The organism is Rheinheimera mangrovi, from assembly GCF_003990335.1.
Taxonomy (GTDB): domain Bacteria; phylum Pseudomonadota; class Gammaproteobacteria; order Enterobacterales; family Alteromonadaceae; genus Pararheinheimera; species Pararheinheimera mangrovi.
The window spans coordinates 2,049,328-2,164,670 of record NZ_CP034683.1 but is presented as its reverse complement, the minus strand read 5'-3'; the positions used below and the strand labels follow the sequence as shown (position 1 = coordinate 2,164,670).

At 47.6% G+C, this 115,343-nt stretch carries 88 protein-coding genes, 1 tRNA gene and 1 pseudogene (2 of these 90 only partly in view); 26 read left to right on the top strand and 64 right to left on the bottom strand.

Annotated features, from left to right (window positions below):
* On the top strand, positions 1-1,064 hold the 3' portion of the coding sequence (locus tag EK374_RS09710) for an amidohydrolase family protein (protein ID WP_127022577.1). The gene continues 1,027 nt to the left of window position 1, outside the view; only the last 1,064 of its 2,091 coding nucleotides appear in the window; the start codon falls outside the window, past its left edge; it ends in the stop codon at positions 1,062-1,064.
* Positions 1,065-1,122: 58 nt separating this feature from the next.
* On the opposite strand, the gene EK374_RS09705 is transcribed toward EK374_RS09710, so the two are convergent.
* The 9 genes from EK374_RS09705 to EK374_RS09665 form a co-directional block, all read right to left on the bottom strand.
* Positions 1,123-2,454 (bottom strand): sugar MFS transporter, encoded by a 1,332-nt coding sequence (locus tag EK374_RS09705; RefSeq protein ID WP_127022574.1) that lies wholly within the window; start codon positions 2,452-2,454, stop codon positions 1,123-1,125.
* Positions 2,451-3,593, bottom strand: a complete 1,143-nt coding sequence (nagA, locus tag EK374_RS09700) for an N-acetylglucosamine-6-phosphate deacetylase (RefSeq protein WP_127022571.1) — start codon at positions 3,591-3,593, stop codon at positions 2,451-2,453. The genes EK374_RS09705 and nagA overlap by 4 nt, the downstream gene beginning before the upstream one ends.
* On the bottom strand, positions 3,590-4,588 hold the full coding sequence (nagB-II, locus tag EK374_RS09695) for a glucosamine-6-phosphate deaminase NagB-II (protein WP_206099328.1): 999 nt from the start codon (positions 4,586-4,588) through the stop codon (positions 3,590-3,592). Before nagB-II ends, nagA begins: the two co-directional genes overlap by 4 nt.
* Entirely contained in the window at positions 4,585-5,487 is a 903-nt protein-coding gene (locus EK374_RS09690) for a BadF/BadG/BcrA/BcrD ATPase family protein (RefSeq protein ID WP_127022568.1), read from the bottom strand. Before EK374_RS09690 ends, nagB-II begins: the two co-directional genes overlap by 4 nt.
* A gap of 96 nt (positions 5,488-5,583) precedes the next feature.
* Positions 5,584-6,660 carry an acyltransferase family protein gene (locus EK374_RS09685; protein WP_127022565.1) on the bottom strand — a complete coding sequence of 359 codons (1,077 nt, stop codon included), beginning with the start codon at positions 6,658-6,660 and terminating at the stop codon, positions 5,584-5,586.
* A gap of 56 nt (positions 6,661-6,716) precedes the next feature.
* Positions 6,717-8,999: an alpha-N-acetylglucosaminidase gene (locus EK374_RS09680; protein ID WP_127022562.1), complete on the bottom strand. Its 2,283-nt coding sequence runs from the start codon at positions 8,997-8,999 to the stop codon at positions 6,717-6,719.
* 86 nt (positions 9,000-9,085) lie between these two features.
* Positions 9,086-11,791: a TonB-dependent receptor gene (locus tag EK374_RS09675; protein ID WP_164731855.1), complete on the bottom strand. Its 2,706-nt coding sequence runs from the start codon at positions 11,789-11,791 to the stop codon at positions 9,086-9,088.
* 131 nt (positions 11,792-11,922) lie between these two features.
* Entirely contained in the window at positions 11,923-12,942 is a 1,020-nt protein-coding gene (locus EK374_RS09670; RefSeq protein ID WP_127022556.1) for a LacI family DNA-binding transcriptional regulator, read from the bottom strand.
* Positions 12,943-13,226: 284 nt separating this feature from the next.
* Positions 13,227-14,120: a LysR family transcriptional regulator gene (locus tag EK374_RS09665; protein WP_127022553.1), complete on the bottom strand. Its 894-nt coding sequence runs from the start codon at positions 14,118-14,120 to the stop codon at positions 13,227-13,229.
* 168 nt (positions 14,121-14,288) lie between these two features.
* On the opposite strand from EK374_RS09665, the gene EK374_RS09660 reads away from it, so the two are divergent.
* Together EK374_RS09660 and EK374_RS09655 are read left to right on the top strand one after the other, a co-directional pair.
* Positions 14,289-15,173, top strand: coding sequence for an MBL fold metallo-hydrolase (locus tag EK374_RS09660; RefSeq protein WP_127022550.1), 885 nt, complete (start codon positions 14,289-14,291; stop codon positions 15,171-15,173).
* A gap of 543 nt (positions 15,174-15,716) precedes the next feature.
* The gene (locus EK374_RS09655) at positions 15,717-16,637 is read left to right on the top strand and encodes a family 43 glycosylhydrolase (RefSeq protein WP_127022547.1); all 921 of its coding nucleotides are present in this window, start codon (positions 15,717-15,719) and stop codon (positions 16,635-16,637) included.
* 41 nt (positions 16,638-16,678) lie between these two features.
* Here EK374_RS09655 and EK374_RS09650 read toward each other — a convergent pair whose 3' ends face one another.
* The 6 genes from EK374_RS09650 to manD form a co-directional block, all read right to left on the bottom strand.
* Entirely contained in the window at positions 16,679-19,375 is a 2,697-nt protein-coding gene (locus EK374_RS09650; protein WP_127022544.1) for a TonB-dependent receptor, read from the bottom strand.
* Positions 19,376-19,733: 358 nt separating this feature from the next.
* Complete coding sequence (locus EK374_RS09645; protein ID WP_206099327.1) at positions 19,734-20,957, bottom strand: sugar MFS transporter; 1,224 nt, start codon at positions 20,955-20,957, stop codon at positions 19,734-19,736.
* Positions 20,958-20,969: 12 nt separating this feature from the next.
* A complete protein-coding gene (locus EK374_RS09640; RefSeq protein WP_127022541.1) occupies positions 20,970-22,169 on the bottom strand; it encodes an AGE family epimerase/isomerase in 1,200 nt (399 codons plus the stop codon).
* A gap of 10 nt (positions 22,170-22,179) precedes the next feature.
* The gene (locus tag EK374_RS09635; RefSeq protein ID WP_127022538.1) at positions 22,180-23,157 is read right to left on the bottom strand and encodes a carbohydrate kinase family protein; all 978 of its coding nucleotides are present in this window, start codon (positions 23,155-23,157) and stop codon (positions 22,180-22,182) included.
* A complete protein-coding gene (locus EK374_RS09630; protein WP_127022535.1) occupies positions 23,154-24,134 on the bottom strand; it encodes a sugar kinase in 981 nt (326 codons plus the stop codon). The genes EK374_RS09635 and EK374_RS09630 overlap by 4 nt, the downstream gene beginning before the upstream one ends.
* Positions 24,135-24,180: 46 nt before the next feature.
* On the bottom strand, positions 24,181-25,389 hold the full coding sequence (gene manD, locus EK374_RS09625; protein WP_127022532.1) for a D-mannonate dehydratase ManD: 1,209 nt from the start codon (positions 25,387-25,389) through the stop codon (positions 24,181-24,183).
* 200 nt (positions 25,390-25,589) lie between these two features.
* Between manD and EK374_RS09620 the strand changes: the two genes are divergently transcribed.
* The 3 genes from EK374_RS09620 to EK374_RS09610 all read left to right on the top strand — a co-directional run bounded on the left by EK374_RS09620 (position 25,590) and on the right by EK374_RS09610 (position 29,524).
* Positions 25,590-26,327: a FadR/GntR family transcriptional regulator gene (locus tag EK374_RS09620; RefSeq protein ID WP_127022529.1), complete on the top strand. Its 738-nt coding sequence runs from the start codon at positions 25,590-25,592 to the stop codon at positions 26,325-26,327.
* A gap of 93 nt (positions 26,328-26,420) precedes the next feature.
* Positions 26,421-28,847 carry a GH92 family glycosyl hydrolase gene (locus EK374_RS09615; RefSeq protein ID WP_127022527.1) on the top strand — a complete coding sequence of 809 codons (2,427 nt, stop codon included), beginning with the start codon at positions 26,421-26,423 and terminating at the stop codon, positions 28,845-28,847.
* Between the two features lie 5 nt (positions 28,848-28,852).
* A complete protein-coding gene (locus EK374_RS09610) occupies positions 28,853-29,524 on the top strand; it encodes an HAD-IA family hydrolase (RefSeq protein ID WP_164731854.1) in 672 nt (223 codons plus the stop codon).
* Between the two features lie 73 nt (positions 29,525-29,597).
* On the opposite strand, the gene EK374_RS09605 is transcribed toward EK374_RS09610, so the two are convergent.
* Genes EK374_RS09605 through EK374_RS09590 form a run of 4 tightly spaced genes read right to left on the bottom strand, consistent with a single transcriptional unit; the run spans position 29,598 to position 33,941 of the window.
* Complete coding sequence (locus EK374_RS09605) at positions 29,598-30,707, bottom strand: ABC transporter ATP-binding protein (RefSeq protein ID WP_127022521.1); 1,110 nt, start codon at positions 30,705-30,707, stop codon at positions 29,598-29,600.
* Positions 30,708-30,719: 12 nt separating this feature from the next.
* On the bottom strand, positions 30,720-31,649 hold the full coding sequence (locus tag EK374_RS09600) for a carbohydrate ABC transporter permease (protein ID WP_206099325.1): 930 nt from the start codon (positions 31,647-31,649) through the stop codon (positions 30,720-30,722).
* A 1-nt stretch (position 31,650) separates the two neighbouring features.
* Positions 31,651-32,538, bottom strand: a complete 888-nt coding sequence (locus EK374_RS09595) for a carbohydrate ABC transporter permease (protein WP_127022518.1) — start codon at positions 32,536-32,538, stop codon at positions 31,651-31,653.
* Positions 32,538-33,941 carry an ABC transporter substrate-binding protein gene (locus EK374_RS09590; RefSeq protein ID WP_127022515.1) on the bottom strand — a complete coding sequence of 468 codons (1,404 nt, stop codon included), beginning with the start codon at positions 33,939-33,941 and terminating at the stop codon, positions 32,538-32,540. The genes EK374_RS09595 and EK374_RS09590 overlap by 1 nt, the downstream gene beginning before the upstream one ends.
* Positions 33,942-34,235: 294 nt before the next feature.
* On the opposite strand from EK374_RS09590, the gene EK374_RS09585 reads away from it, so the two are divergent.
* From EK374_RS09585 to EK374_RS09555, 7 genes and pseudogenes are all read left to right on the top strand, one after another.
* Entirely contained in the window at positions 34,236-35,225 is a 990-nt protein-coding gene (locus EK374_RS09585; RefSeq protein ID WP_164731853.1) for a Gfo/Idh/MocA family protein, read from the top strand.
* A 473-nt stretch (positions 35,226-35,698) separates the two neighbouring features.
* A pseudogene (locus tag EK374_RS09580) lies at positions 35,699-36,845 on the top strand (IS3 family transposase).
* Between the two features lie 24 nt (positions 36,846-36,869).
* Entirely contained in the window at positions 36,870-37,130 is a 261-nt protein-coding gene (locus tag EK374_RS21130) for a DMP19 family protein (RefSeq protein ID WP_127022509.1), read from the top strand.
* 257 nt (positions 37,131-37,387) lie between these two features.
* Positions 37,388-37,750: a hypothetical protein gene (locus tag EK374_RS09570; RefSeq protein WP_127022506.1), complete on the top strand. Its 363-nt coding sequence runs from the start codon at positions 37,388-37,390 to the stop codon at positions 37,748-37,750.
* Between the two features lie 269 nt (positions 37,751-38,019).
* Positions 38,020-39,576 (top strand): M20/M25/M40 family metallo-hydrolase, encoded by a 1,557-nt coding sequence (locus EK374_RS09565; protein ID WP_127022503.1) that lies wholly within the window; start codon positions 38,020-38,022, stop codon positions 39,574-39,576.
* Positions 39,577-39,603: 27 nt separating this feature from the next.
* Positions 39,604-40,134 (top strand): hypothetical protein, encoded by a 531-nt coding sequence (locus EK374_RS09560; protein WP_127022500.1) that lies wholly within the window; start codon positions 39,604-39,606, stop codon positions 40,132-40,134.
* 43 nt (positions 40,135-40,177) lie between these two features.
* On the top strand, positions 40,178-40,519 hold the full coding sequence (locus tag EK374_RS09555; RefSeq protein ID WP_127022497.1) for a gamma-glutamylcyclotransferase family protein: 342 nt from the start codon (positions 40,178-40,180) through the stop codon (positions 40,517-40,519).
* Positions 40,520-40,619: 100 nt separating this feature from the next.
* On the opposite strand, the gene EK374_RS09550 is transcribed toward EK374_RS09555, so the two are convergent.
* The 5 genes from EK374_RS09550 to uxaC all read right to left on the bottom strand — a co-directional run bounded on the left by EK374_RS09550 (position 40,620) and on the right by uxaC (position 45,166).
* Positions 40,620-40,997 carry a type II toxin-antitoxin system PemK/MazF family toxin gene (locus tag EK374_RS09550; RefSeq protein ID WP_127022494.1) on the bottom strand — a complete coding sequence of 126 codons (378 nt, stop codon included), beginning with the start codon at positions 40,995-40,997 and terminating at the stop codon, positions 40,620-40,622.
* Entirely contained in the window at positions 40,997-41,263 is a 267-nt protein-coding gene (locus EK374_RS09545) for an AbrB/MazE/SpoVT family DNA-binding domain-containing protein (protein WP_127022491.1), read from the bottom strand. The genes EK374_RS09550 and EK374_RS09545 overlap by 1 nt, the downstream gene beginning before the upstream one ends.
* A gap of 128 nt (positions 41,264-41,391) precedes the next feature.
* Complete coding sequence (locus EK374_RS09540; RefSeq protein WP_127022488.1) at positions 41,392-42,192, bottom strand: ThuA domain-containing protein; 801 nt, start codon at positions 42,190-42,192, stop codon at positions 41,392-41,394.
* Positions 42,189-43,739, bottom strand: a complete 1,551-nt coding sequence (locus EK374_RS09535) for a mannitol dehydrogenase family protein (protein WP_127022485.1) — start codon at positions 43,737-43,739, stop codon at positions 42,189-42,191. The genes EK374_RS09540 and EK374_RS09535 overlap by 4 nt, the downstream gene beginning before the upstream one ends.
* 11 nt (positions 43,740-43,750) lie before the next feature.
* A complete protein-coding gene (gene uxaC, locus EK374_RS09530; protein WP_127022481.1) occupies positions 43,751-45,166 on the bottom strand; it encodes a glucuronate isomerase in 1,416 nt (471 codons plus the stop codon).
* 308 nt (positions 45,167-45,474) lie between these two features.
* Between uxaC and EK374_RS09525 the strand changes: the two genes are divergently transcribed.
* Complete coding sequence (locus EK374_RS09525; protein WP_127022476.1) at positions 45,475-46,515, top strand: LacI family DNA-binding transcriptional regulator; 1,041 nt, start codon at positions 45,475-45,477, stop codon at positions 46,513-46,515.
* A gap of 86 nt (positions 46,516-46,601) precedes the next feature.
* Here the strand turns inward: EK374_RS09525 and iolB are convergent, their stop codons facing one another.
* Positions 46,602-47,405 (bottom strand): 5-deoxy-glucuronate isomerase, encoded by an 804-nt coding sequence (iolB, locus tag EK374_RS09520; RefSeq protein ID WP_127022474.1) that lies wholly within the window; start codon positions 47,403-47,405, stop codon positions 46,602-46,604.
* Between the two features lie 10 nt (positions 47,406-47,415).
* Entirely contained in the window at positions 47,416-48,249 is an 834-nt protein-coding gene (locus tag EK374_RS09515) for a MurR/RpiR family transcriptional regulator (protein ID WP_127022471.1), read from the bottom strand.
* A gap of 202 nt (positions 48,250-48,451) precedes the next feature.
* Between EK374_RS09515 and EK374_RS09510 the strand changes: the two genes are divergently transcribed.
* The 3 genes from EK374_RS09510 to EK374_RS09500 are packed head-to-tail and all read left to right on the top strand — an operon-like array spanning position 48,452 to position 53,776.
* Positions 48,452-50,398, top strand: a complete 1,947-nt coding sequence (locus EK374_RS09510; RefSeq protein WP_127022468.1) for a bifunctional 5-dehydro-2-deoxygluconokinase/5-dehydro-2-deoxyphosphogluconate aldolase — start codon at positions 48,452-48,454, stop codon at positions 50,396-50,398.
* Positions 50,395-52,230, top strand: coding sequence for a 3D-(3,5/4)-trihydroxycyclohexane-1,2-dione acylhydrolase (decyclizing) (iolD, locus tag EK374_RS09505; protein ID WP_127022465.1), 1,836 nt, complete (start codon positions 50,395-50,397; stop codon positions 52,228-52,230). Before EK374_RS09510 ends, iolD begins: the two co-directional genes overlap by 4 nt.
* A 28-nt stretch (positions 52,231-52,258) precedes the next feature.
* Entirely contained in the window at positions 52,259-53,776 is a 1,518-nt protein-coding gene (locus EK374_RS09500) for a CoA-acylating methylmalonate-semialdehyde dehydrogenase (RefSeq protein ID WP_127022462.1), read from the top strand.
* A 97-nt stretch (positions 53,777-53,873) separates the two neighbouring features.
* Here the strand turns inward: EK374_RS09500 and EK374_RS09495 are convergent, their stop codons facing one another.
* The 6 genes from EK374_RS09495 to EK374_RS09470 all read right to left on the bottom strand — a co-directional run bounded on the left by EK374_RS09495 (position 53,874) and on the right by EK374_RS09470 (position 62,084).
* Positions 53,874-55,181 carry a jacalin-like lectin gene (locus EK374_RS09495; protein ID WP_127022459.1) on the bottom strand — a complete coding sequence of 436 codons (1,308 nt, stop codon included), beginning with the start codon at positions 55,179-55,181 and terminating at the stop codon, positions 53,874-53,876.
* A 236-nt stretch (positions 55,182-55,417) separates the two neighbouring features.
* Positions 55,418-57,421 (bottom strand): glycosyl hydrolase 115 family protein, encoded by a 2,004-nt coding sequence (locus EK374_RS09490; RefSeq protein ID WP_164731852.1) that lies wholly within the window; start codon positions 57,419-57,421, stop codon positions 55,418-55,420.
* Positions 57,418-58,899 (bottom strand): CehA/McbA family metallohydrolase domain-containing protein, encoded by a 1,482-nt coding sequence (locus tag EK374_RS09485; RefSeq protein WP_206099324.1) that lies wholly within the window; start codon positions 58,897-58,899, stop codon positions 57,418-57,420. The genes EK374_RS09490 and EK374_RS09485 overlap by 4 nt, the downstream gene beginning before the upstream one ends.
* A gap of 214 nt (positions 58,900-59,113) precedes the next feature.
* Positions 59,114-60,505, bottom strand: a complete 1,392-nt coding sequence (locus EK374_RS09480) for a sensor histidine kinase (protein ID WP_206099323.1) — start codon at positions 60,503-60,505, stop codon at positions 59,114-59,116.
* A 77-nt stretch (positions 60,506-60,582) separates the two neighbouring features.
* Positions 60,583-61,269 carry a response regulator transcription factor gene (locus EK374_RS09475; protein WP_127022454.1) on the bottom strand — a complete coding sequence of 229 codons (687 nt, stop codon included), beginning with the start codon at positions 61,267-61,269 and terminating at the stop codon, positions 60,583-60,585.
* Between the two features lie 14 nt (positions 61,270-61,283).
* A complete protein-coding gene (locus EK374_RS09470) occupies positions 61,284-62,084 on the bottom strand; it encodes a MipA/OmpV family protein (protein WP_127022451.1) in 801 nt (266 codons plus the stop codon).
* 177 nt (positions 62,085-62,261) lie between these two features.
* Between EK374_RS09470 and EK374_RS09465 the strand changes: the two genes are divergently transcribed.
* The 3 genes from EK374_RS09465 to EK374_RS09455 all read left to right on the top strand — a co-directional run bounded on the left by EK374_RS09465 (position 62,262) and on the right by EK374_RS09455 (position 67,628).
* Positions 62,262-63,461 carry an efflux RND transporter periplasmic adaptor subunit gene (locus EK374_RS09465; RefSeq protein ID WP_127022448.1) on the top strand — a complete coding sequence of 400 codons (1,200 nt, stop codon included), beginning with the start codon at positions 62,262-62,264 and terminating at the stop codon, positions 63,459-63,461.
* A 12-nt stretch (positions 63,462-63,473) separates the two neighbouring features.
* A complete protein-coding gene (locus EK374_RS09460; protein ID WP_127022445.1) occupies positions 63,474-66,575 on the top strand; it encodes an efflux RND transporter permease subunit in 3,102 nt (1,033 codons plus the stop codon).
* Positions 66,576-66,638: 63 nt separating this feature from the next.
* Positions 66,639-67,628: an aspartyl/asparaginyl beta-hydroxylase domain-containing protein gene (locus EK374_RS09455; protein ID WP_127022442.1), complete on the top strand. Its 990-nt coding sequence runs from the start codon at positions 66,639-66,641 to the stop codon at positions 67,626-67,628.
* A gap of 97 nt (positions 67,629-67,725) precedes the next feature.
* Here the strand turns inward: EK374_RS09455 and EK374_RS09450 are convergent, their stop codons facing one another.
* A complete protein-coding gene (locus tag EK374_RS09450; RefSeq protein WP_127022439.1) occupies positions 67,726-67,911 on the bottom strand; it encodes a hypothetical protein in 186 nt (61 codons plus the stop codon).
* Between the two features lie 576 nt (positions 67,912-68,487).
* Here EK374_RS09450 and EK374_RS09445 point away from each other — a divergent pair.
* A complete protein-coding gene (locus tag EK374_RS09445; protein WP_127022436.1) occupies positions 68,488-68,964 on the top strand; it encodes a hypothetical protein in 477 nt (158 codons plus the stop codon).
* A gap of 80 nt (positions 68,965-69,044) precedes the next feature.
* Here the strand turns inward: EK374_RS09445 and EK374_RS09440 are convergent, their stop codons facing one another.
* The 11 genes from EK374_RS09440 to EK374_RS09390 all read right to left on the bottom strand — a co-directional run bounded on the left by EK374_RS09440 (position 69,045) and on the right by EK374_RS09390 (position 89,403).
* On the bottom strand, positions 69,045-69,995 hold the full coding sequence (locus EK374_RS09440) for an ATP-binding protein (protein WP_127022433.1): 951 nt from the start codon (positions 69,993-69,995) through the stop codon (positions 69,045-69,047).
* 9 nt (positions 69,996-70,004) lie between these two features.
* Positions 70,005-71,000 carry a tetratricopeptide repeat protein gene (locus tag EK374_RS09435; RefSeq protein WP_127022430.1) on the bottom strand — a complete coding sequence of 332 codons (996 nt, stop codon included), beginning with the start codon at positions 70,998-71,000 and terminating at the stop codon, positions 70,005-70,007.
* Between the two features lie 9 nt (positions 71,001-71,009).
* Positions 71,010-71,423, bottom strand: a complete 414-nt coding sequence (locus EK374_RS09430; protein ID WP_206099322.1) for a hypothetical protein — start codon at positions 71,421-71,423, stop codon at positions 71,010-71,012.
* Between the two features lie 16 nt (positions 71,424-71,439).
* Positions 71,440-71,976, bottom strand: coding sequence for a hypothetical protein (locus EK374_RS09425; protein WP_127022424.1), 537 nt, complete (start codon positions 71,974-71,976; stop codon positions 71,440-71,442).
* A gap of 29 nt (positions 71,977-72,005) precedes the next feature.
* Positions 72,006-75,746: an InlB B-repeat-containing protein gene (locus EK374_RS09420; RefSeq protein ID WP_127022421.1), complete on the bottom strand. Its 3,741-nt coding sequence runs from the start codon at positions 75,744-75,746 to the stop codon at positions 72,006-72,008.
* A 25-nt stretch (positions 75,747-75,771) separates the two neighbouring features.
* Positions 75,772-76,968 (bottom strand): Lcl C-terminal domain-containing protein, encoded by a 1,197-nt coding sequence (locus EK374_RS09415; protein ID WP_164731851.1) that lies wholly within the window; start codon positions 76,966-76,968, stop codon positions 75,772-75,774.
* A 157-nt stretch (positions 76,969-77,125) separates the two neighbouring features.
* Entirely contained in the window at positions 77,126-83,461 is a 6,336-nt protein-coding gene (locus tag EK374_RS09410) for a DUF1566 domain-containing protein (protein WP_127022415.1), read from the bottom strand.
* A 288-nt stretch (positions 83,462-83,749) separates the two neighbouring features.
* Positions 83,750-85,687 (bottom strand): ATP-binding protein, encoded by a 1,938-nt coding sequence (locus EK374_RS09405; RefSeq protein WP_127022412.1) that lies wholly within the window; start codon positions 85,685-85,687, stop codon positions 83,750-83,752.
* A 28-nt stretch (positions 85,688-85,715) separates the two neighbouring features.
* A complete protein-coding gene (locus tag EK374_RS09400; protein ID WP_164731850.1) occupies positions 85,716-86,327 on the bottom strand; it encodes a response regulator transcription factor in 612 nt (203 codons plus the stop codon).
* Between the two features lie 58 nt (positions 86,328-86,385).
* Positions 86,386-88,833 carry a serine/threonine-protein kinase gene (locus EK374_RS09395; RefSeq protein WP_127022407.1) on the bottom strand — a complete coding sequence of 816 codons (2,448 nt, stop codon included), beginning with the start codon at positions 88,831-88,833 and terminating at the stop codon, positions 86,386-86,388.
* Between the two features lie 39 nt (positions 88,834-88,872).
* Positions 88,873-89,403, bottom strand: a complete 531-nt coding sequence (locus tag EK374_RS09390) for an ECF-type sigma factor (RefSeq protein ID WP_127022404.1) — start codon at positions 89,401-89,403, stop codon at positions 88,873-88,875.
* Between the two features lie 158 nt (positions 89,404-89,561).
* Between EK374_RS09390 and EK374_RS09385 the strand changes: the two genes are divergently transcribed.
* Positions 89,562-90,092, top strand: coding sequence for a YqiA/YcfP family alpha/beta fold hydrolase (locus EK374_RS09385; protein WP_127022402.1), 531 nt, complete (start codon positions 89,562-89,564; stop codon positions 90,090-90,092).
* A gap of 624 nt (positions 90,093-90,716) precedes the next feature.
* Here EK374_RS09385 and EK374_RS09380 read toward each other — a convergent pair.
* Positions 90,717-90,793: transfer RNA gene (locus EK374_RS09380), tRNA-Val, on the bottom strand.
* Between the two features lie 212 nt (positions 90,794-91,005).
* Between EK374_RS09380 and EK374_RS09375 the strand changes: the two genes are divergently transcribed.
* Complete coding sequence (locus EK374_RS09375) at positions 91,006-91,410, top strand: GNAT family N-acetyltransferase (protein WP_127022399.1); 405 nt, start codon at positions 91,006-91,008, stop codon at positions 91,408-91,410.
* Here EK374_RS09375 and EK374_RS09370 read toward each other — a convergent pair.
* A complete protein-coding gene (locus EK374_RS09370) occupies positions 91,407-92,657 on the bottom strand; it encodes an alkaline phosphatase family protein (RefSeq protein WP_127022396.1) in 1,251 nt (416 codons plus the stop codon). The genes EK374_RS09375 and EK374_RS09370 overlap by 4 nt on opposite strands.
* Before the next feature lie 130 nt (positions 92,658-92,787).
* Positions 92,788-93,849 (bottom strand): Fic family protein, encoded by a 1,062-nt coding sequence (locus EK374_RS09365; RefSeq protein WP_127022394.1) that lies wholly within the window; start codon positions 93,847-93,849, stop codon positions 92,788-92,790.
* Between the two features lie 248 nt (positions 93,850-94,097).
* Here EK374_RS09365 and EK374_RS09360 point away from each other — a divergent pair, with 248 nt between their 5' ends.
* On the top strand, positions 94,098-97,178 hold the full coding sequence (locus EK374_RS09360; RefSeq protein WP_127022391.1) for a sensor domain-containing protein: 3,081 nt from the start codon (positions 94,098-94,100) through the stop codon (positions 97,176-97,178).
* On the opposite strand, the gene EK374_RS09355 is transcribed toward EK374_RS09360, so the two are convergent.
* From EK374_RS09355 to EK374_RS09340, 4 genes are all read right to left on the bottom strand, one after another.
* Positions 97,128-98,444, bottom strand: a complete 1,317-nt coding sequence (locus EK374_RS09355) for a 3-oxoacyl-ACP reductase (RefSeq protein ID WP_127022388.1) — start codon at positions 98,442-98,444, stop codon at positions 97,128-97,130. The genes EK374_RS09360 and EK374_RS09355 overlap by 51 nt on opposite strands.
* Before the next feature lie 105 nt (positions 98,445-98,549).
* Positions 98,550-99,185 (bottom strand): cytochrome b, encoded by a 636-nt coding sequence (locus EK374_RS09350; RefSeq protein ID WP_206099321.1) that lies wholly within the window; start codon positions 99,183-99,185, stop codon positions 98,550-98,552.
* 168 nt (positions 99,186-99,353) lie between these two features.
* Positions 99,354-99,644: a high-potential iron-sulfur protein gene (locus EK374_RS09345; protein WP_127022385.1), complete on the bottom strand. Its 291-nt coding sequence runs from the start codon at positions 99,642-99,644 to the stop codon at positions 99,354-99,356.
* A gap of 164 nt (positions 99,645-99,808) precedes the next feature.
* A complete protein-coding gene (locus EK374_RS09340) occupies positions 99,809-100,573 on the bottom strand; it encodes a substrate-binding periplasmic protein (protein WP_127022382.1) in 765 nt (254 codons plus the stop codon).
* A 187-nt stretch (positions 100,574-100,760) separates the two neighbouring features.
* Between EK374_RS09340 and mltA the strand changes: the two genes are divergently transcribed.
* Positions 100,761-101,876: a murein transglycosylase A gene (gene mltA / locus EK374_RS09335; protein WP_127022379.1), complete on the top strand. Its 1,116-nt coding sequence runs from the start codon at positions 100,761-100,763 to the stop codon at positions 101,874-101,876.
* A 19-nt stretch (positions 101,877-101,895) separates the two neighbouring features.
* On the opposite strand, the gene EK374_RS09330 is transcribed toward mltA, so the two are convergent.
* The 4 genes from EK374_RS09330 to EK374_RS09315 all read right to left on the bottom strand — a co-directional run bounded on the left by EK374_RS09330 (position 101,896) and on the right by EK374_RS09315 (position 104,984).
* A complete protein-coding gene (locus EK374_RS09330) occupies positions 101,896-102,423 on the bottom strand; it encodes an acyloxyacyl hydrolase (protein WP_127022376.1) in 528 nt (175 codons plus the stop codon).
* 149 nt (positions 102,424-102,572) lie between these two features.
* Complete coding sequence (locus EK374_RS09325; RefSeq protein ID WP_127022373.1) at positions 102,573-103,586, bottom strand: alpha/beta hydrolase; 1,014 nt, start codon at positions 103,584-103,586, stop codon at positions 102,573-102,575.
* 124 nt (positions 103,587-103,710) lie between these two features.
* Positions 103,711-104,130, bottom strand: coding sequence for an organic hydroperoxide resistance protein (locus EK374_RS09320; RefSeq protein WP_127022371.1), 420 nt, complete (start codon positions 104,128-104,130; stop codon positions 103,711-103,713).
* A gap of 374 nt (positions 104,131-104,504) precedes the next feature.
* Positions 104,505-104,984 carry a MarR family winged helix-turn-helix transcriptional regulator gene (locus tag EK374_RS09315; RefSeq protein ID WP_127022368.1) on the bottom strand — a complete coding sequence of 160 codons (480 nt, stop codon included), beginning with the start codon at positions 104,982-104,984 and terminating at the stop codon, positions 104,505-104,507.
* 346 nt (positions 104,985-105,330) lie between these two features.
* Between EK374_RS09315 and EK374_RS09310 the strand changes: the two genes are divergently transcribed.
* Entirely contained in the window at positions 105,331-105,849 is a 519-nt protein-coding gene (locus EK374_RS09310; protein ID WP_127022365.1) for an acyloxyacyl hydrolase, read from the top strand.
* A gap of 22 nt (positions 105,850-105,871) precedes the next feature.
* Here EK374_RS09310 and EK374_RS09305 read toward each other — a convergent pair whose 3' ends face one another.
* The 9 genes from EK374_RS09305 to EK374_RS09265 form a co-directional block, all read right to left on the bottom strand.
* Entirely contained in the window at positions 105,872-107,008 is a 1,137-nt protein-coding gene (locus EK374_RS09305) for a DUF418 domain-containing protein (protein WP_127022362.1), read from the bottom strand.
* A gap of 15 nt (positions 107,009-107,023) precedes the next feature.
* The gene (locus EK374_RS09300; RefSeq protein ID WP_127022359.1) at positions 107,024-108,649 is read right to left on the bottom strand and encodes a methyl-accepting chemotaxis protein; all 1,626 of its coding nucleotides are present in this window, start codon (positions 108,647-108,649) and stop codon (positions 107,024-107,026) included.
* Between the two features lie 108 nt (positions 108,650-108,757).
* Positions 108,758-109,615: a D-amino acid aminotransferase gene (locus EK374_RS09295; RefSeq protein WP_127022356.1), complete on the bottom strand. Its 858-nt coding sequence runs from the start codon at positions 109,613-109,615 to the stop codon at positions 108,758-108,760.
* Positions 109,616-109,633: 18 nt separating this feature from the next.
* Complete coding sequence (locus EK374_RS09290; protein WP_127022353.1) at positions 109,634-110,479, bottom strand: glutamate cyclase domain-containing protein; 846 nt, start codon at positions 110,477-110,479, stop codon at positions 109,634-109,636.
* Positions 110,479-111,423 (bottom strand): 5-oxoprolinase subunit C family protein, encoded by a 945-nt coding sequence (locus tag EK374_RS09285; protein ID WP_127022350.1) that lies wholly within the window; start codon positions 111,421-111,423, stop codon positions 110,479-110,481. Before EK374_RS09285 ends, EK374_RS09290 begins: the two co-directional genes overlap by 1 nt.
* Positions 111,423-112,124: a 5-oxoprolinase subunit B family protein gene (locus EK374_RS09280; RefSeq protein ID WP_127022347.1), complete on the bottom strand. Its 702-nt coding sequence runs from the start codon at positions 112,122-112,124 to the stop codon at positions 111,423-111,425. Before EK374_RS09280 ends, EK374_RS09285 begins: the two co-directional genes overlap by 1 nt.
* Positions 112,121-112,876: a 5-oxoprolinase subunit PxpA gene (locus tag EK374_RS09275; RefSeq protein ID WP_233280377.1), complete on the bottom strand. Its 756-nt coding sequence runs from the start codon at positions 112,874-112,876 to the stop codon at positions 112,121-112,123. Before EK374_RS09275 ends, EK374_RS09280 begins: the two co-directional genes overlap by 4 nt.
* Complete coding sequence (locus tag EK374_RS09270) at positions 112,876-113,658, bottom strand: putative hydro-lyase (RefSeq protein ID WP_127022344.1); 783 nt, start codon at positions 113,656-113,658, stop codon at positions 112,876-112,878. The genes EK374_RS09275 and EK374_RS09270 overlap by 1 nt, the downstream gene beginning before the upstream one ends.
* A 169-nt stretch (positions 113,659-113,827) precedes the next feature.
* On the bottom strand, positions 113,828-115,343 hold the 3' portion of the coding sequence (locus EK374_RS09265; RefSeq protein WP_127022341.1) for an efflux RND transporter permease subunit. It continues 1,607 nt past the right edge of the window; the window shows 1,516 of its 3,123 coding nt (coding positions 1,608-3,123); its start codon lies beyond the right edge, outside the window; its stop codon occupies positions 113,828-113,830.

Genomic DNA, 115,343 nt, shown 5'->3' with positions numbered 1-115,343 from the left:
TCGACACTGACAAACTACTGGCCCCGACCATAGTGCCTACTGGTTTTCTGGAAGGTGAAAGCGCCTTTTCCGCCCGCAATGGTTTTGTCATCAAAGATCTCGCTGAAGCAAAAAACGCCATCGACTGGTATGCAGCTCATGGTTATCCGCAGCTGAAAATCTACAACTCTTTCCCGAAAGAAATACTCAAAGACACTGTGGCTTATGCTCATAGCCGTGGATTAAGAGTCAGTGGCCATGTGCCGGCATTTTTAAAAGCTGAAGATGCAATAGCTGCAGGTTTTGATGAAATTCAGCATATTAATCAGTTAATGCTGAATTTCCTGGTCAAGCCTGACACTGATACCCGCACCTTAGACAGGTTTTATCTGCCAGCTAAACAAGTGGCAGATCTGGATTTAAACGGCAAAGCAGTACAGGACTTTATCCGTCTGCTAAAAACCAACAATCTAACTGTCGACCCAACGTTGGCGACTTTTGATTTCCTGAAAAAAACCGATGGCACAGTAGGTGAACCATGGCGCGCCATAGTCAAACACCTGCCACCTGATGTTCAGCGTTCTTATGCCCGTGCCGAGTTGGATATACCGGATGAGGCTACTGCACAACGTTATGCCACTTCCTACGCCAAAATGGTGGAGTTTGTCGGCATGATGTACAAAGCTGGTATACCTGTGGTTGCAGGTACAGACGAGCTGGCAGGTTTTACTTTGCAAGGCGAACTGGAGTTATTGGTGAAAGCAGGTCTGACGGCTGCTGAAGCTTTGCAGGTTGCCACCTTAAACGGCGCCCGTTATAGCAAGGTAGAACAGCATAAAGGCCAGATCAAAGTAGGTTTTGATGCCGACTTATTGCTGGTAGACGGCGATCCAACTAAAAACATAGCGGATATCCGCAAACTGGCGTTGGTGATCACTCAGGGCAAAGCTATGGTGCCAGCCGATTTATACCAAAAACTGGGTGTAGAACCTTTCGTGAAAGACCAGGTAAAAATCCGCGACTTTGATACAGACAAAGGCCAAGGTGGTGGCAAAACCAAACAAGGTCACCGTCATTTGCATTAACAAAACCTTATAGCAGCCCCATAAAAAAGCCTCTGAAAAACTCAGAGGCTTTTGTTTCTTACCTGGCGGATTTCACCTGACAACCATGCAGGGCGTAATACAAAATCATTGCATAACAAGGCAACAGCACCACATAGCCTGCTATGGCACCCAAGTGTTGGGATAAAGCACCGTACAACAGGGGTAGTAAAGCACCACCTGCTATGCCCATAATCAGCAGGGCTGAAGCTTTGGGTGTCAGTGAACCTAAACCCGCCAGTGCCAAAGGCCAGACAGCAGGCCATACCAACGCATTGGCCAGGCCTAACAAAGCCACCAGACTGATCGGATCCGGTAATAGCGGAATACCAGCCCAACCCCATAACAGTGCAGAAATGCCTGTGTTGCCGGGTTCAGAGACCAGAATACTCACTGATAACACCAAACCTAAAGCAGCAGATAGTGCCAATGCCTGACGCTGCGACAACACCTTAGGGACCAGCAACAAACCCAGACTATAGCCCAACACCATAAAAGCCATAGTATAAGAAGCTAAAGTAGTAGCGCCCTGAACATTGAGTGCAGAACCTAATAAACCTATGGTATCCCCTGCTATCACTTCTACCCCGACATAACAAAACAAAGTCACAACACCTAACACCAGATGACGATGTTGCCAGATGGATGTTTCGCTGCCATCGCTGCTGACTGGCGCTTCTTCTGCCGGTAAATCCGGTAAAGCCGAAAAACGCAGTCCCACAGCCAAGAGTAAAATAGCCACAGCAATACCTGCATAAGGAGCCATCAGCTGTGAGGCTAACAGCGTTAATTGCTGCTCACGGTCTGCTTCACTTAACAGCGCCAGACTATCCGCCGTGATATGGCCTAAGTCCTGTAATACCAGCCAGGTAAATACCAAAGGTGCTAATACACCTGCGCTTTTATTCAAAATACCCATTAACGAAATACGGGCTGCAGCAGAATGTTCTGGCCCTACCCGCACTAAATAAGGATTTGAAGCGGTTTGCAGCAAAGTTAAACCCGAACCCACCACAAACTGCGCCAGTAAAAACACGCCAAACTGCTGGCTGTAAGCCGCCGGAATAAATAAAGCGCAGCCCAAAGCAATCAACCCCAGACCAATAGACATGGCGTTTTTATAGCCCGACCAGGCCAGCACGCGAGCCATAGGTAAAGCCATCACTACGTAGGCAATATAAAAACTAAAGGCGATTAAAAGTGCCTGAAACTCGCCCAACTGGCACACCAGTTGTAAAAACGGGATCAACGCGCCATTGAGCCAGGTAATAAAACCAAACATAAAAAACAACACGCCGATAATGATGATCGGCTGCAGACTTGATGAGTTGTCTGACGAATGGTCTGATAGGTTTTGAGTTACTTTACTCATAGAGCTTCCTTTTTATTATTCTGTTGTTCCACGCCGTGCAGCCAGCAGCGCTGCATGTTCAGATTATTGTCTAACAGCAACATATTGGCTACAGCGCCAGCTTGTAACTGCCCCATATCATCCAGCCCAACTAAGCGCGCCGGGTTGGCACTTAAAGCCTTTAAACCAGCGCTTAGCGGCAAGGCTAAGTCCTGACAAAAATGCCGCAAGGCTGTATTCATATCAAGGGCTGAGCCTGCCAAAGTACCTTCAGGTAAAGTTAGTTTCAGGCCATCCCGCCGGATTTCTGTCTGCAAATAAGGCAATACCTGCAGCTCACTGCCGGTATGGGCCATCGCATCTGTCACCAGGATCAGTTTGTCTTCGCCTTTGCACAAAGCCGCAATACGAGCCGACAGTGGATGCACATGTAAATGATCCAAAATCAAACCACAATACACCTGCGGGCTGGCCAACGCAGCCCCTACCATACCGGGTTCACGGCTGGTCAGTGGTGACATCGCATTAAACAAATGGGTAAAACAGCGGGCTCCTGCCTCTATAGCGGCCTGAGCTTGTTCTGCAGTGGCAGCCGAATGCCCCAGACTCACCATAACGCCTTGAGCCACAAGCTCGCGAATTTGCTCCACAGGCACAGTTTCGGGCGCAACTGTCACCATCACTTTGCCTATGTCTTTACGACACATCAGCTGCATTTCTTTATCCGACAAAGGCCGTATTTGCTCTGCAGGATGAATACCCCGGCGAGCAACTGATAAATGCGGGCCTTCAAAATGAATGCCCAGCACCGTATGCAGTGGCTCTGGCAAGAGTTCAGCCACAGCATCAGCAGCATTTTGCATCACCTGCAAACTGTCGGTGATCACTGTCGGCAACATGCCAGTAGTGCCAAAGCCAAGATGAGCTTTGCTGATGGTTTTTAGCGCTGTGATATCAGGCAACTGGTTAAATAACACCCCGCCGCCGCCGTTGACCTGAATATCAATAAAACCAGCACAAAGTAAGCCTTGCAACTGGGGCTGAAGCTGTGGTTTTACGCCGGATTGCAGCGAAATAATACGGCCCTGTTGCCAGTCCAGCCGCACATCCTGCTGCAGCTCTTTGCCATCAAAACAATGCGAAACATAAATGCTGTTCATAAGGTACTGGTCACTTTGTTCAGGCCCACAGGCGCATCCGGGTTCTGACCAAGTGCCACAGCCACAGCCTCAATATCCAGATAAAAGCGTTGCATCAGCAATAAAGGCTGTAATCGTGGGTGAATAGACTGCTGTGCAGCATTTAAAGCCAAGGTCAGAACCACACCACCACGTTTTTTCACTTCTGCTATCTGGGCCTGATGTGCTTCGCTACTTTCATCATTTAGCTGCACATTTATCAGCGTCAAAGGCTGATTCAGTAACGAAATAGGGCCATGTAAAAACTCAGCACTGCTGAAGGCTTCCGCCTGGATACCACAGACTTCTTTAATCTTGAGTGCAATTTCTCTGGATATGGCGTAACCAAAAGCCCGCCCTAACACCACACAATGACGCAGCGTTTTGATGTTATCTGCATGCAGCTGGGCTGGCTGTTCTGTCACTAATTTTAAAGCCATAGGCAATGTATCTAAAGCATCCAGCAGCTCTTGGTCTTGCTTCCAGTGCGCGACCAGTTGTAGCAGAGCAGACAAGGTACAAAGGTAACTTTTGGTCGCTGCTACTGCTTTTTCAGGCCCTGCCAATAACGGAATGGCATAGTCTGCTAAAGCGGCCAGTGGCGAGCTGATGTCATTCACCAGCGCCACAACTAAAGCGCCACTTTGTTTGGCCGCCCGGCCCTGTGCCAATAAATCTTCACTACGGCCCGACTGGGAAATCAGCAGCACCAATGCCTTATTCAGCTTTAACTGCCTTGAGAATAAACTGGCCACTGAAGGCGCAGCAGCAGCCACAACCACACCTAATTCCACTTCAATCAGGTAACGGGCAAACACACCGGCGTGGTCTGAAGTGCCACGGCCGACCATATAAACAAAAGCAGGTTCGAAGTCTCGGATCTTCTCAGCCAGTTGCTGATATAAGGCATTGTTACTCTGATTCTGTTGTTGAATTTTTTGCCAGCTTGAACTGGCTTCTTCCCGCATCAATGTCATGCTGCTTTCTCCGCAAAAAGCTGTCGGGCCAGCGCCACTGCGCCGACCTCAGGTGGGCCCAGCACAGGGCTGAGCTGTTGTTGTAAGTCTGTAGGTAATAAGTCGGCTAAAAATGGAGCCAGACCGCCAATCATGGCGACTCGGGGAGCTGCGGTATTAAGCAATCGTTTTAATAACGCCTGAATATAATCCAGACCTCGCCTGGTAATATCCAGCGCATGCGGATCAGCCAGTTGCTGATACCTTAAGACCAGCGGCGCTAACTGGGCATAGTCCGTTGCTTTGTAGCCTATGCAGCAGCTGATTAGATCAGTATTGCTACGCACACCTAAAGTCCGGCAAATGGTTTTAGTCAGCTCTGTTTCATCTGTTAAGCCATCCAGGCTATCCAGAGTGGCGCACACCGCCTGCCAGCCAAACCAGGCCCCACTGCTTCTGTCACCAAGTGGAAAACCCTGGGCACTAAATAAAAACTGCTGATTGCTTACCGTCGAAAAAGCCGCTGTGCCTGTGCCTGTGATTAAAATAGCGCCATCCCGCCCGGCGTGAGCCCCCAGGCAGGCAATATGTAAATCTGTGGTCACAGTCAAACTGGCAAAAGGGTGAGACCAATGTTGCATCTGGCTTTGCACACGAGGCACATTCACTCCAGCTAACCCCATCACCACATGACAATAAGCCAAAGCTGCGTTGGTATAACCGGCCTGTTGTACCACCTGCTGACAAGCCAGCAGTATAGAATCCACCGCCACAGCAAAATCCGTCGCCGGATTAGCAGGCCCTGTCACGGCTTCGGCCAATAAGGCACCGCTTCTGCTTTCCAGTCTGGCTTTACATTTAGTGCCGCCGCCATCCACACCAATAAAAAGTGGTTCGTGTTGCGTCACTGTTTTTTGCATCTGTTGTATCACCCGTATCCCCTTTCAGGTCAGTTTTTGGGCAAACCAAGGGCATACCAGCTGGTAAAGCGAGCTGGTGTGCAGAACCTGGATCTGTTAAATTTTTACGAAAATTTTGCGCTGATACAGCCACCAGACCGGTAGATAACAAAGCACCAGAAAAGCCGCGATCCAGACACCAACACTGAAAAACTGGTTCCAGCCTAAAGCCGCAACCCAGTGTTGATAAGCCCCATGCACTGACTGACCAGCCACCGGCACTTCCAGCAGTTTTTCCATCGCCACATGCAGCACATAAGCCACTATGGCATTGGCGCCAAAGATCAGCGGAATGCGGGTCAACTGTTGGTAACCTTTGACATCAGAGAACCAAATCAACAAGGCCAACACCATACTCGCCATCCCACTGGAGACCAGCACAAAAGAGCTGCTCCAGATTTGCTTAATAAATGGGAAAAACAAACTCCACAGACAGCCGAGTAAAAAGCTGCAAAAGCCCAACACAAACAACGACATCACCAGTTGCGGCAATTGTTGTTTATACGCCAGCACCAGCCGCCCCATCAGCACACCAAATAAACCACTGGCAATAGCAGGATAGGTACTCAGAATACCTTCAGGATCCCAGGTGCCACGCCATAACATGCCAGGTAAAAAGGCGCTGTCGAACCAGTTAATCAGGTTGGCCCCCCGCTCCAGTTTACCTGCGGCTAAACCAGGGGCTGGTACCAGTAAGATCAACAACCAGTAGCTGACCAGAATAAAGCCCATGATCTGCACCAGTCTTTTAGTACTGCAACGCATGGCCAACAAGGAGCACACCAGATAAACCACAGCGATACGTTGCAGCACCCCCAGAATGCGGATATCGGCAAACTTCAGATACATCAGATTGACCACTATACCTAAGCCAAACATGATCAATGTGCGGCGCAGTACTTTAAGGCGAAGTGCTGATAATTCTTCAGCGCTGCGCTCAACTGGTCGCATGCCTATGGCGATAGCCACACCAACAATGATCAGGAAAAATGGGAAAATAAAATCGGCGAAAGTCACGCCATCCCAATAAGCATGGGAAAATTCGCCATAGGTGTTGGGGCTGTTGACCATAATCATCAGAATTATGGTCAGGCCCCGGAATAAATCTAACGCCAATAAACGTTGTGCTTGCATAAAAAATTCCTGCTGTGCGGCTCCCTTAGCAAGAGCGCACAGCGCAAGTTAAAAAGTTATAGATTTGAAGGTGGAGCTTTACTGGCTGTCACCAACGCCTGCAAAGCGGCTACTGCTGCAAAAGCGTCGGCAGGTTGCTCAGTAGGTGCTTTTATCGGCTTATCCAGCCAGGCAGCTTCCCAATCGACCAGTTGTTGCTCTACAGCGGCTTTGTCCAAAGCTTTGCCCTCTTGGGCTGCTTTGCGCTGCGCATCAAACATTAGTTCCCAACGTGGCAGATAAAAATCGGCATACATGCCCTGCCAGGCTTTGGACGCGTAGTCTTTCAGCTTCAAGCCACCCCAACTGGTCACCTGACGTTTGGCGTTGCGCTCGTATAGTGCAGCAAGCTCTGGAGTATCCGCATAGTCACGGGCCTCTTTCACCCAGCTATGTAAGCTTTCCTGTTGACCACCGATCAGCGCGTCAACCCCCAGGATCAAGGCTTTGGCCTGCTGGCGCCAGTCATCACCCTGCTTGATGTCGCCCTGCTGATAAGCCAGCATGCTGTGTTGCAACAGCATATCTATATGCTGAGTCACGGCATGGCGACTTAGGTCAATAAGGTCGTACTTGAGTAATTCACTGCGCTCGCTTTCAGGTAAAGCCACTAATTCACGTAATGCCTGATCCAGCAACACCAGATTACCGGGAGCTCCTGTGTAGCGCAGATAATCCAGCGAAGGCCGTTTAAAGAGCAGATAAGCTCCGGCAGAACCTTCCCACCAGCGAGGTTCCCAGTACTTAGTGCTAAATACTGCTTTGTAGAGCTTATTCCAGGCCGACAATAAAGCAGGACTGACAGCGCCATAACGGGCTTTGAGGTAATGCTCTAACCAATCACTGGTCGCTGTCGCCTGACCTTGCCAGGCCACATCAAACATATATTCATACGCCACAGAAGTGCTGTGAATACCTTCTGGGAACACACCGTAACCGGTCAGATTGCCTTTGTCGGCATGATGCAACGCGGTATCCACTTTTTCTTTGTAGTAATCAAAGTCGGCATACACAGGGTTACTGCCGCCATAATTATGGATAAAGCCAAAGACCCAGTCTTTGTTGTAAAAACCTTTAGCTTTTTGCCAGACATCAAATCTGTCGTTGCCTATATCGTGGATCATCAGCTTGTTGTCAGGCACCTTGCTTAAAAAGGCTTCGATAGACTTCAGATCCCAAAAATGCTGATCCGAACCAAACATCCAGCCCTGCATCACCCAGGTGGCATTGGGCACAGATTGCGCCAGCGACTGGTACAAGGCTTCGCCGTACCCTGCTAAATCCTGATAACGTTTATCTTTGGACACAGGTGGCAACATTTCATTAAAAGCATCCAGCAGGTAATACTGCTGCTCACCATATTCGGCGTTATAAAGCTCAATAAAACGTTTGGCTACTTTGGCAAAAAGTGGATCGGCTGGGTCCAGCCAATAAGTTTCATTAGCAAAACCTGACCATGTGGGCATAGCGGAAATTTTCGCGTGCGGGAATAAGGTTTTAAATTGCTTCGGCACGTAACCTGAGAATGCCGGCACTACTGGTTTCATGCCGTAGTCGGCCATACGCGCCATAATCTGTTTTTGCAGTTGACGTTTTTTCTCTATATAAGCGTCAGGTAAAGGGCCTTCGTGGCCTTCAATATTGCCCATACGCTGCCAGGGTGTAAAAGCCGGGCCTGAGAAATAACTCGCCAACTCTGAATCTTTCACCCCAAACTCTCGCCAGAGTTGTTGCCAGACAAATTCCTGACCTTCCATTGCCACTGGGTTATTCACACCATGCAGCGCCATCCAATCCAGTTCCTGCTCCCATCGGGTCCAGCCCCACCAGGGTGTGGAATAACCATAAGCACAGACGTTCAGATAAGCACGTTGTTTAAATAAAGAACTGACCCGTTCAGGCTGATGATCGGCAAAAGTTTCTGGTAACGCGATACGATTACCCTCCCAGCTGACCGACATCACACCAATTTGACGCAAATATTCGTAAGTACCGTAACTTAAAGCGGTCAGCGCATTGGCACTGACATAGAGCTGGCCATCGCGGGCTTCAATTTGATACCAATCCGTCTGGTCATCCTTCAGCAACATAAAATGCACATTAGGTACCGCCTTGCCCGCGACACGCTCAAATAAATCCCGTACCGGTTTAACCGCTGTGCTGTCTGCCTGAGTGACGACTGTAATCGCAGTTGGAGTTTGTTGCGGCGATGTTTGCTGCGGCGATTGTGCCGGAGAACAGCCACTCAAAAGCCCTGTTACCACGCAACAGGCAGCCACACTAAGACGAAACGAATTCATCGGATTTTTCCTTCTTGTTATCCTGTGATCCCAACAGAGTTGAGCAGTCAAGAGCCGACAGTGTTTGCCGGCTCCTGCTGCAGTTCTTACAGGCTGAAATTCACACCCAGATAGTAACTACGGCCAATCACGCTGGTGGTTTGCCAGGCACGGGTCTGCTCATCACGATAAGCTTCTTCGTCTTTGCCATTGAGATTCAGCGCCCCAAAACGCACTGACCACTGCTCGCTGATATTCCAGCCTAACAGTACATCGATCTGATTACGACCTTCAACAGTGCGGCCTTCACGGGCGAAAAACGCATCAGTGCTGTCCTGTACATAAGGACTGCGGTGGTTCAGTGAAACCCGGGCACTGTAGTCATCGTTTTCCCAGTAGCCGGTAATGTTCCAGGTTTGCTCTGACGAGTTGGTCAGTGTAAAGCCTTCGCTTTCATCCACCAGTATACGGGTGTAGTTTGAACTTAAACCAAAACCTGGTACAGGTAACCAGTTATCCAGCCCCTGGTTCCAGCCTATTTCATACCCTTTGACTGTCAGCTCTGAGCTGTCGTTGTAAATAGCGGTGATGTCATAGATATTACCAACGCTGTCGACACAATCAGAACCTGACATACTCAGCGTGGTGCCATCGTATTGATCAGGACAAATCAGTTCGCTGACAGTGCCGTTTTTGATGTCTTTCTGGAACAGGTTCACGGTAAAGGAATCGCCTTCGCTGTAATACCACTCCCAGCCTAAGTCCAGCTGATTGGCGGTCAATGCGGCCAGTTCAGGTTGGCCCAGATTCACTGTATAAGTGCGGGTACCAAAAGAGTTAGCCGCTGAAGTTTCAGAGGCAGCCAACTGAGTGTTGGACGTTAACATAGGACGTACCAGTACTTTTGCTGCCGCCAAACGTACTTGCATATCGTCGTTTAATTCCAGCACCAGGTTGGCACTTGGCAGGAAGTTGTCGTAATTAAAGCCCTGGGTGGTTTCACCTATCGCCAGCTTAATTTCTTCGTTGTCCGGGTGGGTGTCACCGGTAATGTAGGTATTGATATCACGCTCGGTACGCTCATACCGGCCCCCTATATTGCCTCGCAGTGGCATGCCGCCTACTTCGGTTTCAAAGTCAGTCATCAGATAGGCCGAAGAAATGCTTTGATCAACAGAGTAGCTGGACTGAGCCGCAAATAAGGTAGGAACTGTTACACCTTCAGCAGTTAAGGCGTCACGGTAGGCCATGATATTAGGCGCTATCCAGCTGTGCTGAATATCCATTTTGTTATCAAGGAAGTCTGAAACTATATAGCCATAGTCAGCCATTGAAGGTAAATCGGCTGGATCCGCATCACCTATAGCAGCTCTGTCGGTACGGTAGACTGCTCTGTCCATGCTTTCTTTACGATATTTAACACCGGCAGATACGCTGGTGAGCCAGCCCAGTTCAAGCCCCCGCTCTGCATCAAATTGCACAGCGGTTTCATCCGACTCCATCAAACGACTGGCACCATTCGGATATTCATTACGTGGCATCACGGCCGGATACAAAGCCGGATCAGCCAGATTGTCGGCAATGTTAAAACTGACATTGGATGGGTCTGTAATATCCAGAGTGGCACGTGAAATCACTGTGGCCAGAATAGCGGCTTCTTCGTTGTGCTTTGCTTCACCCGCTGTGTGGTGGATCACGCTGCTAAAGTTCCAGTCTTGCCAGTCGTAATCCAGCTCTAGGGTGTAAGCTTCTGAAGTGGCGTCTTTATCTTCCAACTGACGGTTATTTTCAGTAGTGAAGTTATCAATCTGAATGCTGTTGTACACCCCATTCACCGCATCACCTAAACGGGTGATCTGGTTGGCGTTAAACAAAAACACCTGCTGATTTAAATCCTGCTTGGTATCGTCCCCTGCATACACAGTGGTCAGCTTGGCTTCAAAAGCACTGCTTGGTTTCCACTGCACAGTACCATTAAAGAGCTCACGTTCTGTTTCCCTGTCGATTCGGCGGTAACGAGGACGACGTGGTGTCACTTCATCCGTCGCTGAGTCAACAAACCAGCGATCCATCCAGAAGTTATCTACTCTGTCATCCAGTTCCTGGTAACCAAAGTTCAGCAATACACCTACAGTGCCATTGGCAAACTGATCGATGTAAGTGGCGTTAGCTTTAGGGGTAATGTCGTCTGTCGGCGAAAACTCTGAGTACTGACCTTTGCCTGACAGTAAAATTTTGCGCTCGCTAAAAGATAAAGGCGACGCGGTATCAATGTTGATGGTGCCGGATAAACCACCTGCATCCATATTGGCTGTTGGTGATTTGATCACTTCAATGGTAGATGCCAGTTCGGTTTGAATAATGTCAAAACGAAAGCCGCTGGTGAAATCAGCACTGGCCATGGTCTGGCCATTTAAAGTGGTGCGGGCATATTGAGAACCTAAACCACGGACGCTGATTGTTGAGCCACGGCCGTTAACGTTTGAAATTTGTACACCCGGAATACGCTGAATAGCTTCAGCAATGTTTTCGCTTGGAAATTTACCTATATCTTCGGTGGTAATAGCGTCAGTAATTTTAGTGTCCTGACGTTTGATATCTGCTGCTGCGGCCAGACTGCCGCGGAAACTGACCTGGATCACTTCCACATTTTCTTCTTCAGCCGCTTTGTCCTGCGCATGCGTGACGGCTGGTACAAATAAAGTCGCCAAAATAGAAGCGAGTACTGTCTTTTTTCCAAAGGTGTGCTGATTCAACCTGTTCATGCCTGTGCTCTCTTGTTGCCAATCATTGTGTTTGATCGTCTGTTCCATTATCCGGAGCTTTCTGATCGGTGATTTATTCATCACTCTGAATTTAAATTAGCACCCACCTGTCAACGTTGTCAATAGAAAATCTGACAACGTTGACAATGATTTTAACAGTTTGATTTTTAAAGATTTTATTAAATGGGGGCGACAGAGTCTCTTAACACGAGTTGCAATTTAAAACCGCAATCCAGCGGTGCTTGCTCAGGTTCCAGCATCAGTGCTATCAGCATAGATGCGGCTTTAGCGGCTATTTCTGCATTAGGTTGATGCACAGTCGTCAAACCTGGCCAGGTCTGACGGGAAAATGGACTATTTTCAAAACCTACGATGGATAAATCCTGCGGTACCCTCAGATCACGTTTGCGGGCAACAAACAAAGCCCCGGCTGCAATTTCATCGTTGCAACCAAAAAGCGCTGTGGCTTTGCTGTCCAGTTGTAATAACTGTTCTGTCATTTGTACGCCGGAATCAAAGGTAAAATTACCTGATATGACCAGCTCGTCCTGAACCTCAAGACCCGCATTTTTAAGCGCGGCGCAATAACCGTGATAGCGCCCCAATGAAGATTTGTGATCTTTGTGATAGCCCAAAAAGGCAATGCGTTTATGGCCCTGAGCCAGCAGATGTTCAGTGATCGCCTGCCCCGCCTGCTCATCGTCCACGAAAATGGTTGGGCAAAGCTCATCCGGTGGTTGTGCACCTGACACAATGCGAACTACTTTAGCTTGCTGCTCCAGTAACTGCCTGACCAGTTCAGTGCTTTCAGACAATGGTGGCGTCAGGATCACCCCCCCAATCTGATTGGTACCAATCATACTGGTGAGTTCATGCCTGACCTGCTCAGAACCTGAATCTGTTGGATGGATCACCAGCTCAAAGCCCTTTTTCCGACATTGTGACAAAATACCGTTTTGCATTTCAATCACATAGTTGCTATTTGGGTTGTCATAGACAAAAGCCAGCGAAAAAGGCGCCGTGCGCATCAGCCGGGCCGTGCGATTCGGTTGGTAATTTAACTGTTCAATCACAGCCTGCACTTTGGCTTTGACTTCATCACTGACCCAGGCTTCGTTATTCACCACCCTGGACACACTTTTAAATGAAACTCCCGCAAGGCGAGCCACATCTTTGATCGTAGGTTTTTTAACCGCCATAGATTTCCAATCTGCAGTACAGACTTCACTGAATCATCATAAGTTACGGAACTGGCAGATAAAATAAGCAGCCCCAAGCAGAGGAACTTTATACCTTCACCCGAAAGCTGTCCAAATATCTTTTTATTACGGCCATTTTTAATTCAAAGTGGGAGCCTTGCCTTTGCCTTTATCAGCACGATGGCGGCAGCGTAGAGTGCGAGCAGATTTTGAGCAGGTGATGTGTAACCAAAGCGCCAAAACATATAAACACTTTGAGAGCGATTGAAACAGGCAGGTCGCACTCAGGTTTCTGCCTGTTCAAAGTAAGGAACCAGCCGATCGATAAAGGTTCGAAGCGCCAAAGATTGGTGTTTTCTGGAACGATAAACCGCATATATGCCCAGCGAAACGGCTTCATAGCTCGGTAATACCTGCACCAGTTTTTTCTCGTTAATCAATGCCTGCACCGCATGCCGGGGCTGCAAAGAAATACCACGGTTTTTTAATACAGAATTCAGTAGCAACGACGATTCATTTGCGCTGTAATTGCCTGATACGGTGGCCACCACAGGCTGTTCGTCTTTGATGAAATGCCACAAGCTTTTACCAAAATTAGAATACATTAAACAGTTATGGGAGGCCAAATCATCGGGATACACCGGATAACCGCGACGCTTTAAATAACTTTCAGTTGCGCACAATACAGAGCGGCAAACACCAAGCGGACGCGCTATCAGATTTGGGTCCAGTTCGTTGGTAATACGGATAGCTAAATCTATTCTGTCTTCCACCAGATGAGTCACCTGATTACTGACATGCACATCAATACGTACCTTGGGGTAATCATCTAAAAAGGCATCCACCACCTGGGGCAATAATTTTTCAGCGACAAATTGCGAACAGGAAATACGGATAGTACCTTCAGGCACAGCCACCAGATTTTGCGCCAAAGGCGTTGCGACCTCTTTGGCTAAATCCAATAAAGAACGGCAATGGCTGAAGGCTTTTTCCCCCGCAGCTGTTAGGGTTAGTTTCCGGGTGGAGCGGTGCACCAGTTGAGCACTGGCCCAGTCTTCCATTTCCGCCAGATAACGGGTCACCATAGAACGTGACATATCCAAAGCCTGAGCAGCTCCGACTAAACTGCCCTGCTCCACAATAGTTACAAAAACTTCAGCCGCTTTAATCCTGTCCATGCCTTTCAACTATATGTTCGATTTATGCAACTTACTATTGCCATTTTTAGGGTTTGTTGCAAGGTAATTGCAACATACACTTTGAGTCAGGTTTTGAATTGGGCAAAGCTACAACAATTCGCTGTCAGTCGCTAACCAGCCATTCCATCCGTAACCATAGAGGTGATTATGAAATTTTTAACCAAATTAGTTCAGGCAAGTGCTTTATCAGGCATGGTGGCACTATCAGCCAATGCCCTGGGTGCAAGCTTAGAAACGACGGTATTTAATCCACAGGACAAAAGTACCTTTCCAGTCAGTTCAGTGTTAATTACCGGCAAAACTGAAGCCATTTTGGTGGACGCCCAGTTTCAGCGCAATGATGCCTTGTCTGTGGTCGAGATGATTAAACAATCAGGCAAAAAACTGACAACTATTTACATCAGCCATGGCGATCCGGATTTTTACTTTGGTCTGGATGTGATCACCGAAGCTTATCCGGATGCCAAAGTACTGGCCTCAGCGCAAACGCAAAGCTACATCAAAAAATCTATGGATGGCAAAAAAGCTTACTGGGGACCGATACTGAAAGACAATGCGCCACAAAAACTGGTCGTGCCTGATGTACTGCCAAATGACACCTTATTGGTTGATGGGGAACAAGTGAAAATTATTGGTCTTGATGGCCATGATCCTAAGCATAGCTTTGTCTGGGTTCCGTCCAGTAAAACTGTACTGGGCGGCGTTGTGGTGTTTGGCAATATGCATGTGTTTTTAGCTGATACTCAAACCCCGGAATCACGTCAGAGCTGGTACAAAACTCTGGAAGTGATTAAAAAATTGAAGCCAGAGACTGTGATCCCAGCTCATTTGTTGGGTAACAAGCCTATGACTTTGCAGGCAGTGAACTTTACTCATCACTACATACAGGATTTTGAAGCAGCAGCCGCCACTTCAGCCAATTCTGCCGAATTAGTGGCCACCATGAAAAAGAAGTACCCGGCCATTGGTGGTGATAGCATTTTAGACTTAAGCGCTAAAGTTATGATGGGCGAAATGAAGTGGGGTCAATAACCCTCATTTATTAGGTTACAGCAGGGATAAAACCCGGCTGTAACCTACCGCAGAACAAAATAGCAAAAATAGCTCAACACCATCTCTGTTCCCAAGGATCCCTGGTCAAAGCATTTTTCTCGACATTAGGCGAGTTTTTTTCATTTGCTCTCATGCCAAAGGGGCAATCAATTAACGGGTCATCCCGTTTTAGTAAAGGATAATCCTGCGTAATCTGCTCATTCCTGCCCCTATACAGATAAAATGACATGCTCGGACAGTTATTCATTGAATAAGTCAGGAACATTTACACTCACATCCTTCATAGATAAAACCTGGATCACATCATAAAAACCTGATAGAGAAAAAAACAAACACCCCACACTAAGCCAGCCAACAAAAAATAATTAAAAAACTAATCACCAAAACACAAGATGAACAAGATTGAATAAAAAAAACTTTAAATCAACTGAATCAAAAACCAACAACAGCATTCACTTTAGAGTTGAAATTAGATATAACTGCTCCATCGAATTTTATTTCAATTAACCGAGGTGAATGTTAATGAAAAAACGATCCTGTTGTCTGGCACTTTCTATCATGCTGGCTTTTATGCCTGCCAGTGCCGAAACATTAATATCAGAACGTTTCAGTGCCGACCCTTCTATTCATTTTTTTGCTGGAAAATATTATTTATACGCCACCAACGATCAAGACAACAGTGGCACTTATTGGGACTCTACCGACTGGCGGTTATTTTCTTCAGCCGACTTAGAAAGCTGGCAGGATGAGGGCTCGTTTTTAGATATCTCCGTCTTTGCATGGGCAGAAAAAACAGCCAAAGCCTGGGCGCCGGGAGCTATTGAGCGCAATGGCAAGTTTTACTTTTTTGCACCTGTCGGCGGCAAACAAATAGGGGTTGCCGTCAGCGATAAGCCTTTTACAGGTTTTAAAGACCCGCTCGGTAAAGCTTTAATTGAAACGCCGCGTGACGCCAATGCAGGCGCAGAACCTATAGATCCTATGGTTTTTATTGATAAAGATGGCCAGACCTATTTATATTTTGGCACCCGAATTCCTAAAGTTGTGAAATTAAAAGAAAACATGCAACAACTGGATGGCGATATTCAGGACATTATCATTCAGGGTTTTCCTGAAGATGATAAGAAAAAGAAATATGGTGAAGCACCCTATTTACATGAACACAATGGTACGTATTATTTTACTTTCTCTACAGGCTGGCCAGGACAAATTGTTTACGCCACTGGCAACAACCCTATGGGTCCCTTTACGTATCGTGGTGTTGTATTTGATTACTTGCCTATATCAACCAATCATCAGGCTATTATAGAAAAAGATGGCAAAAGCTATTTCTTTTATCATGATGGTTCTGCGTCAGGCGGAGGCGATCATAAAAGAACAATACGTTTTACTGAACTGCAGTATGCAAAAGATGGTTCTATTCTGCCGATAATAATCAAATAAAAAATAAAGGGGTCAGAGCAAAAAGCTCTGACCCCGGCACATCAAAACTTATACGCCATACCAATCATGTAAGTACGACCACTGGTGGTGGTGTTGTACAAACGGTCATTCGAATCGCTGTATTGCTCTTCGCGCTGGTTGGTCAGGTTGATAGCTTCAATACTCAGCTTTAAGGCTTCACTTACTTTGTAGAACGCAGAGAAGTCTATGTAGGTTGTTGCATGGAAACCACTTTCATCATGGTCACGCAGGCCACCTTCCACTGAGTTGATGTAATCGCTGCGATGAGCACCGGCTACACGACCACCCCAGGTATCAGTTTCGTAGTAGAACGTCAGGTTATAGCTTTGTTTGGATAAGCCAGGGAAGCTTTTCACCTGATCCAGACCAGTACCCTGCACGTTACGATACAAAGTGGTGCCATCAACCCAGGTATAGTTAGCAATCATCCCCATTTGATTAAATGGTGCTGGTAAAAAGTCGAAATCACGCTGGAACGCCAGTTCTGCACCTTTGATGGTGGATGAATCTGAGTTTTGTGGAGACGTGATATCAAACAACGAATCCACAGTCGCGCCGTTAGGTAACAGACTTTCCGGCAAGCCCATTTCGCTGAACTTTTTAGTTTCTACTTCTGTCACTATAAAGTTTTCAATATCTTTCCAGAATACAGCGGCAGATAAAGAACCTACGCCTTCAAAGTACTGTTCCAACGCCAAATCAAAGTTGGTGGACTCAAAAGGTTTCAGATCCGGATTACCAATAGTAATTTTACCCACCTCACCCGGCGAGCCCGTCATCTGCGCCACGTTTGCTGATACTGAAATTGCATTCAGCGAAGGACGGGTCAGGTTTTTACTGGCACCAAAACGTAATAACAACTCATCATCCAGCTCATAGACCAGGTTTAACGTTGGTAATACATCAGAATAATCGCGCTCTATGGTGACATTCTGACCTTGTGACACACCTTTAGAAGTTAAAGATGTTTTGTAATAACGTGCTCCGACGCTACCACGCAGAGTTTTACCAGCAATCATAGAGTCCCAACTGTACTGGCTGTAAAAACTACTGGTTTCTTCTTCCACAGTGTAAGAGTTGGTCTGAATGATCTTATCTTCGCCCAGTGCTAAATTGTGAATACCATAAAACTTCTGCAGCTCATCCACATCAGCCTGCACCCAGGAAATGTAAGGGTGGCCGGAGTACACATTAGACACTGCATCAGAAATGGTTTTTACGCCATTATTCAGCGGAGTTGCTTTGGTTTCGACATAACCTGCGTCTTCTCGGTTATTGCCACTGTTACTGAACTTTTTATAGTTTGCACCAAAGCTGATGATTCCAGCGTCATCTAATGAGTAGTCAAAATCCAGTTTGCCGTTATCGAAATCAGTGGCGATGTAATCTTCGCGGAAGTAAATGTCTTTTACAGTCCAACCTGCCATATCAGCTGGATCAAAGTCATAACTGTGCTGACCATAAAAACGGTCTACTGTGTAGTCTGTAGTAATACCACCCCGGCGAGTCAGGTTCACCTTATCGACTTTTGGCTGATCATAATCTGATGAGCTGGTGCCTAACTGGAACTTCATGCCCAATTTGTCGTTGATTTGCCAGTCCGTATTAAAAGTAATTTGATTAAAGACTGATTCGTTGTAATCAGCGCGGTTTTCAGTGCGGATAGTTGAATTACTGAAAGTTGCTTTGACCACTTCCAAATCGCCGTTATTGTCAATGTAGTCCAGAGCTTCAATGCGGCCTAAAGCCGTGCTGCTTGAGCCACCGGTGGAAATATGGTGTTCGTCCAGCGTATTTTCCAGCCGGCCATGCATCAGTTCCAAGGCAAATTTCAAGTCATTGCTTGGACGATATTGCAGCGCTGTGGTGACACCCAAACGTTCCTGATCATTGTTCCAGACTGAATAGCGGTTACCACGGGCAAACCATAGCTCACCCGCTGCGGCTTTGGCTGCTGTATCAGCGTCTACTGAGTCGCTAATGCCATTGGTGGCACGAACCTGGCGCCAACGGTAGGTGTTAGAACCGTATTCACTGGAGTTTTTCTGACTATAAGCTACTGAAGCCAAAGCACCAAAATCACCCCAGGTATTAGAAATCATACCGGCGATACGTGGGTTGGTTTCCTCGGCATTGGTGTTAGTACCTAAACTACCTGCTACCGCGCCCTGAAAACCGTCATAGTCAAAAGGCTTGGCAGTACGTAAATTCACGGTACCGCCAATACCACCTTCTTCCTGGTCGGAAGAATAGGATTTTTTCACGTCGATTTGGTTAAATAATTCAGACGCAAAAATATTAAAGTCAAAAGCACGAGACCGGCCTACAGCACCGCGGCTGTCCATAGGTGATGACGACGTCCCCAACGCCTCCATACCATTGACCTGTACTCGGGTAAAATCCGGGCCTAAGCCGCGTAATGAGATTTGGCGGCCTTCACCACCTTCACGGGTGATCGCTACACCAGGCACACGTTGCAACGAATCTGCCAGGTTTAAATCCGGAAAATCAGCAATGTCCTCAGCAACAATAGAGTCCTGAGCAATCATAGCTTCACGTTTTAAATCTTTGGCTTTAATTACTGAGTTACGAAAACCACGAACTTCGATCACTTCTGTATCAGCTTCCTTTTCCTGCGCTATTGCAGTGCTTTGGAAACCCGCTGTCAGTGTGCTGAGTACAGCCAGCGACAGTGCTGTTTTTTTATAATTTTTCATGTCTACCCCTGTTGTTTTTTTTTCTAGCAACTTAACTTAGTCAATTACTGACACCGGTGTCAATATGTTGAGCAATTTTTCTCCTAACTTTCTAAAAACAGCAAAACTAAAACTATATAACTCAGGAACAACTCTGTTGTGACCATTGCTTCACAACTGCGTAATAAATGTGGTTAGTTTATATAAATCAATGTATTAATGGTTTTTCACTTCATAAAAACAGCGTTTGACTCAGAACCTGCAACCAACTTTTTAAAATTGAAATATCTGCTTACAACAAAACAATGACACCGGTATCAACAGCTTGATATATAGCTTTTCGTCAAGAAATCCAAACTGTATCGCCAAATGTACAGAGTTAACCTGGTTTCGACCCCACCAACGCATACCAGGCTATGTAGACATAACAACAAGCAGGCACCAGAAAGCTCCACTGCACTGAGGTTAAATCGGCCGCAACGCCCTGCAACAATGGCAATACAGCGCCACCCACTATGCCCTGACACAAATACCCCGAAGCCCGGCCTGTATGCTGAGCAAGACCGCGGATAGCCAAAGTAAAAATGGTTGGAAACATAATGGAGTTAAAAAAGCCGACGGCCAGAATGGTCCACATGGCAAAGTCTCCGCTGCTATTCACTGCCAGCAGGATCATGGCCACTGCCAGAGCGGAATTCAGTGCTAATAAACTGGTCGGTTTAATAAAACGCATCAGGCCAGCCCCGACAAAACGCCCAACCATAGCTGCGCCCCAGTAATAAGACACCATAGCGCCCGCCGTCACTTCGGTCATACCGCTGATCCCAAGCTGCATAAACAGATTGACCAGGTAGCTACCTACTGCCACTTCAGCGCCTACATATAAAAAGATCGCCAGCACACCAAATTTCAGCTGTGGAAAACGCCTTATGCGAAAGGCCTCTGTCTGTTGTTCTTCAGCAGATTGTTGGATATCAGGCAAACGCAGCCGGTAAAACACCAGGGCCGTGACGACTAAAACGCTGGCCAGTAACAGATAAGGCAGTTGCACAGATTTGGAAGAACCAGCCTCCCCCGTTGCCGCCAGAATAAGTACAGCACCAAATAAAGGCCCGGCTGTATGGCCCACTGAATTGACCGCCTGCGCCAGACTCAAGCGACTGGCCGCATGCTGCTCATCACCCAGTACCGCCACATAAGGATTCGCCGACACCTGCAATACTGTAATGCCGGACGCCAGTACAAATAACGCCAGCAAAAAGAAGCTGTATAAACCCAGTTCTGCCGCTGGGTAAAATAGACAACAACCGACGGCAATAGTGAGTAAACCGGTCAGAATACCGTTTCTGTAGCCCACTTTTTCCAGCAGCCTGCCAGCCAGCGGCGACACAATAAAATAAGCACCAAAAAAGCAGAACTGCACCAAAGCTGCCTGCAGGTAACTTAATGAAAAAGCCCCTTTCAGATAAGGCAATAAAATATCATTCAGTGCCGTAATAAAGCCCCAGATAAAAAACAGCGATGTCATAGCCCAAAAGGCAAAACGCGCATTAAATTGGCCCGACGCTTCGCCTGTGACTGCAGCTGATGTATGAATTTGCATAAATAACCTCTGTTATGGCATTGCCGCCAGTACATCAAAACAAGCGCACAGCGTGTGGTAATCACACTTGGCACCAGCGCTGCTTTTTTCATTGGAGTACTTGCGGTTATCCCGCGTCAGTACGCGAAACCAGGCGCCGTATTGATGGTCAACAAAATGCTGCCAGCTGTAGCTCCATAACTGCTCATAGGCTTGCAGATACTTAGGTTCTTCTTTTTGCTGATAGAGCAAAGCTGCAGCGGCAAAACTCTCGGCTTGCACCCAAAAATACTTGTCGTCATCACACCAATTGCCTTGGGGGTCGTAGCCATAAATCAGACCGCCATGCTCTGAGTCCCATGCCGTGGCAAAAGCACGATCAAACAGGCTACTGGCTTTTTCGACCAAAGCTGCGTCAGGCGAAAAACGGTGAATAAGCAGCAGTAATTTGCTCCACTCGGTCTGATGACCAGGTTGAAAACCCCAGGGGCGATACAAGTTTTTAGGATCGGCTTTGTTGTAATCCCAGTCTGGCTGGAACTGAACGTCGTAATGCTCCCACACCAGACCGTCGGTCAAACCGGCCTGCCGTACTGTAATGTTGTAGGCAATCTGCTTGGCTTTCTCCAAATAACGCTGCTCGCCTGTGGCGTCATAAGCAGCAATCATGGCTTCGCATAAATGCATATTGGCGTTCTGGCCCCGATACGAACTCATGACACCCTCAGCACTGATTTCATCGGCATAAAGGCCAAACTCGTCCTGCCAGAAACGCTGCTGCAGCAGCTCATAGGTTTCACTCATTTTTGCAGCTCTGTCCGCCACGCCAGCTTTATGTACAGCAGCATAAGCCAACAACACAAAGGCATAACCATAAGCTTGCTGCGTCATATCCAGCGGCTGATGATCCTGTAAAGTCCAGGCGTAAGAACGGGTTTGAGCCTGCCAGTGCACGTTTTCGAGATACTTCAGGCCATGTAATGCATAGTCCATATAGCCTGGCTCTTTCAGTACCTGGCTGGCGCGGGCGTAGTTGACAATCAGCCGGGTGCTGCTGACCAATTGGCGAAAACCCGGATTAAACAGCGTGCCGTTATCCAGATAGTTATGGAAAAACCCGCCTGTCGGGTCTATTACTCGTGCATCGTAAAACGCCAGAATGTCGCGACAATGCGATAGCAGAAAATCTCTGCTGTAGGGCTTTGTTAAAGCCTGAATAACCTGTTGTTGCATCGTTAAATCCTTATTCTTCTGTAACCCTTGCTGACGCCACATCAGCCAGCACAGGCAGAGCCGGAAAAGCGCCAGGCCTTGTGACTGCATGAGCACCACACCGGGCGGCAAAATTTAATGTGTGTTGGAGTGCAGGATCGGACTGACAAAAACTGTCCAAATCATTGAGCTGACAAAGCTGATATAACAAACCACCACTAAAAGCGTCACCGCCACAAGTGGTATCCACCACCTGTACTTGCGGCACAGGCAATACTCCCTGCGCATAACGGCTGAAGTACTGCAGTGGTTTATCGTCATGGGTAATCACCACCAGCTGCGCTTTATCGCTCAGCAGTTGCTGCACATAAGCCGGAATGTCCATGCTGGTGTCGTTTAATAAATAAAGGATCTCGTCCAAAGAGAACTTCAGAATATCGACTTGTGCGACAAAACGGCGCACCAATCCGGTATTGGCCTGGCCTTCAAACCATAAGTTATGGCGTAAATTGACATCAAAGCTTAACCAAAGCCCCCGACTTTTAGCCTGACGCATCAATTCAGCTGTTACTTCAGCTATGGCAGGTTCTACCAGCGTATTGCTGCAAAAATGCAGCACTTTGCCACCCTCAAATAGTTGCGGGGTTATTTGCGCCTTGCTGAACAACAAATCGGCCGAGGCATCACGATAAAAGGAAAAACTACGCTCGCCCTTGTCATCATGTGCGACAAAAGCCAAAGCGGTTTTGGCTGTGGCATGTTGCGCCAAAGCACTGGTGTCGACGCCATAATGCTGTAACGCAGTTTTAAGGAAATCGCCAAACAGGTCCCGGCCAACCTGACCAACAAAACTGGCGTTGCCACCTAATTTGGCGACAGCTACTGCCGCATTGGCCGGAGCTCCACCTGGATACTGGCCGAACTGGGGCAACTGTAAACCATCAGAAAACAGGCTCTGGCCACTGATAAAGTCGATCAGCGCTTCACCAAAACAAATCACTTTGCTCATACAGAACTCCCACTCTGTGTTTGCTGTGGCCGTAAACCCAGTTGCAGCAGCCGCAGTTTTAGTTGTGGCCAGACAGAGTCCGGCAAAATAGCACCCTGATGCTGCACCACTAAACTCGCTGCGCTATGAGCTATTTGTACTGCTGACTCTGCAGTTAAGCCCTGCTGCAGCGCTGCAATCAAGGCTCCGCTGAAGGCATCACCAGCTCCCGTGGCATCCAGCATCTGTTCGCTGAACTTCAGGCTGAACTGTTTAATAGTGCCGGCTTCAAGCCAAAACACCTGCTGTTGCGCTGTCAGGCAAACCACAGGTGCAGGTCCGGACACAGGGAGTTCGCTTTGTAATAGCTCGAGCGCCTGAGTCAGGCTGTCGCACTCCCAAATACTCTGACAATCCTCCAGACTTGGCAGGAAATAATCACAGTGCAGCAAAGCTGCCTGATAGCTTGCTAGCTTGCTGGTTCGGTCCTGCCATAAAGCAGCCCGAAAATTAGTATCAAAATAAACCCGGCCACCACGGTTTCGCAGTTGCTGTAGAAACAGCAGCCAGCGCGACAACACCCCATCGCTCATTAACGACAACGTAATACCGCTCCAGTAGATATCTGTGCAATGGCTGATGGCCTGCAGTAACTGCTCAAATAACAGTCCGGATTGAAAAGCTTGTCGCGCCGCGGATTGCTGACGCCAATAACTGAAACTACGCTCGCCATCGGCACTATTGCTAATGCAATAAAGCCCCGGTTGCTGCGCCTTTAAGGTCAGTACAGCACTGATTGTTAAGCCGTGCTGCTGCATAGCACTGCGGATGTCAGTGCTGAAGTTGTCATCCCCCAAAGCCGTGGCATAACAGACTTGCGCACCCAATTGGCTGAGCATCACTGCTGTGTTGTAGGTATCTCCGGCCACACCGGTTTTCAATAAACCGGCTCCGGCTGGAGCCAGTTCAATCATTACTTCGCCCAGTACAGCAATCATAAACAGCACCGCTGTGGCGGGAATAAGGTTGAACAGCCCACGCTGATTACCAGTTAAACATGGTGCCGTCTTCTAACCGGTTTACCGGCAGATAAGCACGTTGATAAGGGTATTTGGCGGCCAAAGCTTCATCAATATCCACACCATGACCTGGTGTTTCACCAATTTTCAGATAGCCATTATCAAAGTGATAGTCATGCGGGAACACAGCATCGGTTTCCGGTGTATGACGCATATATTCCTGAATACCAAAGTTGGGCACCCAGGTGTCAAAGTGCAGCGCAGCGCCCATAGTCACAGGGCTTAAATCGGTCGCGCCATGGAAACCAGTGCGAACATGATACAGCTCAGCCAGATGAGCAATACGACGTAAATGCGTGATACCGCCTCCGTGGACTATGGTGGTGCGGATATAGTCAATCAGCTGTTCGCTGATCAGTTGCTGGCAGTCATGAATAGAAGAAAACACTTCGCCAACAGCAATAGGAGTGGTGGTATGGTGACGGAATAAACGGAAACCTTCCTGCAGTTCAGCAGGTACGGCATCTTCCAGCCAGAATAATTTGTAGGGCTCTAACGACTTACCCAGTTGCGCAGCTTCAATAGGTGTTAAGCGATGATGGGTGTCGTGTAATAAGTGATGCTCAAAACCATAAGTGTCGCGCAGAGTTTCAAACAGTTTAGGCACAGAGTTTAAATACTTGCTGGTCGACCAAAGGTTTTCAGTCGGCAGGTTGCCATCCGCTGGTTCGTAATACATTTTATCGCCGGATACACCATAAGTACTGGCAAGGCCAGGCACACCGGTTTGAGCCCGGATCGCTTTGTAGCCCATATCGATATAACGACCTACTTCAGCCACTGTTTCTTCGATATCACGGCCATTGGCATGACCATAGACCATCACACCATCGCGGCTCCGACCACCCAACAGCTGATACAACGGCATATTGGCGGCTTTGGCTTTAATGTCCCACAGCGCCACGTCTATGGCGGCAATAGCTGTCATACCTACAGGGCCACGACGCCAGTAAGCACCACGATAAAAAAACTGCCAGATATCTTCTATACGACTGGCATCACGGCCAATCAGGCAAGGGATCAGGTGATCCTGCAAATAACTGGCAACTGCCAGTTCACGGCCATTAAGAGTCGCATCCCCTATGCCATACAGGCCCTGATCTGTGGTGATTTTAATAGTGACAAAGTTCCTGCCCGGGCAGGTCACAATAACTTTTGCATCAATAATTTTCATAACTTTTATAATTTTCCTCTGAGTGACTGCCAGCTACAGCTATCCAAAACAACAAACTCAACAACAGGTTTGTCTACTACGCTTGAATTGTGCCGGTCGACAGATTAAATTGGTCAGGCCTATTGATTAACACTAACATTTGGCCTGTCCAATTTGCAATATTAAATATTTGGTCAGTCCAAAATAAATTTGAAGCCAAGATGACACAAACAACAGACTCTCCACTGCAGCTCAGTACAGAACGCAGTCAGGCCAATAGCCCACGGCTATATTTATTGATCGCCGACAAGCTGGCGCAAAACATAGCCAAAGGCGACCTCAATCCTGGTGATCGGCTGCCGGCAGAACGCGATTTAGCGCAGCACTACGACGTCAGCCGCCAAACAGTGCGTGAAGCATTAATAGCGCTGGAAGTGTCAGGACTGGTTGAAATTAAGCCGGGATCAGGGGTTTATGTACTGAAATCAGCCGCATTAAAAAGCTCCATTTTGGCTGATGACGCCCCAGGCCCGCTGGAGATAATGGAAGCCCGATTATTGATAGAAGGTGATGCAGCGGCTTTAGCTGCAGAGCGCATCAGTAATGAAGAGTTGTTAAAACTCAAAGCTTATTTAAACCAGATGACGGCTTTAGTTGCAGCACAAAAAACCTCTGAAGCCGAAGCTTTTGATGGCAAATTTCATCAGTTAATTGCCAGCGCCACCCGCAATAGCGCTTTGCAATCTATGGTGGAATGGTTATGGACTTTGCGTGAGTCATCGGAAATCAGCCGGTTATTTGCCGAAAAAATCCGCCGTCAGGTTGCAGGCCCTAATATTCAGGCGCATGAAAAAATTTATCAATGCTTAAGCCGCCGCGACGCAACGGGCGCCAGAGCCGCAATGCAGGAGCATATAGCTCAAGTCACTGAAGCTTATATTTTGTTGATTGCGGACTAGATAGCACGATCTGTGGACAAGCCAGTGTTGCAATTGGCCTGTCCAATTTGTTATACATAGGGCATCTTGCAGCGACTTTTAGTAAGGCATCTGATGACAGCCCTCTTTTCTCACCAGCCTCCGGCCCTTCTACCTAAGTTTTTTTTCACAACGAAGGCACACAGCAAACCCACAAAGTTTCGCTCTGCGCTGCTGGCGCTGGTTTTGTGTTGTGGTGTTGCGCCAATGACTGAAGCTGCAAGCAGAGAGCCTGTTGATTTGGTGTATCCCTACCTTGATAGTGCCAACAGCCGCTGGTTTTTCTTCAGTTCAGCCGCCCGCCCTTTTGGTATGGTTAGCCTGTTTCCGGATACCGATCTTGAAGGCGAATGGGGCAGCGGCTACCGTTATCACTCCAAACAAATCAAAGGCTTTAACCATATTCATGAGTGGCAGCTGGCGGGTTTATCTGTCATGCCACTGTCTTCCAACCAAAAGCTGGAGCAGTTAAAAACCGATTACTATTCAGACTTTTCCCATAATGGCGAAGTAGTTCAACCCGGCTTTCATCAGTTAAAGCTGGACCGTTACCAAATAGAAGTAGCCTTAACCTCCACCTCCAGAGTTGGTTTTCATCAATACACCTATGCAGCCAATCAGCCCCAACAGGTGCTGTTTCAGTTAGGTGGTTTGATGGGGCCATCCCGCCTTGGCCATGCTCAAGCGCAGTTGCAAGGCCAAAATGCAGTGGCAGGCTATATCACCAATCAAGGCACAGAGCGGCGCACCAAGCCGGTGAAAGTGTATTTTTATGCCCGTTTTAACCAGAAGGTGCAACAGCTGGATGCCTGGCGTGGCAAGATGCTGTTTCATAATGTCAGCGGTATTGATGGCGATGATGCTGGTTTAGTGGTCACTCTGGCAGGCAGCAGCAACCCTACATTGCTGAAAGTGGGTATTTCTTATGTATCGGTCGACAACGCTAAACTCAATGCCGACACCGAACTGCCACACTGGGATTTTGCCAAAGTTCGACAAGAAGCAAAGCAAGAATGGAATAACGCTTTAAGTCGCATCAACATCAGCGGCGGCACAGAGCAGCAACAGCGCCGTTTCTATACAGATTTGTGGCATTCACTGCAAGGCCGGAGAGCCATCTCTGACGTCAATGGAGAATACTCCGACTTATCTGGCACTGAAGCTGTAGTCCGGCAGTTACCGCTGGATGCCAGCGGCAAACCCAAATTTAACCATCACAATTCAGATTCATTCTGGGGCGCACAGTGGACTATCGCCACTTTATGGCCTCTGGCTTATCCACAAATTGCAGCCGACATGGGCAACAGCCTGTTGCAGTATGCCAAAGATGGTGGCTTTATTCCGCGTGGCCCGTCCGGTGGACAGGATACGCTGGTGATGACAGGCGCACCTACGACGCCATTTTTAGTCTCGAACTATCAAAAAGGCTTGTACAACAATCAGCAGGATTTTGATGTGAAGGCCGCTTACAAGGCAATGCAGCACAACCATAGCCAGGATGGCGTCATGGCCCGCGCTGGTTACGAGCATTACAGCAGCACAGGCGGAGGTATGCAGTATTATCTGCAGCGGGGTTACATTCCCTACCCTTTGCCAGAAACTGAAAGTAATTATGGCAGCCACAGACGTGGCTCAGGCCAGACGCTGGAATATTCCTTTCAGGATCACGCGCTGGCACAACTGGCGACGGCTTTAGGCTTTACTGAAGATGCGAAACTTTACAGCAAAAGAGCGCAGAATTATCGCAACCAGTTCGATAGCCAGACGGGATATATGCGGCCCCGCAACCTTGATGGCAGCTGGCAGACACCTTTTGACCCTCACGAGTACGAAAATGGTTTTGTTGAAGCCAATCCGGCTCAGGCCACCTGGTTTGTGCCTCATGACATCATAGGCCTGACGGAGCTGATGGGAGGTAAAGACAGGTTGATCACAAGATTAGATAACGACTTTAAAACAGCGCAAAAACAGGGTTTTACCTCAGGCACAGCTCATGCTCAGGAAACTCACGAAGAATACCGCCGCAGCCCTATTAACTATGGCAATCAGCCCAGTATGCAAACCGCCTTTATTTTCAGTGCGGCCGGAGCGCCCTGGCTGACACAGTATTGGTCCAGACAAATAGTCGATACTGTCTACAGTGACTTATCGCCGGACCGTGGCTACAACGGCGATGAAGATCAGGGCCTGATGGGGAGTTTGTCGGTGTTGATGAAAATAGGCCTGTTTCAGCTGTCCGGTGGTGTCGAAGCCGACCCTGTTTATCAGCTCGGTAGCCCACTGTTTGATGAAGTTCGCATCCAACTGGACCCGGCTTTTTATCCCGGCAAAGAGTTTAAGATTAAAACTCTGAATAACGGCAAAAACCGGCCTTATATCAGCGAGATCCGCTTAAATGGCAAGGTGCTTCAACGCAGCTATTTGTACCATAGCGAAATTATTAAAGGTGGTGAGCTGGTGCTGCAGATGTCTGACCAACCCAATAAAAGCCTGACGCAATGAGCTCAATGAACCCGGTAAAGCTTTGCCTTTTGTTTGACAGTGACGGCACGCTAGTCGACAGCGAAGGCTTATGTAATCAAGCCTTAGCTCAGATTTTTGCCGAATATGGCGTCACGCTTTCGGTACCAGATCTGATCCGGGATTACCGGGGTGGCCAGCTGTCGGATATATTCGACACACTGGCAAAGCTACATGGGGTTCGTTTAAGCCATGATACCGAGCCGCGTTACCGTGCTCTGGTGCGGCAATTGTTTCAGGCCGAACTCAAAGCTGTGGCAGGTATAAACTCAGCCCTGCAATTTTGTCAGCAGCAAGGTTGGCCCATGGCAGTGGTCAGCAATGGCCCCCGCTTTAAAGTGCAGCAGGCGCTGGAACTTTGTGACCTTACTGAATTTTTTAACGATCGCATCTTCAGCGCGTACGATATTCAACGTTTTAAGCCAGACCCTGCATTATATCTGCACGCCGCAGCCAGCCTTGGCGCAACACCAGAGCATTGTGTAGTGATAGAAGACAGCCTGCCCGGCGTGTTGGCAGGCCTGGTCGCAGGTATGCACACTTTGTTTTATAACATCCATGGCGAAACCAGCCCATCCGCTTCGGTGATAGAATTTAATGATATGAAATCTCTTCCCAAGCTTTTATCAAAGCTTTGTTTTCGGCTAAACCCGAACTAAAACAAACCAGAGATAAAAAAAGGGCCAGAGTGCCCAACAAGCAATCTGGCCAAGGTCCATCCAGAGAACGAGATCAGCCCGCCAAATGCATAGCGGCAGAATTTGGTAACAGCCGCACACCAGCGTCGTTAAACAGATAACAGTGACTGCAATCAAAGCGCACCGCCACTTTGCTATTCACTTGTAAATCACAGTCACCTTCAAGGCGTAGCACCAACACGTCACGAGCGGCATTACACAAGTGAATAAAACTTTCTACGCCAAGGCGCTCTACCACATCCACAGTCCAGCTGTGTTCGCTATTGTTTTCACTGCCACTGCGCGGCTGCAGCAGTTCCAGCTTAAGATGCTCAGGCCGAACCCCAAGCTGTAAATTAACACCGTCACAGTAACCACAATCGAGTTGTAGCTTCTGACCCGACTGCAGCGTAAAGACATCGGCCTGTAAATTGCCGCGCAGCAAATTCATTTTTGGCACACCAATAAACTGCGCGACAAAAGTATTTTCCGGGTCACGGTACAGGTCCATCGGTTTGCCCATCTGAGCGACATGGCCGTTGTTCAGTACTATGATTTTTTGCGCCATCGTCATGGCTTCCACCTGATCGTGCGTGACATAAACTATGGTGGAACCAAATTCGCGGTGTAATCGCATTAGCTCGGTACGCATCTGCACCCGTAATTTAGCGTCCAGATTCGACAACGGCTCATCAAATAAAATCACTTTAGGCCGTTTTACTATGGCACGGCCTATAGCCACACGTTGGCGCTGACCACCGGATAAAGCAGCAGGTTTGCGCTCCAGTAAATGTTCCAGCTCCAGCATTTTGGCAGCTTCCTGCACCCGACGATTGATTTCCGCCTTGTCCGTTTTTTTCAGCGCCAGCGCAAAACCAATGTTTTCCGCTACCGTCATATGCGGATACAAAGCATAAGACTGAAACACCATGGCTATTTCACGCTGATCCGGTGAGACGTTATTCATCAGCTTGCCGCCAATTTTTAGCTCACCACTGCTGATATCTTCTAAACCTGCAATCATGCGCAACAAGGTGGATTTACCGCAGCCTGAAGGGCCAACGATCACAGCAAATTCGCCTTCGTTAATGGTGACATCTATGCCCTTCACCACTTCTGTGCCCATGTAATTCTTTTTAATATTAATCAGTTCAATCTGTGACATAACAAAATCCTCTTATCCTTTCACGCCGCCGGAGAAAGTTTGTGTCAGAAACTTTCGGGCGAAGGCAAATGCAATGACGGCGGGCAAGGTGTAAATCACAGCCAGTGCCGTTAAGAAACCATAATCAATGGCGTCGACACGCAAGAAAGCGCGGAACATGCCCAGTGGCAAGGTTTGTAACTCAGGTGATGAGGTGAACATCAGTGGCATTAAAAAATCACCCCAGGCGTTAATAAATGCAAATAAACCAGCGGCAGCAAAACCTGGCAAGGCCAGCGGTATTAACACATGACGCACGGTTTGCCACTGACTGGCACCATCCAGCGCTGCGGCTTCTTCATAGTCTTTTGGAATAGCGTCAAAAAAGGTTTTCATAATCCAAATCGCCAGCGGTAACTGCATAGCGGTTTGGATCAAAATAAGGCCAAGGTAACCATCGACAAAAGAAAAGATCCGACTTAACACCAGCTGTTGAGCCACATCAGAGGTCAGGCTGTTGATCACACCATTAATCCAGTCGTTTAAAAACAGCATCACTTTGTATACAGGGACGATCAAAGCTGGCGGCGGTACTATCCGCACCAGAATAATGGCGTACAACAAAGGCCGTTTCCACCAGGCCTGAGTGCGCGATAAAGCGTAACCGCCAAAACCGGCCAAAATTAAGGTCAGAAAAGTGGCAGTGCCAACAATACCTACTGAGTTTAATACCCAACGTACCCCACTTTCATTGGCCAACAGGTTCCAGAAATGATTAACGGTAATGCCATCAGGAATTTGCAAAAACTGGCTGGCTTTGGGGTCAAAAGCCGCCAGCACCACCCAAAAAAATGGCATCAGGCAAAACAAAGAAATAAGCACAAGCGTTAAATAGGCGCGGCGCTGTGAAGAATGATGCGTCATGATGGTTTCCTCATTGGCCGGTCTGACTAAAGTTACCATCTCAGACCTCCACCTTCAGTGCTTTGACATAGATAATTCCCAGCACCATAGAAACCACCAGACTAATCACAGCCACTGCTGCACCATAGCCCAGCTGAAATGCTGTAAACGACTGATTGTAAATATAAATACCCAATATCTCAGTGCTGTTTGCCGGGCCACCACGACTTAAGGTGTAAACCAGACCAAAAATAGCAAAGGTGGTCACAGTTGAAATAAACATATAAAGAAAGATGGTAGGCATCATCATAGGCACAGTAATACGCCAGAAAATTTGCGTATCTGTAGCGCCATCCACCCGGGCTGCTTCGTAAATATCTTTCGGAATAGAAGCCAGGCCTGAGGTCAGTAAGATCATCGCAAAAGCTATACCCCGCCAGGTGTTGACGATAATGATCGACATTAACGGAAAGGTGTATAACCACTGCTGTGGCTCGACACCAAACCAGGCCACCAGACGGTTTAGCGTGCCATATTCACCACTGGCAAACATAGAAATCCATAAAAAGCCCACCACCATTTCCGGCACCGCATTTGGCAGACAAATAATGGCGTTAAAAATCGATTTGTATTTCACCGGCCGCTGCAGCATTAAAGCCGATGCAAAACCCAATACAAACTGGCCAATCACTGCAGAACCTATGACAAAAATCAGCGTCACTTTCAGTGAGTTCCAAAACAGTGGATCGCTAAACAAGCGGCTGAAATTACGTAAACCAACAAAAGAAGATTCCTGCGCCGCAAAGCCCAATAAGGCGTCGTCAGTTAAGCTTAAGGAAAAAGCATAAAAAGCAGGGAATACAATAAAAGCCGCCATCAGCAACAAAGCCGGTGTCATCATAATGCGATAACCGAACTGCCTTCTGGCTTCGTACGTCATATTAAACATCAATTCTTCTCCACGTCAGCGGGTAAAGCGGCAGGCAAAGGCAGGGTTTTGGCAAGTTGTTGCTCCACCATCTCAGCGCCCAGCACATTCACTACATAATCATGCAGTTGCTGCTGTGCCTGCACCGCATTAGCACGGCCTGTCAGTACAGCTTCAGACGCCTGAGCCACACCAGCCATCATGGCGTTCGAACCTACCGTAGTGCGCAGTGCACGGCTTTCAGTCAAAAGCGCATGGTCCTGCATTAAGCTGCCTAAGGCGATAAAGTCAGGATGCTCTTTCGCATCCAGCCGCGCTGGCACATTACCCAGCTTCACCGCATAGGCTAGCGCTACATCCACTTCACCTAAAGCCAGCACTAGTTGACGGGCAAGCTGTTGCTGCCGTGATTTAGCATTAACAGCCCAGGCATAAACCACTGAAGCCAACGCAAAAGGCTCACCGCCATCGGCACTGGGGAATTTCCAGGTTTGGACTGAAGTATCGACATTCGCAATAGGATTGCGGCTGCCAGGGCCCCAGTCGAATACTTTGCACCAGCTGCCACAGGTGGTGATCAATAACTCACCTTTGGGAAACATTTCGTATTTTGGGATCACCCAGGGTTCTGGGTTAAGCAGCGGATTCACCGGTGTCAGTTGTTCCTGCACCAGCGTCTGGTAAAAGCCAAAAGCCTGATGCACCGCATCATCATTCAACTGATACTGATTGCCAGCACTTAACAGCTGATAATCCTGAAAACTAGCGAGTAAATAACGAAAACCTTCGGTATAAGAGCCCATACCCCAGGTTAAACCTGCAGGGATCATCAGCGGGAACTGGCCCATCTGCTGCTTAATCAGGCGGCTGCGGTTGAGCAAATCCTGCCAGTCTTTTGGCTGTTCAGTACTGATGCCAGCTGCAGTTAACAAATCATGGCGGTAATAGAGTTGCTCCACAGCCACAATAGAAGGCACCACATACACCTGTTCGTCAAAACTGGCGCGGGTTAAGGTTTTAACTAAAGCTGGCAGTTGCTGATACCCCGACCAGGCTTCGACATCAGCCGTCAGATTAGCCAGATAACCAGCAGCGGCCAAATCGTCCACCTGCAAATCCCGTGGCACAGTAAAAACGTCCGGTGCATTACCAGCTCGTAGTTCTGTCACCAGCTTGGTGAAGTAATCCTGTGGTGGTGCCGGATATTCGACAATTTTTAAGCGTACCCCAAGCTCAGCTTCCAGCTTGGGCTGCATTTGATACAAAGCTTGCAGGCGCGCTGTCCTGTGCTCTGCGATGACTAATGTGGGTCGTGTTTGCTGTGGGTCTAAATCTGATGGCAGCTCCCCGCTCCACCAAATTGCAGCAACGACCGCCGCCGCTGCGATAGGCAGCGACACCAGCGTTAATTTTGTCCAGCTCATTTGTCCAGCTCTTCTTATTTGATCGCACTTTTAGTGCTTGTGCCTTGCTATCTGACATCCCCATGAAGGTTCTGCCGATGCGGCTATTTTTTACCCTGTCGCAATTGATAATACGCATATTGACACCGGTGTCAATATGCAATTTAATGGTGCGGTGCGATTCACAATGGTGCAAAAAATCATACCGGGCTGCACAAGCAAGAACGAACAACACGAGAGAACAACAAAGTGTTGCAAGGCGCTTGACGCAGCCTGCAACAGCTTTCCTATCAGCAGTAGTGGGTGGAGAATAACGTGGAACTGAAATTAGCAATTATCGGCTGTGGCACCAAAGCCACTCAATACATTCAAACCTGGATAGTGCGCTCTGACATTCAGTTGCTTGCCGTGATGGACCCGAATGGCAAAGCCATGGACAACGTCTGCAACATTGCTGCACAGGCAGGTAAAACCGCCCCACTCTGTTTTGATAGCTGGCAAACTTTATTAAAAGAGCAGCACCAACAGCTGGATGCTGTTTATATCTGTACTCCGCATGCCAATCACGCCGAACAGGCCTTGCTGGCGTTGGAATTAGGGCTGGACGTGCTGCTGGAAAAGCCTATGGTCACCAGTGTGGCCGAAGCCGAAGCTTTAGCCGCCGCACAGCAAAAGTCTGGTAAAACTTTGGTGGTAGCTTATCAGGGTGGTTTATCACCGCTGGTGCAAGAGTTAAAAGACGCCATTGCCAGCGAAAAATACGGCGCTTTAGTCAGTATTAATGCCGCTATTTGGGAAGACTGGGCCGATAAATACAAAGGCCACTGGAAGCAAGTACCAGAAATTTCCGGCGGCGGTTTTATGTTTGATACCGGCGCTCATATGATGAATACCGTATCAAAAATTACCAGCAAACCCTTCTCCCGCATCAGCGCCATTATGCATAACCACGGCTTTCCGGTAGATGTGGTGACCAGCGTTTCAGGCGAACTCAACGACGGCACGCTGTTTAACCTGCACGCCTGTGGCCGCAGCATTCGCTGTGTATCGCGCATTGAATGCTACTTTCCACAAGCCATAGTGCGCATTTGCGCCTGGGGCCGCTGGATGGAAATTGAAGACGCACAAGGCAATGTGGTGCGCAAAGATCAGGAAGCCGCCAACAACCTGATGAATGTATTTATGCAAACCCGCAACGGCGAAATAGAAAACCCATCCGACGTACAACAAGGCCTGCGCATGGCACAGTTATGGGACGCCATCAAGTTATCCGCCAGCCAGCATGGTAAGCCTGTGACTTTGTAAGACTTGGTTATCTTAGCCAAAGCTCTGGGTCAGAGCTTTGGCTTCGACCTTTTGGTTGTTTCCTGCTGATTTTACTGCTTTGGATCTATAGAAGATTGGTGGCTTATAGCTCTCAAATACCGACTCATAGATTAACTCAAAGCTATGTTTAGCCCTCTTCTGCCACCCAACAACTCCTGTAACCACTAGATAAATTACCAGACATTCCGCTTTAGTTTTTTCAAGAACAACTAGCGTACAGCCTGTATAGATTTTGTCGGCCATACATTTACTGATTACAGAATAAGTTGTTGATATAGAGTTACATCAGCGCTAATTTGATATGAGTAAAAATCAGGAAAGAAGGCAGAAAAGTGTTCGACTTGCGGGCGGAATCCCTTCTATTAAATTGTTAGGCATTTAAAGGAATCTGAATCGCCACTAATTTCCTAGACACCTTTCAGTTAGATAAACTAACTCAAAGAGAGGTGCCTATGAGCAGTAAACGTTACCCCGAAGAATTCAGAATCGAAGCAGTTAAGCAGGTCGTTGATCGCGGCCATTCAGTTGCGGATGTTGCCAAACGGCTCGATATCACCACGCACAGCCTGTACGCCTGGATTAAAAAGTACGGTCCTGACAAACAACAGCATAATGATTTGGCTGACGCTCAGGCCGAGATTAAGCGACTGCAAAAAGAGCTGAAGCGAGCCACCGAAGAGCGCGACATTCTAAAAAAAGCCGCGGCGTACTTCGCAAAGCTGTCCGACTAAGATACGCCTTCATTAAAGAACACTGCGACAGCTGGCCGGTGCGCTGGCTTTGTAACATGTTGGATGTGCATCCCAGTGGATACTATGCGTGGAGTAAGGCATCGCTGTCGAAACGCGATAAAGCAAACCGGCGGCTGACAGGATTAATAAAACAGTTTTGGCTGGAGTCTGGTTGTGTGTATGGCTACCGTAAAATTCATTCTGATTTACGTGATTTCGGCGAGTCTTGCGGCATTAACCGGGTATACCGGTTGATGCAATCCGAAGGGCTTAAAGCACAGGTTGGATATCGCAAACCCAGATCACGTAAGGGGACAGCCATATCATTACGCCGAACCGCTTGCAGCGGCAGTTTAATCCGTTAGTGCCTGACGAGGTATGGGTAACTGATATCACGTACATCCGCACGCATGAGGGGTGGCTGTATTTGGCTGTGGTTGTGGATTTGTTCTCGCGCAAGGTTGTTGGCTGGTCGATGCATTCCCAAATCAGCAAAGATATTGTGCTGAACGCATTGCTGATGGCCGTGTGGCGACGTCAGCCTAAAAAACAGGTGATGGTTCACTCCGACCAAGGGAGCCAATACACCAGCCATGACTGGCAGGCATTCCTGAAAACTCATGGCTTACAAGGCAGCATGAGCAGACGCGGAAACTGTCATGACAATGCAGTGGCAGAAAGCTTCTTCCAGTTGTTAAAGCGAGAGCGGATCAAGCGGAAAGTCTACACGACGCGTGATGAGGCCAGAAGTGATGTGTTTGATTACATTGAAATGTTTTACAACAGTAAACGGAAACATGGTTCCAATAATCTGCTGTCACCGGTAGAGTATGAAAACCGTTACCAAGAACGGCTGGGAAGTGTCTAGTTTATTGGTGGCGATTCAATCGTCATGTTTTGGATATTCAAAAAACCAAGAAAATATCCTGCAATTTTTTCACCGTATTATGAACAATTCGATTTCTACAATGGGCGAGAAAAGTGGCTCGAATCGATAAACGATATTCCTGAAAAAGCGGTATATTTATTTTCAGTCCATTGGCTTCATTTAGAAGTCTACAACGGTGGATTTTGGCAATACTTTTACAACTCAACATCGACTACCTTACCGCACAATTGGGGTCAAGTCTTGCACCTATACTTTAAGGCCTAGACACTCCATTAGTTGAAGATGGATTGGTGATAGATGTTTTAGTAAGCCAATTTTTTGTACTGTTTTGTTTGACTCTGTTTTCTCGGGGCACAGGGCAAGACTTGACCCCAAAGGCCCCAGTGATAGATGTTTTAGTAAGCCAATTTTTTGTACTGTTTTGTTTGACTCTGTTTTCTCGGGGCACAGGGCAAGACTTGACCCCAAAGGCCTCATGTCTAAGGATCTCAAGAATTCAAAGCATTTTAATAAGGAAATACATGATTTATTTATTTTTAGGGAACGCTCTTGTTGGCATTTTGATTCTGTTGAGCATCCCATTGGAAAAAGAATTTACAATTGGTCAGTATGCATTCTTGATTAGCTTTTCTATTTTTTTAGATCTTCTTCCGACGATAGGGTATTTTTTGGGTAGGTTTTTATCCAAATCGCAGAAACTCCACTGGTCAACGCTGCTGTTTTTAGGTGTTATTGTTGGTCTGTTTACTCAGGTTCTGCTTCCCAAATTGGGGCTTGTTGGTAATGAAGGAGAACTGATGGGATTTATCTCTGGGATCTTGTTTTTTATTATTGCATTTGCTCCACCACAAATTCAGTTTTGGCGGGTTAAACCAACAACGTAAAAATTGGTGACAGGTCTTGCCCTGTGCCCCTAAATACTTGTTTTTATCCGTCAAGCTTCTATTAAAAATTGGTGACAGGTCTTGCCCTGTGCCCCTAAATTGCTGGTTTTATCAGTAATAGCTCAACTCACAACAGCAAACCCCACAGCCATCTCTTATCTCACCATAAACGGTGACGAGAAAATGATTATAAGTCATTATGTTAGCTCTTATTATCTGAGTAACAGCACTCTGCTTCACTAAGCAAGGTGCTCAGTAGGAAAACAGTTATGCTCACAGCCCAGTTTCACAGAATTCTAATTGTAAGCACCTTAGTAGGCTTCTGCGGTTTTGCCTCTGCACAGCCAGTTACCAATACGCAGGCGCTGTCCGGCACAGCAGCAACAGACACTTTGATACTCAAGGCTGCGCAAGCGAGTTTTTCCGAATACTTCGAATTACTGGCGCTGCCAAATGATGCGGCTGTTGCCACTGATATCCAGAAGAATACCGACTGGCTGGATAAGGCATTTACCCGACGTGGCTTTAAAACTCAACAGTTGCCAAATAAGGGTAAACCGCTGCTATTTGCCGAATATAAAAGCCCAAAGCCTGATGCGAAAACCATTTTATTTTATATGCATCTGGACGGTCAGCCTGTGCTGCCGGAACAGTGGGCGCAGGCTAGCCCCTGGCAGGCTGTGGTGAAAAAACGTGATGCTAAAGGCAAGTGGCTTGAAGTGGATCAAAAAGCACTGCAACAACAGCCGCTGGACCCGGAACTTAGAGTATTCGCCCGAGCTGCGGCTGATGATAAAGGCCCAATCATGATGTTACTGGCTACATTCGACGCGATGAAAACGGCCGGACTCTCGCCTGAATTTAATGTCAAGGTACTGCTCGACAGTGAAGAAGAAAAAGGCTCCCCCAGCATCAATGCCATTGCCAAAGCCAATGCCGCTTTATTAAGCTCGGATGGCCTGTTAATACTGGATGGCCCACAGCATCAGACGAACCAGCCGACGCTGGTGTTTGGCAATAGGGGTGCAACCAGTTTGACGCTGACTGTGTATGGCCCAAAACTTCCGCTACACAGCGGCCATTATGGCAACTATGTGCCGAACCCGGCGCAGCGCCTCGCTGCCCTTCTCGCCAGTATGAAAGACGATAGTGGCCGCGTTACTGTCGCTGGTTATTACGACAAGGTGAAACTGACAGCTGCAGAGCTGAAGGTGTTGGCCGAAGTGCCAGATGACGAAGCCGCACTGCGTAAGCGCACCGGTATTGCAAAACCTGACGCTGTTGGCAGCAATTATCAGGAAGCATTGCAATACCCATCGCTGAATATCCGCGGCATGCAGGCGGCTGCTGTGGGCGATAAAGCCGCCAATATTATTCCGCATCAGGCGGTGGCAGAATTGGACCTGCGCACCACGCCTGAGGCAGATTCTGCCTATTTAACAGCGTTGCTGGAACAGCATTTGCGCGCTCAGGGCTGGTACTTAACTCAAGGTGAACCCACAGATAGCGAACGCGCAACACAAAATAAAATTGCCTCGCTAACACCGGGCGCTGGCGGTGACGCAGCCCGCACAGCGATGGACTCGCCGCTTGGCAACTGGGTGTATGGGGTGCTTAAACAACATAATGCGAAGGTGGTGCGGGTGCGGATGATGGGCGGCAGCTTGCCAACACAGCAACTGGTGAGCGCATTGCAGGTGCCTTTTGTCATACTGCCGCTGGTGAACGCCGACAACAACCAGCACAGTTTCGACGAAAACCTGCGCATTGGCCATTACCTTGACGGCATCAGCACTTTGCTGACATTGTTACAAACCCCCTACTGAAACAGGCTGAATGAGTGAGAAATTGAGATGAGAATATGGATAGTTGCTGTTGGCTTTATTCTGGTTGTATTAGCGGGCCTGCTCACCTTTCAGCAGCAGTTAGTATCGGCTTTGGTACTGCCGCCTTACATTGAATGGGCCAAAGCAACAGAGCAGGCCGGTGTACAAACTGGCGAGCCATTAGATGCGAAACAACTGCTGATCGCTCAGGAAATAGGCATAAAACATCCGGAAAAGGTCAGGCTGGTTTATGTAGACAGCGTGCCTTTCCCTTATGACAATTTAATGCTGACAACGGTTGGCGAAGCGCTGGGCTTTATTGGCGAAGGTATAGTGAATAACGCCCAGGTGTTTGGCTACGCCATTTACGTGCGGCGTGGCTACCCCCTGACCACACCACAGTTGGCACATGAACTGGTGCATGTTTTGCAAATTGAACGCTCGGACTTGCAGCAGGTGATCACGCAGCATTTTGCCGATTTAGTTACCTATGGCTATGAAAACTCTCCGTTAGAAGTGGAAGCTTTTGCGGCCAACGAAAAATACCGCGGGCGCTGAGCTGGCCGCACCTGAGCAAAAACACCAGACCGGGAGAGCAACTATGCCACTGTTATTTTCGTATGGAACCCTGCAGCAAAAGCAAGTGCAGCTCGCTAATTTTGGCCGTGAGCTGACGGGAAGCAAAGATAGTTTACAAGGCTATGTGGTGGGTGAAATTGAAATCACCGACGAGCGTGTTTTGCGTGAAAGCGGTAAAGCTATACATCCGATTTTACGTTTTAGCTGTGATCCGCAGCATGAAGTGCCAGGTACTGTGTTTGAAATTACAGAGCAGGAACTGGCCCAGGCTGACGATTATGAAGTGGATGACTATGTGCGGGTCGCTGCAATATTAAAATCAGGTAAAACAGCCTGGATCTATGCTGCACATCGCACTAGCTGATCTGCAACTTTCAGAGTCATGCACAGTGCCTGACCCAAAGTTTACTTTCTCAGGCCCACTAAAAAAGAATCAACAAGGGCTACAGCATGTGCACTCAACGTTATGATTTATCTTCATTTATTAACTTTTCAATCAGCACATCCGCGCCAATAAGCGGAAGCATACGCAGCAATACTTCTTCCAAAACGCCCTCTTCTGCCTTGGCGATAAATTTTGCCTTTCTGTCTTTCCAGGACAAGGTTTGGATCAAACTTGAAGCAACTACTGAAGGCTCAGGCAAATTATTTAATAGCACTTCCGTTTTAACACCAGAAATGCTGGTGCTGATTGGGCTGCAGATCAGTAATCCGGTTTGCTGGTTGTAAGCCAGGCTGCTTAATACCAACGCAGGTCTGTATTTGCCGATTTCTTTGCCTTTAACAGGTTCAAAATCAAGCCAGATAATGTCACTCCGATCCGGGATAAAGGGTTTCGACATTAATAATCAAGCTCCACTGCCGCTGGTGTTGCCAGCAATTCTGCATGTGCAGTATCTGAAGTTAGTCCTTCCAGCAGCTCACGTTCTGAAAATGGCAAAGTACGACGGGTCTGTTTTGCTTTTCTGACGGTAAAACCATCTTCAAACACTTCGACTTCTATGGCTGTATCTGCAGCGAAATGAGGAATATCACGCATTAAACCAGCCACACGCAACCCGAGGCCGTTTCCCCAACGTTGAATTTTTGTATGGACTATCTGAGACATACTGCACCTCGTACTATACATTGTATACACAGGCTTAAAGTATACACTCTGTATAAACATTGCTCAATGTGGTTATTCACAGTAGATAGCTGAGAAAAGTCAAAGGGAGCTGTGCATGCTCCCACAGTTTATTTATCCTTCTTTGCAGCCTTTTCCGCCAACATCAGTTTGCGTGGCTTTTTAAAGTAGGTTTGTTTTGGTGCACCCTCTTCCAGCGGCACTGGTCGTCCCCAGTTGCCCATCATCCAACCACTGGTGTGGGGCTGATGCGCCCATTGAATGGCATTGGCCAGAATTTGCGTTATGTGTTCGTTGCGATAGATAGGAAAGGTTTCGTGGCCTGGTGCAAAAAAGAAAATCCGGCCACGGCCACGGGTGAAGGTACAGCCGCTGCGCAGTACTTCACCGCCCTGATACCAGGAGTTAAAAATCAGCTCGTCCGGGTCGGGGATATCAAAAGGCTCGCCGTACATTTCTGACTGCGGCAGCTCGATTTGCGGCGGAATATTGTAGGCAATAGGATGAGCTGGTTTTAAACACCAGACGCGCTCCCGCTCGCCACCTTCGGCTTCACGCCAGCTTAAATTACAGCTGGTGCCCATCAGGCGTTTAAAGAGTTTGGCGTGATGACCGCTGTGAAGAACAATCAGACCCATACCTGCCAGTACTCTCGCCTGCAATTTGTCGATTAACGCATCGTCCAGCTCGTCGTGGTATCTGTGGCCCCACCAGATAGCCACTTCGGTTTCGGCAATACGTTCAGCTGGCCAGCCTTGTTCTGGGTCGTCCAATGTAGCCAGCGTCAGATCAAAACCAAAAGGTTTCAACTGGTTGACGATACAACCGCCTATGGTTTCCGGATACACTTCCTGCACGTCCGCATCTTCTTTTTCGTGGCGGCATTCATTCCAGACTGTCACTTTAATCATTTTGTTCTCCCAGCAGCAGTTGAGGCCAGCTCTGTAGCCAAACGCGGCGCCGCTGAATAATCCTGAACTTCCAATAATAAGCTTTGCAAAGCGGTAGGCACGCCGTTGGCGAGAATATAACTCAACCAATAGGTCAGCCTGTTGCGAAACACCGCTGATGAACTTAATGCAGCCGGAAACACCTGACTCACCGCCAGATACTGCCCAACCAGCTCGTCTATATGATCCCAGTGCTCCAGCCGGATTTGCATCAACAGCTCAGCCAGCGGATCGGACACCTCCAGAGTATCGCCTTTGGCATCAAAGCCCATGCTAAAACGCAACCAACCTGCCACAGCAAAGCAAATCGCATCAACGCTTTGGCCTTTGTCTAACCTGATTTGCGCTGCTGCTAATAAACGCGGTGGTATTTTTTGTGAGCCATCCATCGCAATTTGCATGGTGCGGTGCATTAAAGCCGGGTTGGCAAACCGCTTTAGCAAGGCGTCGATGTAAGCGGCTAAATCCAGCCCTTCTGGCGCCTGTAATGTTGGCATCAGCTCGTTGTGCATTAAATGGCGCAGATAACGTAAAAATACCGGATCGGCCACCACCTGATGCACATAACTGTAACCTGCTACAGCGCCCAGATAAGCCAAAGCCGAATGAGCGCCGTTCAGTAAGCGCAGTTTTGCCTGCTCAAAAGGTGCAACCTCTTTCACCAGCATTACTCCGGCTTTTTCCCATGCCGGTCGCTCTGACGAAAAATGATCTTCAAGCACCCACTGGCTGTAGCTTTCGGTTTTCACCATGGCCTGATCCAGATAGCCAGTGTCAGCAGCCAGAGCAAGAATATCCTGCTCTGTAGTGGCTGGCACTATACGGTCGACCATCGAATCCGGAAAAGCGATCTGGCTTTTAATCCACTGTGCCAGTTCAGCGTCTATCTTCGCCGCAAACTGCTGAACCAACCGCGCCAGAGTTTTGCCGTTTTGAGAAATATTGTCGCAGCTGATCACAGTCACAGGTTTTAGCTTACGGATAAAACGCTGCTGCAATGCCGCCACCAGATAGCCAATAGCCGTTTTCGGAGTCACTAACTGGGCTAAATCGTGCTGAATATCAGCCAAAGTTAAATCGAGATCGCCGGTCGCAGGATTCAGGCAATAGCCTTTTTCCGTCACAGTTAAGGAATATATCGCCACTTCAGGCGAGGCCATCAGTTCAATCACAGCCTGCGGGTTTTGTGGCGCAACCAGCACTTTGGCAACAGACTGAATCAGCTGTTGCTCAGAGCCTGCTGCAGAAGTAGTGACCAGCGTATAAAGCCCTTGCTGGGGGTTAAGCTGATTTGCCACTGCGTTTGATCGCAACGACACACCGGCAATCATCCAATTGCGCTCTGCTGTCAATTGCATCACTTGCTCTGTATAAAAAGCCTGATGGGCGCGATGAAAAGCGCCAATGCCCAAATGCACTATACCTATGGTGCTGTCACGCTCAGACGTGACCTGCTGCGGGCAAGTGGTGGCTGATAAAAGTGGATAAGTTACTGCAGGTTCAGTCACGCTGTTACCCCTTACAATTGATAAGCTTTTTTTGCCAGGCCGTATGCCAGATCTTTGGCAATCACGGCTGCATCTTCTTCATCCAGCATATGCCGGGCCACTAACTCTGCCAGATAAACAGCATCCATCCGCCGCGCTACGTCATGCCGCGCCGGAATAGATAAAAAGGCACGGGTGTCGTCATTAAAACCAACCGTATTATAAAAACCTGCGGTTTCCGTGGTCTGACGGCGGAATCGAATCATGCCTTCAGGGCTGTCATGGAACCACCAGGCCGGGCCCAGTTTAAGGCAAGGATAATGGCCGGCCAAAGGCGCCAGTTCGCGGCTGTAGGTGGTTTCATCCAGCGTAAATAAAATCAGGCTTAAGTCTTTGTTATTACCAAACTTGTCCAATAATGGCTTGAGTGCTTTGACATATTCGATACTTTGCGGAATATCTGCGCCTTTATCCCGGCCAAATAAACGGAATAGCTGATCATTGTGATTACGGAATGATCCCGGGTGCAGCTGCATCACTAGGCCATCGTCCAGTGACATTTCTGCCATTTTCACCAGCATATGAGCACGGAATAATTCGGCATCCGCTGCGCTGACGTCGGTTTTAATGATACGGTCGAATAAGCTGCGGGCCTGGGCGTCTGTTAAATCCGCTGTCTGCGCTGTTGGGTGGCCATGATCAGTCGAGGTTGCGCCCATCTGTTTAAAGAAGGCGCGGCGCTGACGTAAAGCAGCTATATACTGATCGTAATTACGGCAATCCAAGTCGGTGATTTGACTCAGTTTCGTCAGCCTGCTTTGAAACTGTTCGTGTTCAGGATCGATTACACCATCTGGCCTGAAGGCAGTGATCACTTTGCCCTGCCAGCCGGAGTTGCGGATCTGCTGGTGATAAGCCAAATCGTCTGTGGCGCATTCAGTAGTGGCTATCACTTCAATGTTGTAACGCTCAAATAAGCGGCGTGGTAAAAAGTCCGCTGTATGCAGTGCATCGTTAATCACTTGATAATAATGGCTGGCCGTTTGTTTATTCAGCTTCACGTCAAGGCCGAAGGTATTCGCAAAGGTGTGATTCAGCCACATGCTGGATGGTGTGCCATGAAATAACGGGAAATGCTCCGCAAAAATCTGCCAGATTTTTTCCGGGTCCTGCTCTACAGCTACGCCATCACGACGGCGTAAACCCAATTGCTCCAGACTGATGCCCTGACTGTACAACATGCGAAACACATAGTGGTCCGGTTTAATGAGCAGTTCGGTTGGGTTCTCAAAGGGCTGATTTAATGCAAACCAGGCCGGATCTGTGTGACCGTGCGGGCTGACAATAGGTAAATCCGCCACCTGCTGATACAAACGCCTGGCTATATCACGTTCAACACCATGGCTTGAAAACAAACGATCCGGATGCAAATGAAGTTTGGCAGGCATAAATCCGCAGGCCCCTGAGCTTGGATAAATAAAAGGAAATCAACAGTAGCCCATTCATGGCTCTGAAAATGAAGTACTGCGACTGTTGGCAGAATTTATAATGCAAATTGACACCGGTGTCAATTTGCATTATAGGTATAACCAAACAAAGTAACCCGAGCTGCAACTTTAGATTCTTAAGTAATAAATTAACTAACAAAAACAATAAGCCAGAAAACAAATGCAACACTGTTCAGATATACTGCCGTCCGCTAGTATGATTTTTTGTGAACCTTGTTGATTTTCCTGTTAAGGGGTATCCCAGAATAATGTCTTCAGTCACCATCAACGATGTAGCCCGCTTTGCTGGCGTCTCGAAAAAAACTGTGTCCAGGGTGATCAATAACGAGATCAATGTGTCGGTCGAAACCCGCGACAAAGTGATGGCTGTTATTAATCAGTTAGGTTTTAAACGTAACCCGCTGGGCATGGCGCTGGCGAAAAATCGCTCTTTATTTATCGCCCTGCTGGCTGACAATCCAAGCCCAGGCTATTTGCAGAAACTGCAAAAAGGCATATTGCAGTGCTGCAGTGAAGAGCATATGGGCTTGTTTTTATACGATTGCCGCTATCGCTCTCCTGGCCTGGTCAATGAAATTGAAGAGTTTATTGATAACACCCTGGCTGACGGCCTGATTTTAGTACCGCCTTTAAGTGATAAGCAAGACTTGCTGGATATGCTGGACCGTAAAAAGGTTTGTTATATCCGCATAGGCCCAAAAAATCAGGGTTGTGGCGACAGTGTAGGTTTTAACGGCGTAAAAGCCGCCTGTGAAATGACCCATTATCTGCTGCGTCTGCGCCATAAAGACATAGCTTTTGTATTGGGTCATCCGGATCAGGAATCCAGCCGCCGTGTTGAAACTGGTTTTCGTAAAGCTTTTTCCGATCAGGGTTTGCCAGTCAATGAAGCGCTGATAGTGCAAGGTTATTACACTTATCAATCCGGTATAGATGCAGCAGCGACCTTACTCAGTAAAAGCCCCCGTCCTACCGCTATTCTGGCGGCCAACGATGAAATGGCAGCTGGTGTATTGTATGAAGCGCACAGTAGAGGCATTAAGGTACCGGACGAGTTGTCTATTTGTGGCATTGATGATATTTCACTGACCACTAAAGTCTGGCCAAATCTGACCACTATGCGCCAACCTATAGCCACCATTGGCTACCGCGCAGCCTTGATGCTGATTAATAAGCTCAAAGGTAAACCTATGCCAGAAGCTGTGACACCTGAAGATCAAAGCAATATTTACGATTGCGAGTTAATAGTGCGGGATTCCACCTGTGCACCATCTAACCTGCGTACATAAAATTCTAGGGGCCGCGGCTTGTCCCGGCCCGTCCATCTGTACAGCGGTGTATTATCGTCCGCGTCGCGGTATCAGCAGCTGCGCCATCATTTTTTAAGAATCCATTCGTGCTGTGGGTCGTTATGAAACACCCACTGGCGCTTAGGTCCTGCCATTACATTTAAGTAATACAGCTGATAACCATGAGGCGCACCTACCGGATGATAGCCTTCGGGCACCAGCACTACACTGTTATGCTCCACACAAATTGTTTCATCTATCCGTCTGTCGTCTGTGTACACCCGCTGAAAAGCAAAACCCTGTTGTGGGTTTAGCTTATGGTAATAAGTTTCTTCCAGCGCACTTTCGCTGGGTAAAGCGTCTGTGTCGTGTTTATGCGGTGGATAACTGGACCAATGGCCGGCTGGCGTAATCACTTCAGTAATAAGCAAACGTTCTGCCGGTAAATTGCCAAACAGAATATTGCAAATTTGCCGCTCATTGGTGCCCTGCCCTCTGGTTTCACTAACACAGTCGGATGGCTTAATTAACCGGGCTTGCAACTCACCTAGAGCCGGAGCTTTACATAAAGCCACTTCCAGATTGGTCAAAGCGGTAATTTCCAGCCAGTCACCAGGTGGCAGGTACAAAGCATAAGGCGCTTTTTGTTCGAACACTGAAGTCCGGTCACCGATATTTTTCAAACTTAAGCTTGAGGAGACTAAATCTGCCTGGCCGGATAAAATCACGGCACAAAGCTCCTGTTGCTCTGTCTGATAACAATGTGACTCACCTGCAGCGAGTACCACCACTTCAAAACCTACATACTGCCAGTTGGCATTTTCCGGCGTTATATGCTGGATACGGCCTAAGCTGTCGGCAAGCTGAGGTTTACGGTGTAAATAGGACATCTGTCTCTCCCTATATTGCTGTAACAGCTTCAGTATCGTGAATAAGCGCCAGCACCAGCGCCTGAATTAAATTCATACTGGTATTTAATGAACGAAATGAATGCACTTCAGCTTCACGTACCAGTAAAGTGACATCAGCCTCTGCAGCTAAAGGACTTAATCTGCTGTCGGTGATCACTATCACTTTGGCTCCTGCGGCATTAGCTCTGTTAATAGCTAACTGGGTTTCCGGGGCGTAAGGTGCAAAACTAATAGCCAGAATCACATCTTCTGATGTGATCAGATTCAATGCCGCCTGTTGCATATAACCCACACCATCCAATAGCTGCACAGCAAGGCCGGTATTGCTCAGCAGATAACTGGCATAACTTGCCACTGGATAAGCACGGCGTGCGCCCTGCAAGTGGATAATGCGCGCCTGAGCCAACAGTTCACAGGCTTGGGTTATTAACTGCGGATCCAGCTCTTCAGTCAGTTGCTGCATGGCTCTTTCATTGGCCGCATTGATTTGTTGCAAATACATCAACCCAGCCTGAGCACCGGGCACTGATTCATCCTGTTTTACTGCAGCTATACGGCTTTGGTAATCAGGGCCAGTTTGCACCAGCCGGTCTTTAAACAACTGCTGCATCTGAGAAAAACCACTAAAGCCAAAGGCATTGGCAAAACGCACCAAAGCAGAAGCATGCACACCTGCCCCGGCAGCTATAGTGGCTGTAGTACCAAAAGCTACTGTATCCGGATGATCCAGCAAATAGCGGGCAACCTGCTGCAGCCTGTTGCTCAGTGTGACAAAACGCTGCTCAATCAGTTGTTCCAGTTGCTGTTGTGTGCTGCATATCATGCGCTTTCAATTCCTTTAAGCTTTAGCTTTCAATGAGTGTATCCGAATAAAACAAATATTCCAACTATTGTACAAATGGAAAATACATTCTATTCTGCACTGGTTATTTACTGATCGAACCGTATTTCCAGTGCACAGGATCCGGCCTGCAACAGTTCGGGATCCTACGCCGTACAAGTACAACAAAGGAGCGAAAGCAGCAATGCAAACCCTCACTAAAACTTTAGATCTGATTTGTTTAGGCCGGGCTTCAGTCGATTTATACGGCCAACAGATAGGCGACCGGCTGCAGGATGTTGGCTCTTTCGCCAAATCTTTGGGTGGCTCGTCCTGTAATATCGCCTTTGGTGCAGCCCGATTGGGCCTGAAAGCCTCCATGCTGACCCGGGTCGGTGATGAGCAGTTTGGTCAGTTTATTCGTGAGGAGCTGCAAAAAGCTGGTTGTGATACCAGCCATGTAGTGACAGATCCCAAGCGCCTGACGGCTTTGGCCATTTTATCTATTAAAACCAAAGATCAGTTCCCGCTGCTGTTTTACCGCACTGACTGCGCCGATATGGCGATTGATTGCAGCGACTTTGACGAAGCTTATATCGCCTCCAGCAAAGCTTTACTGATCACTGGCACTCACTTCTCTACCGCTCATGTCGATAAAGTGGCCCGTCACGCCATCAGCTTTGCCCGCAAAAATCAAACCAAAGTGATTTTGGATATCGACTACAGACCTGTGCTCTGGGGCTTAACGGCTTTAGGCGAAGGCGACAATCGTTTTGTTTCTAACCAAAGCGTCACCGCCCATTTGCAATCCATTGTGCCTTTATGTGATTTGATTGTCGGCACTGAAGAAGAAATTCATATAGCAGGCGGCAGCACAGACACTATTGAATGCCTGCGCACGCTGAGAAAATTAACAGATGCTGTGATAGTACTGAAACGCGGCGCAGATGGCTGCAGCATCTTTGAAGCCCAAATTCCGGATGACTTAAATTCGGCCTTTTTCAGTCAGGGTGTAAGAGTCGAAGTGCTGAACGTCTTAGGCGCCGGTGATGCCTTTATGTCCGGCTTTTTACGCGGCTGGCTCAAGGATGAAAGCTACGAGCGCTGCTGCGCTTATGCCAATGCCAGCGGTGCTTTAGTGGTATCACGCCATGGTTGTGCTCCTGCTGTGCCGACACCAGAAGAGCTGGATTATTATCTTGCCAATCAACAGCGTATTCCAAGACCAGATCTGGACCCGGAGCTGAATTACCTACACAGAGTCACCACCCGAAGCCCCCAAAGCTGGAACGAGCTTTGTATTCTGGCGTTTGACCACCGTAAACAATGTGTCGATATGGCAAATGCCGTGGGTGCGCCTTTAAGTCGGATCTCCAAACTTAAACAACTGATCCTGGCCGCCTGTCAGCAGGAAGTGGCTGAAGCCAACTGGCCTGTACAGGCTGGTGTGTTGATTGATGATACTTATGGTCAGGATGCGTTGAACGATGTCACAGGCACTGGCTGGTGGATAGGCCGCCCTGTCGAAGTACCAGCCTCACGGCCGCTGGAACTGGAAGGCGGTCGTTCTATTGGCTCCCGTCTTATCAGTTGGCCAAAACAACATATCGTCAAATGTCTGGTGTTTATGCACCCGGATGATGAGACAGAGCTGTGGCAACAACAGGCCAGACAGCTGGAAGAGCTCTACCGCGCCTGTTGTGTCTCAGGCCACGAGTTGCTGATTGAAGTAATACCGCCAGCTGGTTCGGCGCAAGACGACCAGACCATGGTGCGGGCACTGCAACTGATTTATCAGCGCGGGATCAGACCCGACTGGTGGAAACTGCCGCCACAAAGCAAAACTTCCTGGGCTGCAATTTCAGAGCTGGTGAACCGCGAAGCGCCGCATTGCCGTGGTGTGATCCTGCTGGGCTTAGATGCTCCGGCAGCAGAGCTGATGCAGGCTTTTTCCGACAGCGCCGCTTTCCCGCTGTGTAAAGGTTTTGCTATAGGCCGCACTATTTTTGCCAAACCCAGTCAGGCCTGGCTGGCAGGTGAAATTACTGATGCCCTGTTGCAGCAGCAAGTTCGCGACAACTACCGTGCTTTGGTCAACGCATGGCTGAACCGTAAAACATTAAATAAACAGCAGCAAGAGGTGCAGGCATGAACAGCACAGTACGTTTAACCGCAGCACAAGCGCTGGTGAAGTATTTAAGCTGCCAGTACATCGAAGAAGATGGGCAAGCGTCTCCCCTTTTTGCTGGTGTATTCGCCATTTTTGGTCATGGCAATGTGGCGGCTTTAGGTGAAGCTTTGTATCAGGTGAAAGACAGCTTGCCGACTTACCGCGCCCACAATGAACAAGCTATGGCGCATGCCGCTATCGCCTTTGCCAAAGCCAATAACCGCCGCCGTATTATGGCCTGCACTACATCCATTGGGCCAGGTTCGACCAATATGGTGACAGCTGCGGCGCTGGCGCATGTGAATCGCTTACCCTTATTGCTGCTGCCAGGCGATCAGTTTGCCAACCGCAAACCCGACCCCGTCTTGCAGCAGGTGGAAAATTTCCAGAATCCGATGACAGCAGCCACGGACTGCTTTATACCAGTCAGCCGTTATTTTGATCGTATTACCAGACCAGAGCAGTTGATCCACTCGCTACCTGTGGCTATGGAAACCTTGCTGGATCCGATCCACTGCGGCCCTGTGACTTTAGCTTTGCCGCAGGATGTGCAGGCCGAAGCTTTTGATTATCCAGCTTATATGTTTGAACAACGTATTCACCGTATTCGTCGTCAGGGCCCGGATGAACAGGAACTGGCCGATGCGCTGGAATTAATACTGGCGGCCCGTAAGCCACTGATCATCGCAGGTGGTGGTGTGCATTACAGCGGCGCTTGTCAGCAATTAGCTGATTTTGCTGTGGCGCATCGTATTCCTGTGGCAGAAACTCAGGCGGGCAAAGGAGCCGTGCCGTGGCAACACTCCTGCGCCGTAGGTGGTATTGGCGTGACGGGTACGGCAGCGGCCAACCAACTGGCGGCTGAAGCCGATTTGATTATCGCCGTTGGCAGCAGATTGCAGGATTTTACCACTCAGTCCCGTACCGCTTTTGCCGGTAAAACTCTGCTGCAAATCAACGTCGCCCCTTTTGATGCGTTAAAACACCGCGCTAAACCGCTGATTGGTGATGCGGCACTGCTGCTAAAACTGTTGCATGACGCTCTGCCTTGCTGGAAAAGTGAAGATGGCTGGCTGAAAAAGGCGCAGCAACTGAATCAGCAATGGCAGCAGTTTTACGACACTGTGACAGCCAATCCTGGCTCAGATATTTTGCCCAGTGACGCTCAGGTATTAGGTGCAGTGAAACGCCAGTCAGAAAAAACCGATGTGGTGGTCTGTGCCGCAGGAGGTTTACCGGGCGAGCTGCATAAATTATGGCGCGCTGAAGGCCCTGGTACTTATCACGTGGAATATGGGTTCTCCTGTATGGGCTACGAAATAGCAGGTGCTTTGGGTGTCAAAATCGCCAGTCCGGCCCGCGAGGTGTTTGTGGTAGTCGGCGATGGTTCCTACCTGATGATGAACTCTGAACTCGCTACGTCAGTGATGCTCGGCCGCAAAATTATAGTGGTGCTGCTGGATAACAGTGGTTATGGCTGCATCAACAGGTTGCAAAAAGGTACAGGCAATGCCGCCTTTAACAATTTACTGCAAGACTGCGAAGGTCAGGCGCCTGCTATTGATTTTGCCGGTCATGCCCGCGCTTTGGGCGCTTTGAGCGAAACTGTAGGCAACATTAGCGAACTGGAGCAAGCCATAGGCAGAGCCCGTGCCGCCAGTAAAAGTTATCTGATTGAAATTAAAACTGATCCACAAATCAGTACAGACAACGGCACCTGGTGGGATGTGGCTATACCGCAAGTCTCAGAGCAGAGTGGTGTCCGCCAAGCGCTGTCGGACTATCAGCAGCAACAACAGAATCAACCTTATTAATAGCAAAGTACTGAGCAGGAATTTTTGTATGCAAACTTTAGGTAACCATATTTTAGGTAACTATATTAACGGCCAGCATATCGCCAGCCAAAGCGGCCGCAGCCAGAGCGTATTTAATCCGGCTACAGGTGAAGCCCAGGCACAGGTCAGTCTGGCTAGCGCAGACGAAACCCGCGACGCTATTGCCGCAGCAGCGACTGCCTTTCAAAGCTGGAGTCAGGTGACTCCGCTGAACCGCTCCCGTGTAATGTTTAAATTTAAAGCCTTACTGGAACAGCACAGAGATGAACTGGCGCTTTTAATCACCAAAGAGCATGGCAAAGTATTTTCCGATGCTCAGGGTGAACTGACCCGTGGTATTGAAGTAGTCGAATTTGCCTGTGGTATTCCACATTTACTCAAAGGCGAACATTCGATGAACGTTGGCCGTGGTGTCGACAGTTACAGCCTGATGCAGCCTTTGGGTGTCTGTGCCGGTATTTCGCCTTTTAACTTCCCTGCTATGGTGCCTTTGTGGATGTTTCCTATCGCGCTCGCCTGTGGTAACACCTTTGTGATGAAACCTTCGGAAAAAGACCCAACAGTGCCTTTAAAACTGGCGGAGTTATTAACCGAAGCGGGTTTACCAGCAGGTGTGTTTAATGTGGTCAACGGCGATAAAGAAGCAGTGGACGTGCTGCTAACGGACTCCCGCGTGCAGGCTGTTAGTTTTGTCGGCTCTACACCAATAGCAGAATATGTTTATGCCGCAGGCAGCGCGCATGGCAAAAGAGTACAGGCTTTGGGCGGTGCAAAAAACCATATGCTGGTGATGCCGGATGCCGATCTGGAACAAGTCACCAGCGCTTTAATGGGCGCAGCTTATGGTTCAGCCGGTGAACGTTGTATGGCAATTTCTGTCGCGCTTTGTGTTGGTGACGAAGTGGCCGATGCGTTAGTAGCGCAACTGCAACAGGAAATCAGCACATTAAAAGTAGGACCAGGCACAGGCGTCAGCCCAGAACCTCATATGGGCCCTTTGATCAGCCGTCAGCATGCCGACAAAGTGTTAAGTTACATCAATGCAGGTGTAGCTGAAGGCGCAACTCTGGTGGCCGATGGCCGCAATTTTGTCGTCAGTAAGCATCAGCAGGGGTATTTTGTTGGCCCTACGCTGTTTGATAAGGTAACCCCTGACATGAGCATTTACCGTGAAGAAATTTTCGGCCCTGTGCTGGCTGTAGTTCGTGTGCCTTCTTTTGCTGAAGGACTGGCGCTGATTAACCAGCACGAATTTGGTAACGGCACAGCTATTTTCACTGGCAGTGGTGAAGCGGCCCGAGAATTTACCGCACAGGTGCAGGTCGGTATGGTCGGAGTCAACGTGCCTATTCCTGTGCCTATGGCCTTTCACAGCTTTGGAGGCTGGAAACGTAGTGTGTTTGGGCCATTAAATATGCATGGTCCGGACGGTGTACGATTTTACACCCGCATGAAAACCATCACAGCCCGCTGGCCTAATGGTCAGGCCCAGGGTAATCAGTTCTCTATGCCGACTATGAAGTAAAACTCAGGTTTTACCGACCACAAAAAGCCCGCTTTGCGCTTATCGACAGCATAAAGCGGGCTTTCTCTTTAATCACGATTTTAATAACGACCTGGAATTATAAAGCGACAGGGCTATAAATAACGCCGAGCTTGTCGAGTTCAGTTTCAGCACGACCATGAAAACCACTGATTTGCCAACCGGCAGGAGCCTGATGGCTAGTGCAATTCGAGGTTTGACTGCCACCTGTTACACTGCGACCCGCACTGGTTTGCAGGCTGGTGTAAAAAATCCGCATAGCGCCATTACGATTGCCCTGACACAAAGTTACCGACTTCAGGTATTCACCGCTATTCAGGGTTAAGCTGTTTAATGTGCCGCCGTTACCACCATGGCTAAAGCTTTGGCCATTCGTCAGCTGTAGCCCGACCTGATCCACTCTGCTGCCACTACGCACGCTGATTTGGCTGACTTTTGGCGTAGCAGGTAACTGGCTGACCGTATTAAAGGACACTCCACCATCGCCACCAAACTGGTCACTCATTTTCCGGTTGGCTGGCGTGCTGTAACTCCAGTTTGCCGACACAGGCGGATGATCTGACAATTTCAATCCTTCCGGAGTTTCATCGTCCTGACGCACCTGATAGTCCAGCAATTGCAGGTTCAGATAGCCATTGTCGCGATACAGCACTTTATCGACAATTTCACAGTTCGCTGCGCTGATTTTTGGATCGCAAACCAAAGCATCAGCCCCCAAAGCTGGAATATCGCCAGAGCGATACAATTCCACCCAGGTATCGGTAAAGCCTAAGCCCAGTAACTCACGGATATTGTCACCTTCACGGGTATAACGGGTATTGGTATCCCCCATCACTATCACTGCATTGCCGACAGACTGAGTGCTGATGTATTGTTTTAACTGCAGAATATTATTCCGACGAGCGGTTAAGTCGGCCGTCTCAACCTGAGCCTGAGTATGTAGATTGTAAATATCGACATAAACCCCTTCAGCCAGCCGCACCTGCATCAATGTAAAACCTTTAGGCGTCAGACAATCAACGCCGTTGCAGTGGTTCCATTTCACTCGTTTGAGACTGCTGAATGGTAAATGGCTCATGCTGTTTAAACCGCTGCCAATGCCCATGCCACCTGTAGTTGCAGAGCGATACGGATGGGTATTGCAGGTATCGTATAAAGCGGCGTGATAATTAAAATCTTCCTGCACGTTGACAATATCAAAGTCGTTTACATAACAGCTGATCTGCTCTGTGGCGGCTTGCCTGTCGCTTTCGGCGCTGGAAAATAACTCCAGTAAACCGGCCACATTGTAACTTAAGGTATCAAAGCTGCCGGACTGCTGAGCCGCAGCAGGTGCTGCCACACAACAACTGATGCCAAGACCAATCAGTACTGATTTCAAATGCATATCCTTCTCCGTAATGTTATGGGTTATGGTGATGTCGTGCACAGAAAACTGGTCCTCGGCAGCGGCTGTTTTATGCAGCACGACGCAGGACATCGACTCAGCGTTCTCATTTTAAAGAGCAGCTGCCCGTCATTTCCTGACAGCTGTTTTTAAAATATTTTTAAAGATCCGCTGATCTTGGTTCCCCTGCTGTCACTTGCTTCCCACTACAGGATGAAAGAATACGGATCAAAGCCTTATCTTGCCTTTGCTATAGCCTCCAGATCCGCCAAAACAGGAAAGCCATTGTTAGGCCTTCTATTCTCGGGGTGATACCAGTTGGCCCAGCGTGAGTCCTGATCCCCTGTTAAACGGCGCTGGTGCAACAACTGCAACTGGGTTTTTGCCTGTTGCAACAAGGCTGCACCCTGCTCGCCTGTCCAGTCCGAACCTGCATTAAGTTTCAGCTGCGCCATCTGCAACAGCAGTTGGTTGTAGTTCAGTAAATCCAGATAAAGTTGCAGAGGTAAAATCACGAAATCATGATAAAAAACCGGATTTTTTGCAGCATTCAGTCCGGCTTTCGCCTGCTGCAAGCCTTTTTCTAAAGTGGTGATACGGGGGGCTGTGGCATTGAACCAAGGCTGGATCCGATCTGCGGTCACGCTAAACTCATCTTTACCAGGTTGTCGCACCGGAGTGTCGGCCAAAAAGCCTTGCAGAACCTTCACCTGCCATAATATTTCGACATAACCCACCTCATCCGCATGCGCCTGATGCAACTGCTGCATAGCCCCAATAGCGGCTGGTGTGGCTGCTGCGCCAAAATAGCGGGTAAACCAGCCTGTGCTAAAAGTTTCGCTGTTAAAGGCCCCGCCAAGCCGCGCCGACTCTGCATAAGCGGCCAGATTCAATAAAAAAGGCCGGAAGGTCTGGCCATTCACCATCATGTACTGATCGGCTTTATGCTGCTGATACATAAAGCTCATCACCTGCTCAATCCGCTTCGGGTAAGGGTCGGCCACATCATGGTTCAGCCAAAAACCAGCGTGCACATAAGTGCCCATGGCATGGCCTTTGTCGGACTTAGGTAAATAATCGAACTCACCCCAGCCGTTATCAGACCAGGCCACAATAAAGTCTTTTGGCGGGTTAAAACCGGCATTAAACAGCTCCATGCCATCGTGGTAACAGGTGCATACCTTAATAGCACCGGGCTTTTGCTGATCCAGCAACTGGCCTAATGCGGCATAGACCTGATTAAACACCATCGTTTTGTCTTCGTTGCATGCGCTTTGATAAGGCCAGTCCCAGACCTGATGCCGCGGCCTTAAGCTAAATATATCGGCGCGGCCTATAGGAGTTTCTTTTAAGTAATAAAGCCACATGTCTTTCCAGCTCTGCTGATGCTCTGACCAACAGTTGGACTCTGTTTCAGGCAACGAGCCCAATTGCCGCCCCATCATCATATCGACTTGCAGCAACATGCCTTTGTCGTGGATATAGTCAATCATCCGATCCAGATAAGCTTTGTCGAGCTGGTAATTCGGATAACGGCTTTGGTACTCAGGTCGCTGATAAAACTCAACGCGCCCGAGCATATCAAACAGCTCAATAGCGTTGTAACGCATCCGCACCAGACTATCGATCAAGGCAGTAAAGCTTTCCCAGTCGTATTGCAGCTTAGTGCCACGAAAGTTCGCCAGCTCATCCACATCATTTTCAAAGTACACCAGCAATGGCACCACCGGAGCGTCAATGCGTTGCGTCTGTAATTGCAACAGTTGTTGCATCGACACAGCTTCAGCCTGGCTGCCAGTCCAGTAACGCAGAGGATCGGTATTCAGATACTGCTGACTAAAATCGTAGACACTGTATTGAGTGCCCTGCACATCAGCTCCGGCCAACAGGATCAACGCTTTGCCATCTTTTTGCTGGTGCATCAGGCCTGAACGGGGTGCATTGATGTCTGCCAGCAAAGCCTGACTTTCTGCATTCAGCAGTTGATGCCCTTTTAACTGCCCAGCGACACCTATCAAAATGGTCAGGTTGGCCTCAGCATTAGTCTGTGGGCCTTTGGTAATAGTGGCACCAGGCAGCATCCTAAGCTCTGTCTGTAAGTCCCGGGCTGCAAGTTCTATCGCTTTGTGGGAACCGGCTGGATAAAGCAGATGGATATGGTGCACTCTGGTTTTTGTAGTGCATGAGCTCAGCAGCATCAGCGCCGTCAATACAACCAGCAGTAAGCCGCGCCCAATCATAAGGACACCTGAATAAACACCGGATTGCTGTAAAACCATAAATCGGACCATGGGTTTTCGCCTTTGGCATCAGCTTCTGGTTCCAGCTCGTTTTTATTGTTGGTGCCACGTAGGCGTAAATACTGGCTTTTGCTGACGTTGCCGAGCGGCAGCTCAAAGCTGCTGTAGCCTTCTTTGCTGCTCCAGTCGGCTGAGTAAAAACGTTTAGCGACTTTGGTATCTGGTGCTTCGTCTGTATTTCGTTCTGAAGCCGTGCCTTTGATAAGCCCCTGAATCACATCCACCCGTTCAACTTCTGGGTTAAAACCACCGCCGTTGTTGCTATCTGGGTCGCGAAAACGCACCCGCAGCACCAGCTCATCATCAGGTTTTACTGTGAGTGTCTGGCCTGCTGTAGCGGTTTTAGTGGAGTTTTTTACTGCCACTTCGACAAACAAAGCATCTATTAAATCGCCTGTAGTCACAAAAACCTGACCGGCTTTGAGTGCTGCAAAAATGCTGTCGTAGTTTTTATCTGCATAGACATAAGTTTTGGCGTATTGACCAGGCCAGAAGTCGGCCCAGCCATCAGTGTAATGACCATGGCTGTCGGACACGCCTGTCACCCACCAATTCCGGCCTTCGCTGAGTAAACTATCCCAAACCCCACCTAAACGGGCTGTCATCTGGTCGTAGCCGCCCATAGTCGGATAATCCGGGTATTCGCCGCGAATGGCATTTGGGTCTGTGCTGCCATCCGGATTTAAAGTCGCAGCCTGATGGCCTTCAGCGCCCGTCATACCTATGACCACATCGGGCGCTGTATCCTGCCAGTCACGTAATTGCGCTGGAGTCACTTTATTGTACTGCCGAAAACCAGTGGCTAAACGTGCCGGGTGATTGACCAACAGCAAAGGTTTATCCGGTAATTCATTCATGGCTTTTAAGGCTTGCAGCATAAAAGCATCTTCGGCTTTTTCCGGCCCTGGTGGTACACCCTGACGGCCGTTGTAGCGGCTTTCTATTTGGTACAACTGCTCTGCTTCTGTTGCCCTGTGCGGCATAATAAAACTGGCATGGCGACCACCAGGGCTATTGCCCGGCACATCAAATTCCATACCGTAAAACTGCAAAATCTGCGGTAAAGCTTTACGTGAGGCCACAAGTTCAGGATAAGCCTGCTCCAACGCCAGTTTGGCGCGGTTTGGCCCACCGTGATCAGTGATCACCATCCAGCTTAAGCCGTAATGTGACGCCATTTGCGCATTGAGCGGAATCGAATATTTAGCATCGCCACCTAAAATAGGGGCTGGCGGAAATACAGAGTTATCCCATTTCACACTGTAATGGGTATGCACATGGTGATCACCGGCCAGCCAGCTTTTGCCCTGATCTGTAGTCAACTCTGTAGTCGGTTCAGTGGGTATTTGCTGACAGGAGATCAGCAACACGGCGCTGGTTGCAATCAGCAGAGGATGCGGCCCTAACTTTGATTTCATAAATTTTCTCGTTATTTTCCAGTTCTGCCTGATACAACAGCAAGCACCCGGAAGCGCATAAAATAGCAGCAAAAACAGTCATGACGGAAAGATATACCAAGCATTGACACCGGTGTCAATTGTTAATCCATCTGTAGAAGTTCAAACAGGACAAGTAGAAGAACAGGGTTAAAAACCCTGCTTAATATTGATTAGATGATTGATTTATAATGAATTAGCTTACTAACTTCGAGTTAAAATACTGAGGGTCATTTGATAAAGTAAATTGAAGACCAGGTTCGACCCTCTGCGCAGAAAGGATCCAATGGTGTGTCACTGCAATTTCCTGACAGATAGCTAAACCCAAACCTGCACCACTGTCCAGCCGATGTGCTCCGCGCCAAAAACGATTAAAAAGCTGCGGTAATTCATCCTCTGTCACGCCCGGGCCAAAATCTCTGACCGTTAAGCTGTCAGGAGATAAAGTAAGTAGCACTTCTGTGCCTGCTGGCGCATGCTGAATCGCATTTTCGATCAAGTTTTTCAATAAGGTAAACAAGGCGCCTTTGTCCGCTTGCCACTCTGCGCCGTTGCTTTGATCATTTAAGCTTAGCTTTACAGCAGCAGCGTCGGCCATACGCTGCAGATAAGACAAGGCCTCGCCTGCAATCTTAGAGAGCACCACAGTACAAAATTTATAGTTTTGTTCTTCGCTGACTTCAGTTAACAGCAGCAGTTGCTGCACCTGACGTGACATGTACTTAACGTCGCTTAATAACCAGTCGCGCTCCTCATTTTCCGGCATCAATTCAAGCTGAGCACGGATCAAGGCCAGTGGTGTTTTGAGTTCATGTGCTGCTGTCGCCAAAAACTCCTGTTGCAAACGGTACCCCCGCTCCAGCCGGTCCAGAGCTATGTTAAAACTCCGGACCAAAGGTGCAATTTCAGTCGGCACATGGTCTTCCTGTAAACGTTCCTGTAAAGAGCGTGGCGATATCAAGGCTGCTGCCTGAGATAATTTGAGCAAAGGCCGCAAGGTGTAACCCAGAGCAAAATGCACGCAGGCACCAAACACAAAAAACAGCACTAAAGATAATAAAATCAAGCCATCTTCGATAAAACGTAAGGCAAAGGTATCATGGGCGAAAAACATAAATCGTCTGCTGACTGCGACCTGAAAAAACCAGGCTTTGCCATTATGTACTCTGACTCCATTAGCAGCATCCATTGTGATGCCATTTTGTTGAAACTCAAAGGGGCCGGCTTTTAACGGTAGTTTATCCGCTTCAGACCAAAACTCCGGAGCGGCCCTGGAAGCAAGAGCAACCTGCCCGTTTTGATCCATGACTCTAAAGGCTATTTCGTTATACAAAGTCTCAAACAACCAAAGATATTCTTCGTCAGCGACCTGAACAGGAACACCTTGTGCATTAAACTGCAGATTTTCTGCTAATTCGCCGGAAAAATCATTGATATCGTTTTCTGACAAAATATTGCTCTGAAACCCGAGTGCCGCCAATACCACTAAAGCAATCAGACTGACGCTGAGGATCATGCCGGCCACATAAGCCAACTGCATTTTGACACTAATGCTATTGCGGTGCAGCCTTCTTACCAAACGCATCATATCCAACCTCTGACACCGCAGTTGCTTATGCATTCTGGTCTCAACAAGCGCCTTAATTCCATTCCCTTGCACCTAAGCTATTCAGGTATTTTTGGCTCAACAAGCGCATAGCCTACTCCTCTGACATTGATGATCTGATGGCGCGAGCCAATGGTGAGTAGTTTTTTGCGAATACGGTGTAACACCACATCCAGCGCATTGGGTGTCACGGCTTCGCTGAGGCCCCAGGCTGCGGCCTCTAACAAGTTATGTCGTACTGTCTCACCGGGTTTTCGCATCAGTACAAACAACACCTGCATTTCAGCCTGCGACAACAGCTGGCTTTTATCCGCACAGCAAATCAGGTTTGACGAAGGTTGCAGCAACAAATCGCCATAGCGGGGGTCCAGAGATTGAGTTTCAGCGGGCCGCCTGAGCAGGGCTTTTACCCGCGCCACCATTTCCTCCATCGCAAAAGGTTTGGACAGGTAATCATCTGCACCCGCTTCTAAACCATTGACCCTGTCGTGTAAGGCGTTACGTGCAGTCAATACTAAGCAGGGAATGCTGTTACCCGCAGCCCGCAGCCGTTGTAGTAAGTTCAGGCCATCGCCATCCGGTACTCCTCTGTCGAGCACCATGGCCTGATAAGGCATTTGCTGCAAGGCCTGCCAGGCATGATCAATACGTTCGAAGCTATCGACCACTATGCCGGCAGACGCCAGCCCCTTGCTGATCAGCTGCGCCAGGCGTTTATGATCTTCAAGCAGAAGAATACGGTTCATCAGAAACGGATGCTTTAGAAACGATAAATATAGCCCAGCATCACCCGGCTCTGTGTGGAACTATCGACCAGCGGGCTGTCCTTAATCTCAGTCGCCAGGCTGGTGACGGACAGATCCAGCATAATCATCTGTTTTTGATCAATCATATAAATACCACGCACCCCAACTTCAGTATTCAGCCCCGCTTCGCCCTGATAAAAAGCCCTGTCGATGTTGACCTCATCAGCGCGCACCCCATAGTAATAATCTACATAGTTTTTATCGACGCGGCTAAACACCACACGAGGTGCCAGCATATAACTGTCGCCAATATGCCATGTTCTCTCGAAGCCAAGATTGAACATGGAACCATCGCTATCCCCTGCCGCTTCGGTCAAGAACTCAAGGCTGACGTTAACAAATTCATTCTGCCATTCAGCTTGCGTGCCTAGCCAAAAACCGCCTTTGCGTTCTTCCATCCCATTAAGGATAGGGGTTTCGTCTGGATCATTGTCGGAAAAATCATATTCTCCCACCAAATTGAAGTTGAATTTGTTGGAATCATTCAGCTCGAAGCCAGGCAATTTATACTTCAGATTAGGGCCGAGCACCTCAATATACTCATTCTCATAAGAAATAAAAGGAATGACTTTGGTATCGCGGTCCATATCGGTATAAGCCTTTTGGCTGGACATCACACCTAAGCCCAAACCCCAGGACGATTCTTGCCCGCCATCAGACTGCTGGGCGGCAAGAGGTAAACAAAACAAAGCAATAGCCGCAGCCAGACTATGTTTAGCAAAGCTGCGTTTAGCAACATCAAAGGGTGATGACATACAAAGCTTCCTTTTGAATAATGGTCATTAAAACCACTTCATCATCTGCCTTCTGACTTACACAAAACTTACAACACCAGTTAAATTTTATTTTTTTGCTCTACCTGCCTCGTAAGTCTCCTGAAAGCTATTGCACCCGATAGTGCGGTATTCCCCCTTTTAGGATGAGATCACCAGATGCGTTTTCGTCAGTTTGTCATTAAAAAATCACGAATCTTCTTTGCTCTGTTCTGTCTGACTGCCCTGTTTTGTGCCGCCCTGGTTTTTAGCAAAACCCAATCAGCGGCTCAACAGCAAGATGACAACCCTGAGGAAACCCAACAAAACACCACAACAAAACCTGTGTTGACGGTCACAGCTACCCACCCACAGATGTCGATGGTTACTTCAACGATTTCGGCTCACGGCAATATTGTCGCTTGGCAGGAAGCCAGTATTGGCGCCGAAGCCGATGGTCTGCGGCTGACAGAAGTGAAAGTGAATGTAGGCGATCAGGTGAATAAAGGTCAGGTGCTGGCCGTTTTTTCCTCCGCCACCTTACAGGCTGAACTGGATTTAAGTCGTGCAGATAAAGCCGAAGCAGAAGCTTTATATGTTGAAGCCCAAGCCGACCTGAAACGCACAACAGAACTGAAATCCAACGGCGCTTTATCCAGCCAGCAAATTCAGCGTTACATCACAGCAGCACAGTCGGCCAAAGCACGGCTGGAAGCCGCCAAAGCCAGACTCAAAACCCAGGAGTTGCGTTTGGCTCAAAGCCTGGTATTGGCGCCGGATCACGGCATTATCTCGGCCCGGACCGCCACAGTTGGCGCCGTATTACCTTCAGGTCAGGAACTGTTTCGCCTGATCAGGGGCGGCCGGTTGGAATGGCGTGCTGAGGTGTCTTCGGACGACCTTTCAAAACTCAAACCAGGTCAAAAAGCACTGATCACCTTAGCCGACGGCAGCAGTATTCAAGGGACTTTACGCATGCTCTCTCCTGTTGTTGATACTCAAAGCCGCAATGCACTGGTCTATGTCGATCTTCAATCCAAAGGCACAGCGCGCTCCGGCATGTTCGCCCGCGGACAATTTGAGCTTGGCTCCACAGAAGTTATGACCTTGCCATTGAGCGCCGTGCAACTGCGGGATGGTTTTAGTTATGTGCTGCATATAGGAGCGGATTCAAAAGTCATTCAAACCAAGGTAAACACAGGCCGTCGCACTGCAGATCGGATAGAAATCACCAGTGGTCTGAAGCTTTCAGATCAGGTGGTTGCAACAGGAGGTGCATTCCTTGGTGATGGCGATTTGGTCAGAATGATTGCAGAAAAAAACTCCGCTGAAATGGCAGCCGACACCTATCTAGGCGCCGACGCTGGCCCAATGATGTAACAGGACTCTCAGATGAATTTGAATATATCGAGCTGGGCCATACGAAACCCCACTCCAGCCATTTTGTTATTTGTTTTATTAACTTTCGCAGGTTTATTAAGTTTTCAGTCAATGAAAGTTCAGGATTTGCCCGATCTTGAACTGCCGACAGTGACAGTCACGGCCTCTTTACCTGGTGCCTCTCCTTCACAACTGGAAACCGATGTAGCGCGAAAACTGGAAAACGCTTTCGCCACAGTGCAAGGAATCAGGCATATTTACAGCAACCTGACGGAAGGTGAAGCCACACTCACTATTGAATTCAGGTTAGAGCGGCCCATTCAGCAAGCTTTAGATGATGTGCGTGATGCGGTCGCCAGAGTCAGAGCCGACTTGCCAGCTGATTTACGTGACCCTGTCATTAAAAAAGAGGAACTCTCAGGCTCCCCTATTCTGACCTATAGCATTGCCTCGTCACAGTTGGATAACGAGGCCTTATCCTGGTTTGTCGACAATGACATCAGCAAAACCCTGCTGGCGGTCAGAGGGGTTGGCTCTGTCAGCCGGGTGGGCGGTCTAAGCCGGGAAGTTCGGGTGGATCTCGACCCAAACCGCCTGCTGGCTTTTAATACCACTGCCGCTGATATTTCGCGCCAGTTACGCCAAATCCAACAAGAAGGATCCGGAGGTCGCACCGACTTTGGTGGTATGGAGCAGTCCGTCCGAACTATTGCTACTGTCGGCTCAGCAGAAGAAATCTCCTCTTTAGACATCAGCTTAAGCGATGGCCGTCGTATCCGGCTGGATCAGGTCGCCCATATTTCTGACACCGTATCTGAACCACGTTCTGCCGCATTTTTAAATGGCGAAACCGTGGTAGGTTTTGAAATTGTACGGGCACTTGGTTACGGCGAACTTGAAGTGGCGGAGGGTGTTCGTGCAGCTTTAACGCACCTGAAGCAACAAAGACCAGATATTCAGGTGACTGAAGTCTTTAATCTGATCGACCCTGTCACTGAAAACTACGATGGGTCAATGCAACTGCTGTACGAAGGGGCTTTGCTGGCTGTTATCGTCGTATTCCTGTTTCTGCGGGACTGGCGGGCTACCTTCATCGCAGCTACAGCCTTGCCACTTTCTGTGATCCCGACCTTTGCAGTGATGCATCTGATGGGCTTTAGCCTCAATACCGTCACCCTGCTGTCTTTGTCTTTGGTGATTGGGGTATTAGTGGATGATGCCATAGTTGAAATTGAGAATATAGAACGGCATTTATTGATGGGAAAACGACCGTTTCAGGCAGCCATGGAAGCAGCGGATGAAATAGGTTTGGCGGTGATTGCCACCACTTTTACGCTCATTGCCGTATTTCTACCCACAGCTTTTATGAGTGGCGTGATTGGTAAGTTTTTTGTGCAGTTTGGCTGGACAGCTGCAGTTGCAGTGCTGTTCTCCTTGCTGGTCGCCCGTTTGCTAACGCCCATGATGGCGGCGTACCTGTTAAAAGCCCCACAACACTTAACCAAACCAGAACCAGGCTGGATCCGCTATTACCTGCAACTGATGCACTGGTGCTTAGCCCACAGACGCATCACAGCCACTGCGGCTCTTGTCTTTTTTTGTGGTGGTTTATTTTTGGCGACTCAACTGCCAGGTGACTTTATGCCGCCAGACGATAACCAACAAACCCAGGTCACTCTTAACCTTCAACCCGGCACCAGACTGCAGGAAACCATCAGCCTCGCTGAACAAGCCCGCAGCATTGTTGCGAAGCACCAGCAGGTTAAACAGGTATACACAGCAATAGGCTCTGGCAGCTCGGGTGAAGAGGATGAAGGTGGTAGTTCTGCCTCTGGCGTCGGTACAGCCGTATTAACCTTAACTCTGACCCACCGCAGCGAACGCTCAGGAGTGCACAAACAGCAGATAGAACAAGAATTAAGGCAGATGCTGGCAGTGGTGCCTGGAGCGCGCATCAAAGTGGGTTTGGGAGCCGGCGAAAATTATTCGCTGGTGCTTGCCAGTGAAGATAGCCGTTTACTGGAGCAACATGCGCTGCTGGTGGAGCGTGATCTTCGCACTATCCCAGGTATTGGGGCCGTGATTTCCAGCGCCAGCTTAGTGCGGCCGGAGCTTATTATCAGACCTGACTTTACTAAAGCGGCCGATCTGGGAGTGACCTCTTTTGATATTGCCGATACGCTGCGGATTGCGACAGCAGGCGATTATGATCAGGATTTGGCCAAACTGAATCTGAGCAAACGCCAAATTCCTATTGTGGTTAGGCTCAATGATACAGCCCGCGCCGATTTTGAAACACTCAAACGCTTGCCTGTTCCTGGTGCTCGCGGGCCTGTGGCTCTTGAAAATGTGGCTACATTGCAGCTCAGCAGTGGCCCATCGCAAATTTCCAGATTCAATCGTATGCGCAATATTAACTTCGAAGTGGAGCTGAATAACCAGGCCTTAGGTGATGTTGAACAAGCCATACTGGCATTACCCAGCATAAAAAACATGCCCACTGGTATATCGCAAAATGCCTTGGGTGACGCCGAAATGATGGGCGAATTAGCAACTGGTTTTGCCATTGCCATGCTGACCGGTGTGCTTTGTATTTATATGGTGCTGGTGCTGCTGCTCAAGGAAGTGTTTCAGCCACTGACCATTTTAACTGCTTTGGTATTGTCTGTGCCTGGTGCCTTTCTGGCGCTTTTTATCACAGGGTCCACATTGTCACTGCCCGCCATGATTGGCTTGATTATGCTGATGGGCATAGCCACCAAAAACTCCATTCTGCTGATTGACTACATCATCATTGCCCAAAGCGAACATCAGCTCAGCCAAAGGGACGCCATAGTGGATGCCTGTCGCAAGCGTGTCCGCCCTATAGTGATGACCACTGTCGCCATGGGAGCTGGCATGCTGCCGATAGCCCTTGGCATGGGAGGCGACCCGAGCTTTCGCGCCCCTATGGCCATAGTGGTGATTGGTGGCCTTATTACTTCTACTTTTCTGAGTGTACTGGTGATCCCCGTGCTGTACAGCTATGTCGATGACGGCGTGCAGCGGCTAAAGCGCTTGATTTCGCGTAACCAGATCACCGCAACAGCAGCTACGCGTAACCAATCGCTATGAAAACTATGCAGATAGTCCTCTTAACCCAGCTATCCAAAACCACTATTAGTTCAGGATTTTAATATGAGTCTTAGCCTTTTTATTGTCGCCATAGTCGCGCTCTACTGCATCGCCTCTGTGACTTATGTGTATCGCTGGCGTGGACAAAGGCGCTATCAGTCTCTGACCCAATACCTGCGAAAAAGCTGGCCTGTGTTTGCGCCACTAAATTGCCTTTTGTACATGACGACAAAAGCAGCAGCCCGTAAGAGCGTTTTAGATGCGGCCTACCTGAAGAATATTTCTGTACTCAGGGACAACTGGCCCATCATCAAAGAAGAAGCCTTAGCGCTGCGGGCAACCGGAGCATTTGAAGCTATCAAAACACCGGGCTCTGTCGGTTATTACGATGTAGGTTTCCGCACTTTTTATAAAAGAGGCTGGAGCAAATTTTATCTGATGTGGTACGGCACAACCCACAACTCTGCGCTGCGGTTGTGCCCACAGACTGTGGCTTTGCTGAAACAAGTGCCAGGCATACAAGGGGCGATGTTTTCTATTCTGCCACCAGGTTCAGAACTCAGCCTGCACTCAGACCCTATGGCCTGCTCATTACGCTACCATCTGGGCCTTTGCACACCAAACTCGGAAGACTGCTATATCAATGTAGATGGTGTTGTGTGTAGCTGGCAGAACGGCGAGGATTTTGTCTTTGATGAAACCTACCCTCACTATGCCAAAAACAACAGTCAGGCATCGAGGTTGATCTTAATGTGTGATGTAGAAAGACCAATGAATAGCTTTGGGCGGGTGTTTAACTTGCTATATCGCTTTATCATCAAAGGCACATTGGTGCCTAATACTGCAGAAGATAAAACAGGTGTGTTCAGCGCCCTGTTTGCATTCATTGCGCCTTTGCGTCAAAGCACACTGAAACTGCGTTCAGAACGACGTCGCCTATACAAAACACTTAAACTCACCCTGAATACCACGTTGCTGGCGATGTTGTTTGCCATACTGTTTGGATTTTTTAGCTTGTTTGAGGCGTTTTTGTCCGCACGCTTGTGGTTGTAGAGACGAAAGTTCATTGGAGTGACGAGCTGCCCTTAGAGGGCAGCAGGATCAGAGGCAAGGCTTGTAAACTAAACAGCAGTTTTCGCTCAACTCAACGTTAAATCGACGCAACCTCAATGTCGTCCTGATCAAAGCCAAAAACACTTCCATCAAAGTCTACCGACAGACGGCAGCTGTTACCCGGTGAAGATATCCGGACAATATGACCAACCTGACCATAACATTCGCTGGTTGAGTCCGTCACTATTACATCAAGACCCACAGTCCACAGTGGTTTTGTCATCAGTTTCTCCCGAATTGACGCCTGATTAATACAACAGGTACTAATCATTGGACGGGCATTGTACGTGAGTTGGTCTTTTAAAGCGAGATAAGCTTGCAACTGGACTATCGGCATGTTAATGAACCGGCCTCTGGCAGGCTGATTAATTAAGCTGGTCACGTATGGTCAAAGACGAAAAAAACGAACGAATTTAAAGTTTTTATTTGGGGTATCTTTATTGGTTTTTTTGAGAATAAAGTTTTATTTTACAAGGGTTTCGACAGAGGAAGATTTGGTGCGTCCTAGTGGATTCGAACCACCGCCCCCCACCATGTCAAGACATATAAATTACTTCCCCCCCCCCTTAAACACCCCAAAGCACCCTTAAACCCATACAAATCAAGCCACTTATGAATTTTCACAATGCAATCAATTGGGATTTAAGGGTGTTTTTTAGTGCTTTCAGCGTTAATTTGGTCACAATAAAGCAGGAATATAGAGGTGCCCAAAACAACCATTATACTGCTAAAATGGCAATAGCTTCCATGATAAGACTCATGATAGGCGCCATTCAGCGGTGACAGGCATAGGTGAAATTTGACAACACAGAAAAAAATAAGAATAAAAACCTATGCTGATTTTATATCATACCTGACAACAGATGTAACCCTGGTGTCGGTTGAACTACAAAATCTGCAATTAGCAGCGGTTGCCAATACCCTGATCCAGGCGGCCAATCTTGTTTCACTGTATAAAACCAGATCAAACCCGTCAGAACTATCAGAATCTGCGACCTCAGTGTTAACGCTGCAAAGCCCCCTGCTCTGTTACCCGGCAAAATCGTCAACCTCAGACCAACCAAAGTTTGAGGTATTCGGTGGTGTGATGACTTATCAGCGGCTCCTGACATGCCAGCAACCACAGTCAATGAAAATTCCAGTGCTGCTAATCCCAGATATACCAGCAGAGAAATTTCTCCGGTTGTATTGCCTGCACGATTTTACGCGAATGTTTCTGCATGATGCTCACAACACCGAATTAAAAACAGGACAAGGATGTGCCTCTGCAAGCTGATCCTTGCAATAAGGTCTAAACAGTTCGGCAGAAGTATCCACGGTTCTTTTATCTTCGTCATAAAAGCGGTGGCGCCCACACTAAAACCCAATCCGCCATTTTGGCTTTTGCCTGCTGGCTAAGTACTGTGCTAAATCCTGGTAATAGCCTGTGTCACCTGCGAATTCCACCACCTGACTGGCGGTTTGTAACCACTCTAATGTGCTGGCTTTATGCAGCGCCAAATGTGTTTCCAACATCTGTTGTTCTATCAATGCGTCTTCGCCGGATTCGATAATATGCTGCAATACCTGTTCGCTGACACTATCAACCAATCCTTTTAAATCAGCACCTGAATAATCCGCGCTAGATTCTGCCAGTTTGGTGATATCCAAAGTGGCGGTGGGTAACTGTTGCAGTAGCAATTGCAAAATAACCTGCCGCGCAGGCTGATCCGGCGGTGGCACAAACAGGCAACGATCAAAGCGGCCGGGGCGGCGAAAAGCGCTGTCGACGTCCCATGGCGCGTTTGTGGCGCCTAACACCAGCAGGTTTTCGTTATCACTTTGGGCGCCATCTAATTCGGCTAAAAATGCGTTAATAGTGCTGGTTAAGCCGCTATGTCGCATCAATCCACGTTTGCGGCCAAGCGCGTCTATTTCATCAATAAAAATCACTGCAGGCTTTGCGGCGCGGGCCGTGGTAAATAAAGCGGCGATATTTTTTTCGCTGTTGCCCACGTACATATCCAGAATGTCGTGAATACCCACATTAAAAAATGCGGCCTTGCATTCACCTGCGATAGCGCGGGCAAACATAGTTTTACCGCAACCGGGCGGGCCGTACAGCAGCAAACCGCCCCCTGCGGCTTTGTTAAATTTTTTAAACAGCTCCGGCCGCTTAAAGGGTTCGATAATTTTAATGCGGGCCAGTTGTTTTAAATCGTCCAGCCCGCCAATATCAGAAAAATGCAGGGTATGGCTTTTGTCCATCGGGCTAAATACAGCATCTGTGGTATCGCTTTGGCGAACAGGTAACTTTTGTGTATCCATAAACGCGCTTTACCTTATCCTTTGTTTATTCAATTTGCGCCTGCCCCAAGAGGCCAACGGCTGTAGCTTTTGCCAAAGTAACACTGAAGCTCCAAGCAACCATTGCAAAGCCAGCGCATATAAAGCGCCCACTATTAAAGCCGCTACACTATTGGCCACAGTTGGCTGCATGTCTTGCAGTACTAACAACGGAAACATCAGCATTAACCAACACCGGCTTGCCAGAGGGTAATGCCAGCCTAACGGCAGTGACAACAGCATAGCCGACAGCAATAAAGCATGCAGCCAGGCTGTGGACAAACCAGGCACAAACCAGCCGATTGAACCTAACAGGCTAAGCACAAAAGCCGCTATAACAGCCCAGCGCAACCGCTGTTGCAATTTATAATCTTGCCGCAACTGCGGGTCCGCTGGTTTAAGCTGTAACAACTGTTTCAGCCGTGCTGTGCCTTGCCAGGGCGTGTTCATTCTCGCCAGCAATTGCGCTGTATCACTGTCGGCAGGATGCTGTTGCAACAGCCGTTTCAGCACCAACCTGGCTCTGTCTGGCCTGTGGCAACCATAATTGAATAAAATAGCCAGCGTATGCAAGGCCGTTTTGTGAAACGGATGCTCTGCCAGTAGGTTATCCAGTACCTTTTTGCACTGCGCCAAACGCTGCTGGCTTAAATGCAGTAACGCCTGTTCGGCCATTAAATCGGGTTCTGCTGGAGCAAGCGCCAGGCCTTTTGCCACCGCCTGCTCCGCTGCTAAGTCATTGTTACTTAGCCGAAGCGCCTGAGCTTTCAGCAGCCAAAAATCAGAATGATCAAAACAAAAGGCTTGCGCGTCTTCACAGGCTTTTAATGCCTGTGAAGTATTGTTGCTATACAAATAGGCGGCAATGCGGTGCAAAGCGGCAGGCTGATGCTGCGGCGCTTCGCTTAACAACTGCTCACTGTGCTGTGCAAGCTGCTGATAACGCTCTAATTGCAGCAGTATGGTTAAGTGGCTGGCTTCAATCATTTAACACCATTACAACGCCTTTTGATCAGTGCTTTGGTTGGGATCAGTCTGTGCATTCTGTAGTTGCAGCACTGGCAGTGCCACAGAAACACAGCTTTTACTTTGCAAGTGCATCAGCAGCAATTGCAAAGTAAAAGCCAACAAGGCTGCGGCCAAGTTAAAATGAGCCAAAGGCAGCAAAGCCACAGACCACAGATACAGCAACCACTGCTTTTGCTGGCCAAAATACCAATTCCACTGCGCCCAAACTAAGTTAGCCAACCAAACCGCCGCTCCAGACAAGGTGAACGCAATACAAAGCGCTGCGTGCCAGGTTGGCGGGTGTGCTGGCAACAGATCCACCGCTACGCGATACAAAGCAGCAAAAACCAACAGCAACGCCACGCCATAGTGCAGAGTGACTGACATCAACAAATAAACCACCCAGCCCCCTCAACTTTTAACGCCAAAACAACACCCGAAACGGCATCAACAACAGCAATACCAACCACAAATAACTAAACCAGCTTACATAAACCACAGATCCAGCCCATAGCAGCAACAACACTGGTAACACCATTGCGGCAAACACCAGCGCTAAAACGCCAAAGCCCTGCGCTTCTTCGTTCAGGTCAAAATGACCATCTGCATCTGGCAATACCAGCGGCACTAAACTACCTGGTACTAGCTCTCGCAACGGCTTGACCTCTTCCGCACTCAAGTCGTGAAAACCTTCTTCACCATTGTGGCGATAATGCAAAACATACGCCTGCCCCTGTTTCATACCAGATGAACTAAAACGGCTGCCAGCCGACCAGTACTGGAAAGATTGCGATTGCAACTCAACAAACGCTACCTGCACAGTTTTATACAAATATGACCCTTGCCAGATGGCCGAGAGCATCAAGGCCAGGCACAACAAAGGGCCAAGTAGTACAACCGAGCTGAGTATCAGTTTAAATCTTGCTGGCGTAAGCCAGCGTGTTTTGTCGCTCATGGTTTACTTTCGAAGCTCTTACTAAAAAATCAGTGGGGTTTATCAAAAAGATTCGATTCAGGCCATTTAACTTTGTTGTACAGTTCATAAATAACCTGAATGAACTCGTTATTTTGCTGGTCATAATCCATAGAGCGGCCATTAAATAGCGCAACAACAGAATACTGGTTATCTATTTTTCCCATCAGAGTTGAGGTACCAGGTAGTGAACCATAGTGATACCACCAACCGCCAAGATAAAAATTGTGGAAGCTACCATCTTGTAATACGTCAGGTACTTTGGCGCTACGGTCGATACGGATCAGAATATTAGCTAAAGTTCGAACGTTCGCAGACATCCCACCTGCAGCGAGCATTCGTGGTAAGTTCATCACGTAAGGGGTTTCGCCGAACGCAGAGTAATACTGAACTTCGTTCTCTTTGCGCTCTGAAAGCAGACTGCCAGCTGCATATAGTTCAAAATCATCTAACCCTGAAAATAAGCGGTTTTTTAAGTAGATGTGTACTTTATCGCCAGTCAGCTTTTCAACGATTCGACCAAGAACCTGATAACCAAAATTCAGATAAGAGCTTTGTTGCCCAGGTACATACTGCAAACTTCGCACCTGTAGCATCTGGCGAAACAAATCGGATTCACTTAATTCTGTAGCTGAAAACATTACATCGTATGGTGTGTTTGTCCAACCAGAATTATGTCTTATTAAGTGATCGACAGTGATAGCGTCTGCGTTTGTTACATATGGTGTCTCTGCAAGGTCGTTATAAAGTATTCCTCCTTGCGCAAAGGGTTTTTCGTTCAGGCTTAGTTGGCCTTGCTCGACTAAGTGAAGAATAGCTAGCATTGTTAAAGGCTTTGAAACGCTAGCCAATCGGTAAGATTGCTCTACCTGGTGCAGGTTCGCATTGCTGCCATAATGTTTAAGGTAAACAAGTTGCTCGTTTTTTACTATTCCTACTACCCCTTGAGGAATTTGATACTTCTGTAAATAATCTTCAATAGCTTGATCAAACGTCTGAAACTCATCCGCAGTAAACCTGATAACTACTTCACAATTGTCTTGAAGATCTTTAATTTCGTATTGCTGCTGATTTATAACCCCATCACAGCCTGTAGCACTTTCAATGTAATAACCCGGCTTTGACTGCACAGTAAAAGTCACGTCTTTACCTGTTTTTGTGACCATCTCAGCGGGCAAAATAGAGCCACCATCACCCAAACGAGTCGTCACAGTTACATCCTTCTCGATCAGAGTTTGTCTGAACACCGCCGACACTTCACAATCTGCAGTAACACCAGCTGTTGTATAGATATTGTTTTGAAGAACACCGCCACAACCTGTAACACCTTCTATAAGGTAATTTGTATCCGGTACCAATGTGAAGCTCGTACTTTCTCCATGCTTGACAATAACGCTTTCAGGACTTACGTGGCCTCCTGCATTAGCAGTGGCTGTCACTGTGTAGCTAATTTGATTAAAACTCACCTGTACACTGCAAGCTTCTGTTATGGCTACAGTAGTGTAAATGTTATTAACTAAAATGCCGCCACACCCCGTCACTGACGCAATGGTATACCCCGTATTTGGTGTCACAGTAAAACTGGTGCTTTCACCAAAACTCACAGTGCGACTGTCTGGGCTAATGCTGCCGCCTTCGCTTGCTGTTGCAGTGACTATAAAACTATTCTGAGCAAAATTTGCCTGTACCGCACATGCCGCCGTGATTGCTGCCGTGGTATAGGTGTTACCAATCAAACTTCCGCCACATCCTGTCACCGTCGCAATGCTGTAACCCGCATTTGGATTCACAGTGAAACTGGCGCTATCACCATAACTCACAGTACGGCTGCCTGGGCTAATACTGCCGCCCTCGCCTGCTGTTGCAGTGACTATAAGACTATTCTTAGCAAAATTTGCCTGTACCGTACATGCCGCCGTGACCGCTGCAGTGGTATAGGTGGTACCAACCAAACTTCCGCCACAACCCGTCACTGAAACAATGCTGTACCCCGAATTTGGAGTCACTGTGAAACTGACACTATCACCATAACTCGCTGTACGACTGCCAGGGCTAATGCTGCCGCCTTCGCCTGCAGATGCTGTGACTATGAAACTGTTCTGAGTAAAGTTTGCCTGAACGCTGCATACTGCCGTGATCGCTGCCGTTGTATAGATATTACCAACCAAACTTCCGCCACATCCCGTCACTGTCGCAATGCTGTACCCTGTATTTGGAGTCACAGTGAAACTGGTGCTATCACCATAACTCACTGTACGACTACCTGGGCTAATGCTGCCGCCTTCGCCTGCGGTGGCCGTCACGGTGTAGCTGTTTTGGCTAAAACTGGCACTGACACTGCACGCTGCGGTAATGGGCCCGGTGGTATAGGTATTGCCATTTAAGCTACCACCACAGCCAGTCACATTATTGATGCTGTAGCCGCTATCGGCTATCACGGTAAAACTGGTGCTGCTGCCATGGCTTACCGTGACACTACCGGGGCTAATGTTGCCCCCTTCACCGGCAATAGCGTGAACCAAATAGCTATTCACGCTTGTACTTACGCCAACATGGCAGTTTTCAGTTATCGCCCCTGTTGTGTAAGTGTTGCCAACCAGGTCACCATTACAACCGCGTACCATATCAATACTATACTCAGCGGTTGTAGTGATAATAAAACTCGTTGTATCACCATGCGCTACTACGCTACTGGTGGGGGTTACAGCCGCACCTAAACTAGCACCAGTTGTTACTGTATAACTATTCCGTAGAGCCGGGCCACCCGGATCCCGAATAATGCCATTTATCTCACCATCAATATCGCCAAGTTGTCCATCGTAAATCGTAAGCAGCAATGTTTTGCGATCTGTTGAAATCTGGATCTGGGTGGGTGCTAATTCAAACCAGTCTGGCTCTGCGTCGGCGGAGGCTGGGCCGTATTTCCAATAGCTGACATTGTCGGGTAAGGCTTGTGGATAGGTAAATTCAACGCTAACTGCCCCACCGGCAACCTGATGAATGGCTCTGAAATCAAAAATGCCGAACGGGAAATTTATGCCCACTGGCGGTGGCATGGCAGGAGAGTTGGCATGGCCGGCTACCGGCAGAAAACCTTTACTGTCAGGATGAAAGTACACTTCCTCTGCGTTTTTCACACTGGCAGTTAACGGACCATCCACACCGGCTAATACCCCACTGATAGTAATTGGCGAAAAGGCAGCTTCCACCTGACAGGCCGCAGTGACAGGTGCGGTTTGGTATAACGCCCCATTCAGGCTTCCACCACAACCTGTTGCCTGCGCTAGTACATAACCATTGTTGGCGGTTAAGGTAAATTGCGCCACAGCGCCATGCTGTACCTTACTGCTACTGGGGGTAATGCTTCCGCCTTCGCCCGCTATAGCTGTTACCGTATAGCTGTTCAGGCTAAAACTGGCAGATACGGTGCAATTCGCGTTAATACTGCCTGTAGTGTAAGTATTGCCACTTAAACTGCCACCACAACCGCTAACATTCGCTAAAAGGTAACCACTGTTAGTTGATAGGGTAAAAGCCGCAGTTTGGCCGCTTTGTACGTTACGACTGGTAGGGGAAATGCTGCCGCCCTCTGTCACTACCGCATCAACGATATAGGAAACAGGCGTCACTGAGCCGCCGCTATCGTTAGTGGTTTTATCGCCACCGCCACAAGCTGAAAGCAGGCAGCTTGCCGTAACAATCCCTATAATACGAAACAAACCCAAGCGCACCATACCTGAAAGTCGCAACATAGCTTTCCTTAATTTACATTAGCCTTTATTCATCCAGCGCCACGGGATAAACAGAAATTACCCTTACATTCTTAGAGCCGCGCCAGCCGGTTTGCCAGTTTTGCCAATCACGTAGCCAACTCACTTTACGCCAGGTGCTGTCTTCATCATCATACAGCTCGATATCGCGGTCGCCGGAGTAACGCCATAAATATTCGCCATGGTTAGTGTATAAACGCTGGTTTGGGTAAAACGTTAATTCCACATAAGGTTCCTTACTTTCACTTAAGAGTACAATTCTGTAACCAGTGATATCAGAAATTTGCCAGCTTTTATTAATAAACGGGTAAATGGTTTTTACTCGAAGGTTTCTCGTCTCATTCGTCACTGAAAGATTGTATGTTGCGCCAAGTCGTAACATGCCATCTGCGGTGGTAAGCTCTAAATCACTTGTATCATCAATATAACTAAGCGATAACTTGGTTGCCGTTTGCTGCCATTCACCAGTGAATACATTAAAATATCCCCGCTCATCATCTTCGGCAGTAACACCTACACTATAAAATTCCATCCTGGGCTTTTCATCAAACATCATCACAATATGATTCTTTGGTTGCCCTTCCAGCTGAAACACTATCTGATGCTGCGCTAAATTAGGCAAAGCCACCGAGGCAATAGAGCCCGGTACCAGACTGGGGCCATCCCCAAAACCTGGCCAACCAGAAGATTCTCCGGCTCGCACCAACCGCACGCTGAGGTTGTTGGCGTTCTGAGGGATGGCAATACTACCACCATCGTGGAAATGGACGTACCACGCTTGGTCGCTACCGCCAGCATAGGGCGACGATGACCAGTAGCCCGTAGATCGCGTATTCGGGAATATTAATGCATTGAGGCTGGGGGCAGAGCAACGCTCTTCTACAATAGAGTCCAACTCCTTTATATTCGGTAGCCGCCAGTCACTGTATGTAGCAAAGCTATCGCCATCAGCCGCAGCCAATGCATTCTGCCAAGTATAGTTAGAGGCGACATTATAGCAGTCACCATTATGCCAGCTTTGCCCCAAGCTACAACGCATCCACATCAGTCCTGTTTTATTATGGGTCACAGTGCCATCGTTGTGAATGGTAAAATCTGTCACTGGGGTAGTAGCGGTGATAGCCGTATTTTCATTGTTGCAGGTAACGGCATAGGCCTGTGTGCTTAATAGCAACGACAGTGCCGCTAAATAGTTTTTGTTCATAGAATTCCTCTTTTTCAATTTCCAACAACAGTCGGTTGACATCACACAAGTGGGTAGCTTGTTCAGATGCCACACCATGTGCTCTCCGAAACCAAATCACTTAACCGTTCTCTGCCGTTTTTGCTGGATAATGTCGCCGCAATAGCTTCTAAGAGCATTATTGCTCTGTGCGCACCAACCGCACATGGCCCCAACTGTGATCGGGATCACTACCAGAACCGGCGAACATACTTAGGTCGCTAGCGCCGAAGCCATTACTACCATTGGTGAAACTGACGTTCCTCGCGACACCACTATATTCCTCATAATGGGAATAATAGGGCGACAACGACCAGAACCAACCAAATGGCGTATTGGGGAAATAATGGGTATCTATCGCAGGCATTATCTGACCATTATGCACTATACCCAATAGCTCTTTTTGGGTGGGCATACGCCAATCATTAGCGCCACATAAGCCTTGTTGATTAACAGCTTGAACAAAAGCATAGGTATCACAATCGCTGCCAGTGCAACTGCCGCCGTTTTGTGTACCAGCACTGCCGCCATTGGTGCTGTTATCTGGGTTATACCATGTATAAAAATGGTTCATATCCCGCAGGCCGCCATCGGTGGTTTTTACTTCCCAAATGAGGCCAGTATGGTTATCGCGCACACAACTCCATTCGGTCGCACTGGCTGGCAAGTCATTGCCGCTGGCATCGAGTTTGGTAAAGTCAAAACCAGCATCACCGCCACCCACTTTTTGCAACTGACCAGCACGGGCCAATGCATCGCGGCCATGTTCACCATCCTGACCGGCATAACCTTCTACCGGGCAAGCCAGATTATTTTGGACGCCATCAGCGCACCAGCTAATACCTGTGTCGTTTAGTTTGCCGCTGGCCGTAATTACTTCCGCAGGTACTGCACTGATTTCCCCACTGAAGTAGCTGTTATTGTCCAGAACCGCTTCCAGGCGCAGGTAATAGGTTTTACCGGTCTCTAAGCTCTCAATCTGCTGGGTTAAATCTGTAGTGTAGAACGATTGGCCATCCGGATAAGTTTCCACCTTGCTCGGGTCAAAACCTTGTTGACTGCTGATATAAACCCTGTAATTACTAGCCTTCAGGTCAACCCATTGCAGGTTCAGGCTGGTTTTGCTGGCTTTTACTGTTGGCTTAGGAATATGCACACTTTGTGCACTGAATAAACTGACGGAGCCTGAAGCCGTGCTCACCTGCAATTCCAACTGATAACTGCCAGCATTTTTCAGTTGCAGTTTTAATACTAAGCGACCATCTGCATTGCGGGTTAAGTTAGCAGTGAAAAGTTCATTGCCAAAACTTGCCAGCTCTTGCAGGTTCAGTTGGTATTCCTGACCATTAATATTCAGCATAAAACTGTAGCCATTGCCAAGCGCTAACGCATCGTCAAAATTAAGCAGTAACTCACAGGCACCTGAGCCATCACAGCCACTCAATAACTCTATTGGCAGTTCTGGCAACTGACTTACTACATTACTACGCAGGTATACCAACTGGCCTGAATTACTATTATTTGGTACTGCGAGGATCAGGTAATAATTCCCTTCCCCCGTTACTGCCTGACTCCACTTCTGTTGCAGGAATTTACTTACAGAGCCCACCTGACCGGAGGCGACCAGACTTTCTGGCTGACAGGAGCTGTCAACAGAGCGCGTCGCTTTAAGTTGCTGTGCATTGCCTCTGATGCGGCTTGTTTTGTATTCGTAGCCTTCAGCCAATTGATTCACTTTAACGCCATCAGGCAAGTTCACCCCACTCACCGCCTCACTACACGCATCTCCTTTCACCAGATACCACTGCACTTGATTTGCGTCTGGGTTAGCGGAAAGCATGGCAGCTAACATACTTGTGTCTTCATTAAGCTGAAGCTGGGATCTTGCTTCAAAATCAACATTAAACAAAGTCAGTTCGCCTGGGGTGAAGGTTAAAAAAGGCAGGTTCATCCGTCCTTGTTGATACTGCTGTAAACGAGTTCCAAGAAATACGCCTACATCTGTTGCCGTATTATTCAGATAAGCTGTGGTTATGGCATCCAGTAGTACGATCCGGTTCATTTGTGCCGGTAAAGTAACAGACTGTTCATCACCTTTACCTAGCCACACATCACCTAATTTCTGCCAGGGCCCATTCACTACTTTTTGTCCCCAAACAGCATGACTGGCGTTGTTTACACAAGAGTCGATCATCGAATCTTTAGTGCACAAGTAGTTAAATTGTCCTTCTGGCCGTTCTAACCTCAGTACCAGTTTGGTAGTGGTTATAGCGTTACCGAACTCATCTGAGTAATGATCATTTTTAAGTAAATAAGATTGCTCTTTCAGCACAGTGTTGTGAGATTTGGCATCGGCACTTTGGAAACCATAGTCTAATGTGACATAAACATGGCTACCGCTATCAAAGGTAGAGGTATCAAGAGTTGCACTGGTGCTGTCGAAATACAGACCTGGCGTTTTATGTTGCACAATACCTACGCCTACTTTGCTGTTATAGGCGGCAGTAAAATCTACATAGCTCAGTTCATCCACAGGTTCTGCTTTTGCATTGCTGGCATGCTCCCACAGAATAGGGTTTGTGAGGTTGTCCGTTTTTGAGAACGTACCACGTTGTCGCTTGTAACTTTGAATTTCGTCCTCAAGCTCTTCAGGAGTCAGGCTAAAGTGTATATTGTTATTGCCAAAGACAGGCCACTGTGCAACGGGTCTGCTTTGACTAATACAGCCAGCATCAGTTAGAGGGCAATGACGGACAACCCAATCAAAATGAGCCTCTTTATCAGAGTTTTCAAGCCACCCTTTGAACTCTGTATTGTTGCTATCAAACAACAGCTGATTTTCATAACTAAAACTGGTATTTGCAGTGAGCAATGTGTGGTTGATCTTTACATCTTTGGATAACAGATAGCCCAACTGGTAATCCGAGTCTGCCGCCGCTATTCTAGAAAAAGAGCCAAGAGCCGGGGCATGATGAGTAGCAATAATTCCTTTGATATTGTCGCTATCTGCGCCCTTACCGGGGAATGCCAGATAACTGACATGATCCAGCGCAGGTAAAGCACTGGATACTTGCCATTGACCGCCAACTTTTGCAAATTGCAGACGGATTTCTGAAGGTTTAGTGGCCCAATCCCATGCCATAGCACCAGCGGCATTGCCTGTTTGCGCCAGTCTCACACCTATACCAAAAGGTCCCATAGCTGCAGTAGCGGCCTGCTTGGCGATTATTTCAGCTATTTTGGCTTTAACCTGCGAACCAGCTTCCTCACTTACAGTGCTAAGCACTGCAAGAAAAGACCCTAATTCAGACACAGATATATCGGTGCTTTGCCCTGCCAGCGCTTTGGCAACTTTGGCACTTACATCTTGAAAAGTGGTTAGTTTTGCTAGCCAATCTTCACCCAATAAGCCAGTTGAACACTTAAGTAATTCCGTACCACCTTGCTTAGCATAAAGTTTAAGGCCATTTTTTAAGTAGCTTTCCGGATTACCATAGTTGGTTTTATAGTAAGGGTTAATGCTGCTGTATGTAGCCGCATTATTGTTAAACGATTGAATGTAATGCTGACGGTAATAGGCGTATTTGGCCAATTCTTTAATTAAATACTGACGTTGACCCTGTGCCGTTTTAATGACTTTACCGTGCTGACTGTCATCGGCAGCTGTACATTGTTCAAACAGCCACTGAGTTACATAGACTCCTGCCGAATTGCCGACCAAAGTGGCGAGAAAACTACCTGAGGTGTTTGGCCTTTGTTGCTCGGGCCTTACTAACAGCAAGCGAGGATCTTTTAAAGCTAGCTTCAAGCCTTCTTTTAACGTACTTACAGACAATGTCGCTTTGGAAAATGGGCTAGTGCCATAAAAATCCGGCTCGGTAATTGTGGTAGTATGGCCCAGAGATTCAAGCGTAGCGCGAAGTGACTCGGTCGCGTTTCTGGCACGACTTACCCCCAGGCAAAAATCAACTCCGGCAGCAGCGTCAAAGCCGGGGACAGCAAGTTGCTCAGATCGACCTGTAGTTTCCACACCTAAATCATACAATTCACAAGCAAGCGCAGTACTGCTTAGCATTGTGTCAGAGAAACCAAATAGCTTATCGGCCATATCAGTGTGCTGTTTGATAAACTTCGCTGACTTAGTTTGTTGCAAGGTGTTGTTCATTAACTTGCCAAGCCCGGTTGAACCCGAAACTATGGAAAGGATATTGATAGTGTTGTATAGATTAGGAACGCTCAGAACCCGGCCATTTACACTTTTGTTGTAATACACATAAGTTGCGGTTTGGTATTCACTGATATCAGTATCTGTTTTGACACTGGAATTTGTTATTTTGTCCGTGGTGAGAAAACCTATGCCTTTAGAAGGTTCAATGGCTGCCCCGCTCCAAAAATATGAAAATAACGAGGCATCAAGGTCTGATTCTTTATGCACGGCATAGTATAGGCTGGTGCTGTTTTCTACATCCATTCGAATATTGGCATCAGAGCCATCATGAGTAATGGTTCCGTCCAAGACATTCGGGATTAACTTCAGTTTTGTTGTGGCAGAGGTCGCTGCTTGTGCACCTGCTTGGTTTGATGCTTTACGTCCTAAGGCTTGAGCTGATGGTTTTGCCTGCACAGCAGCGCTTGCCAAAACTGACAGTTGATGCTGCTGTTCATCCGTTAGTTGCTGTTCAGAGACTGCAGCTAGCGCTTGAATGCTAGTTTGAATTAGCTCATTAAAAGGGTCCACCTCGCCAGCTTTGAGCTGTTCAGAGAACACCTTGACCACATTGATGAATTCTTGATCGCCAACCAGGCGGTTTGCCAGCTTTAACTTTTCAGTATCAGGCAACAATGCTAGCGTAAGTGATGAAGTAAAAATCTGCCTCAATATCGTGGTTTCGGCAGTCAACTGCGTTTTCCATGGACCAATATTAAAACCATATAACAAGGGCGTAGCTAATGCCGTATTAACTGCTGTGCCTTCTGAGTCTGAATAGGTGTATGCAAAATTTTCGATGTATACAGTATCGGCAAAATGTGAAGTGGTTTGCCCATCGTTGCTTAATGAAAAAACCTGGTAAGTTCTTTCTGGCAATTCAGTGGCTCGTTCAGCCAGAATAGGTGCAACCACTGCCGGATCATGAGCCACAGGTTCTGGAGTTTTAAAGTTAGCTTTTGGAAAATATTGCTTCCAGTTTTCATCATCTAAGGCGCCATCGCTCATGTCAGCAACAAGCGTATTGCTAAAGGCAGCGCTGGTCATAGCGGTTTGCAGTAGCGTAACTAACTCCTGACTATTAATTCCATCTATAACCTGATTGGTGTTAAAAGCCACAAATGGATCTTCAGCACTGGCAAGTCCTAATATCTGCGTGATGGTTTGATCTGCAAGTTGTTGATTCTCCTCTACAGTGCCCGAATAGAGCTTGGCAAGTTGCTGCCTGAGTTGCTGCCACGGCGAAACAATGCAATTTGCCCCCAAAGGGCACTGTACGGAGATAGTATTGGCCGGAAGTTGACCAGAGTTTGTTTTCAAGTTGTAAATATTGAGGTTGGCAGACTGCGCATTAAGATCTGCAACAACTAACTCAAACCTGCCGTTGTCATCCAACTCCTTGCTTTCTGTTGCAGTGCTGTTTGGCAAACGGATTTCAGCTGTGCCTCCGGCTAATGATCCCAGATATACTGTAACAACGCTTCCTTGACTCACTTGTTTAAAGCTTGCATTTACAGTACAGGCTTCTGTTATTAAATCAGTTTGATACTCCTGACCGTTGAGCGTACCTTTACAACCAGTAACATTATCTATTGCAAAATGTGGCTCGGGTTGAATAGTAAAGCTGACTTTTTCCCCATACTTAACCAGAGGATTTTCTGGTGTAATTGAGCCACCTGCCGAAATCTGCGTCGTGACTTTAAAACTATTAAGTTCAAACGAAGCATTAATTTCACAATTAGCAGTGATAACTCCTGTGGTGTATATGTTTCCGTTTAAACTACCACCACAACCCGTCACTGAGCTGATGCTGTATCCGGTTTCCGGAGTAAGAGTAAAAGTTGTAGTGCCGCCATAAGTTACACTTTGCGACGCTGGGCTAATGCTACCACCCTCTCCTGATGTTGCAGTGACGCTGTAACTGTTCAGAGTAAAGCTGGCTTGCACGCTACACACCGCATTGATTGTGCCAGTGGTATAGGTGGTACCGCTCAAACTGCCATTACAACCTGTTACGCTGCCAATGCCATAGCCAGTATACGGGGTGACGGTAAAACTGGTTGTCTGGCCGCTTTGTACTGTACGACTACGTGGTGAAATGCTACCTCCAGCCCCAGCGGTGGCGGTCACGCTAAAGCTGGTAACCTCTTCAGGCTCATTATCTTGTTTGCCCCCAAAACAACCCGTCAGTCCAATACTTAGCAGTACAGGAACCAAGATGCTTTTGTAATTGTTATAGCTTCGCTCTTTGGCGGTTGTTTGTTGCATCTGTCACCCCATAGACAATGTTTAAACCACAGACCTTGATTGTGAACCAACGCCTTAACCTGAGTATTTCACTGTGATTTCGCCTTTAATAACAAGGCACGTAATTGCGGCTTATTCTTCTGTCGTTGTTAAAAATATTTTTTCGATGGAACTTTGTTACCAAAACTTTGATACCAAAGCCTGACTTACCGCGAGCCAATACAAAATTCAGTATATTTGGGGAAGGAATGAGGTGATATCCCTTAGATTAGGGGGGTACTGCTGTTTTTAAGAAGAAAATTCCAAGACTTACACTGGCGTTATATCTCTGGCCGGTTTTTGCAGTGGAATAAGCACTGTGACTGCAGTGCCTTGCTCGCCGGAGCTACGCTGAAGGGTTGCGCCTAAGGCATGAGCTCTGTGCTGCATATTGCGTCTGCCATTGCCTGTGCTAGTGGAGTTCAGGTCGTAACCTTTGCCATTGTCTGTCACTTTAAGCTCAACCATTGTCGCTTCGCTATTAACTCTGGCGGCTATAGTGAGCACCGTACACTCTGCGTGCTTTAAGGCGTTGCCTGTTGCCTCTTGCACCAACCGCAAGATGTTCAGAACATCAGACGGCTCCAGCCAATTGAGTTGACTGAGATCCTCAACTTGCCAAACCAGTTCTATGCCTGTTCCAGTCAAACGCCCGTTAATTCGACTACGGTACGCTGCCAGTGCATCGTTTAGGCTGGCTTCTTGTTGCAGTGACAACACTACACACTGAATGTCGTCAGCTAGCTCTTGCAGGGCTTGCTGCATATCGCTGCGTTTTTCCGGTAAGTTTAAACCCAGCAAATACAGGCTGGACACCACACCGTCGTGCAAATCCTGCTTTAAACGCACCCGCTCTTTGTGAATAGCGTCTTGTTCTGCGATCTGGCGGGATTGTTGTAGTAGTTGTTGGTGCTGATCATTAAGCCTCAACTCCTGCTCCACTAAGCGTTGCTGCATAATTTCATTGCTTTTTAACAGCTGTTTTTGTGAACTGATGTATTTCACCTGCAACATCACTAAAAAAAACAACATAAGTGGAATGGTTGTGTACGGGAAGATGTAATATCCGTCAGGATCAGTCTGGTTCGACACATGGGCTAGATCGTAAGCGCCACCTGCCAGATAAATCACGATGCAGGCAGAAATAACGGCTAAATAACCATTCTTTTCCTTTATCGCTTTAAAAATAATAACAGCCACAATACCGATGTACAGCAGCAAAGTTGCATAGTGTTGCAATAAAAAGCCGATAACGGCCCCCTGCCATACGGGCATAGTTGTCACCGTGATCAGAACAGCCCAACCTGCAGCCATATTCACCAGCCACCTTAAGTTACTTTTTGCATAATACGAAGCATAAATAGCGGAGATGGCCATCAGCCAGGAGATGGACGCGTCGGTGATCGACTGAAACCAGGAGTAAATAGCCCCGTCACCCGATGCGTTGTAAATGTATTGCATGTTGCACACCAGATAAATCAGTGCCACGACAAAAAACAGCAGATTCTTTACCCGCTCAATTTGAAACAGCGCCAGAAATAGCGACACCACACCAAAGATGAAGAACAAAAAGGATAAAACAACAGGCAACTGAATAGAAAAAAACTGTCGCTGACTCTGCCAGGTTTTTAGTAATCCTGCTTCTCCCAGATAGAAGCTACCGATGGAATAACCTTCTATCTGGCGGTAAGGAATGGCCAGTTTAATGTTTATGCTGTGTCCCGGCTTCACGGAATACATTGGAATTTTGACTAAAAATGGCTGATTCCATTGCATATGCCAGTCGTCTTCATTGGTGTACATCAGCTTATCGTCAACATAAAGCGCCACTATGCCCCCAACAATACGGGTGCTGTACAGTGCCAGACCATCGTCAGACTCCAATTCTGCCGGCACCTGATAATTAAATTGCAGCCAAAGTTTTTCTAAAGGCAGTTGAGGGGGCAGCTCGGCATAGTCCGGCATTTGCCGGAACAGTGGCAATACAGTGGCTTTCCAGTCGCTGCACTTTGGCTTGGCCACAGGGGCAACTAACTTTGCCAGGGTCTTGTCATTAAAATCAAAAGTTGCTGTTGCTTCAGTGCATACCTTAGGGTCTATTTTTTGGTAAAAAGAAGGACGTTCATTCAAAAATAAGATCAGTAGCAAAATGGCGCTAAACAGCACCACGGCCAGATAAAACAGTTTTTCAACAGCTTTGGTCAGCATTTGTTACTTCCCTGATACCACAGGCGCATTACAACGAAAGCACCTTGGTAGCGCCCGCTAATGAGTTCACATGAAGTTTGGTATAAACACTTTTTTGATGGCTATTAACAGTAGAAGCCTGCACATCAAGGGTTGCTGCCACTTCTTTTTGGCTATAACCCCGGGCTAATAATTGGATAATTTCCATTTCCCTTTCACTAAGCAGAGCCCTGAACTGTGCGGTTTTTTTGGCGAAAGCCAGTACCCGTTGGTGAAAAGGTGCAGAACTGGCAAAACCACCTTCGAGCGTTGTTTTTAGCTCTTCCAGCAGTACTGTTTTTTCAGTGTTTTTAATCAGAAAACCGTCTGCGCCCTGAAAAAACGCATTAAAAATAACTTCGCCATCGTCCATGGAACTCAGCACACAACAGCGTGTGTCCGGATATTTTTTAAAAACCTTTAAAATTAAATCCGCACCATTACCGTCCGGCAATCCAAGGTCCACTAACAAGACATCTACTGGATGTGTTGCTAATAGTTCATTGGCTTGCGCCAGCGAATGCGCTACAACTACGCACTCATAACCTTCAATGCCTGCCAGCGCAGCTTTTAGCCACTGAGCAAATTCAGCTTCGTCTTCCACTATGCCTATTCTTTTCATTGAAACTGCTCTTAGGTTGTTGCTACTAATAAAGGCCAAACTGCTGGGGCCGTTATTTTTAGCCATTACTCAATTGCTGCGCTTGCTTGTATTTCTCAAAAGTACGCTGGTAACGGGTATGAGCTTCGCCAAGCGTATTTTTCATCACAGTCAACGCTTGTTCCAGATTGAGCTGTGCTCCGGCTACATCGTTAAGTGCCAGCAATATGCTGCCATAAGTAGCCTTAAATAACGCCAACCGCAGTGAGTCTTCATCAAACTGTTTACGCGCCATTTCCAGGCCAGTTTCTACTAGCGTTTTGGCCTTTTGATGATCTCCTTTTTCATGAAAAGCACGACCAAGATTATTCAGCGCGTTCAGCGTAACCAGATTATCTGGTCCCAAAAATTTCTCGCTGGCACTGTAACTTAATTGATGAGCGGCAATGGCTTGTTCATGCTGTTGTAAAAACCCATAAGCGTTTCCCAAATAAGCATTGCCATAAATATAGTCAATGTGTTTCTGGCCAAAACGCCCTTCGATCATCTGAATAGCCTGCTGATGCTGCTCAACCGCCTTGTCATATTGCTCCAGACTGGCGTAATTGCTCCCCAATTCATTCAGAGCCATTGCTATGGTGGGATGATCTTTGGGGTAAATCTGTTTTTTAAGCCGCAATACGTTTTCAAGAACCACTCCAGATTCTTCATAGTCTTCATTGGAAGCTAAAGCGTTTTGTAAACTATGCAGCGCTGTAATCAGTTCCCCTGAACTTTCACCAAAGTGAGTTTTGGCGATCACTTCCGCTTCTTTTGCTGCCTGCAATTGCATCGCTGCATTTCCAAGCTGAATATAATTGGCCACTTCATAGTTTTTAATAGTCACTAAATCTGAATATTGAGGCATTTGACGGGCGATTTGCTCTGCTTGCTTTAACCAGTCCAAAGATTGCTGATATTCACTGTTGAAGTGAGCAATATTGGCCTGATACAGGTAATACTTCAGACGCGAATGTTCGCTTAGTTGTTCTGGATTTAATTGCTGTAACAAAGCTAAAGCTGGTTCTAACTCACTTTGGTCAAGCTTTACCGAAACAGTCAGCAGATGTTTGTTCACATATAAACTGCTGCTGTTTGGTATTTGTTCAAGCAAATCGAGGGAATGCTTATATTCACCCACGCCATGCAGTGCTGACGCCAGTTGCAACTGCAATCTGTGCAACACTTGTTCGGATGCATTTAATGTTTGCAGCTTGTTTTTGGCGGTTAACAACAAATCCTGAGCACTGATTGGGTTGCTGTCATAGGATTCAGGATCAGCCGCTTTAAATACCTCAACCATAAAATCCGCAACCTGATCTGCCATTTGTCGCTCTTGTTGCAGTACTTTGTTGTGTTGCCACAACGTCAGGCCGAATCCAATGGCGGCTGTAACTAAGGTTGTTGCTAAAGCAGTTAACCAGGGTTGGCGCAATACAAACTTATGCAACCTGTATAAGCCAGAGGATTTTATGGCTGTCACTGGTCTTTTTTGCAGTACTGCTGTTATATCCTGCTGCAAGTCCCTGATCGACAAGTAACGCTGAGACGGTTCTATCGCTGTCGCTTTGTGGATAATGGCCTGTAATTCCCGGTAGTACAACTTGTTATGTTTTGGCAGCTCAGGTGCAATGGCAGTAAGGGCGTGTTCCAGCACTTTGCCCAAACTAAAAAGGTCAGATAAAGTGCTTAAAGCTTCACCTTTCATTTGTTCGGGGCTGGCAAATCCACATGATAAAGCCCTAACGTAAAGCTGCACCTGCTCATCAGTACCCTGTTCATTGTGCTGAAGTTGCGAAATACCAAAGTCAATTAAGCGGGCATGGCCCTGAGTATCTACCAGAATATTGGCAGGTTTTAAATCGGCATGGATCACCTGATGCGTATGGGCAAAATGCAACGCATCACATAACTCAGTAATCAATACCAGCAGCTTAGTAATATCTGGCTTTTTTTGTGTCAACCAGTCTGATAGCGGCTGACCATCAACATACTCCATAACAATATAATGTGCCTGCCCGTCGTTAAAGCTTACCACTCCGGCATCCAGGATGGTCGTGATAGCTTTATGATGTAAACGGGCACATAAGCCTGCTTCGTCAAAGGCTTTGGTTTGCGGTGAAACCGGATAAATCAGCGGATTCAGAACCTTAATAGCGACTTGCTGTTCAAACTGTCCATCCTGTCTGGATGCCAGATAAACCGCACTCATACCACCTTGCGCCAGCAGTTGATCCAGTCGCCACACATCTAACTGCATACCGCTTAATTGAGCGGAAAAATCAGCAGCACACCACTTCGCAGCAGTGTTTGCCATGATGTGTTTCACTCCAAGGGTATGCTCACCGGCATCCGCTGCGGCTTTTAGCATCTGCGCCAATTGTTGTGCGAGTTCTTTGGATTGTTCATGCAGCATAACCAGAAACTGCTGCTGTTGTTCGGCTGTAGGCAACGCAATAGCGTCTGCGAAGGCTTCGTATAAGTTCATTAGTATTGGTATTCCCTTACGAATGTGATGAGCTGTGTTTTATTGGGCTAATTCGACCTGCACATAACGCTTAAAAAAGTTCAGGTAGCTGTAAACCGTGGGTTCAGATAAATTCAGCACTGATGCGATATGAGGTACTTTCATACTATTGAAATGATATAAAACCGCTGCCTGAGCTTGCTCAGGAAACTCGTGCTCCATGTGCTGAATGATACTGTCAATTTTCAGTAATGTGTCTGCATCCAGCCCTTGTTCTGGTTCTGGCTCAAAACCACCGTTGCTTCGCTTTTGTGAACGCTGTTTTCTCAGAAGGTCAATCACCACTGAACGGACCGCTTGAGCAAGTTGTTTGAGCAGTTCTTTCTGATCATCTGTCAGTAGCTGAGTACTGCTTTGACTGAGCTTTAGGTAGACTTCATGCACTAAAGCGGTGGTTGAGTGATGTTCTAACTCGCCTTCAACAAACTTTTCCTTGGTGTTTCGAGCCATTGCTTTCAGTTGGCTGTATATATCCAGAGAAGACAACAGCTTTCTGTTACTTCGTTTTAGTTCCTGAGTTAAGGTCGGCATCTCTACTCCTGTACATCCTGAGACCACTGAACCAAAATATGCGATTGTTTACATTTGTCAACTGGGAACTTTTCTTGTTTCGGCACTTGGGTTGCTAAACAATTACCTGTAATGTTAAGCCAGATTAAAAAAGCGCTTTGTTAAGGAACTTTCAACTAATGGAACTTAAACCACTGGTAATTTTTAGCCACGGTAAAGAAAGTGGGCCTGCTAGTCGTAAAATTTTACAGTTGCGGCAAATAGCAGAAAAAGATGGTGCCAACACCATCAGTATCGATTACACCCAAACTCAGGATCCTGCTGAACGTGTGACTATTTTAGTTAAGACTGAGTTACCGGCACATAAAGGACTAATCTTGGTCGGTTCCAGTATGGGCGGCTATGTTAGTTCTCAAGCATCGGAAGTACTTCAACCAGATGGCCTTTTATTGATGGCGCCAGCTATTGGACTTACTGGCTATCCAAATTTGAGCCCTACACCAGTTGCCCACGATATTGCAGTAGTGCATGGTTGGGACGATGAGGTTGTTCCAGTTGAACAAGTTATCGCTTGGGCCAGAAAGCATAAACTGAAAATGCTGCTGGTTCAGGATGATCATTCACTTCATCAAGAGGTTAAAACTGTAGGTAAATTATTGACGGCGATGATCAAAGGCCTCCATACACCACTTAGTGAAAGCGTTAATTAGTTTTTGATTGTTTTGATTTGTCTATTTGAATTACTTTAATTTAAACAAACGAAGCCGTCAGTAAATCACTTTATCCCTTCCTGCCAGAAGACAAAGGTTCATACTGACGACTCGCTTGGTTCCAGTGTATTCAATAGAGGGGCAACCTGGCAAGACGGTGTTGGAAAGCCTTTGAACTGATTAGGCAGAACAGCTGTAATTGGGTAATTTCAATGTCATCCAGAACAGTCCTGACCGTTCCTAAAACACACAAATCGTTCAATAGACAACCACTTTTGACGTTTATCCCAATTTTTTCGGTGACCACAGCAATTTTACCCATTAATGGTAACTCAATAAAATCAATAGCTTACAGATATCAAAATGACGTTTATCCTGTTTTTTTGGTCACCGAAATGACATATACCTTTTTAAGGAAAAAGGTATAGGGGTCAAAAAAAGATAATAGTCAGGAGATTTTTTTAAAGTCGTGGTCACCGTTTGGTCACCGTTTGGTCACCGTTTGGTCACCGTTTGGTCAAAGACGAAAAAAACGAACGAATTTAAAGTTTTTATTTGGGGTATCTTTATTGGTTTTTTTGAGAATAAAGTTTTATTTTACAAGGGTTTCGACAGAGGAAGATTTGGTGCGTCCTAGTGGATTCGAACCACCGACCCCCACCATGTCAAGGTGGTGCTCTAACCAACTGAGCTAAGGACGCATTTTGAGAAGTTGTTATCACTTTGCTGCGACAACGGGCGCTATGTTATGCAGCCGATGCTTTGCTTGCAAGTACTTTTTTTAAAAGCTGGCCTGTTTGCTGTTATTTTAAACGCCTGAGGCCATGGCAGGCCCAAAAGCAGCGGAGGTGGCTCATATAACACTGATTTCAGTGATATATTCTGCCTCACTATCCAAAGCACCGGAGCTTTTATGTTTACCCCTATCCATACCCAAGAATTTGCCGAATTAGCAAAACAAAAAATTGCAGAATTTAATGCCTTGCACTGGGATGTATCAAAGCGGCAGCAACTGGGGTTAAAACTTGAGAATGAAAGTGGCGAGCTGCTTGCTGCTTTGGCAGGACGAACTTTTGGTCATTGGTTCTACCTGGAATCCTTGTGGTTAGACGAAAGCGTGCGAGGAAAAGGAGTAGGATCGAAGTTGTTGGCTGAAGCAGAGCGTATAGCAAAAGAGCGTGGTTGCAGCTTTGTGATCCTCGACACCCTGGATTTTCAGGCCAGGCCTTTTTATCAGCTGCATGGTTACCGGGTAGAGTGGACTCAGCCAAACTACCCTTTCACCGGCTGCAAGCATTTTATGACAAAGCAGCTTTAATTTGCCTGATAAACCGAGTTCACCCAATCCGGATTGCCATCATTAGGAGCAGGCTCGATGCCTAAAATCCGGCACATCAGGTTATACAATTCAACATTGGCAAAGGCAGGGATCTGACTGCCTGGCGCAAAGGCCGGGCCGTGCCCGACAAAAATAGCCTGCATAGCCGGAGTATTGTTGTCATAGCCATGGCTGCCTGTGACAGCATTTAGTCCAGTTTTTTTCAGCCACTCTTGCTGTTTATGTTTTTGCATTAAGCGCCAGCCAGGTTCAGGCACCACCAGCAAAGGGGCTATACGTTTGCTGTTCTGGTAGTGCCAGCGTTCTGGTAACTCCGACTTTTTATAGACAGTGGCTTGAGATGGCAAGGAGGTTTTGAGCTGTTGATAAATCGGCTCCAATTCACCGGCTTTAGGGAAAATAGAGACTATCTCAGGGGTCCACAACACCAAAGCGGCCTTCTTTTCGTCAAACAACTGGTCCAGTGTAATCACCTGCTGCTGAGGTACTTTAACCATCCCATGATCGGACACCAGTAATAGATTAATACTGTTAAGTAGCCCTCGTTGCTCCAGCCCGGCGACCAGAACAGACAGCGCCTGATCTACTTGCGCAATAGCTTCAGCTACTTGTACAGAATCCGGACCATAAGCATGACCCGCATCATCCACAGCACTGAAATACAAAGTGAGTAATTGTGGGCGTTTTTCTACAGGCAAATCCAGCCAGGCCAGTACCGACTTTACTCTGTCGACATTGCTGACCGATCCGTCATAGGCTTGCCACAGGCCTGGCCGTACACCTTTAATTGCAGCTTCTGATCCCGGAAAAAAATAGGTGCCGGTTTTAACACCCTGCTTCTCAGCTGTAACCCAAACAGGCTCACCTAACCACCAGCGGCCGTTGGTCACTTCCTCCGGTTTGCTCATGCGAAATACAGCATCAAAATCCGCATCGTAGATGTTGTTTTCAACTATGCCATGATTAGCCGGATACAAACCTGTGGCAATGCTGTAATGGTTGGGAAAGGTTTTGGTAGGAAATGCCGGCTGCATACTTACGGCTGCTACACCACCTTGTGCAAGTCGATTTAAAGTGGGCGCTTTATAGCGCTGCATATAGTGTTGAGCAAAACCGTCAATCGATATCAGTAACAGGCTCTGTGCCTGTTGCTGCGACTTTGATGGCGCACTGTGAAGCTCCAGACTAAATATCAGACAAAACAAAACCAGAAAAAAACTACGCACCAGAGCATCCTGTTCAGACAAAAAAAGCCAGTGTACTGAGCCCCGCTTGCAGTCAGATGACAAAACCGACCAAAAGTATAAAAAATGCTGTCAATGGCTGAAGCTCAGCAAAAATTCAGCGCTTATGCGCTCAGGCAACAACCTGCCAGCGCCCGCCTTTTGCTGGTCCGGTTCGAAGCAACTTGCCTTCGGCTTTAAGTTTAGCCAGTTGTTTTTCTATCGCTCTTGAGCTCAATCCCAGTTCATCAGCCAGAGTTTTGGCGCTGAGTCTGTTGTCTTTTTTGAGCTTTTTTAAGATCTGATCTTCGGTTTTGTACCAAGGTCCAGAGGTTTTATTTTTCACTTTTTGTGCTTTTAACTGCACAAATTGTGCGAGGTCAACCAAAGGCTGGTCTGGTAATACCGCAACCTGACTGAGTTCACCGTGGTCAAACTGAGCGGTTTCGACGCTCAGACACTCTTGTATAGAGCGCAACATAAACAATATAAACGCAGTTGCGTCATACTTGGGCACAGACTGCCTCAGTGTCTTATAGTAATCGCGGGCTTTGTCTTTGAGCACTGCGGTAAAAGGCAGAAACGCAAAAGTGCTTTGCCATGAAGCTAATATCAATTGCTGCCACAACCGGCATAAACGGCCATTGCCATCACTGAATGGATGAATAAAGGCCAATTGATAATGCATCAGGCAGGACGCCAATAAAGGATGGATGGGTTCGTGCTGCAATTTATGGCAGAGTGAATCTACTAATGCACTGACGTTTCCCGGCGGCGGTGGCATATGGACTAATTTATGCCCTTCGTAAACACCAGCTCCCTGCAACCTGTACTGGCCCGCATCCGATACAACGGAGGACATAAAGGCGGCATGAGCTCGCTGCAAATCAGCACTTTGATAAGGGTCCAGACTTGCCAATTGTTGATACAAGGTCAATGCATTATTTGCCTGCTGTATATCATGTACCAGAGCGACCACTCGTTTACCCGCCGCAAGCTCCTGTAATTGCACTAAAGACAGAGAGTTGTGATCCAAAGCCAGGCTGGCATGCAAAGCCCGGTGTTGCAGCACCAGACGTTGCTGAGACGACAAAGAGGCAACCAGAACTGACCATTGCGACAGTTGTTGCTCAATCCGTTGCACTAATTCCAGAATTTCTGGATTCGGTTGATAAAAAGTCTGGTACTTATCCATCACACAACCACCTGTTTTAATTCAGTGTATTGAACGTATTGACCAGCTAAGACTAATAGAGGTTCACTGAAAAAACAAAGTGTTAGCAATATTTGAATGTTTTATCTAAATTTCCATAAATAAAACTGCAAAAACTGAACTCAACAGCTTGCTTTCGTTATCCGGCTCAATAACTATTGAGTCAAAGTAAACAGGTATTTTCAACTCTCCTATTCTCGGGTTGAATAGCATAAAGAGCAGGAGTTTTTGTGCAGGTAAGGCGTTACACCACTTCTGAACTTACGCTGCGTTTTTGGGCGGCCTTTGCATTGCTATTGACCTTTAGCGCCATTTTTATTGCTTATGTCTACGCAGAAAAACGTATTGATACCGCCAATGACCAGCGGGTGTATTCACTCAAAGTAATAGGTGAGTTGAGGCAGTCCTCTGATGATTTAACCCGAATGGTACGAAGCTACATTGCCACAGGTGAACATCGCTACAAAAATCACTTCAACGAAATTATTGCCATACGCAATGGTCAGGCAGCACGCCCTATTAATTACCATCAGGTGTACTGGGACTTAGTGGATGAAGAAAACAACAGGCCCCGCCCTGCAGGGGCGCGCATCGCCTTGCTGGATTTAATGAAAGCCTCTGGTTTTACCACAGCAGAAATGGCCGCGTTACGGGATGCTAAAGTTCAATCTGATGTGCTGGCGGTCAAAGAGCAAAAAGCCATGCAATTGTTGGAACGGCCAGAAACCGATCCAGCACAAAAAGCTGAAAACAAACAACAGGCCTTGCTTGCCGTTTTTGATCAAAGCTACCACAACGCCAAAATTGCTATTATGCAGCCCATAGCAACCGTTTATAGTCTGGTAGACCAACGCACCGCAGACGAGGTAGAGAATGCGATGTTTTACGCTCTGGTGATGCGTATTTTGTTTATTCTGTCCGGCTTGCTGTTGTTTTATTCACTCTGGGATATTAAACGAGTGCACAACAGTATTTTGGGCGCATCCGTTGGTCTTTTATACGAACAAATCAAAGCCATGGGCCGCGGTGAAGTATTGCAGAGTACTGAGCTGCGTAAAGCTAAACCCGGCAGTATTATGAGCTGGTTGGGTGCAACCCAGCTTCGTCTGAACAGCTCGATTCAGGAGCGTCAAAGCCTGATCCATACGCTGCAGCAAAAAGAACAGTATCAACGCACTCTGATTGACAGCATTCCTTTTGTCGTTTGGTTAAAAGATATTCATGGCCGCTATCTGGAAGTAAACCAAAAATTTGCTGAGCAGTTTCAGCACCGGGATACCAGCCTGCTGGTCGGCAAAACAGATGCGGAACTCTTTGATGCTCAGTCAGCACTCAGTCATGTGGTCCACGATAAACAAGTACTTGCTTGTGGCCAGCCTCAGGTGATCCAGTCTCAGCATAAAGTGGATACGCAAACACGCTGGTTTGAAACTTATAAAGCACCGGTCCTGGTCGACGGAGAATATGTCGGCACTGTCGGTTTATCCCGCGATATTACGTTGGAGCATACGGCAGACAATAAATTGCGATTATCCGCCAGCGTGTTCACTCATGCCCGGGAAGGTATTATGATCACAGACCCATTAGGTGTGATGATTGATGTAAACCAGGCTTTTACCGAGATCACGGGGTACAGTGCGAAGCAGGCCATAGGCTGTACCCCACGCTTATTGCAATCGGAGCATCAGGATGAGCTCACCTTCAGTAGCATGTGGCAAAATTTACAACAGCAGGGATTCTGGTCAGGTGAACTCTGGAGCCGTAAAGCATCAGGCGAAGATTATTTTCAGAGTCTCACCTTAAGTGCTGTGCTGGATGACAAAGGTCAGGTACAGCATTATGTGGGTCTGTTTTCTGATATCACCAATCAGTATCAGCAACAACAACACCTTGAAAAAATAGCGCTGTACGATGCCATGACTGGTTTGCCTAACCGCAGCGCGTTAACCCAGCAACTGCAGCTGCTGCTGAAAAAGTCTACCGCTGAACAGATGCTAGCTGTTGCCTATCTGGATCTGGATGGCTTTAAAGAAATTAATGACCGCCACGGTCACGAAACAGGCGATCAATTTTTAATTGCCCTCTCTGAACGTTTACAAACCCAGCTTAGCGATGCTGAATTGCTGGCTCGTATAGGTGGCGACGAATTTGTGGTGCTGTTGCCGCAACTGGTCGATAAAAAAGCAGGCCTTGCAAAAATACAGCAGCTATTGGATGTCGTGGCTAAGCCAGTGAAAATTGACGAATGGATGCTGTCTGTGTCTGCCAGCATCGGATTAACCTTTTATCCTCAGACTGATGCCACTGAAGCTGAACAATTGATTCGTCAGGCCGATCATGCGATGTATCAGGCTAAACAGGATGGCAAAAACCGTTGCCATTTGTTTGATACAGATTACGCCAGAAGCCTGCGTGGCCATCAGGAAACCATAGTGGAAATCCGGCAAGGGCTGGTTCAAAAGCAGTTCAGGTTGTTTTATCAGCCCAAAGTGAATATGCATACGGGTGAAGTGGTAGGCGCAGAAGCCTTGATCCGCTGGCTGCACCCACAAAAAGGCATGGTCGCTCCTGGCCTATTTTTACCCGCTATAGAACAGCATAGTCTGGGTGTGGAGTTAGGATATTGGGTTATCGAAGAGGCATTACGTCAGTTGGCTGAATGGCAACGTCAGGGCATGACTATACCTGTCAGTGTGAATATTTCTGCCTATCACCTGCAGCAGCTGGATTTTGTCAATCGTCTGCAATTGTTACTGCATTTTTATTCGGACGTTCCGGCGTCATTATTGCAGCTGGAAATACTGGAAACCAGTGCGCTGAATGACTTAACCCATGTTCAGGCTGTAATGCAAGCCTGTATCCGCAGCGGCGTCAGTTTTGCACTTGACGATTTTGGTACCGGCTATTCGTCTTTAACCTATTTAAAACGTCTGCCTGCGACAGTGCTGAAAATCGACCAGAGCTTTGTTCGCGATATGCTGGTTGACCCGGACGATTTGGCTATTCTCAAAGGTATCATTGTACTGGCTAACGAGTTCAAACGTGAAATTGTTGCCGAAGGGGTTGAAACAACCGAACACGGGGAGATGCTGCTGCAATTGGGTTGTACTTTTGCCCAGGGGTACGGCATAGCCCGCCCTATGCCAGCTGAACAATTTATGCCATGGAAAAAAGCCTGGATGCCTCCAGATGTTTGGGCTACAGCTTCTGTTGGCGGCGGTGCCAAGGGTTCAGGCGCAAAAGCATTCGGGGAGCATAACTCAGGCGCCAATAAAACACTGACCACAGACCCGCAGCACAGAGCCATTTAATCCCGCTGCGTCCGGTCTGGCAAAAAAAGCCACAGCCTGGGCTACATCTTCAGGTAACCCGGCCTGATGCAGCGAATTAAGTCTGCGCCCAACTTCACGTGGAATTGCAGGCATGGCTGCAGTCATTTGAGTTTCGATAAAACCAGGGGCTATTGCGTTAAAGGTAATACCCCGGTGATCTTGAGTTGCCATAAACTGGCAATACCCGACCAAGGCTGCTTTTGAACTGGCGTAGTTGGTCTGGCCTTTTTGTCCTGCTAACCCATTCATGGAAGAGAGTAGCACCACGCGGCCATTTTGTTGAATTTGCTGACGTTCAAGCAGAAATGCGTTGATCCGCTGTACAGCTCGCAGATTGATCTCCAGAGTTTGAGTCCACTGTGCTTCCGTCATACGATGGAATAATTTATCGCGGGTAATACCGGCGTTATGCACCAGAATATCCAACTTTATTCCTTGTTGTGTCAGCCAATCACTGATTATTTCTGCGCTGTTTGCCTGACTAATATCCAGTAGCAGAGGTTTTCCCTCTAACTGCTGCATCAAGGCAACCAAAGCGTGTTCCGCTTGTGGAATATCCAGCCCTATTACAGTAGCGCCCTGCTCTGTCAGGGTTTTAGCGATAGCAGCACCAATGCCCCGGGCCGCACCTGTAACTAAAGCGGTTTTGCCTTGAAGTGGCTTTTGCCATTCGCTGATTTTTACCCTGGCACGACGCACAGGCACAACCTGCCCTGTGATGTAAGCTGATGCTTTGGACAGGAAAAATTCTGCCACTGGGACCAGGCTTTGCTGCACGCCATAGTCTAATGATAATAAGTTTGCAGTACTGCCAAAACGACCAAGTTCTTTTGCAATGGAGCGGGTAAAGCCTGATAAAGCTGCTGATGCAGCGGCAGCATCGGCGTTTGACGCGTCAGCAAGGGTACGGGCCAACAGAATTAAACGTCCATTAATGTCCAAACGAGGTAAAAGGTTATGCAATTGCTGCCAAAGTAAATCCAGTTCAGTGGTACTTTGCAGTTCAGTGCCATCAAAAATAATGGCCTGGAGTGGCGTATCGGCCCCCTCCACAAAAGCAACATCAGGCAAACAACTTAGATGCTGGCGCAATAATACGCTGTGTTCAGACGCTTTACCGCAGACTAATACAGTTCCTTTAAAACACTGGGATTCACCCGCAGGCCGCAGTAAAGCAGCGGCTTGTGGCACACCACACCAGCGTCCAATCGCAGAATCTAATAAAGTGCTTACCCAAGAAGCCATACCGTACCCCAATCCATATCCATTTCTGGTATGGCGAAAAAAAGTCCTGTTATCTTAACGGCATACAGCAACTGATACCAGTGTGGGCACTCAACATTCCCCTTGTTAACCTGGGGGTAGCATTTTAAGTAAAGTCCGGTCTTTCAGATGAATATGATGATACAAAGCGGCAGCAGCGTGTCCCAAAATAAGTAGCCACACCAGATAAGCTCCACCTTGCTTGTGAATAAAATCTATAGGAGCTTCGAATTGTTCAAAGCTGAGCCCCAATCCATGTTGGATCACTGACTGAAAAAGCCAGGTATCCGCAAATTTAGGGATATCAAACCAGAAGAAAAATTCGGTTGCGACTCCGGTTCCAAGATAGCCGGTCAAAGGCATAATGATCAATACCGCATAAAGCGCTAAATGGCCATAATGAGCGGCCTTGTGCATTAAGGCAGATGCCGGCTCAGGCGCAGGTTGAGTAGTGGTCAGTCGCCAGTACACCCGCAATAACACCAACACTCCGATGGTCATGCCAAAAGATAAATGCAGTTGCAACGCCGTCCAGTTCAGGTCAGTTTTTTCTTCAGTAAACCACTGCCGGTAATACACTGCCGCATAAGCCAGCAAAAAAAGTAAAGCGGTGCTCCAGTGCAAAGCCCTGGCGACATAACCGTAGTGAGTAGCGGAATTGTTCATCATATGCATAGTGACTACATGGCAGTTGGTATCAGCTTTGATTCTAAAACGAGTCACTTTAAGAAAAAAACTGATTTAAACGGAGGAAACAGTGCATATTTTCGAATGTTAACGACAAAACAGCTTGTAATTGGCTGCTATGAATAGAAACTTGAATAACACAAAGCATAAACAAGCCAGTAGGATGAAACCGGCTTGTTTGTGGTTGAACAGCCAAACCCCTGCTTAGGCTTTTTTCGCCCAGGCAGCACACCAGCCTTCAGCATTGACCAGTTTGCCAGGGAAGATATTACAACCTCTTAGCTTTTCTCCGTCTTTGCCCTGGACCTGCATGCAATTAGCACAGTTGGCTCCAGCTACCGCTGATTTATCCACATACTTCATCGCCACGGCCATTGGATCATCAGCCTTTACTTGCTCTTGCGCTACCGCATGCAAAGCGGTTCCACCTAAGGTGAAACCCACTAAAGTCGAAGCCGATAGCTTTAAAAAATTACGTCTGTCTAAATTTCCCATCTTGTTACTCCGTCATTTTATAAGCTGCACCAGAGTGTTCTGCCCTCTGGTCTGTAAGCATACGAAGTATGAAGGAGATAAGACTGGTTTGATTTGATCTAAAACAGTGTCAGGACTGAATCAACTGGCAAGTTCAGCAGACACTAGTGTAGTGAGTGGCAGATTCAGGATTTTGTGACATAAAATTTCAGCCACTGGGCTATGGTGCCTTGCTGACGTTGTTCACGCAAATACTGATTAAAAGCAGCCAACTGAGATTCCCAGCGCGGATGAAAAGCGACAGTTAAGCCCACTGGACCAAAACCCTCGGCTGATCGGTATAACTGTTGATCAGGAAAATGATGGTACATCAGCCAGTTCGCAACGTGCTCGTTCATAAAGGCAAAATCGCAGCGGCCATTGAGTAACATTTTCAGTTGAGTCAACTCACTGGAAGAATCTACCCGCGCGGTTTCGTTGTTCTTAAAAAATGGGCTTAAGGCATCATAGATATAATACTGACGGGTGCAAATCGCTTTACCCTTGACCCAGTCCGCTAACTGCCCTTGTGCAGCTATCGGCTGGCGGGCAAATAAAAAGTCCTGGTGTTCCAGTAACGGCTCAGAAAACAGCAGTTTCTCGGGGTGTTGGGTCCATTCTTTGGCCAACAAAATAGCATCCACATCGCCCTGATACAGTCTGAGCTCAGCACGGGTTCTGTTATCAGCCACATACTGCACACGAATATTCTGCTGCTGAAAAAAGTCTTGCAATACTTCTGGCACCAGCCCTACCACTTTTTGCGTTGTTTCGTCCTGGTACATATAAGGTGGTACTTGCGGGTAATACAGCACAAATTTCAAATCGGCCTGTTTGGGCACGGCATGCACCGCAGTAACGCTGCACAGCAAGGTCAATAGCATCAAAACCTTTACTTTCCATAGTTTCATTGGGTTACCTGCTAAACCAGATCAGAAGCTGTCTGCCTATAGTGTCGATAATACAAGCATTAGCGTTTTTATCAAATAGTTGTTTTTACACCACATCCACCGAAAAAATATTCAGCGACTGTTGTCAGTCTGACCGCTGTGACATAGAGTGCCGCCACAGTCTGTTACTTTTGAATCTTATCTGCTTATGAAACAACATCTTCTATGGCTTGGCATCGCAAGCCTGCTTTTATCTGCCTGTAGTCAAACCTCCGGCATTCATCAGTCTAATCAGTTTGATAACAATGGGCTGGATAAAAAAGCCAAAACATTCAGTGGCACCTACCAGGTACAGCAAGGTGCTGCATTAAAAGCCCAGTGGCTGACGCCTGAGTTCTTGGCAGGCCTTGACGAGCAGCTAAAGTACTTAAATAAAAAATCAGTAGCACAGCAGCATAACTTGCCGGGTTTAACCATCAGTAAAAGCCAGTTGCAACAAAGCATTGGTGACTTACAGCACTGGGCAGAACAACCCACAGCTGAAGGAGGCAAAGCCTTTGCTCTGCATCAGCTCGCAGGTGAAGATGGTAAAGGTAATGTGCAGTTTACCGGTTACTATGTGCCGGTTTTTAAAGTACGGACCACAGCGGATGCAGAGTACAAATACCCTATTTATCGTAAGCCTGCAGGACTAACGAATTACCCAAGCCGGGAGCAAATCGACTTCGAACAGGCGTTGGCGGGTCAGGGGCTGGAGCTGTTTTACAGCAAGAGTCTGGTCGACAACTTCTTTATGCAGGTGCAGGGCTCTGGTGTAGTGGAAGATGAGTACGGCCAGCAACATTTGCTAAGTTACGGCGGTGGCAATGGCCATTCGTACCGTAGCCTTGGTAAAGTTTTGATTGAAATGGGCGAATACACAGCCGAAACCATCTCCGCCTCAGCCATTAAAGAATGGCTGGCGAAAAATCCGGACAGACAACGTGAGCTGATGAGCCGCAACCCTAGCTATACCTTCTTTTCCGCAGGCCTGGATCAGCCTGTAGGTGCAGCCAATGTGCCTCTTACGCCACTGCATTCTGTCGCCGTGGACCCAGCCTTTATTCCTTTGGGTTCGGTACTATTGGCGCAAGTGCCTCTACTTGATGACAAAGGTGAATTAACTGGCCATGAGTTCAGACTCATGCTGGCTCAGGATAAAGGCGCTGCTATTAAAACGCCGGGCCGGATCGATGTCTATCAGGGCATTGGCGAAGAAGCACAGCAGCGCAGTGACAGTTTGCGGCACTATGGCAAAATCTGGCTGATCCTACCTAAAAACTAAAACCTGACTGATGCCTGATTTAAAAACGCCAGGCATAAGATAAGTTAAGAAAATCCATGCCAGGATTAGGTTTTTCCAAACCGCCATTGGAGTAGTGGAAATAACGCAGTGAAAGGCTGCGTTTTTTCGCAGGATCCAGTGCCAAGGTTAAACCTAATCTGTCTTCAAACTGGTAATAAGAACCTAAATTTTTACCCGCAAAGCGCTTTTTATCCAAAAAGCTAACGCCAATACCAAACTCCCAATACAGTGGCTTGCCATTTAGAGTCGCAAACTGGCGAGTCAGCACAGGAGACAAGGCTATAGCCAGATTGTCGTCATACTCAGCCGGATCACCATAACGCCATTTATTGGCACTCAGTTCCAGATAAAGGCTTGCATCCCCGACCAAAGGTAAATCTGTGATGGTGCTGTGATAAGGTCTATACGCCAGTCGTATACCCGTGACATCGCCCTCACCTTTGAGTAAATCAATCGCCATTTCATCAGCAATGGCAGCTGAAGTGCTACCTAATCCCAATAACAATGCCATGATTAACTTTTTCATACAGACCTCGACTTTTACCTATGTTCTGAATTGCTCGCCATTTTATAAACAATTAAATAGAACCAATAATGCTTTTATGCTGATAAAATGTTCTACATTTCAGAATGAAGCCTCCCGTAGGAGGCTTTGGGCTATAACTCAGGTTGCTATTAGTTCAGGTGCTTTTTCAGTGCCTGACCTGCCTGGTCCATCGCGGCTTGTGTACCTGGTACATCGGAGAGCACGTTCAGCAAACCAAAGTCGTGGATCATGCCGTTGTAGCGCACTGAAGTCACAGTCACACCAGCCGCATCCAGTTTGTTGGCATAAGCTTCACCTTCGTCACGCAGTACATCTAATGCTGCGGTTTGTACCAGCGTTGGTGGTAAACCTTTTAACTGCTCAGTCGTTGCACGCAGTGGTGACGCATAAATCTCGTTACGCTCTGCAGGGTTAGTGGTGTAGCTATCCCAGAACCACTGCATCATGTTTTTGGTCAGGAAGTAGCCGTCTGCAAACTGGTTGTACGAGGTGTTTTCAAAGTTCGCATCAGTTACAGGCCATAACAGCAACTGGAATTTAAGTGCTGGTGTGCCAGCTTCTTTGGCTTTTAACGCCACTACTGCCGCCATATTGCCACCGACACTGTTACCTGCTACTGCTAAACGTGAACTGTCGATGTTCAGCTCTTTACCATGCTCGGCCACCCATTTGGTTGCGGCATAGGCCTGGTTAATAGCTGTAGGGTATTTGGCTTCCGGTGATGGTGTGTAATCCACATACACAGCAGCTGCACCAGAGCGGCTGACTAAGTCACGGATTAAACGCTCGTGGGTTGGGAAATCACCCAAGACCCAGCCACCACCGTGGAAGAACATAAAGGCGGGTAATACACCTTTGCTGCCTGCAGGACGAACCACCACCAGTTTTAATGGTTTGCCATCAATCGTAATGGTTTTTTCACTGACATCAGCGGCTGGTAATTTGGCACCGGCCTGAGCACCTGTTAATACAGCGCGGGCATCTTTTGGCGACAGTTGCTCTAACGGCTTACCACCGCCCTGAGCCAGCGCATTTAAAAAGCCTTGCGTTTGTTGTTCTACACCTGGACCACCAGCGGCAAATGCACTGTTGATACCTAACGCTATTACTGTAAAACCTACAACTTTACGAAATGTGTTCATCATCATTCTCCACTGGCCTCTTGGCCTTTGTTCAGGGGCAACAACAGTGTATTTTTTTAATCAACACTGCCGCTATTATCTAAAGGTTTAGTCTGGTTATCTGATGGTATGGCGTCATAGAGCCTTAGTTCAGTACCACTAAACGCACGTCTATGTTGCCGCGTGTTGCGTTGGAGTAAGGACATACCTGGTGAGCTTTCGTCACTAAGTCTTGCGCTACGTCGTTGCTTACACCTGGCAGACTGATTTGCAGTTCGATATCCAGACCAAAACCACCAGGGATTTGACCTATACCCACTTCAGCAGTGATTTTTGCATCGTTACCAATCAGCACTTTTTGCTGTGATGCGACATATTTAATGGCACCTAAGAAACAAGCTGAGTAACCAGCGGCAAATAACTGCTCAGGGTTAGTGGCTGCACCACCAGCGCCACCTAATTCTTTAGGTGTGCTTAATTTCACATCCAATACGCCGTCTGAAGAGACTGAACGACCGTCACGACCTGAAGTTGAAGTGGCTGTTGCTTTGTAAAGTACTTGCATGATGTATTCCTCTGTTAAGTTTATTTATTTGCGATATGTGTTATCGCGATAACTTTATAGTTTAAAAAAATGGGTGAACTCACCCGGTTTTACTATTGTTACTGCCAGTCCTTAGGGACCTAATCTGTACAGTTTAAAAACTTTTGCTACCTGCTATATCCGGTCGTTTTACTGCAGTTGAACCCGCTGTTCAACCTGATGTGCGATTATATTATTGCGATAACTGTTATTTCGCAAGTTTATTTTTTAATTATTTTGCAGATATTCTTTATGTGATTGTTTTTTAGGCATTTAAACTTAGTGCGTCATGAAGTTAACGGCATAAAAAAAGAGCCATCAAGGCCCTTTTTCTGGTAACTAAAGACGAATCAGCGTTAGAGTTTCTTGCTTAACTGCGCTCTTAACTGCACCAGTTCCTGCCGTAATGCATGGATCTCAGGCTCAGCCATGCCACAACTTAAACCTATAGTTTGATTCACCTGAACAGCTTGCTCACGCATAGCCCAGCCTGCTTTAGTTAAACGAATTTCCAGAGTCCGCTCATTCTGTGGATTACGGGTACGGATCAATAAACCCATAGCTTCCATTCGCTTAATCACAGGAGTTAAAGCGCCTGAGTCTATTTGTAGCTGCTCACCCACGTCTTTTAACGCCAGGCCATCGTTTTGCCACAAAATCAGCATAATTAAATACTGCGGATAGGTCAGACCCAGCTTGTCCAGTAAAGGCTTGTACACCTTGGTCATCGCCAGTGAGGTGGAATACAAAGCAAAACACAGCTGCTGATCCAAATGTAAAGCTTTCAGGCTTTTAGGATCCAAAGTGTTCGTGGTCTGGTCTGAAGAATTCGCCATGTTAATAGTGCCTGCCTTAGAACGAAGAAACCGCAAGGTTAATCAGCAAGTAGACAAAGGTCAACTTCTTATCTGTTTTTCCCCCTCAATCATTGTTTTTCCATCTTGTTTTTGTTTGTCATAAATTTTTTATAGTGCGCTCTTGATATCTTTTTTTTTGTCACAACTTATGTACCGACTGTTACATAATACATATTTATTAACCCCTCCAGCATTTTTGTTTTATGCCTATGCAAAATAAAACGAATCAGGATCAGGTAATAGCTATGAGGTTTTAGGTATTTATCCACTGTAAAGCCAAGAGTAAAACAGGCAAAACATTATGGTGGAGTAAGGCGGGACATTGATGAAAAAAATTCTTCTGGTACTAAGTTTTATGCTGCTGAGCCTACAGGCTTATGCTCAGGTTGTCGCTTTGGATTTAGTCAAAGGTGAAGGCGAAGTTTTAGGTTTACGTGTGGGCTACAGGCCCACAGAATGGCATCTGGCCGAATTACCAGTGCTGGGTGATGCTCAACTGTATATGGAAGTCAGTGCCAATCTGTGGCGTTACGGTGAAGAGCCTGAATATGAAAGCAACCTGGCTCTGGCTTTATCTCCGGTACTAGTGAAGCAATTCACGACCTTGTACGGCAGAGCTTTGTATTGGGAATTTGGTATAGGTTTTAGCTTGTTAAACAAACAACGTTTTGCTGGTAAAGATTTGGGGTCGCATTATCAGTTTGAAGACCGGATAGGCCTGATTTGGCAGTTGCACAGTAAAGCTCAGCTGGCATTACGTTATATGCACTATTCCAATGCAGGTTTGCAAAAACCCAACCCAGGACTGGATTTCTTAGCCTTGTCCTATGCTTATCGATTCTAAAATGCCTTTAGAGCCGGTAGTTTTATGCCGCTGTATCCTGCGTTTTGCGTTCCAGTTTGAGGCTTAGCCAACGATACAGCTGCTCGAACCACCATAGCTGGCTGGTCTTGTAAAAATACTGCACACACAGCAATTGCAGCATGATAACGATCAAAGCAATAGTCGTCAGAGATCCCCTGCCCAACATACCAAACAACTCCGGATACACCCAGCGAAACAACAACACCATGGCCACCGACTGCCAGAGGTATAAAGACAATGAACAACGGCCACAACGTCTGAGCAGATTCAACAACTCCGGGAACAAAGGAATAACGCTGAGAAACAACCGGATGTAGATCAGCGCAAAACAGAGATCGGAAATCATGCGAAGAGGATGCAGTCCGGTTCCTGCAACATTAAATCCAGTGCCAAGTATTGGCAGTAAGCCACTACCTAAAGCAATTAGCAGCAAAGTAACAAAATGCGTTTTTAATAGCTGTTGCCAGTCCGATTGCATAGCCCACATAGCTAGCAGCATGATGCCACCAAACCACCAGTAACTGACAAACAACAGATCAAACGCAACCAAAGCAAGATACTTTGTTTGATGCCACAGCTGGTCATGATATGGCCCTGTATATAGCGCAATAAGCTTTGCCGTATCAGCTTGATCTGCTACTTGCCCGGCAGGAAACAACCATACCAAAGCAGGTAATACCAAACCTGCTGCCAGATAGTGTCTGGCATATCGCAGTTGATGCTCTGGCGTCCAGTGCAGCACCCGCTGCCACAAAAGAGCTGATGCCACTGCGGCATACATCAGCAAAACATCACCATACCAAACAAAGACTGCATGACAAAAGCCAATCAGCAACAAGGCTGACATTCTGGCTTTAAGCCGGTTTTCAGACATCTGGCTCTGCTGCCATAACAGATACAAACTGGCACCAAATAACAGCGTCAACAGACTGATAAACTTGCCGCGGACAAACAGCTGATACAGTTGATGCTGTAGCTTCGACAACAACGACATAGACTCTGAGAGCCCGGCTTGTTCTGCGATTTCCAGCGGATAGCCAAAAGCAAAAATATTAGCAAATAGAATCATAAGTACAGCGACACCACGCAGCGCATCCAACTGATGCACTCGTGGTGTCACCTGGGGTAAAGCATCCATGCAAACTACCTGTAGTTATACTTTAAAGCGGGTAACCAGAGCATTTAAATCCACAGCTAAACGGGATAATTCATGGGCCGATGCACTGGTCTGATTAGCCCCTGCTGCAGTTTGAGCAGCTAAGTCACTGATATTGACTATGTTGCGATCAATCTCACGTGCTACTTTGGCTTGTTCTTCAGCAGCGCTTGCAATCACCAGATTACTGTCACTGATTTTATTAATACGCTGAGTAATGATGGTCAAAGCTTCTCCAGCAGCTTGAGCCACTGTTAACGCGTGGCCGGCTTTATCACTGCTATGCTTCATTGCACTGACAGCGTCCCCTGTACCACTGCGAATTTTGGCTATCATTTCTTCAATTTCACGGGTAGAGGTTTGTGTACGATGTGCCAGAGCACGCACTTCATCTGCAACTACAGCAAAACCACGGCCTGCATCCCCTGCCCGAGCAGCTTCTATCGCAGCGTTCAGTGCCAGCAAATTGGTTTGTTCAGCAATAGCGCGGATCACATCCAGCACCTTACCTATATCCTGAGATTGCACAGCTAAACCCTGGATCAGCTCCGAGGTCAAAGCCACATCCTGATTCATATCCCGGATCGCTTTGACTGTTTCATCAACCTGCTGCTGACCCTGAACCGCCATTTTCGCCGATTCAGTTGATTGCTCAGAGGTTTGAACTGCGGTTTGTGCTACTTCATCCACGGCAGAACTCATTTCTGTAATAGCAGTGGCGGCCTGTTGAATTTCATCATTTTGCTGTTGCAAACCACGGGATGAATCTTCGGTCACTGAGTTCAGCTCTTCAGCAGCGGACGCCAGTTGATCCGAAGAATTCGAAATATGGCTCATTGCATCACGCAGGTTTTGCTGCATTTTTTGCAGAGCGTTCATCAAACGGCTTGCCTCATCATCACCACTGACAGTGATTTTTTGCGTCAGATCACCAGAAGCAACTGTTTCGGCCACAGTCACGGCTTCGGTCATAGGCGCAGTGATACTGCGGGTCATCCACAAGGCGATGAAAATACTGACCGTAATACCAACCACTATGGCACTAATAACCAGAGTTTTACTGACGTCATAATTTTCAGCAGACAGCTTTGTTTGTTCTCTGGAGTGGTCACGATTTAGCTGAGCCAACTGCAGTAAAGCTTTGGTCATTTTATCGGAATGCCCCGTTAACTCTTCATTACTGATCCGGGCAGCCTCCGCTTTATTTCCCTGCTCCAATGCCTGCAGCAGCAGACTTTGACCAGCAAAGTAATCCTGTTGGGCAGCTGCAAATTGCTGATAAACGGCTCGTTCCCCATCAATAGAAATCAATTTTTCATACTTCTGTTGATAGTCGGTAACTTCTGTCCGTACCTTTGCCAAAGCAGCCTGATAATCCGCTTTTTGCGTATCGGTTTCAGCCAGCATCAGACGAAAGGTAAAAATCCGTACCCGCATCATGCTTAAATTCAGCGCAGCGAGATTATCCAAAGTAGGGATAGTATTGTCTTCAATTTCCGCTGACACTGTGCGCATTTCAGCCATATTCATCAGCGCCATACTACCCTGTAACACCACCAACAATCCCAATATCGCAAAACCAGCTAACAAGCGGGCCCCAATTTTATAATTCCTTAACAACATAACTATCCCTTCCTATTTATTTGATTTTTATAACAAGTACTCTGTTTCAACCTAAAAAGCATAGGCGACAATGAATAGAAAACTTAAACTTTTACAGATGATTAGCCACTAATAACTGTATTTATGTTCACTAAACAACTGCTGTGCCTGTAACCATAGCGGGCCAGGTTCAGAGTTTCCAATAGCCTGCCCATCGACTTCAATGACAGCTGCTATTTCCTTACTGGAGCTGGTCAACCAGACTTCATCAGCGCCAAGCACTTCGTCTTTACTAACTGGCCGTTCTTCCACCTTCAGTGGGCTGTGTTGACGCAAAATACTCAGCAGTAACTGACGGGTAATGCCTGGCAGAATTTTATGGCTTAAAGGCGGAGTGATCACCACAGCCTCTTTAACAATAAATACGTTGGTTGAGCTGCCTTCAGTTAAAAAGCCCTGCTCATCAAATAAAATGCATTCGTTCAGGCCCAAAGCCGCCGCCTGCTGGTGATGCATCACATTACCAAGCAAGGCGGTAGATTTGATATGGCAGCGCTGCCAGCGTAAATCTGTTGCTGTGATCACTTTATAACGGGGAGCTTTATTCACATCGGCTTTTGGTTCTGCAGCTATTTCAAAGCAATAGGCAAAGACAGTGGCTGGAACATTTTTCGGATAAGCATGAGCTCTTTTGGTGTCAGTGCCACGACTAAGATGCAAATAAATGCCCAAATTGCCAGCGCCGTTTTGTCTAATCAATTGCTGTACCAGTTCGTACCAATCTTGTTCTGTCAAAGCACAGTGAATTTCTAAGGCCGCTAAACCTTGCTGTAAACGCTGAATATGAGCGGCAAAGCCCACACAACGCCCGCCATAGGAGGGGATCACTTCGTAAATACCATCACCAAACAAAAAGCCTCTGTCCATAGGCGAGATTTTTGCGTCCTCTGCAGGCATAAATTGCCCGTTTAAATACACCACACTCATGGCTTTTCCTATCAGTTCTTATTTCTTAAAACAAAGTTGTTGTAAGTCGTGGATCAACTGCATTGCATGTTCGGGCGGCAAACTGTCTTCTGTGATGCTGGCAAGGCCAGTGACACCATCTACACAACCCCGATTGACTAAATACTGTAAAAGCTCAGCAGGCTGACAGTCGAGCAACCAGCCTTGCCCTGTTTCTGCATCCTTTAAGCTGGACACCAAGGCCAGTAAACCATAGGCAGCCCAGTTCGAGACATCGGCCAGTAATAATTCATCACAGCAAGTCACAGCTGGAGTGATTGCCAGTTGCGACACCGCCTGATAAAGATTTCCCATACCTATTTCATTGCCACCATCCCCTATAGCTATAGTCGGACAGGATGCCTGTTGAAAAAACACATCAAAATTGGCACAACGAGCACTGATATCCACACCCCGCATATTGTAATAGCGACCATCAGCAGCCAAACCTGGTCTTTCTATCGAAATAATAAGTTCAGGGCGTAAGCGCAGCAAAGATTGACGGGCGAATTCGGCGGCATCGGCAGCGTTGACAGGCAATTGCAGGCACGAGTAGTGGTCTTTTAAAGCGGAAAATAACGGATCGCCGCAACAGATCAGTGCTGTAGCCCCCAGTTTTTCAACCAATTGATACAAGACCATAGCGCCAACAGGACCATCGGTTTCAAAACTATCCCCGACAGGAAACCCCGTGCCTATCAGCACCAGGCCTTTAGTTTGTGCGATTAACCTTGCAGCCCTTAAGTAACTCCCCGCTTTCAAATGCGGTAACAGTAGTGCCATACCGCGCAGATTGTTCCTTACCAGCATCTGCTCTATTTGAGTACTGAGATCAAGTAAATCCATTAGCGCAGACTCCGGAAATCCATTGGCAGTTCAGCCCAATAACGCTGCTGCTCCTGTTGATAGGCTGCAAGCTGTTCAGACTCTATGCGATAAAATCTGATGGAATGTCCTTGCGTGCACTGTGCTAACGCCGCTGCATGGCGCGCCAGGATCGCACCAGGTTTAGGATAGCCACCTAAAGTTTGTCTGTCGTTTAACAGCACTATAGGTAAACCATCAGGTGGCAATTGCACAGCCCCATAACTGATACCTTCGGACAATAAAGCCTGGCTTTGGTACAAAAGCGGTTCACCTTGCAGGCGATAGCCCATACGGTCATACAAAGCAGACACCTGATAATCAGTACCGCACAGCTGTTGCCATTGCGCTTCGTCAAACCAATGCTGTTGATAACCTGGCACTAAACCAAGCTGCAGTGGCGTGGAAAAGTCAGGCCAGAGCTTTTGCGGTAAAACCCAAAGCAGAGGCCGGTAAGTTGAACGTACAGGTAAAAACTGGCCTTGCTGTAATGCAGCGCCCGCTATACCCCCCACTTTTTCCCGCAGCACTGTGCTATTACTGCCAAAGTCTTTTGGTAATTTAAAGCCCCCTGCAACGGCCAGATAGCAGCGCAAGCCGGATTTGGCAAAACCCAATTCAATCACATCATCTTTTTTGATGCGATGGCTGTGCCATAAACTTTTAGGTTGACCGTTTACTGTCAGGGGCATTGCTGCTCCAGTGACACAAAAAACAGTATCGGTTAACGCCAGTACGCTTAACCCACCGACAGAAACCTCTATCTGGCAACTAGGGCTTTGGTTTTGCAGCAATAAATCAGCGATGCGATAGCTGGCATAATCTGCCGGCCCGCCTTGGCTTAAACCCAAATGCGCATAACCAAAACGCCCCTGGTCTTGTAAGGTCGACAGCACCCCTGCTTTTAACACCACAAAAGCGGACATCAGCACAGCTCCTGTGGCAACTGGCCACCCAAAGCTACAAACTCATCCCGGCTGATCGATTGAAAACGCACTCTGTCACCCACGCTAAAAGGCATCAGAGCTTCTGAGGTTCCGGCATGTTCTGGTTTAAACAAAGGAATTGGACATAAACCCAAAATATTCCAGCCTCCGGGCGATTCAGCCGGATAGACCGCAGTTTGCCGATCGGCTATAGCCACAGCCCCTTTGGGTACTTTCTCGCGTGGGCTTTTTAAACGTGGTGTGGCAAGGCGTGCATCCAGTTCTCCGAGATAAGCAAAACCCGGTGCAAAACCTATGGCATAGACCCGGTATTCCATAGACTGATGCAGTTCAATCACCTGTTCTGTGCTTAAATCGGCCCGTTCGGCCACAGCATCTAAATCCCATGCATTGTGGTAGTACACCGGCAATAGCACTAACTGCCCTTGCTGCTGTGACACTGTAGCGCCTAAGGTCAGCTGCTGCTCTAGCATAGCCTTAACGGCCAACACTCCTGAATGTGCAGGTTTTAATACAATCAGCAAGGACGCATAGGAAGGCAATAACTCCTGTAGTTGATCTGCAAGTAGCAGACGGATCTGCTGTTGCAGCTGCTGAAGCTGGTTAAGATTGTTAGCAGAGATCTCTGCAGGCAAATACAAAATCAGAGCGTTTTCACCCGCCAGTTCCAGTTGGATCATGGCTTTACCAGCAACTGGCGAATGGACTGCACCAATGCCACTGCGGCCGGATTATCACCATGTACGCATAAGGTATCAGCCTCAATAGTCACGCTGTTGCCTGTATCACTTTTTACCGTGCCGTTTTGTAGTAACTGCTGAACTTGCGCCAGTGCCGCCTGATGATCCAGCACACTGCCTGCTTGACTGCGAGGTGTTAAAGACCCATCGCTTTTGTAACGCCGGTCGGCAAAAGCTTCAAATAACAACTCCAGCTGATGACGCTTCGCCAGCAGCCGATGCTCTGCGGCAGAACTTGTGGCCAACAGCATCAGCTTTAAAGGTTTATGGTAACTGGCAACAGCCTGCATCACGGTTTCAAGTAAGGCCGGACTTGCCATCATATCGTTATACAAAGCGCCATGAGGCTTGACGTAACTCAGCTCCACACCAAGGCTTTTTGCCACCCCATCCACTGCTGCTATCTGATACCAGAGTAAATGCTTTAGCTCATCTGACTGCATTTTTACAGAGCGGCGACCAAACCCCTGTTTATCGTCATAACTTGGATGCGCGCCAATCTCAACCTGATAGTGTTTGGCAAGAGTTAAGGTATTGACCAGTACGGTCGGATCGCCGGCATGAAACCCACAGGCGATATTGGCCTGATCAATCAATGGCATCACTTGTGCGTCCAGCCCCATCTGCCATGCACCAAAACTTTCGCCTAAGTCGCAATTTAGTTTGATCGAGGATTTTATTAAAGGGTTCATTAAAAACTCGCTAAAGAAGAATTCAGCAAATCAGTCACCAACATATGCCCTGGACTGTGCGTAATACAAAAATCAGGCTTAGCCTGTTTAATCACGGCTTGAGGTGTAACGCCACAGGCCCAGAATACCGGTACTTCACCCGATCGAATGTTGACGGCGTCACCATAATCCGGTGATCGGATATCAGAAATGCCAATAGCGGCCGGATCACCAAAATGCACAGGCGCACCATGCACAGCAGGAAAACGACTGCAAATTTGAATAGCGCGAATTGCATCAGCAGGTTTCATTGGCCTCATACTGACCACCATAGAACCGGAAAAACGACCTGCACTGACGCATTGCAATGTGGTGTTGTACATAGGGACGTTTTTGCCTTCTGTGATATGGCGTATTTCCAGCCCTGCCGCCACCAATGCCTCTTCAAAGGAAAAAGAGCAACCAATCAGGAAGCTGACTAAATCATCCCGCCATAAAGCACGGATATCCTGAACTTCATCCACCAACTCACCTTGTTTAAACACACGGTAAGCAGGTAAATCAGTTCGAAGATCTATCTCCTGCCCAAGTTCAGGCAGCAAAAATTGCCCGGGTTCAGCAACTGCCACTAAAGGGCAAGCTTTGGGATTACGCTGGCAAAACAGTAAAAACTCAGCCGCCCAGCTTTGTGGCATTATCGCCATATTGCACTGCACATAGCCAGGCACCAAACCGCTGGTCTGACTGTTGAACTGGCCTGATCGTATCTGCGCTCGTAACTGGTAAGGCGTTAGCTGATCCATACTGAAGTTCTTAAAAATAGCGGAATAAAGTCATACTAGCGGATTTAGCTGTCTTTCCCAACTCTCTGTGACAAAAGCACAATTTGCTCAGTTGAACACAACAGGTCCACTTTTTTTCTGCCAAAAACAAAGGAGCACCTCAGTGCTCCTTTTCATCAAACTAAACCTCTTATTTAGAGATCAGCGGCTCGCCATAACTTGTCGGAGCTGGTTTTCTGTTACGGCCAAGTCTGGCTTTCAGTTTGCGTTTAAAGGTCTCCAGACTGTCGTAGAAAGTTGGCACCACCAGCAATGTCAGTACAGTGGAGGTTAATACCCCACCTATCACTGAAATACCCAAAGGTTTGTAGAAGGCAGCCCCTTCGCCAATACCAATAGCCACAGGCAACATACCGGCAACTAAGGCAAAAGTCGTCATCAGGATAGGACGTAACCGCTCACGACCAGCTGCTATTAAGGCTTCTTCCAGACCTAAACCTTCGCTTTCTTTTTTGCGGGCACAGTCAATCAACAAAATGCCGTTTTTCACCACTATGCCCATCAGCATGACGACACCTATCAGACTCATCAGGTTTAAGGTGGCCCCCGTGACAAGCAAGGACAACACCACACCAATCAAGGATAAAGGCAAAGACATCATGATAGACACTGGCGCCAGAAAACTATGGAACTGCACTACTAATATCAGATACATCAGCATCACAGCTAAACCAAGGGCGCCAAAGATACTGCCAAAGACTTCTTCCTGATCCCGGCTTTGTCCACCGCGAACTACATCATAACCAGGTGGGAATGGAATGGTTTTCAGCAATTTCTTCGCGTCGGCATCCACTTCACCAAAACTGCGGCCTTGTACGTTAGCGCCAACGGCCATCATACTTTCACGGTCTAAGTGCTCTATCACCGCAGGCCCTTTGCCTACTGTCACTGTGGCAATTTGCTCCAGTGGGATCATGGCACCGGTGCGGCTGGACAACAGCGGTAGACGCTCTAAATCCTGCACTGTCATGCGCTCTTCCGGTTTGATACGGACATATACATTACGGGTTTCCCCTGTTGGATCGATCCAGTCGCCAATCTCAGCACCAGCAAAAGCTAAACGCAGCGCACTGGCAGCATCATTCATCGACAAGCCTAAACTCGACGCCAAACCACGGTTAAACTCAATTTGCAGCTCAGGTTTAGGATCCTGAGAAGATAAACCCACGTCTACAGCCCCAGGTATGGTTTTTAATTTCTCCATAAAATCCATGACCAGACCTTCCAGCACACGGCTATCCGGGCCACGGAACTGAATTTGCAGTGCTTTACCACCGCCGCCGCCGTTTAAATCAGCAGACACTGTGTACTCAGCGCCAACTAATTGCTGCACTTTGGCTCTTAATTCAGCGGCAATTTCACGCGAGTTACGGCTACGCTCCATTTCTTTGGTTAGCCTGACAAAAACCTGCGCTCTGGTAATATTGCCCTGCGTACCTACTGTGGTTTGGGTATACAACTGTTCAGGAATTTGACGGGCAATAGCAGCGGCTTGCTCCGCTTTAATGCTGGTGTATTCAAGACTGGCCTCTGAAGGCGCGCGTACTGAAATCACTATACCGCCATCGTCAGTTTCCGGCAGAAAACCTGAGCCACCGTACATATCCTGCAAGGCGATAGCGCCAAAAAATGAGCCAAAAGCCAGG

Excerpts from the sequence above, each read along its gene's own strand:
- EK374_RS09705 (WP_127022574.1), bottom strand. The coding sequence starts at position 2,454 with ATGAGTAAAGTAACTCAAAACCTATCAGACCATTCGTCAGACAACTCA.
- nagA (WP_127022571.1), bottom strand. The coding sequence starts at position 3,593 with ATGAACAGCATTTATGTTTCGCATTGTTTTGATGGCAAAGAGCTGCAG.
- nagB-II (WP_206099328.1), bottom strand. The coding sequence starts at position 4,588 with ATGACATTGATGCGGGAAGAAGCCAGTTCAAGCTGGCAAAAAATTCAA.
- EK374_RS09690 (WP_127022568.1), bottom strand. The coding sequence starts at position 5,487 with ATGCAAAAAACAGTGACGCAACACGAACCACTTTTTATTGGTGTGGAT.
- EK374_RS09685 (WP_127022565.1), bottom strand. The coding sequence starts at position 6,660 with ATGCAAGCACAACGTTTATTGGCGTTAGATTTATTCCGGGGCCTGACC.
- EK374_RS09680 (WP_127022562.1), bottom strand. The coding sequence starts at position 8,999 with ATGAATTCGTTTCGTCTTAGTGTGGCTGCCTGTTGCGTGGTAACAGGG.
- EK374_RS09675 (WP_164731855.1), bottom strand. The coding sequence starts at position 11,791 with ATGGAACAGACGATCAAACACAATGATTGGCAACAAGAGAGCACAGGC.
- EK374_RS09670 (WP_127022556.1), bottom strand. The coding sequence starts at position 12,942 with ATGGCGGTTAAAAAACCTACGATCAAAGATGTGGCTCGCCTTGCGGGA.
- EK374_RS09665 (WP_127022553.1), bottom strand. The coding sequence starts at position 14,120 with ATGGACAGGATTAAAGCGGCTGAAGTTTTTGTAACTATTGTGGAGCAG.
- EK374_RS09660 (WP_127022550.1), top strand. The coding sequence starts at position 14,289 with ATGAAATTTTTAACCAAATTAGTTCAGGCAAGTGCTTTATCAGGCATG.
- EK374_RS09655 (WP_127022547.1), top strand. The coding sequence starts at position 15,717 with ATGAAAAAACGATCCTGTTGTCTGGCACTTTCTATCATGCTGGCTTTT.
- EK374_RS09650 (WP_127022544.1), bottom strand. The coding sequence starts at position 19,375 with ATGAAAAATTATAAAAAAACAGCACTGTCGCTGGCTGTACTCAGCACA.
- EK374_RS09645 (WP_206099327.1), bottom strand. The coding sequence starts at position 20,957 with ATGCAAATTCATACATCAGCTGCAGTCACAGGCGAAGCGTCGGGCCAA.
- EK374_RS09640 (WP_127022541.1), bottom strand. The coding sequence starts at position 22,169 with ATGCAACAACAGGTTATTCAGGCTTTAACAAAGCCCTACAGCAGAGAT.
- EK374_RS09635 (WP_127022538.1), bottom strand. The coding sequence starts at position 23,157 with ATGAGCAAAGTGATTTGTTTTGGTGAAGCGCTGATCGACTTTATCAGT.
- EK374_RS09630 (WP_127022535.1), bottom strand. The coding sequence starts at position 24,134 with ATGATTGCTGTACTGGGCGAAGTAATGATTGAACTGGCTCCAGCCGGA.
- manD (WP_127022532.1), bottom strand. The coding sequence starts at position 25,389 with ATGAAAATTATTGATGCAAAAGTTATTGTGACCTGCCCGGGCAGGAAC.
- EK374_RS09620 (WP_127022529.1), top strand. The coding sequence starts at position 25,590 with ATGACACAAACAACAGACTCTCCACTGCAGCTCAGTACAGAACGCAGT.
- EK374_RS09615 (WP_127022527.1), top strand. The coding sequence starts at position 26,421 with ATGACAGCCCTCTTTTCTCACCAGCCTCCGGCCCTTCTACCTAAGTTT.
- EK374_RS09610 (WP_164731854.1), top strand. The coding sequence starts at position 28,853 with ATGAACCCGGTAAAGCTTTGCCTTTTGTTTGACAGTGACGGCACGCTA.
- EK374_RS09605 (WP_127022521.1), bottom strand. The coding sequence starts at position 30,707 with ATGTCACAGATTGAACTGATTAATATTAAAAAGAATTACATGGGCACA.
- EK374_RS09600 (WP_206099325.1), bottom strand. The coding sequence starts at position 31,649 with ATGGTAACTTTAGTCAGACCGGCCAATGAGGAAACCATCATGACGCAT.
- EK374_RS09595 (WP_127022518.1), bottom strand. The coding sequence starts at position 32,538 with ATGTTTAATATGACGTACGAAGCCAGAAGGCAGTTCGGTTATCGCATT.
- EK374_RS09590 (WP_127022515.1), bottom strand. The coding sequence starts at position 33,941 with ATGAGCTGGACAAAATTAACGCTGGTGTCGCTGCCTATCGCAGCGGCG.
- EK374_RS21130 (WP_127022509.1), top strand. The coding sequence starts at position 36,870 with ATGTTTTGGATATTCAAAAAACCAAGAAAATATCCTGCAATTTTTTCA.
- EK374_RS09570 (WP_127022506.1), top strand. The coding sequence starts at position 37,388 with ATGATTTATTTATTTTTAGGGAACGCTCTTGTTGGCATTTTGATTCTG.
- EK374_RS09565 (WP_127022503.1), top strand. The coding sequence starts at position 38,020 with ATGCTCACAGCCCAGTTTCACAGAATTCTAATTGTAAGCACCTTAGTA.
- EK374_RS09560 (WP_127022500.1), top strand. The coding sequence starts at position 39,604 with ATGAGAATATGGATAGTTGCTGTTGGCTTTATTCTGGTTGTATTAGCG.
- EK374_RS09555 (WP_127022497.1), top strand. The coding sequence starts at position 40,178 with ATGCCACTGTTATTTTCGTATGGAACCCTGCAGCAAAAGCAAGTGCAG.
- EK374_RS09550 (WP_127022494.1), bottom strand. The coding sequence starts at position 40,997 with ATGTCGAAACCCTTTATCCCGGATCGGAGTGACATTATCTGGCTTGAT.
- EK374_RS09545 (WP_127022491.1), bottom strand. The coding sequence starts at position 41,263 with ATGTCTCAGATAGTCCATACAAAAATTCAACGTTGGGGAAACGGCCTC.
- EK374_RS09540 (WP_127022488.1), bottom strand. The coding sequence starts at position 42,192 with ATGATTAAAGTGACAGTCTGGAATGAATGCCGCCACGAAAAAGAAGAT.
- uxaC (WP_127022481.1), bottom strand. The coding sequence starts at position 45,166 with ATGCCTGCCAAACTTCATTTGCATCCGGATCGTTTGTTTTCAAGCCAT.
- EK374_RS09525 (WP_127022476.1), top strand. The coding sequence starts at position 45,475 with ATGTCTTCAGTCACCATCAACGATGTAGCCCGCTTTGCTGGCGTCTCG.
- iolB (WP_127022474.1), bottom strand. The coding sequence starts at position 47,405 with ATGTCCTATTTACACCGTAAACCTCAGCTTGCCGACAGCTTAGGCCGT.
- EK374_RS09515 (WP_127022471.1), bottom strand. The coding sequence starts at position 48,249 with ATGATATGCAGCACACAACAGCAACTGGAACAACTGATTGAGCAGCGT.
- EK374_RS09510 (WP_127022468.1), top strand. The coding sequence starts at position 48,452 with ATGCAAACCCTCACTAAAACTTTAGATCTGATTTGTTTAGGCCGGGCT.
- iolD (WP_127022465.1), top strand. The coding sequence starts at position 50,395 with ATGAACAGCACAGTACGTTTAACCGCAGCACAAGCGCTGGTGAAGTAT.
- EK374_RS09500 (WP_127022462.1), top strand. The coding sequence starts at position 52,259 with ATGCAAACTTTAGGTAACCATATTTTAGGTAACTATATTAACGGCCAG.
- EK374_RS09495 (WP_127022459.1), bottom strand. The coding sequence starts at position 55,181 with ATGCATTTGAAATCAGTACTGATTGGTCTTGGCATCAGTTGTTGTGTG.
- EK374_RS09490 (WP_164731852.1), bottom strand. The coding sequence starts at position 57,421 with ATGATTGGGCGCGGCTTACTGCTGGTTGTATTGACGGCGCTGATGCTG.
- EK374_RS09485 (WP_206099324.1), bottom strand. The coding sequence starts at position 58,899 with ATGAAATCAAAGTTAGGGCCGCATCCTCTGCTGATTGCAACCAGCGCC.
- EK374_RS09480 (WP_206099323.1), bottom strand. The coding sequence starts at position 60,505 with ATGATGCGTTTGGTAAGAAGGCTGCACCGCAATAGCATTAGTGTCAAA.
- EK374_RS09475 (WP_127022454.1), bottom strand. The coding sequence starts at position 61,269 with ATGAACCGTATTCTTCTGCTTGAAGATCATAAACGCCTGGCGCAGCTG.
- EK374_RS09470 (WP_127022451.1), bottom strand. The coding sequence starts at position 62,084 with ATGTCATCACCCTTTGATGTTGCTAAACGCAGCTTTGCTAAACATAGT.
- EK374_RS09465 (WP_127022448.1), top strand. The coding sequence starts at position 62,262 with ATGCGTTTTCGTCAGTTTGTCATTAAAAAATCACGAATCTTCTTTGCT.
- EK374_RS09460 (WP_127022445.1), top strand. The coding sequence starts at position 63,474 with ATGAATTTGAATATATCGAGCTGGGCCATACGAAACCCCACTCCAGCC.
- EK374_RS09455 (WP_127022442.1), top strand. The coding sequence starts at position 66,639 with ATGAGTCTTAGCCTTTTTATTGTCGCCATAGTCGCGCTCTACTGCATC.
- EK374_RS09450 (WP_127022439.1), bottom strand. The coding sequence starts at position 67,911 with ATGACAAAACCACTGTGGACTGTGGGTCTTGATGTAATAGTGACGGAC.
- EK374_RS09440 (WP_127022433.1), bottom strand. The coding sequence starts at position 69,995 with ATGGATACACAAAAGTTACCTGTTCGCCAAAGCGATACCACAGATGCT.
- EK374_RS09435 (WP_127022430.1), bottom strand. The coding sequence starts at position 71,000 with ATGATTGAAGCCAGCCACTTAACCATACTGCTGCAATTAGAGCGTTAT.
- EK374_RS09425 (WP_127022424.1), bottom strand. The coding sequence starts at position 71,976 with ATGAGCGACAAAACACGCTGGCTTACGCCAGCAAGATTTAAACTGATA.
- EK374_RS09420 (WP_127022421.1), bottom strand. The coding sequence starts at position 75,746 with ATGTTGCGACTTTCAGGTATGGTGCGCTTGGGTTTGTTTCGTATTATA.
- EK374_RS09415 (WP_164731851.1), bottom strand. The coding sequence starts at position 76,968 with ATGAACAAAAACTATTTAGCGGCACTGTCGTTGCTATTAAGCACACAG.
- EK374_RS09410 (WP_127022415.1), bottom strand. The coding sequence starts at position 83,461 with ATGCAACAAACAACCGCCAAAGAGCGAAGCTATAACAATTACAAAAGC.
- EK374_RS09405 (WP_127022412.1), bottom strand. The coding sequence starts at position 85,687 with ATGCTGACCAAAGCTGTTGAAAAACTGTTTTATCTGGCCGTGGTGCTG.
- EK374_RS09400 (WP_164731850.1), bottom strand. The coding sequence starts at position 86,327 with ATGAAAAGAATAGGCATAGTGGAAGACGAAGCTGAATTTGCTCAGTGG.
- EK374_RS09395 (WP_127022407.1), bottom strand. The coding sequence starts at position 88,833 with ATGAACTTATACGAAGCCTTCGCAGACGCTATTGCGTTGCCTACAGCC.
- EK374_RS09390 (WP_127022404.1), bottom strand. The coding sequence starts at position 89,403 with ATGCCGACCTTAACTCAGGAACTAAAACGAAGTAACAGAAAGCTGTTG.
- EK374_RS09385 (WP_127022402.1), top strand. The coding sequence starts at position 89,562 with ATGGAACTTAAACCACTGGTAATTTTTAGCCACGGTAAAGAAAGTGGG.
- EK374_RS09375 (WP_127022399.1), top strand. The coding sequence starts at position 91,006 with ATGTTTACCCCTATCCATACCCAAGAATTTGCCGAATTAGCAAAACAA.
- EK374_RS09365 (WP_127022394.1), bottom strand. The coding sequence starts at position 93,849 with ATGGATAAGTACCAGACTTTTTATCAACCGAATCCAGAAATTCTGGAA.
- EK374_RS09355 (WP_127022388.1), bottom strand. The coding sequence starts at position 98,444 with ATGGCTTCTTGGGTAAGCACTTTATTAGATTCTGCGATTGGACGCTGG.
- EK374_RS09345 (WP_127022385.1), bottom strand. The coding sequence starts at position 99,644 with ATGGGAAATTTAGACAGACGTAATTTTTTAAAGCTATCGGCTTCGACT.
- EK374_RS09340 (WP_127022382.1), bottom strand. The coding sequence starts at position 100,573 with ATGAAACTATGGAAAGTAAAGGTTTTGATGCTATTGACCTTGCTGTGC.
- mltA (WP_127022379.1), top strand. The coding sequence starts at position 100,761 with ATGAAACAACATCTTCTATGGCTTGGCATCGCAAGCCTGCTTTTATCT.
- EK374_RS09330 (WP_127022376.1), bottom strand. The coding sequence starts at position 102,423 with ATGAAAAAGTTAATCATGGCATTGTTATTGGGATTAGGTAGCACTTCA.
- EK374_RS09325 (WP_127022373.1), bottom strand. The coding sequence starts at position 103,586 with ATGAACACATTTCGTAAAGTTGTAGGTTTTACAGTAATAGCGTTAGGT.
- EK374_RS09320 (WP_127022371.1), bottom strand. The coding sequence starts at position 104,130 with ATGCAAGTACTTTACAAAGCAACAGCCACTTCAACTTCAGGTCGTGAC.
- EK374_RS09315 (WP_127022368.1), bottom strand. The coding sequence starts at position 104,984 with ATGGCGAATTCTTCAGACCAGACCACGAACACTTTGGATCCTAAAAGC.
- EK374_RS09310 (WP_127022365.1), top strand. The coding sequence starts at position 105,331 with ATGAAAAAAATTCTTCTGGTACTAAGTTTTATGCTGCTGAGCCTACAG.
- EK374_RS09305 (WP_127022362.1), bottom strand. The coding sequence starts at position 107,008 with ATGGATGCTTTACCCCAGGTGACACCACGAGTGCATCAGTTGGATGCG.
- EK374_RS09300 (WP_127022359.1), bottom strand. The coding sequence starts at position 108,649 with ATGTTGTTAAGGAATTATAAAATTGGGGCCCGCTTGTTAGCTGGTTTT.
- EK374_RS09295 (WP_127022356.1), bottom strand. The coding sequence starts at position 109,615 with ATGAGTGTGGTGTATTTAAACGGGCAATTTATGCCTGCAGAGGACGCA.
- EK374_RS09290 (WP_127022353.1), bottom strand. The coding sequence starts at position 110,479 with ATGGATTTACTTGATCTCAGTACTCAAATAGAGCAGATGCTGGTAAGG.
- EK374_RS09285 (WP_127022350.1), bottom strand. The coding sequence starts at position 111,423 with ATGTCCGCTTTTGTGGTGTTAAAAGCAGGGGTGCTGTCGACCTTACAA.
- EK374_RS09280 (WP_127022347.1), bottom strand. The coding sequence starts at position 112,124 with ATGATCCAACTGGAACTGGCGGGTGAAAACGCTCTGATTTTGTATTTG.
- EK374_RS09275 (WP_233280377.1), bottom strand. The coding sequence starts at position 112,876 with ATGAACCCTTTAATAAAATCCTCGATCAAACTAAATTGCGACTTAGGC.
- EK374_RS09270 (WP_127022344.1), bottom strand. The coding sequence starts at position 113,658 with ATGGATCAGCTAACGCCTTACCAGTTACGAGCGCAGATACGATCAGGC.